The following is a 111469-nucleotide window of genomic DNA, read 5'->3' on the forward strand; positions in this document are numbered from 1 at the left end:
AAATGAACGCTGGCCCTTTCTGTCATTGCCCGATCGTATTCTGCGTAGAAGCGGCCATCCCTGGAACCGGGGAAGTAGTCCCAGAGATTTTTACCGATGATGTCCTCTTTTTTACAGCACAAAGCTACTTGTGCAGCCTTATTAATAAATGTCACTTCCCAGCGACTGTTCAGTGCGTAAAAGCCATCTGTGATACTGTCAAGCATGTTCTCCATCTCGGCGGATTTTTCACTGACGATCTGATCAGCGCGCATCTTTTCATCAACGTTAACGACCAGGACCTGCCTTGCACCTCTTCCCTCAAAGATAGTATAGTGAATATATACGCTGACATAGAACCGTTGTCCTTGCTTGTTGATATGCAGCCAGCGTCCTGCATCCATATGTTTTTTGGGAAGGTTCTTGTGAAATTCAAGCAAGGCAGGTATTTCCTCAGGCGGGCGGGTATCTGTCAGCTTTAGTTGCAGGAACTCTTCTTTAGTATAGCCATACTGTTCGATCGCTGCATCATTGACCGCAAGGAAATAAAAGGTCTGATCGTCATAGATGTACATCGGGGTCGGAATGCCGTCAAAAAGCCTTTTGTAATCTTCCAAAAGATTTTTCTGCTGTATCCTGAAATAGTAATAGAGCAGCCAACAGCCAAGCGCAACCGATCCCACGAGGACAAAGGCGAAGATAGTATACATGGCTTAGAGGATATAAAGGGCATAGCATGCAAGTTATGAATTCAATGCGATATTCCTAAAAGTTGTTTTAAGCAATTTGAATTGGAACTCTTGCCAATTGACCAGGTCTTTACTCTATGATGTGCCAGTTTGTACTATAGCACTGGACTGAAAACTTTACGCCTCTACTGGTCTTCCAAGATCAGATTATGTCTTTTTATATTCTTTCAAAAACCTAACTCATAGAAAGAACTCAAACCATGATCACAAAACTTTTTATTCCCAAATCGCAGTACGATTATTGTAGGTTTTTTTTTATTTAAAATAATACACTTTCAGTCATCACAAAACGAATTCTGATCACTATTTAATGGCCCCATTAATCATACCAAGTGTCTGTAATTTAGGTAATTAAAAAAAACCATTTTAACCTATGGTTAAACTAAGTAAACTTCTGTACGATTGTTGTATTTAATTTTTTAGTAGCCTTATGGGAATAGCCTTTGAGCCATTTTAGCTTTCAAAACAAAATTATTCACTTAATCAAGGTTTTATGAAAGCATTAGTTTATTACGGCGCCAAAGACGTAAGGGTATCAGAAGTGCCAGATCCAAAAATTGAACAACCCACTGATGTACTGGTCAGGATCACGACTACCAATATCTGTGGTTCTGATCTGCATATGTACGAAGGGCGAACCAACATGGAAGAAGGACGCATCTTCGGGCATGAAAATCTCGGCGAGGTCATAGAAGTCGGTAATGCGGTAGTTAACATCAAAGTCGGTGACATGGTGTGCATGCCATTTAATATCGGGTGTGGTCATTGTAAGAATTGCGAGAGCGGACTCACCGCCTTTTGTCTGACCATGAACCCTGGCTTTGCAGGTGCTGCTTATGGGTTTGCCGGGATGGGTCCATATGACGGAGGGCAGGCTGAATACCTGCGGGTGCCATATGGCGACTTTAATTGTTTAAAACTGCCTGAAGATGCCAAAGAGAAGGAAAATGATTATGTACTGCTGTCTGATATTTTTCCTACCGGTTTTCATGCCACCCAGTTGGCCGGCGTTAAACCCGGAGATAACGTGGTTATATATGGAGCCGGGCCGGTGGGTTTGATGGCAGCCATCTCAGCCGGCATAAAAGGCGCGAACAAAATAATGGTAGTAGATAATCATCCGGACAGGTTAAAATTGGCAGAAGAGTTGGGTGCTATACCTATCGACTTTTCAAAAGCACCAGCCGTTGACCAGGTCCTTGAATTGACCGATGGTATTGGCGCTGACCGAGGCTGCGAATGCGTAGGTTACCAGTGTTGTGATAAGCACGGGCATGAACATAACAATATAACTATGAACGAATTGGTGCAAGCCGTTAAGTTCACAGGATCCATTGGTGTGGTCGGGGTCTTTGTTGCTCCAGACCCAAAGGCAGAAGATCCTCTCGCAAAAAAAGGCCATATGGATTTTGACTTTGGTAATTTTTGGTTAAAGGGACAAAGCATTGCAACCGGACAGGCCAACGTAAAATCTTATAATCGTCAGCTTTGCGGATTGATCTCTTCAGGTAAAGCTAAACCATCGGTCATTATTTCCCATGAGCTTTCCTTAGATGATGCACCGGATGGTTACAAGCATTTTGATGCACGCGACAAAGGCTGGACCAAGGTGATCTTAAAACCGGGTAAGCAAGGCACCACAAAAATACAGGCAGAAGAACGAGAGGCGTTAACTGCATAGCCGTTAAAGATCAGCGGTTTATAAAAAGGAAAAGCCTGTACGTTACGATACAGGCTTTCCCTTTTATTCGAAGATATTAAATGGTCCTAAAAGTGGCGACATAATTTTTTTCACCGTGGCTAGGATCATCTCCTAGCTTAAATAACCTTATCGCCTTATTCCTCTCCATGATCTTCCTTTCACTGAACCGAGGTAGCGCAAAATAGATGTATAATAACACAATAGGAATAATACTTAAAGGCACATTCCAAATAGCAATAATTAAGGCAGCTAAATGTAGTGCAGGTGCAATGGCATATTCTTTTGTCAGCAATTTGATAAGCTCCGGATCTGTGTCTTCTTCTAAAAGTCCTTTTTTTCTGGTCGCATACCACCACACGCAATTATAAAATAAGGTCATCAGCACTAATGTTGTATGATAAATCAATGCCGCAGTTCGTTCGTCTGGTCTGCCCACATGCCGTGCCAATAATCCTGTAGTGAAAGACTGGAGCGTAACAAACATCAAAAACAAAATATGCAATAGGAGCAGGTACTGATCTGTACGTTTGATATAAATGAACATGTTGTGATGGTTGGACCAGGCAACGCATATGAACAGGAAAGATGCGGCGAATGCAGCATAATGAGGCCAGTTCTTAAAGATCGCTGCTAGCAGATCAGTTCCGCCAGCTGGTTTAGGCAGTTCTGTAGCGAGTAATGTTGCCGCGATCGCTAAAACAGCATCGCTAAAATATTCAAGCCTGTCTGTTGGTCGGTGATTGTACATAAGAACCTTATTGAAATAAATGCTTTTGTACCTTAAAATAAAGGGCCGTTGATCATGGAAAATTGATCACAACGACCCTTTACTGTTCGAACCCGTATAATTTACCGGGATCACCGGAATCATCCGATCTGATCTTATCCGTTATTGTGATATTGGCGGTGGGTGTCGAATGACGGCCTTTGGTCACCGCGGGCTTTTGTAATTTTGGATCACTTAAAAGCCAGTATATTTACTTTGTCGATCACTGGTGTGGAAACGAGTAGTTCGTCTGCGCTAGCCATTAATGCTTTGGCGACCTCACCGCCGAGGTGAGCGTCCCGGCCGGCCTCATCAGCAAATGTATCGAATATGCCGAAGGTAGAAGATCCGATCTGAAGTGCATACCAGCGAATGGTTCCTAGTTCAGCTTCCGCCAAAGGCAAAGCGCTTTTAAGGAACTCAGCAACTTGCTGTTCTTTACCGGGTTTAGCCTCGAATTGGGCCAGTAACGCTAAATTTTCCATTTGATCGATTTTATAGAAAGGTTCGTTGGCGGCAATATACCGCCGTGATAGACAGCACACTAATAGTGCCACGATCAAGCAGATCAGATACTTAGCAAAAACCTAAACTTATTCTCCATTAATCCGGAAAATCCTTTTTGGCAAAATATCTTTGCGACCTCATCAAAAAAGAAACAGGATTTTCAGCTTAATATCTCATCAACTTCCGATTCGGTTACTGATAGTGCATTCTGTTTTAGAATGACCCTTCGCAGTCGCTCCTGGTGTTCGTCGCCCCAAAGGCCAATAGAACGGATCAACGGGATGAGTGTTTTGCCAAAGCCGGTGAGATGGTATTCTACCTTCGGCGGCATTACCGGATATATAGTTCTGGTCACCAACTCATGGTCTTCAAGTTCCTTTAGCTGAACGTTAAGTACCCGCCGTGTTGCGTCCGGAATTTTCCTCTGCAATTCACTGGGCCGCAAGTGGCCTTCATGAATGAACCAAAGGATACGGATCTTCCATTTGCCATACAGCACTTCACCGATCAGGTCAAGACCGCAATTGAGAGACGGGGCGATTTTTTTTACGTACATAATTACAAATATACAACAGCCTTTAAATGTGAGCAATACGGACAAATTTATCCCTATTCGATTCGTAAGCCCGTAATTGTATGGTATCGATGTACTGCTGAGATTTGCATAAACAATAAAATATATGAAAGAGCAAATCAATTACGACAATGAACTATCCGGAAAGATCGCCCTGGTAACAGGAGGTACAAAAGGCGCCGGAAAAGCGATCGCAGAAAGGCTGCTCCAGGCTGGTGCAGTGGTAATTATAACTGCAAGGAATGCTCCTGAAAAGGAAAACAGCGGCCTGCAGTTTATCCCTGCCGATCTGAGTAAGGCAGAGGATGCGCAGAAAGTGATCAGTCAAGTGCTTGTGGCCTATGGCAGGCTGGATATCCTGATCAACAACCTTGGTGGATCATCAACACCTGCCGGTGGTTTCTCCACCTTAAACGATGAGGATTGGCTATCTACCCTCCAAGCTAATTTACTGGCTCCTGTCAGGCTTGACAGGGGATTTTTACCGCAAATGATCGGGCGGAAAAGCGGTGTTATCATCCACATCGCCTCCATCCAGGGTATTTTGCCGCTTTATGATTCCACTTTGCCGTATGCAGCTTCAAAAGCAGCATTGATCAATTACAGTAAAAGTCTATCAAAAGAAGTTACGCCGAAAGGTGTCCGCGTGCTGACCGTTTCTCCAGGTTGGATCAATACGTCAGCATCGGTAGCCTGGTTGGGCGAGATTGCCAGAAATGCAAATAGTACAGTAGAAGAAGCTCAGCAAGGTGTCATGGACGCATTGGGTGGTATACCTTTTGGCAGGCCGGCCGAACCGGAAGAAGTAGCCGAACTGGTTGGCTTTCTGGTTTCACCAAGAGCCAATTATTTAACCGGAACAAATTTCGTTATTGACGGCGGAACTGTGCCCACCATTTAAATTAGGATATATCAAGATCATGGAAATACCACAATTAGTAGCAAAATTTATAGAGACGCAGAACACTTACGACAGCGAGGCTTACACGGAGTGTTTTACTGAGACCGCCACCGTTCATGACGAAGGCAAGGTCCATACTGGTAAAGAAGAAATACGGGCATGGATCGAAGACGCTAATGAGCGATATCGATCCGTCATGAAACCGCTTCAATACGATGAGTCGGGTTCCAATGGCATGCTAACCGCAGAGGTATCAGGCACATTTCCCGGCAGCCCGATCGTGTTGAAATTTCATTTGGGTCTAAAGGACGGGTTTATTGAGTCGTTAAATGTAACTGGATAATTTAACTAGAAAACCGCCTCTGTTAAATGCGGCGGTTTTCTAAATTAAAAAAGGATCGATTCGGCGGACGAAATTAGTGCCGTTCTTTATACATTGTTTTACCCCGTTGCAGTGATTTTTAATTGGGATAAAGAATTTGACTGTTATGTTAATTCTCTTTTATCGTTCCAGCAAAGTACCGCTGCCACGCCCAAAGAAATCCCGATAGCTGCAGTAGCTATACCAAAGGCAAATTGAATTTCCCCCGCGCTTGCGCCATAGGGTGCAAGCGTGAAGAAAAGCCCACCGATAAGCGCCACGAAGACAGCAGCACTGATTTGAAAAGTGGCGCTCACCAAGCCTGCCGCCAATCCTGAAAAACGAGGATCGACCTGGTCTACGTTCAAGCGCACCAATGCCGGGATAGCAATACCTTGTCCAAGTCCTATTAAAAAAAGCGGTAGAAAAAGATATGATGTACTACCCTTCAGGGAAAAAACTGTAATGAAGATAAGTCCGATGACTTCTATGATCATTCCAAATGCTGCTGTACGTGAACCAAGCCGACTAACAATAAATGGATTACACCATGGACCCAGAAAAAAGCCTACCCCGAGCGGCAAAATGGTTAAGCCAATCGCCAGTGTGTCGCGACCCAGGGCACCCTGCTCATATACAGCAAAGATCAGGAAGAACGACGCCAGTGCATAAAAAAAGAACGCCGCAGCTAAATTTTTACGTAACCGGCTTTTCATGAATAAAGACGGATAGATTAATGACGAGGCACCTTTTGATTCTATATTTCTTTCGTAATGCCAGAATGCTAACAGTAAAGGCACACTTGTTATCAGAAGGATCCTGCACCACCACGGCCAGTGATTTTCGCGTCCCTCGATGAGCGGAAGAATAAATGCCAATAATCCTGCTGCGAGCAATACTGCACCCGGAATGTCCAATATAGCAGATCTCTCAGCACGATTCTCCTTAAGTAAAAAAGATGCGGCTGGTATGGCAAGAAGTATTACCGGCAAATTAATGAGGAATACACTTCGCCAGCCCATACCAAACAGGTCCGCAGAAACCAGCACACCGCCCAACAACTGTCCGGCTACAGATGCCAGTCCGAAAGTTGCACCGTAAAAGCTCAATGCCCGGTTTTTTTCTTCCGCAGGAAAAATAGCATGAATGGATGCCAGCGATTGAGGTCCCATGATGGCTGCCGCCACCCCTTGTAATAACCTGCCGGCTACCAATACTGCCGGCGATGGTGCAAAACCACATACAGCAGATGCAATCCCAAAGCCTATCATTCCAAAAATGAACACCCGCTTTCTGCCGTAGATATCTCCTAACCGGCCACCCAATATCAACGTAACGGCATATGCAGCGGCGTAGACCGATACGACCAGTTGGGAATCGCCTGCGGATGCACGCAGATCCGTACGGATAGCGGGCAGCGCTACATTAACGATAAAAAAATCAAGCGGTGGCAATAATGTGCCGGTCAGTAACACCGCCAGTGCCATCCAGCGGCGAGGGTCAGCAATTTTTGGTTCCATGTGTATAATTTAACGACAGGGGATCGAATATTGGCGATCAGGCATTAAAGCCACTGTCCGCGGTGAGGAATGAGCCGGTAATATATTTGCTTTCTTCACCCGCCAGGAATGCCACTAATGCGGCAATGTTTTGGGCCGTCCCATACTCTGGTAAGGCCATTCTTGAGCGCAAGAAGTCTGAGAACTCCGTATTATCAGGATTCATATCGGTAGTGGTCGGTCCTGGCTGAACAAGCGTTACAGAAATACCTTTTGGCCCAAGGTCGCGGGCCAGTGCCCGGGTGAAACCTTGAAGTGCCGATTTACTCATGGTATATAAAAGTGTTTTAGGCATGATCGCATTATCTCCCATATTGCTACCTATAGTAATGATCCTACCACCTGCTTTAAGATGTTTAATGGCTTCCAAAGTCGCTACGTATACCGCCTTGACATTGATATCCATCAGTTCGTCATAGTCGCTTAAGCTCAGTTCGCTGACATCTTTGGCTATAAATATGCCCGCGTTACTGACCAAAATATCTAAGCTGCCGAATTCCTTTACGGTTGCACTTACAGCGCCGGTTACCTCATCGGGGTAACGGCTATCGGCTTTTATCGCCAAAGCCCGGCCACCCGCCGCATTTATCCCGGCAACTATCGCACTTGCTTTTTCTGAAGAGCTATCGCTTGTATAAGTGAAAGCTACTTTGGCTCCATCGGCTGCTAAACGTTCTACTATAGCAGCTCCTATACCGCGGCTTCCCCCGGTCACTAACGCTACTTTATTCGTTAAATTTTTCATGACAATTTTTGTTTTTATGAAATAATGGACAAACGTACGAGCAACCTTTTATATTTGTAAGTAGATCATAAATTGTTAGGTACTAACAAAAAAGTAAGTATGAGAAAAGAAGCTTCAACAAATTTCATAAATGAAAAACGGATAACCGACAGCTGTGGAATGGCTAACACAATGCGGATCATGGGTGGTCGCTGGAAACCGGCTATTTTGTGCCGTTTGATGCACGGAACAATGCGTTATAACGAACTTAAGAAGTCGATCGAGGGAATATCCGAACGTATGTTGGTTGCACAATTGCGGGAACTGGAAAATGATGGCATCATAGCAAGGGTGATCTATCCTGAAGTACCTCCCAGAGTGGAGTACCATACCACCGATCTCGGGAAAACGATGCACGATCTGATCAACGCTATGGCGGAGTGGGGACACATGTACCGGACGGTGGCCGAACAAAAAGTTCTTGTTCAGGAAGCGATACTTTAGTTTGTAAATAAGTAGTGCTACTTTTCTGATGATAAGCCCGTATTATATAATTGTTATGATACATGATACACTGAAACGGCCACCTGTATTGAAACTAATTATCAACTAACTGATGTAGAGAGCTTTTTATAAAGTAATACAAAGCCGGTCAGGCGCATGCCGATCAGTTTCTTTGCCTGAATTGTTCGCTTTGATAAAGTATATCTAAGTTCATAATCATTTCCGGGTCTCAACCTATTGTTTATTTTTGAGGGTATGTTCGAGGTCTTTGAAAAATATCTGCGCGGGTTTGCTGAGGTCTCCGACGAGGAAATGGCTCGGATCGAACAGGCTGCGCAAATAAAAAAGATCCGCAAATGGCAATCAGTTCTGCACGATGGCGAAGTTTGGAGATCCATGTGCTTTATTGCTGACGGGTGTTGCAGGCTCTATCGTTACGATAAGAATGGCACCGACCATACGGTTCGTTTTGGCGTTGAGCATTGGTGGATGACAGATCCTGAAAGTTATAACAACGACACACCATCTGATTATAACATCGAAGCATTATCAGCCAGCACGCTGATCATCTGGCATAAAGATGACTGGGAAAAGCTGATGAACGATATCCCGCCGTTTAAACTATTTTATGACCGTTTGAATGCGAAAGCGTTTGAAACGAGTCAAAGACGCATTTTTTCGCTGATCAGCAGCCCCGCTGAAGAACGATACCTCGAATTTCAAAGAACATATCCAAAGGTCTTCAATAAAGTCCCTTTACACATGGTTGCTTCTTATCTGGGTATCTCCAGGGAAACGCTGAGCCGAATTCGAAAAGATTTTGTAAAGCGCGCGAAAAACCCTTCGGTTTAAGCCGGAGGGTTTACTGAATCCAATGAACGCTTAAAGGCGCAGATGCCGATATTTTACAAATTCGGGTGCAGATCACGTACCGTACTGACGCTTTCTAACAATGAGGCGATATACAGGATGGTAGGTTCTGCTAACCAGTTTCCTACGATCTGTACGTTGATGGGTAATCCCTCTTTACTTGTTCCGAACCGCATAGAGATACCCGGCAAACCAGTCACGTTCAACGGCACTGTTGCGCCCTGTAAATAGGTTGCATCAACCGTTTGGCCGTCGATCACAAATTCAGATTCACCATGTTTGTGGGCTGATATTGGCAATACATGCGTTATCAGCGCATCATAATGCTGGAAGTATGCAGCATACCCATCCCGGATGCGTTCTGCCGCCTGTTCGGCATCTATGTAATCAGCCATATTGGTATCTGGTAGGGAGAGCATCGTTTTGGCCATTTTATAGATTTCATCATCGCTTTGACCGGCAGTAGCCTCGCGGAATGCAGGTTTCATTTCCATGACGTGTATGCGATTGAAAACGTCCAGCGCAAAGTCTCTTTCCAAAGCTGGTATGCCAACGGCTTCCACAAAAAGTCCAAGGTTTTGCAACGCTTCGGCAGCGGCTTTAACGGTGGCTGCGACTTCTGCATCCACCGGCCCAAACCCCGGGCCGACCATCCAGCCGATACGCAATGGCCGATATGGATACTGAGCGATGCCGCCGTTGAAATTTACAGCATTGGACGAGTAAGCATCGAAACCATCCGGTCCTGCTAATTGTGAAAAGGCCAGGGAAAGGTCGCGAATACTCCTCGCCATAGGACCGACATGCCAGAAACGGCGGGGTGCTCTCGGCCATATGCCGGTCATAGGGATACGACCATGGGTCGCTTTGAGCGAAACGATACCTGTTTGTGCGGCCGGGCCACGGACCGAGATCGCCAGATCTGTTCCCAATCCTAATGGTGACATTCCGGCCGCTATCGCAGCGGACTCACCACCACTGGAGCCGCCCGGTGTTCTGGTCAGATCCCAGGGGTTATTTGATCTGCCCGACAGCAGGTTATCACTTTCTATCCAATAAGAAAACTCAGGTAAGTTCGTCTTGGCCAATAAAATGCCACCTGCCTTTTTCATACGTGACACGCTGGTAGCGTCTTCGCTTGGAATACGACCTTCAAAGATAGGTGAACCTCGTTGGGTAAGGATATTTGCCGTGTCGATGGAGTCTTTAACGGTAAAAGGTACACCATGCAGAGGGCCTAATTCATCGCCGCGCAATACCGCTGCTTCGGCCTTTTTTGCTTCGTCGATCGCGGTATCCGCGATGGCTACGATGGCATTGATGTCAGGGTCGATGGCTGCGATCCGGTCAAGGTGTCCTTTCACTACCTCCACCGGCGATATCTCTTTTTTCCGGATCATTTCGGCCATGGAGCTTGCATCCTGATAGAATAAAGTGGCGTTGTTGCCTGTGCTCGTTTTCATATGTTCAATTATTGTTGTTAAATAATGTGCACCTTCTCGTGAAGTGCATGACACAAAATTGCAAGCAACGGCAACGCTGAAACGAAGTAGTTTGACGCAATTTGAGCGTGACATTTATCACGCTTTTTGGTGCACTCAAAATGCCGGGTGGGAAAAAATTGATTTTAGTAACTTTGGTAGATGTCAAAACCCGAAAACACAGAAATTCCAGGATTAGATCTGGCCGACCTGAGACTAAAAGGTTTTAAGGTTCATGCCATTCCTGCCTCAACAGAGGTACCGGTCAGAGCCGGACGGCGTGACTTCTACAAAATGGGTTTTGTCGATGGGGACATGACCATCGATTATGGTGGCCGGCTACTCGACATCAAAGGGACGGTTCTTTTTTTCGTTAACCCACGTGTACCGCATGCTCTTGTCCGGCGTATCAACCGTACGAGTGGTTATGCCTGTATCTTTACCGAAACCTTCCTTAACGGTCGAGAGCTTCAAGATTCTCCGCTTTTCAGGATCGGCGGCAATCCTGTAGTAGCCCTGAATGCCGAACAAGCCATCTTTATGACCAGTCTGTTCGAGAAAATGCTGGCTGTTTACGAAAGCGACTACCTTTACAAAGGCGATCTGATCAGAAGCAGCATTTCGCTAATCATTCACGAAGCGCTGCGTATCCAGCCTGCACAGGCAACCCTAACGTTCAGGAATGGCGCAAGCCGAATTGCGCATTTATTCACCGACCTGCTCGAAAGACAGTTCCCTATAGAACGGAGCAACGAACCGTTAAGGTTACGCAGCCCGCATGATTACGCCAGTCATCTCACTATACACGTCAACTACCTCAACAGGTCTGTCAGAGAAATTACCGGCAGATCTACTTCCGCGCATATAGCGGCGAGAATTATTGCCGAAGCTAAAGCGCTATTACAGCATAGCGACTGGAGTGTGGCCGAGATATCCTATGCACTTGGCTTTGATTATCCCGCCTATTTTAATAATTATTTCAAGCGACTCACCGGCAGCACGCCGAACAGCTTCCGTAAGGTTTGAAAATCATAATTATCGGTTTGATACTGATTGGTCAACCAGGCTTTTTGCATGCAACTTTGCTCTGTAACAATAAATCATTCAAAATGAAAATTTTAGTAACGGGAGCAACAGGGAAAGTAGGCAGTCGTTTGGTGCCGCGCCTTTTAGCCAAAGGCTATGACGTATCTATACTGGTAAGGGACAGATCGAAAGCAACAGAATTGATCGGACTTGGTGCAAAAGCCATTACCGGTGATCTGTATGAACCATCGACCTTGCCACCTGCGGTAGCGGGGATGGATGCGGTGATCCACCTCGCCGCACTGTTCCGTACCTTTACAGATAACGATGGTATTATAAAGACCAATCGTGAAGGTAGTATCGCGTTGGCGCAGGCCGCGCAGGAAGCGGGTGTCAAACGTTTTGTATTTACCAGCACCTCCAATGTGTATGGTTCAGGTTATCGTCGGCCAGCAAGAGAAGATGAACAAGTAGACATCAATGACCCGCGTGCTTACGCTTCCAGCAAGATAGCCGCAGAAAGGGAGTTGATCAGTATGCACCAAAACCAGAGTTTTGACGTTCGTGTGCTGCGGCTTGGCTTCGTTTACGGTGACAACGACCCGCACATCGCAGAGATCATTCCTTACATTGGCAAGCTCAAGATGCATTCAGGCTCACGCATGCACATGGTACATCATCTCGATGTTGCACAGGCGCTGATCCTACTGCTGAACACCGAAGGCCTGGACGGAGAGATATTTAACGTGGCCGACGATGCCCCGATAACGTTATATGAGCTGGCTCATTCTGTCGGCCAGATGGAAGGAACTTTTGGTATTGATGAGGGCCCGCTTGACGATCCGTTCCAGGGCGTGCAGGATATTTCCAAACTGCGCAATAGAACAGGTTTCCGTCCTTTAGTGCCAAGCTACTTCGTAGCCCGGGATCTTGATATTTTGTAGTAACAACCTTCGGAATTTACCAATGGTCGGATCGCTGGGCTTAAAGCAAACTGAGCCCTTCCGATATAAGCCAGCTAACCCGATGTCCATATGGCGGCATCGGGTCAGTACTGGCGCAAATATTATTCGTACGAAGAAGTATTTTTTCTAACGAGCATTGGAATAATTGGAATAAACGGTTTCTACCTGTGTAGTAACCGCTCTACCCAAAAATTTCGCTTCCATGTTAAGGGCATCTTTCAGTGGTAGATATCGCTTGCTTATCTTATCAAATGAATAGTTCGTTGTGATCTGAAATCTATCTGCGGTCAGCGGACCGATCTTGACCGGCTTTTCATTGATGATCTGTTGTTGCTGGAGTTCTTTGGTCTTTAAGTCGATCGTCAAAGACGCCCTGCAATCTTTTAAAAATCCTGCATCTTTCGGAATTGAAGCTGCATCCAATTTGTAGCTGATCACCAAATTGTCCGCGGTTTCGCTTTCGATCTTGAAACTCGTTTCTACTGCCTTGTCAACGGTCGGTTTTTCCCTGGCATTGCGGAAAGTATTGCTTTCATACAAGGAGGGTGTTTTACCGTCAACAGAAACAACTTTCCATTGCTCGCGACCCGATGCAGCCGGGTTGAAATTAGCGATAAGCACCTTCGTTTTACCAGCGGTAGTGGTCGACTCTTTAAGTTCAAAAGTACGATCTGTAGGTAACCTTAAATTCATCGGGTCCAATATTGACTGATCCAGACCATACTTCTTAAAAGCGTTGACAACGACATCTTTTTGCGCAGATGCATCAAGTGTACTTATGGCCATCAAAGTAATCGCCAATATTGTTTTCAGGTTAGTTTTCCCGTATCTTATTAATGTGTTCATATAGTTAATCGTCTTTTTAATTGTAATAAATTTTATAGTGGTATGTCATCGGGCAATTGATCGATGCTTCGGTCACGGCCGGGCATAGCGTAGTCACTGGATGTTGTTCCAGCAAAGATGTCTTGTAATGATCGCAGGGCAGTTAAAGCGAGCCCATGGCATTCTTAAACGTGATTGTTCATGTCAGTATATTATTAATTGACACTATTATCTGGCGGCGGTGACGATAGCATTTTCGTATTAATAAAGTCAAAGAAGTCCTTCCTGTAAGCCTCACCGATCGTTATGGGTTGCTCTTCGTTCAAAATTCTGACCATGTTGCCTTCAACTGCTGTCAGGTGACTGAGCGAAATGATATAGGATTTATGCACTCTTACGAACCCTCTTGCCGAGAGACTTTCTGAAAGCTCTTTCAGCTTTAGATAAGTAATGATCTTCTTTTGATCATCCATATGGATGATCGCGTAATTGCTCAGTCCTTCAATATAAGTTATCCTGCGTGCGTCGATCTTAAGTAGTTTTCCCTTTTGCTCAGTTTTGACAAATACATAATGATCCTGATCCGTTGACGGTCGAAGACTGCTGTGTATTGTCCAAAGCCGGTTCACGGCCTTTAAAAATCGAAGGAACTGAACTGGTTTCAGCAAGTAATCGACAACCTGATGTTCAAAACCCTCAATAGCATATTCCTTGTACGCAGTGGTCATGATGATATGGCTGTCCTTACTGATCAGTTTCAGCATTTCGATCCCGGTAAGGTGAGGCATCTGCACGTCCAAAAAAACAAGGCCGGGTTTCATATCCGTGATCATGGCCAATCCTTTGACAGGATTTGTCGCCGTACCCACCACTCGCAGAAAATGCACCTGGCTGATATGTTGAAGAAGCAGATCTATCGCGTGCTGCTCATCGTCTATAATAACGCAATCGATCATACTTGAAATTTTATATGTAAAGTTACACTAAAAGTTAAGCCGGTGTCTGTTATCACAAAGCTACAGCGTTCACCGTAAGTCAGCTTCAGCTGTTGTCTGATGTTTTGCAGGCCGACGCCGTTAGACAGTTCCTTGATCCCTTTGCCTTTCTTGTTCCCGATCTCAAAAGTAAGTTCGTTGACACTGGTGTTTACCCTGATCAGTAAGGGATGCTCAGGGTCATGCAGATCGCCGTGCTTGAATGCGTTCTCTACCAGTGTGATCAGCACTAGCGGAAGAATACTTATTGACTGGTCATCTATCTGTTCTTCATAGCGGATGTTTAATTGATGGTCGTGACGACGCTGATTGATCTCTATCACATTCTTCAGGTGTTCAAGTTCATCCATGATATTCACTTTGCCATCAAGACTTTCACTGCTCCCCAAGGCGTAACGCATGATATTAGCCAGCATCAGGACCGAATCGGCGGTCTCCCTGTCTGTTTTGATGACCTTACCGTAAATAAAGCTTAGCGAGTTAAACAAAAAATGAGGGTTGATCTGGTGTTTTAAAGCACTAAGTTCCGCCTCGGTCCGTTGCTTCTGCAAGATGATCCTTTCTTTGCTTTTATTTACCCATTCCACCAGCATCGCTACAGAAAGACTGCTCACCATGGTGAACAGATAAGAAATGAACAGTACCCACCCGATAGAGTGCTCCGATAAACGGTTGCTGCCATTGGTCCTTATATCGCTATCCAAAAGGTAAGTGCCATAGTCGATCACAAACTTTACAAAAAATGCGAGTACTGTGATGAGTATTGCCCCATGACGGCTGCGCTGCCCATGCATGGTCGGCAGTATAACTAGGAAGATCAGTACGTAGTGCGTTATTACAGATTCTACAACGAAACTTGCGATGCCAAAGGCAAGTCCATTCTCCCCGGCAAAATTCTTAAGTGTTCGCTCGGGTGTGACCAGGTAAGAAAGCATAAAGAACGACCCGTAGATGAACAGCGAGAATACCGTGAGTAACAACAATTTCCTGCTGTTCACTCTAAAGAAAGTCGTCAATACTCTGACCATGCGATCTGTCGATTAAAGGTGTTGTTAAAGCGGCACCTTATTCATATTTGATGAAAGTAGCCATAATTTTCTTCTGTTTGATATCGGTCGAGGTTGAACTATTGGTGCCGATAACGTTCTTTTTCTTTGTCCGGTTGACCACTCCGGTACCTGTTTGCGAAGTAGTGACAACTTCCTCTGTAAGTACCATGATCACACCGTCTGCGCCCTTAGCTTTACCTAACTCGATCACTTTCTGCTGAGCAGACTCCAATGAACCAAACCCTTTGCCAATGTCGGTGGTTCCCATTGTTGTGAAATTCTTTTTGACATCTTCCTTAGCCAGGTATACATCGACATTTGACGTCGGCGAGTAAGTTTTGCCGAAATACTTCGGTGAAGAACATGCTGCGAAAAGTCCCATGACCAGGAACGTGATGAGCAAAATTGTTGTTGCCTTTTTCATTTTAATTCTTTTTTAAATGATTAAATAAATAGCTGTTAAATCTGGATATCGAACAGAATTGGCATGACTGCCATACCGATTTATGCGAAATCCTTGAACAAAAGTAGTTTGGGTGCTACTGAAGGAGAATTATATTATGCGAACAGGCGTTTGCTCTATGTAATCCGGAGAATGTTTCGTGGTTAACAGTTCAATTGGCCTTTAGCAGGTGGAACACGGATCTTAAAGTAAATCAATCCGAATTTTAGCGGGCTAATGGTTCGAGCGTAAAAAGGAGAATTGCATAATAACGACAAAATACTTGAAAAAGCGCATGCTCCAAAAAGCTAAAGGTGATATTGTCATACATTTTACCAATGGTTGCGTGATGAGTTATCCCTTTTGATCCTGCCATCTTTTCATCTTTATTGCAATCGATGCAGGAAATCAGCACTGTATTTATGATATATAGCGTCTTACAACAAGATCATAAATTACAGTCGAAATCGAGGCTTCTCCCTAATTGCCTTTGGATCATCGTGATCGAAACATTCCAGACTCAATTCGGCAATGTATTACCTCAATATGGCAAAATGGAAATGTGATATGGTACAGACCTTTGTGTTAACAACAAAGCATAAATATCATGGCTAACGAAAATAACAACAACGAACTGACGCTAAAGATCTATAAAGCGTTCGCAAACAATGATTTGGCGCAATGGAATGGCGTGATCCACCCGGATGTGAAACTAAATAGCCCGGCCGGTCGCGGCTTAGCAGGAATAGAAACGCTTAAGTCATTTGCCGGAGCCTTTCACGCGGCTTTTCGTCCAACCGTCGACCTGATCGATCATTATGTCGCCGGTGATAGAGGCCTGGTAACGGTCAACCTGCACTGGAAACACGATGGTGAGGAATTTTAAGGGATCAAGCCAAGCGGTCAGGGCGGTACTTCTGTAGAAACTTTCCTGCTACGTATTGAGAACGGTTTAGTGACCCATTGGGACACCGCCGATAACTCGCTTGATCTGGCCAACTACCTTTTCAGCGAAGGTTATGAACTGCCAAAAGAAGTAAAGCCTGCTGCGCTGATCGAGGGACCGAACATCCACGGCAGATAAGTTTAGGAAATGTAAATATTAACCTGCGAGCAAAATATTCAAGGTTAATGCTTTAAATTTATGAATCATGAAAAAGGAAAGAACAGCTACAGTAAACATGAGAACACTCTCGGATATCCACCGGGACCATGGTTTACCTGTTCCGGCACATCCGCTGATCAGCCTGATCGACTGGCCGAAACATCAGATACCCAAGAACAATTTCTCCGGCGCTGTTGTCTCGGGATTTTACCGCATTACCTTAAATATTGGTATGAGTGGTAAGTCCAAATACGGGCAGGGACATTACGATTATTCTGAAGGCGGCATGACCTTCGTTGCACCTACGCAGGTCATCAGCCCTTGCGTTTACGATGTGGCAGATAACTGGTCGATGTATACGCTGCTGATCCATCCGGATTTTCTGTGGAATTACCCGGTCGCCAAAACCATCAAACAATACGGTTTTTTCTCGTACAATACGAATGAGGCACTCCACCTGTCCGATAAAGAAAGAAATACGATCATCCAAATTTTCCAGAATATAGAAGATGAACTGAACAGCCGGATCGACGAGGTCAGCCAGGATGTGGTCATCGCGCAGATCGAATTGTTGCTGAACTATGCGAACCGATTTTACAAGCGGCAGTTCATCACGAGAAAGGTTGTCAACAATGATCTGCTGCAAAAAATGGATGACATATTGGACGGTTACCTGAGCGGTGATAAAACTTTCAGTGACGGCATACCGACCGTACATTTCCTCGCCGAACAACTGAATGTTTCACCGAGCTATCTAAGCGACATGGTACGTTCGGTCACCGGGCAAAGTGCATTAGGGGTGATCCATCAGAAGATCATTGAAAAAGCCAAAGAAAAGCTTTCCACTACCATTATGACAGTAAGTGAAGTGGCCTACGAGTTGGGTTTCGGGCATCCCTCATCATTTACCAAACTGTTCAAAGCAAAAACGAACCTGTCGCCGCTGGAGTTCAGGAAATCGTTCAACTAAAGATCAGCCTATTTTCAGACTAATCATAGATGCTTTGCATCGCAAGCCTTTGGGATCAGGGATCTCAAAGGCTTTGTTATTTGAGAATTAGCGTAAAACTATTTCGGCAAAGCAATACCGCAATACGGCAAAATGCCGCTCAACATGTTTCTTCAATTTGGCGTCCATAAATCAAAATGATGACCAAATGATCACGAATGCTAAAAGTAACGCTCCTGAAGCTATACAATTACCAGATCCACGCGGGATCTATGTCCTGATCTCCGTTTGTTGCGTAGCCATTGCCACGCCTTTTTGTTTCACTGGCATCGCCGTAGGGCTGCCCACGATCAGCCGGGCACTTGGCGGCACGCCGCTACAACTGAACTGGGCGATCAACTCCTTTTTGCTGACCTTCGGCAGCACGCTGATGGCTGCCGGTGCACTCGCTGATAATTACGGACGTAAACGGCTGTTATTGTCAGGACTGGGCATATTTGGCTTATTCTCTATCTGCCTTTCGTTTTTCGTTGACATCGTGTCGTTCGATATCCTCCGGGCCATGCAGGGCCTTGGCGCGGCAGCCGCGTTCGCAGGGGGATTTGCTTCCCTGGCACAGGAGTTCGACGGCGCAGCCCGTTTACGGGCGTTCAGTATCGTCGGTACCAATTTTGGTATCGGGCTGGCCTTCGGTCCGGTAGCAGCAGGCTGGCTGATCGCCCATTTCGGATGGCAAGCCATCTTTGTGCTGGTATTGCTGCTTTCAGCAACAGCGCTGCTGTTCGCAGCGGTTTTCATGCGGGAGTCACGTGATCCAGATGCTTCCGGCCTGGACTGGAAGGGCGCGATCAGTTTTACACTCGCGCTTTCTGCCTTCACTTTCGGTATCATTCAGGGGCCGGAAAGCGGCTGGTCGCATCCGCTTGTGATCTGTTTGCTGGCCGGTTCGGTTTTGCTGTTCGGCTTGTTCGTACTGGTCGAACGCGTGGCAAAACGCCCGATGCTTGACCTGTCCTTATTCCTGTTTCCCCGTTTCGTCGGTGCCCAACTGCTGGCGATCGCACCCTCATTTGCGTTCGTCGCCTTGCTGGTCATGCTTCCGGTACGTTTTGTCGGTATCCAGGGCATGTCCGAATTAGCCGCCGGGCAATTGATGGTCGCCTTATCCGCACCGTTCCTGATCCTTCCTATCATTGCGGGCTTGATGACCCGTTGGTTCGCCCCGGCGACCATCTGCGGGGCGGGCCTTGCTCTGTCAGCCGCAGGCTTATACTGGCTGAGCCGTTATACTATCGCTACTGCCCCGGTTGCACTAATTGGTCCCTTGCTGACCATCGGTGTCGGCATCAGCCTGCCATGGGGACTGATGGACGGCCTTGCCGTCAGCGTGGTACCCAAAGAACGTGCGGGAATGGCGACAGGTATTTTCAGTACCTCACGCGTCGCTGGTGAAGGTGTCGCACTGGCGATCGTCACGGCACTGCTTTCTGCGCTGATCAGGACCAACCTGAGTCCGGTCGCAGGCAGTAAAGCCGGCGCTGTAGCGCAGCGCCTGGTCACCGGAGACCTTAAAGCGGCCTCTGAAATTGCAGCATCCGTTCAGAGGGAAACATTGCTGCAGGGCTATAATAACGGATTTACAGCCACGCTTTGGTTCCTCAGCGGCATCACTGCGCTAACTGCGCTGATCGTCTTTCTGTTCCTGGGCAGAAGCCATGAAATTGTAGACGACATTGAGCACGAAGCGGACGAAGCAGCGCATCACAACCCGCGACCCGGCGAATAAATGTCTTGATGACCATGTGATTACAAAACTGAAAAAAATGGCAAAGTAATACCCAAAAATGGCAAAATCGGAAAAGTGATACTTCCTGACCTTTGACATTACATAAAAAGAAAGAAAATGAAAATCGGAATTTTGAATACCGGGAATATCGGCTCAAGGCTTGCAAGAGCCTGGGTTGCCGCCGGACACGAATTGGTTATCGCGAAAGACAGCGACTATTGGGACCTTGAGCCATTATTGAAAGAACTTGGAGCGAAGGCGCGCTACGGAACGATACGCGAAGCTGCGGAATTCGGCGACGTATTGTTATTCTCTGTTTACTGGCCACGTGCTGAGGGCGTACTGGAAGCAGTGGGTAATGCAGCGGACGGAAAGATCGTGATCGAGACCATGAACCCGCTGGGTGTTACCGAGGAATTTGTACACTACCATGATCTGGAGTTCATGAAGAACAGTTCGACCACTGAGTTTCTACAATCCAAGTTACCCAAAGCGAAAGTGGTCAAAGCATTCAACGTTCTGCCAGCGCCTACGCTTGAGCCGGCAGCCTGGGCGGATAACGCAATAAAGCCTAATATATTCTACGCAGGTGATGATGCGGAAGCGGGAAAGATCACCCGTGGCCTGATCGAAGATGCAGGTTTTACACCGCTGAATACCGGCGGGTTAAAGTCAGCTAGAGCCATTGAACAGCTGGGTGTGCTCGTGCATCACGTTGCCAACCATGAATATGACGGCGATGCCACACTTGTTCGCCTAGGGGTCTCAGTGATCCAGGCTAACCCGGGACCGATCTTCCGCGAAGGACTGGTATAAGCACGGCTAATAATTATCATACGACAAAGCCTTTGAGTACCTCAAAGGCTTTGTCGTATACGGAACTTGGCAATGAAAACCCTATAAACGGCAAAGAAATATCCGTCACCGTTCCCAAGATTTGTATTCGTTGTCAGGATGGCGCAGATTCCGTCGTCTCGTCCCGATGATCTTATTTGCTCAGCAAAAAGTGCTATACCTGAGCGACCGTTCTTTGAGCATTTTCCTGGCCTTCCCGCAACACGAAATCGCGATGTGTTTTGCCCCAATCCGACAGGTCATATATGAGGTTTTGCAATGACCAACCATATTCTGTCAAGTTATATTTAACAGATACAGGTGTCGTATCCAAAACAGTGCGTTTAACGAGCTTATTCTCCTCCAGGTCCTTCAGTTCTTTACTTAACTGCTTGTTGGAGATGCCGTGCAGGTCATTCAGGATCTCTGAAAACCGGCGATCATTGTAATAACACATAGAGGAAATGATGGATATTTTCCATTTTCCGTTGAGTACATCCATTGCATCGTGGATGGCAAGGATGTCGCGTTTGTGGCAAATTTCTTCTGTCATAAGTTACTTGGTTACCTCAAATATACCGTTACTTTAAGCTACAAAGTAACGAAAATAAATCGACTACCCCTATGTTTGCATCACAAAATTAATATTTAAGAAAATGAGTTTACAAAACAAAAATGTAGTAATAACAGGTGGCAGTCAGGGAATTGGCTTAGCTACCGCTAAACAATTTATTCAGCAAGGTGCCAATGTATGGATCACCGGCAGAAATGCAGATAACCTTCAGAAAGCGGCTGATGAGATCGGCAGTGCAAAACTGAAAACAGTGGTATCGGACACCTCAAAATTCGAAGGTATCGCTGCTTTGGAAAAAGCAGTAGCGGAAAGTGGTCAGAAGATTGACGTTCTTTTCCTGAACGCCGGTGTTGCGACCTTCGCGCCGATCGAGCATGTTACCGAAGCAGATTTTGACCTGCAATTCAACACCAACGTGAAAGGACATTTCTTTACGCTGCAAAAGCTGACCCCGCATTTAGCTGAGGGCGCATCGATCACTTTCACTTCTTCAGGTGTAGCTACAGGTTCTGCGATCGCCACCGCTGTTTATTCAGCCACCAAGGCTGCTTTAAACAAGATCGCAGACGTTGCCCTGAATGAGCTTGCCCCAAGAAAGATACGCGTGAATATCGTTAGTCCCGGCCCGATCGCAACACCTGGTCTGGATTCAGTAGCACCGCCGGAAGCGCAGGCGTATTTAGCGTCGACCACTGCTTTACAGCGTGTGGGTACTGCTGATGAGATCGCTGGTGCTGTTGTATTCCTGGCAAGCGACGCTGCCGGTTACATCAACGGTGCCGATATCGCCATCGACGGTGGTTTTATCCAGTACCACCTGAAATAAGCAAAAGTATATCCTTAAATACCCCTTTTAACAAAGCGTAAATGCCGGGGGCGAATGCCTCCGGCTTACTTATTCCTGTCATCCTATAAATTACATATCTTATGTCACAGGCAAAAAACACTTCAGAGAACAGTTATCAGATCAGCACCGTCGGCATCATCGGCACCGGTCAGATCGGCACCACATTAGCACGCTTGTCCGTACGAGCCGGGATCAATGTGGTTTTGAGCAATTCCCGCGGGCCGGAAAGCCTCCGGTCACTTATTGCAGAATTAGGTCCGCTGGCCAAAGCCGGCAGCATCAGCGAAGCGATCGAAGCAGCCGACATTGTGGTCGCAACGATCCCCTTGCCCAATTACCAGTCACTACCAGCCGGTGAACTTGCCGGGAAGACGGTGATCGACACCATGAATTATTACCCAATAGGTTACAACATCGAAGATCTGGACAATAATAAATTCACTTCAAGTGAACTGGTACAGCAGCACCTGATCGGTGCAGAGGTCGTCAAGGCATTCAATAATATTCCGTATCCGCATATTGCCCTGCATGCAAGACCTCAAAACGATCCCGGACGCACGACCATTCCGATCGCCGGCGATGATGAGGAAGCGAAGGGCGCTGTTGAGCAATTCATCAATACGATCGGTTATGACACCGTAGATGCCGGTCCCCTTGCAGAAAGCTGGCGTTTCGAGCCAATGACCCCGATCTATTACTGGCCATACGCACCGGTCGTTCCGGAAGGCACCCCTGATGCAGAAGCCCGCAGGATCTATCAGACCACATTCGTTGACCCTTTGAGACCGGCTGCTGCGCAAACTTTGCTTAAAGAGACCGATCGCAAGGTCCCTGTAGGCGGCCGCCTGGATATACTTCCTCCGATCCATTTGAAGTTGTATGAAGAATTCACCAAAGGAAGATATTAAAAGCAAGGATACACGATCCGGCAAAGCATTCCCGCAAAACGGCAAAATCAGACTTAGGGGCTTTCCTGAGATTTGTCATAAATAACAAAAACATATTATGGCACAAGAGAATGAATTAAAGAATGCCACTACCGGAAAAGCCCTGGCTGGCAAAACAGCATTGGTTACCGGCGGTGCAAGAGGTATAGGAAGAGCTATTGTTGAACGATTTGCCGCCGAAGGCGCAACCGTTGCATTTACATATAATGCAAGTAAATCAGCTGCTGACGAAGTTGTCGCAGCGATTGAGCAAGCCGGAGGAACAGCTATCGCACTAAAGGCAGATCTTGTTGATGCGGCAAGTATTCCGGCTTTATTTGAGCAACTGGATGCTGAACTGGCAAACTGGAACGGTAGCAAAAAACTGGATATCCTGGTGAACAATGCCGGCAATTCCGGCTGGGGCGGCTTGCCGGATGCTACACCCGACAGCTTTGACACGATGTTCGCGGTACATGCCCGTGCGCCATTTTTTATGATCCAGTCCGCACAGAGCCGTTTATCTGACGGTGGGCGCATCATTAACATTTCGTCAGGCCTAGCGACACGCCCGATGCCAATGGTTCCGATCTACTCTATGGCCAAAGCCGCTATCAATACCCTTACCCATGCATTGGCCATGGAACTTGGTAAACGCGGGATCACTGTCAATGCTGTTGCACCAGGCTGGACCAAAACGGACATGAATGCTGCAGTACGGGAGAATGCAGATATGGTAAAATCTATTGAAGCCGATACCTCACTGGGCCGTTTCGGAGAAACTTCGGACATCGCAGATGTTGTTGCCTTCCTTGCCTCACATGAAGGCCGTTGGGTAACCGCACAAGTGATCGAAGCAAGCGGCGGCTACAGACTTTGATCTTTGAGAATACAAGGTCATTCTTTTCAAAAGATGCTTTACTAACCAATTGCATCCTGATGCCCCGGCTCAATTCGTCATCTGAGCGTTAAAGCCACCTGCGTAAAGCATGGTGGCTTTGCCGTTAACCGGCAAAAGGCTTTGCTTCAACGAAGCTACAGTTACTGTACTTAAATTAACTACCTAAACTATAATAATTGATGAGAGATAAAGAGCAAACGAAAAGAAAACTGATCAATGCTGTAGCCCAGGTTTTTAAAAATGAAGGATATGCGGGCTTAGGGGTCAATAAGATCGCCCGGCTGGCCGGCACCGATAAAAAACTAATTTATCGTTATTTCGGGACCTTTGAGGGGCTGGTGGAAGCCTATGTGGTCGAGACCGATTATTGGATGCGTTTTGCAGATCAACTGAATGAACTGCGGGTACCGGAAGGTATGGAAGAGATGAAGCGTTTGCTGGGCTACATTCTCAAGAACCAATTTCTTTATTTTTATGAAGACAAGGAAATGCAACAGCTTATCTTTTGGGAACTGGCGGCCAAGAGCGACCTCATGCGGAGCATCCATCAAACCCGCGAGGTCAAAGGGCAGCAACTGCTGGAGATGACCGATCATTATCTGGAAAAAGGTAAAGTAAATTTCCGGGCGATCGCCGCCTTATTGGTCGGTGGCATTTATTACATGATCCTGCACACCCGGAACAATGGCAGTATGTTCTCTGATATCGACCTGTCGAAGCCGGATGGCCGTCAGGACATATTGAACGCGATCGATGCGATCCTGGACATGACCTTTAAGCTATCGAACGGATCCACCGTTGATGATATTGCCCAATAAAGCGCCCCGTATTTTTGCCTCTGAACTCAAGCGTTAACAAAATTCGGGGCGTTCTCCCGGGCTCCGCATGGCGGAGCCCGCCGGCATTTTCACGATCCCGGCAGGTTCCGCAAAGCTACGTCCTGAACTTGAGTGCTGTATGGCAGCCTTAAACGGCAGTTAAGCATCATGAGTGTTACGCTAAGTTTTTCAACTGTTACGCTCCCTGATCTTAAACCTTGATTTGATTATATCCCTCAACAGCCAGCAAGAAAAGCCCCGCCAAACCGCAAACATTCGCGACGAATAAGCAGAGCCTTTCCAACAAACCTACCGCCACCGCCTTGCCATAGCTCGAAAAATACTGCACCCCGCCAGATCCCCTGCGGTTGAACCGGCGCTTTCCGATCTGATAACGGATCAGCATGCATAGCGCCAATAAGAATAAACCGCAGGAGATTATATGATTTGATTGGGGATTTATATTAACCGAATAAGAGTTCAACGGCCGGTTTAAATTTCGGGTCGGCATGTTTGCCCCGTTCGGTGTACTGCAACAACGCATGCACGGTAAACAAAGCCATAAACCCGCCGAATAACTGGTCAGCGAAGGCCGGCGCGCTTTTGCGCAGGTCTTTGGGATACTTGACCATCACCTTTTGCGTATCTCTGGCCAGTTCGATCCACATGCCTACACCGAACATGGGGTCTTTCCACTCCGCGGCGATGCGTTCCTGATCGCTCAAAACCGTTTCGGTCAATTCCTGAAGATACCCCAGAAATTGGGGTATCTCGTTGCTCAATAAGCTGTGCAAAAGCCTTGCTTTCTGCACATTGTTCAATATTTTCAATGGTTGCATGAGGTTAGTTTTTAATAAGATTTAACGCATCTGCCCCCTGACGGGCAAAGTTCCCGCAAAGGTCAAAAGCGACCTGCGCGCGCTGTTTAGCGGTGCCATCCATAATGGATCTGAATTTGGCGTCACCATCCTTAAAGCTCCGCACATTCTGGTAGTAGCCCGTAATGGCATTGTAAGCGCCAAATAAAGTGCCTGCTGTAGTTTCCATCTGCTGGGTCGGGTTACCCATCGCGTAGGCAAAGGTATTGTCCACGATGTTGGTATAAGCGGTCGATAGCTTGTCGGTCAAACCCAATTCGAGATTGGTCAGCACTTCCTTGTTCGGTGCCATAGCGACCTGTATCAGCTTTTTCACCTGCTTGTCGGTGATGCGCACGGTTGTCCAGTAATTGAACAACTCTTCCAGTTCCTGCGCCATGAGATCAGAAATACCCATGAGCGTATGCGCCTGCTTCAAACGGTCGTTCGCCGAAGCCGTGTGTCTGATCTTGATGCCGTTGGAATGGTTACGCATAGCTGCATTCAGCGTGTTGTTACACACGATCCGGGTCGGCGTAAAGGCTGCTGTGATGCTCCCAAAGCCGTCATGCGAAGTGGTCAGGAACAGGTATTGCTCGATCAGATCCGCTTTACCCACTTTGATGTATTCGGGCAGTTTAGCGGTAATGAATATGCGTTCACCCTTACCCAACGCTCCGGCGGTCTCATATTTGATCCCGCTGCCATCACCCACAATGGCATCAAAGAACTGGAAGGCATCCGCGTTCTGTACCACTGCGTAATCTTTGCCCACCACGCCCAAAACCGCATCGTTATCCGTGCGTACGGTCGCGTAAAAGTCAGGTACTTCGACAGACGGATAAGCCAGATCGCTATCCACGTTGTCCAGCCCTAAAGGTGCGCCATTGGTGAACAGGGGCCGCTTCTCTACAAAATAATCCAAACCCGCGTACCTGATCGCTTCGGCGCTGGTGGGGTGATCCTGTACGATCTGCCCCAATCCATGCCATGCCTTTTCCTTCACGCTAAAGAAGCTGTGTTGCTCTGTCTGCCCATTATAAAAAATGTTGTGTGCCATCATCTTAAAATTTAAATGTTACTGAATGTTGAATTGCTTTAAGCCGCTTGGTTCTTCCGGTTTCTTCTGTTCTTTGCCGTTGCCGGTTCTGCCTTACGGGATGCGCCCAATAAGGTGATCTCGTTGGTGTGAAAGTTCAGGCTCGCCATCGGCTCCCCGTCACGGCTCACCCACGGTCTTGCGCTGATGTGCCCGAACAACTGCACCAATAAGCCTTTGGTCAGATAAGGCGCAACGGCATCCGAACGCCAATAAGCGCAATCAATAAATGTGGTGTCCTCTCTTTGCTCACCGCCCGACACATACCTGCGGTTCACCGCTACCCTGAAATTGGTTACTGTCCTGTCTCCCTCGACGTTCCTTACGGCAGCATCTGCTACCAATCTTCCTGTAATTTCCATGACCTTTAAATTTTAGTCGTTTAAAAATTCGTTAATTAATGAATTGATCTGCTTTCCCCCTTTACCTGTGCGACCCTCCCGGATAGCTATTTTTCAAAAGAAAAAACGGTAAAAAAGAAAGTCAAAAGAGCGGTCGTAAAGACGGAGCGGGAGAACTATAAGTCCCGGAGGGTGGCCGCAGCGCAGCGGAGGACATTATGCGTTCGTACGAAACGGCTGACCGAGATTGACGCCGCTTTTGTCCGTTTTCTTGGGAAAATAGCGTAAGTGGCTAATACTCGAAGCAGTCCATGAACGTGTCCGGCAAGTACGGAAAGTCCGTTCTTGTACCAAAGACCGTCGGCTTTTACAGCACAGCGAAAATGCCCGAATACTTTATGTTCATCTTATGAAATCGGTAAGTTTCGAGATGGAAAATCGTGTCGGATAAGAAAATATTTTAGGGAATTTGCCAATTTGTAATTAGTAGATTTGAGTTTCCTCAGTAGTGCTGAGGAAAGTATTAAATCCTCACCTTACTTCATTAATGAAAAAAGAATTTATAGATGCTCTAGCTGTAAAGCGGTCGGTATATTTAGACGAAGAACAGTCGGAGATTATGGCCAACCTTCTGGATACTGTGTCCTCCGATATTTATTCTCAAAACATTCGCTTTGTATTTGAACTTATCCAAAATGCCGATGATGCAGGAAATGAAAGCGGAAACGAAGTGAGATTTGACTTTCTCGACGATGCCCTGATCGTTTCCCATAATGGCAATCCTTTTGAAGAGAAAGATATCAGTTCGCTGGCTAGTGCCGGTAAAAGTCAAAAAGAAGACGACCCCAATGCAACAGGATACAAGGGGATCGGATTTAAATCCGTTTTCGGCCGCTCAAAGCGAGTGTCCATTATTTCTGATGGTTATCGATTCCGTTTTGATAAACACGTTCATGGCAAACGCACGCCTTGGCAGATCGTTCCTGTCTGGACCGAAGAGCGAGATCTATCTGCACCGATCACTTCGGTATTAAAAGATGAATACGCTGTAAGTACCGTCATCGAAATGAAGAACGCCAAAGACCTTCAGGCGGATCTCGATGAAGTTTTGGCGGACGGGCGTATCCTGCTTTTCCTGAGGAAAGTAAATAAAATCTCTGTTGCGCTTGGTGGAGAAATCAGTTGTGTTCTGGAAAAATCACTTATTGAAGAGCATTGTTCTTATAAGAAAATTGCTTTGAAGAAAGACGGCGAACCACTAAGTACCTGGTTAGTTCAAACATTTTCCAATATCGCTGTGCCGGAAGCCCTACAACAAAAACTGGCAGAGGACGAGGATACCCCTCCCAAATTGAAGAAAGCTAAAAAAACGGAGCTTTCATTGGCGGTCAGTTTAGATGATCAACAAATTATGCCAGTTCAGCAGAGCCAAAGCCTGCTTTTTACCTATTTACCTACCAAGGTTTCGTCTTTTCAATTCCCGTTTCTCGTCAATAGTAATTTTTTGACCAATGCACCGCGCGAAGCTTTACATGAAGACCATCTGTGGAACGAATGGTTAATGTATCTAACTGCCGAAAAATTGATCCTGTGGCTGGCCGCTTGGTCGAACACTGACTTTAAGTTTCAAATCCTAAAAATATTACCATCTGTGCAAGCAGGTAGCGCCGGCTTGAAAGGTCGTTTTAATAACGAGTTGTTACGGCAGATAAGGGAAACGGCCTTTATACCTAACGCCGGTGTTAAACTTAAACGAACGTCTGAACTGATCGTCGATAAGACAGGATTATCTCGCCTTGAATTTATAGATAGGCAAGCATTTATAGATTTTATCAACCGTGAAAAAGGCACTGGATACGCGATCGATAGTTTTGTGCATGCAGATGTGAGCGATGTTGATACATTGATCAATTATGGGGCGCTATCTTATGATATTGAACACCTACAAGATTTTTTCCTTTCCGAAGAATTTAAGAACAGTCACAAAACATCGGATAATGATAAACTTATCGAGTATTTTTTTGATAAGGCGAACGGATCTGAGGGTGATGAATGGCAAGAAAGACTTGCTAAAATCCCCTTTATTTTTTCGGCTGAAGGGAATTTGAAAGCACCTAAGGCCATTTGCTTTCCGGGTATAAGTTATCAAACGGAATTCGGAGACGGTGTGACTCTTATTCACGAAGAGGTATACAAAGTTATTCAGGAAAAGCGGCCGGTAATACAATGGCTCGAAAGCCTTGGTGTCAAGGAGCCATCAGAAATGGCTTATATTGAGAACGAGATCATTGGAAATATAACCAATTGCTCTACACCTCAGAATCATTTACAACTGATCAGGTTTTTGTTTCGAAGGTTCAAAGATGGCGTCTTGACAAAAGATCATTTAGATCAGATGCAGGATATCAAGATCAAAACCACCAAAGTGAATTTGGAATCTGCCAAGTTGTGTTTTCTGTCTGATTTTTATCAGCCAGAATTAAGATTGGAAACTGTAAACGATGCCTGTCATTTTGTGTCGCCGGAATATTGGCAACAAGGAGATCTCACCAGCGAATGGAAAACTTTCCTTATAAAATTGGGGGTGGCAGAGAAGATCGAGCAGACATGCATGAATTTAGATAGAGCAGAAGCCCGAACTAAATATAATGCATTCGTTAGTTTCTTTGATTCCAATAGCACTTTGAGGTATGTATCCCGGGCGGGTTGGGTACATTATAATACTATTACCAATTATAAATTACAGTCTTATAGTTTGCTGGAGTTTGCAACGGAATACGCCTTTTCAAAGGTTTTCTGGGACCAAATTTTCAAAACAAATTTTCGCCGACAGTCATCCGACGAAGGAGAAGCTAATTATTATGATACCCCGTATCTGAAGGATAATTTCTTTGAATGGTCCCTGGCGGAAATGGCGCTCATTCCGACCAGGATGAAAACCTGTGAAAAGGCTTCGGATGTTTTCATCAATGACCAGGAAATAATAGAAATTTCCGGTGCTTATTTACCCGTGTTAGATCATGAACGCCCTTTAAGCGATGACTGGAGAAAGTTATTGAAACTCAAAACCAGTTTGTCCCTGAGTGACTATTTACACATTCTAGAGCAGATGGCGGTCGCTCATGACCGAACACCTATAACGCGCGCGGATCAACGTCGGCTCGGTTTGATCTACAATAAGTTGGGGGAAATGATGCCTAACCTATCGCCGGAAAATGAAGTGCTTATCAAAGATTGGGCAACGAAGAATCGTTTACCTTCTACCAGTTTAAATTTCGAAAACGTCGATACGTTAAAATTAGTTAGCATAGCAAGCTTCAGCACCTCTACCGACACCTTGAAAGTCATGCTACTTCCCGAAAATTCGAGGCCTAATTTACCGGAATTTAAAAAGTTGATCGAATTGCTCGGTATACCAGAGATCAATAGTTATGTGCCAGATTTTGGAACGGAAGATCCAAAGCATAATGTTGCATTAAAGAATAAACTATTGAGCATACTTCCATACTTAGCGCTAGTCGTTGCAAAAAAGCAGTATGAGGACTTTTTGGAAACTTTTAAAAAGATGCACAAGAACCTTGTTCAAACAGATTTCTATGTTGTTCAAAGTGCGAGGCTTACCTTCCAGAACGGACAGGAAACATTTTCCGGGCCTGAGTTGAACACTTATAAAGACCAGTTTAAACTCTACTTCAAAGGAGATTGGCAGAAACCGTTGGTTCTATATTCGTTGCTACCTGAGTTGTTAACCATTTTCCAAGTCAGGGGATTCAGTGAAGAATTACGTCTTCTTCTCGCCATCGAGCGTGCTGACATTGAAGAGCATTTCATTACACTGGGCCTAGATATTAATTCTACGGCATTTATATCTGCGGTACAGTCCATTCAGCCAGAGCTGGCGGAAGAAGTGATTGAACCTGCTGAAGAGGCGTATTCTGGGTTTCAAAGTCCACCTTTTGCACATTCCACCTCGTCACATACAGGAACTCGCAATGATCAAAATGATGTTTATGATGTGGATGAGCGAGAAGAATTCGAAACGCCTTTCACGCCAACCAGTGATGCGACCGATACAACGGTCCCAACCGTAATTAGGAACCGCTCTTATGACCAAGGCATCCAGATACAAACTGCGACCGTGGCCAATTACAGGACGATGGAAGATCAAAAATCCAGAGATGAGGTGGGACGTTGGAGTGAGGAAAAGGTTTACACCATTTTGTCGAAAGAGGGTCGTTTTGCAGACATTGTCTGGGTGAATAAGGATGTGGAATCTAAATTACCTTATGACATATCGTATTCGGAAAATGGTCACAAGCGCTACATAGATGTTAAAGGAACACCATCACCGGTTAAAGAGATAGTTTACCTATCCGGCCCGGAATGGGCATTTATGTTCGCAACAGGTGGTGATTATTCAATATATCGCGTCTTTAACGCAGGGAAAGAAGATGCAATCATCGAAATAATTAATAACCCGGCTAATTTAATTTTAACAGATAAGATCAGGCCAGAAAAAGTCAGCCTCCAATTATAGCACCATGTTACGCATACTCAATGACAGCGGACAAATCCTTAGAGCGCATAAAAAGTTGTTAAGGCAATTTTTGCCGTTATTTAATGAAGAGATCGAGTGTACCATCGGTTATCACGGCGGTAGTTTTCAAGAAACCGTTCAATATTCTGATTCATTAGATCTTTGGTTTGCGACCTGGGAATATGAAGGAGTTATCAAGAATCTATTCGGACTCGGCAGGCCAAATGAGAATACGAGTAACTCGATGACCGGGCAAATCAATATACCAATTGAGCAAACCGACCGATCCGTTGCCGGTGCTTTAGCCAAATCGGAAGCCGGTCAAGTATTGTTATTACACAGAGGAAATATCGGTGGTGGTAAACTTGGTATAGGTAAGTCTATGTTTTTGGAAAATTTTCGTGGCGATCAGGAGGATGTTGATGAATTGGGTAAGGTCACTCGTTTTTGTGTCATTGGCGAAATAGGTTCAACATTACTTCCAATTCAAATCAAAAACTTCATGGTCGAAATCCGCCGCATCAAAGATCTCGTCACTTTTCCGGATGAATTCAATGCGAATCCCTTTCGGTTCAATGATGAAAAAGGCGGAACCTACACGCTTGGTGACCTGACCCGGGGCGGTCAGGCGAACAGAACGCATTATATTATTGTGAACGCGTTATCTGGTCTACTGGAAAAGCAAGGTTTTAAAGTCGGAAATGATCGTAATCGAGATCTTTTTATTCATGATCTCAAAAGAATCAAAGCCTTGTTCGAGATCAAATCATGTCTTAGTACACATAATCTTTACAGCGCTGTGGGGCAACTATTGATTTACAGCATTCCCATTTCTACCCCTGTACTTTTGATCTTGATCCTTCCAGAAAAACTTGAGCCTTCTGTCGAAAAAAAATTGAAACAATACAGTATTAATGTCCTGTATATTTCTATTTCGCCGGACAATGAACCGATTTTCCCTATGAGAAAATTATCTAATCTATTAAACCAATTAAAATAGCACCCTCAAAAAGCAAGATTTCAAACTAAAACCAGCACATTACACTAATGCTAACGGAAACGGCCTTTCTAAAGAAATAAAAAAATTCGTCAGCAATGGAAAAAGTTTTAAAGGAAACTGAAGACATGATCGCATTACATTGATATCTCGTCTTTTTTGATGAATAAGTTTCCGGGAAAACTGAATGGTACTGCCTCGATAATTTCAGACAAAACTGCTTGGGAAGGCTCGCAGCGGATGCAAACTTTGTTGTACGCTGATATAAGGCCGGAGATCGAGATTAATGTCAAAATGGACTAGTTGAACGCCCCGCGATGGAAGAAAATAGGCTGGAGCGTAATTGATGGCTGAGAATACTGCATTTTCGTCGATGATTGCGCTGAGAAACTGGCGGAACTGTGTGGAAAGCTAAGCGATTCCTATTATCGAAGTATTGGCGATTATCCTATTTATGCATATCTTCACCTTTATTATGCTTAAACTTTATCTCAAACAATTGCGTGAGCGATTTATCGCTGCTCTCGAAGGTTTTTCAGATTTCGAGATGAGTGAGGGCAATCCGTTTCGGTTAAAAATAGCAGACCGCAACTTTATTGTTTTTGTAAAAAGTCTATCTCCAGGCTATTTTAAAGGAAGCCCTGACGTTTCCAGAATTCAACTCCCAATGCTCCGCTTGGCCGATGGCGACCGTCGCTCTACATTTATCGCATTAGGCTATGATGAAAATAACAATTCATTTGTTGCCTGGAACCCAGAAAAACTTGAAAAGCGATTAAATGTACGCGGAAATGTTTCCTTGTATTCGAGAATATCTATTCAAAAATTACCTCAACCGGAAGATTTCAATGTAGGCATTTTGAATTCGGGAGAAAGGTTTCTGGCATTTCATTCCAGCTTACTTCCGGTTTTTTTTAAAAAATATCAAGAGCTTTTTAAAGAGGAAGTTCCCTTTTTCGTGCCCTTTGTCGAAAAGAACTCCATCCAGAAGCAGGCCATTCTTACCAAAGTTACCGACCCAAGCGTGCTTTCTGAAATCATGCCTATGCTTCGTGAAACAAGAATTTTAGATACCGCAGCCAAGTGTTTTGACCACTATAGCGCCTTATACCCAGCGATGTCTTTTAGTGACTGGCTGGCTATCGCAAAAAACATGCATGCGCAACTTATCAGCGATCAAAATTAGATTGCTTTTAATAAGGCTGAGGCATGATCGCTTACAGATACAGGGCTAACATCTGTTAAATCAGAATCATAGCTTACCCGCTGGATCTGTGGAGGGATGTTCTCTACTGCTATTTTAGGAATATCATTTGTATCAAAAAGCCTAATACTATCCGCCGCTTGCGCATAATCAAAATAATGATCTCGTGCCGATTCTAGCGCATTGCCTAAAGTCTTGCCTATCTTCATTTTCAGGTCAAGTAGCAAGGCCTCATCCTGTAAGCGCTTATTTATAGCCTCTACGAGATCGTCTATGCTCGATCCTGCTGCGGTTTCGATAGCAAAAATGGAGATAATCAAGGTTTGAGAGCTTGGATTTGGAAGCAATTGCTCAGCAGAAAAATGATGGACTCGCCTGGAGGATGCGGCGCTTTTTACTTCAATCTTACTTACGCCGTCATTGAAGTCATATTTATCAGTAGATTCCCGATGCCAAGCCTTAACTAAACGCGCAGGATCCTTGGCCCGCTCGATCACCAGCAGTTCCGCCCACAGCCCCTGCACAGTACGCTTAGGTGGTGCGGACAGATGGTTAAAAAGCGATAAAACTTCATGCAATTTTTCATTTAGGTCACCGACTACGGTGTTCTTTGGGAGCCCCTTGATCAGTAAGTAGAAAACATCTAAAAAGTAAGCGATTAATTCATCAGCGCCAGGCCTAAGCTCTATCGTCGTAAAAGTTTCTTCCGCTTCCTCCTGCTGGTTATTTTTAATGAGGCATTTTTTACTGAATTGTATGATCAGGCGCTCTAATCGATAGCCGGCTTGCTTAGCTCTAGATTTTTGTGGACTGCAGCGCACAAAAAATATGGGCTGGCCTTCACTGGTAATCCCTAAGCGATGCAGGGGTAGATTAGGAATAGGCACAGCAGCGTAAGCCTGATGCTCTGAGGCGACCATCGTTCGCAATTCTTCAAACGCTTTGCTTAGGGAGTTTCTACTCATGGCATTCCCACAAAAGTGTGTTCAAGTGATTCGGGATAATAAATCCCCAGTGTATACAAGATTTTTCTATTCCATTCAGAATCATGCTTTAGACGGATCTTGTGGATCTGGATACAAAGAAAATCCGGGTAATAAACATAACGGTCCCCCGGATAGACTAGGCTTCCGGATAAGGAAGCCCCGGAGAAGATATTATTGATCTTTAATTTGCCGTCCTTTTCAATTAATGAGCGCTCTCGACCCTGGTTAACCTGATAAGCCATATCAAAAACATAAGCATATTTCAGGTCTGTATGCTCTTTCATATGGTTGAGGTATTGAATTGTCGATGATTTACGTAAAGTATCGGGGACATTCGATATTTTGAAATCACGTAAGAAACTGATCGCCTCATCAATGGGAACCTTAGCCATCAGGTGATTTCGGTCAGAAGTCTTGTAATCTTCAAATAAAGTGAACTCATGAGCGGCCCGAAACTCTTCGACAATCCTAGTGTTCTCTTCGATATGCTGCAGCGCATTAAGTTGTCGCCATCCTAATAGCTTTGAGCGAACGATATCCTTGGTTAGAATATTATTCCTGGTCGGGTTCATACTGCTGCTTAAAACCAGCACTTTTTCAAACTCTTCCAAGCTTTTGGTCGATAATTCCCCGCGCATGATCTCTTCATGCTTTACATAGTCTTCATATTCCTCAATCGTGCCTTCCGGTAAAAATACGCGGCAGGATTGAATATAGCTGCGCTTATAACCAAAGAAGCGGCATCGCTGCTGAATAGTATCAGCATTGGCCTTACCTATCGTATAGCGCGGCATGTAAGATACTGCAAGTCCTTCTACGGTGTAACCCCGGTTTAGCATTTCGGCTCCGATCAGAATATGCGCAGAAGCGCTACTCCAATTGATCTCTGGACTGCGCTTACTTCCCTGGCCGATCACTAAATGTATTCGGTAATCTAAAATGACATCGAGTAAAGCTTCTATCACAGCGTCGAAGGCCGGCGGCTCGTCCATTAACTTGACCGCTTCAGGATAGACCGATTTAAATTCGGCGATCAATTCCAGCCTGCTCGGATCTCCCTCATCGAGATCATTGAGCCTATCCGCCCAGCTGCCTAAGATGGCCTTGACCCACTTGTGAAATTTTTTACTTGCATCTGTCTCTCGATCTGCATGCACCATCATTGATAAAAAGCGCGCCTTCTGCTTAATCTCTACTACAATAGCAACACCTATTAAAAATAGCTGTAGCGCTTCGATCAGGCTTTGCGGACAATGCTCCAGATCATTCAACTTATAATGATATACTTCTTGCCGTGGAATCTCGACGATCAAGCCTGGCTGGTCCACGAAAAAGGTTTTGCCGCCTGTATACCCTCCGCCCGGGGTCAATAGCACATGGAATTTCGGAGAAAGCAAATCCATGATATTGATCAATAATGGACCTTGAGGAGTAGCCGTGTATTGAATATAAGTATGATTTTTTAATGCAGCCTTAAGGTCCAGTATACTGGAGTAAGTTGAGCTAAATTCATCTTCCTCCCAATCTTCTGCCTTACTGTTTTTACGGGCATAGGTATTCAAGCTAGCCTGATCTGCTTCGTCATCAATAATGAGCACGCCCTGGCTGCCTAACGCATCCCGAACTTCCGGCGTCTTGATGATCTGGGTCAATTCCCCAATATGCTTATAATGCTTAAGCACGGTAATCAGCACCACTGGCTTGCGTCTTTGAGACAGCGTGTTCTTGATCAGGGTCGCCGAATCCTCGGCCATAGTTGGACTTTGAAGCACCCGAAAAATCTTCATATTCTCGGCCTCGGTCTGTAGATCAGACTTTAAACGCTTGGTCGTCTGGTCTAATAAATTATTCTTGATACCAGCCAGATAAATTACCATTCTATAGCCATGATCCGCTGCAAGCGCCGTTAGCGTAGTAAATGACATGGTTTTGCCACTCTGCACATAGCCGATGACAATACCGGTGGCACTGCCGATTTCGTCCACGGGGTTACAATTTGACAGGATCTGTCCGGTCTCTATTAATAAGGTCTCTCGCTCCTCCGCTGATAGCTTTCGCCCCAGATCAGCTAGCAGCGCAGTTGTTAAAGGTCCGGCAGCCATATCGCTGCCATCACCTGAAGGTAAGATGCTTATAGTTTCTGACATCACAAGTTCTTTAGTACATTATTAAAAATCTTACGCACTATGCCAGGGCTGCGCGCGCCCTCTGAAGGGGCGTAGAGCTCGGCGATCACTAAGGCGCGAATCATTAATATAATCGGTTTATAATCTTCCTCAGATTCAAAATTGTCGAACCGGCCAAAAAATGGATGGCTCATATTAATCTTGAAAACAGCGGATTTTGAATAAGTATCGCTGTGCTCGATCACTAAATTATAAAGGTTAGATATCGATGGCTCGGTGATCATTTCCATCCGTAAGCGATATATCTCTCCTTTAATATTGATATCATCTGTATGACTGCTAATTACCCTTGTACTTGATTCCAGCCTAGAATTATTTTCATCGAGTTCCTTGTTGGCCGAATCCTCCAGCGAAGCTTCTATTGCTGCGTCCAGTGGCTTTGCTCGGGTTTCCGTCTTTATCTTATCGACGATAGTTTTGGCGACCTTGGCACTTTCTTCCTTTCCTTTGCCTTTTCGATAGTCGTCCCCTTGCTTCAGTAGATTAAAATCCTTAGCGCTTAATTCCACCTTGATGGCTTCCATGAGCGCTTCGATCTCGGCTGTTTCCTGAAAACTGCCTTTGTTAAAACTGACATCGAAGCCTTCTAATTCTAATTCTCCAAACAAGCGCTTGTAGCGCGGGGAGCCTTCGTGCCCCGAAAGTATCTTAGGGCGATATTTTTCATCGTGACTGCCTTCGATCACCCGGCCGCGCCGAAAAAGGGAAAACCCATTATTGATGCTGGTAGACAATTCGTTCAGTAGTGCCACAAAACCACGCGCATGGTATTTTCCCATGGAAAAGTCAATCTCTTTTTTCCAAAGTATGCTGCGCCCTTCCGGATCGGTCGTTGCCGGAGCATTTAGAATTTCTGGATTCTTATAGGTGAGTAATTCACCGTTGATATATAATTCCAGCTCTCCAGTCCGAATATATCGCCGATAAATACTGGCGAGATGGTTCTTAACTTTGCTAAAGTTATAGGGAGACGGGGCGTTACCGGTAAGTCCCTTAAGCGTGATCTCAGTAAAATGCTCGCCTGGAAGTTTTGGCGCGCTGATGACATCTAATACCTCACTTTCCTCTCGTAGCACTTTTTGAAGATCGAATTCTACGGTTCTCGACAGCGTTTCTCCTAGCGCAGCCGTACGCACGATCCACACTTCCGACAGCCATATAGATGCTGTTTTCATACCCATGCCGAACTCATGAAGTCCGGCATTATTAACTGGAATATTTGCCGGCTCAAATGCTCTGGAAAAATTTCCTTCACCGATACCTGCCGCATTGTCGAAAATTCGCATTTCGCGTAATTCCCAGTTAATATCTATCGCCACTCTGAATTGATAGCCGCTATTGGAGGCCCGCAGGTTCTTCTTATGATCCTCATAGCTTTGGACAGCATTGTCTACATATTCTCCGATGGCGTGCCAGGCTTTATTCTGCAGATTTCGAAACACACTGTAAGTGCCTGCCTTGAATTTAATAGATACTGACCCTATATTCATTTGATGAGGTTTTTGGAAATCTTAGCGACAACACGGACATTCACCGCATTGCCCAGCGCCTTAAAGGCTTTAGCAATAGTTGGCGGAAGCTCTTCCAGGGCTTCCATACATTGGATCCGCGCCGCTTCCTTGCGTGTCATATACCTCCCCAGCCACGGAAATATGGGAATCTGGGTTGTGGTCAAAACTAAAGCTGGCGAATAGGTTGGCAACTTTACACGTATGCCGGATGGCCTGAACTGTACAATCTTATCCTGTATATTCAGCGTTGTTTTTGTTCCGCAGTTCCATTCAAATTTCTGATGGCTATTCTCAAAGCCGCGTATAGACGGGATCCACTCATCCAGCCATTCCTTATGCTTTAGATAAAATGCTCTATTATTACGAATGTACGTTTTTTTCCAGTCAGGAAATTCATCGCTATCCTCATCATCCGTCCGCGCATAGATCGGCAGGCATTCCAATACATCGTCCATTGAATGTCCTTCAACGGGCTCCCCAAATTTCCCTAGATAATTCATCAATTCCTTAGGGTCCTGACGGATCGGCGCCTTACCTTCGAAGGGATACGTCGCTCCGAATTCCATCGCCCATATCGGGAAACCAGGAACTTCATCCGGCTGCAAATGATTTAAAAATTCTTGCCAAATAGCCAAATGATGCCTGGTATTAGCTCTCAGGCTCATGTAATCATCATCGTCAGGTATGACAATGTCATGAATACTAATCTCTCGCATCTCCCTTTCCGGCCAAACAAAATCAGCCAGTCCGCCCTTAGTTCGCCGGCGGCACACGATATACATGCGCAGCCTGTGCTGCGCAATGCCGAAATGATGCGGAGAGATCACCTGGTCCCGCACATCATAATGTTCATTCAGCAACTCATAGATGATCTTCCAGGTATTCCCGCCATCATGTCCCTTTAGGTTCGCCACGTTTTCCAAGAAAATGTATTCCGGCTCATGGTGGTTAACAATATCCATGATCTTGTAAAAAAGATTTCCGTTCCGAGGATCTTCCAAGCCAAGCTGGGCACCTGCTTTGGAAAATGGTTGGCACGGAAAACCCGCACATAGGATATCATGGGCAGGAATTTGCTGTACCGTTACCTGATTAATGTCACCTGCAATGGGTGTAGCGTGATTTTTTGTATATAACTCTCTTAGGTCGGAATTCAACTCGCTGGCAAAAACACATTCATGGCCAAGACCCGCTAGTGCTAGGTGAAAACCGCCTAATCCCGCAAAGAGATCGATAAATTTTAATTTTTTAGTAACTTGAGCTTCAGGCATGTACAAACCGTTGGTGACGATATAATGAGCGCTTCAATATACTAATATATTTAGCAATCATTGTAATGAAATAAATAAAAGTTCCTGTGACTTAATGTATGTTGCGAACTAGCTTTTTGTCCTGAATTAAAGCGACATTCGATGATAGGCCGTACAATCGTGTAAAGTCAAGGTCCAAGCAAATATAATACTTTGTCCCAATTTAACAGGACTGCGCAAAATCGCTAACAATTATAATATATTAGCATTTAATAACTAATGATAACGAATGGCCTACGATGATTGGACCGATGAGGAAGTTGAACTCACGGTCGCAGATTATTTTACAATGTTAAAATTTGATCTTTCAGGCATCAAGTATAATAAGACAGTCCATAGAAAGGCGCTGTTGCCATTGTTGCGTGGCCGTTCTGAAGGTGCCATCGAATTCAAGCATCAGAACATTAGCGCTGTATTAGTTGATCTCGGATTACCTTTTATCAGGGGATATAAGCCACTTTTTAATATCCAAAAAACTAAGTTGAATGTGATAGTGTCTAAGCATGTAGATCGCGATCATTCTCTAGTGCCGCTTTTTTTAGATTTTTCCGAGCGCGTTCCCGCAATACCTGCGGTGGATTTCGCTAATTGGGTTGCGCCGGCTCCGCTAGCTCAAGAACGTCCCAAGCGTCAAAATGACTTTTGGCAGCCGAGACAAATTAATTATTTAGAGCGAGAGCAAGCAAATACTCGGTTGGGCGTGCGTGGGGAAGAACTGGTTGTCGCTTATGAGCGCTATCGGCTAAGCCAGGCTGGTAAAGTAGGATTGGCTGATCAAGTGGAATGGGTTTCACGCGATAAGGGGGATGGTCTTGGCTTTGATATCTTATCTCGGGAAGTAAGCGGGCAAGACCGATTGATTGAAGTCAAAACCACAAAATTGGCCAAAGAGACGCCGTTTTTTTTCAGCGCCAGAGAGTTCGATTGTTCGATCATCCACGAATCGCGGTACCATCTATATCGAATCTACGACATTGGACGGATTACTGGCTTATTTATGCTTCAAGGCCGCTATGACAAATTTTGTCGAATGGAGCCGGTAAGCTATGTTGGAAGGGTTTAAAGAACGTTTTCTTCGCAAAAGGCAGCCCATTTAAATTTCAGCGCTGCAATCGACAAGCAGTATTGATGGTCCAACAGCACATTAACGCCCTCTAAATCTTTGTAACTGGATTGTTTAAGTTTTTGGGCGACACTGATGGTTAAGTTTTGTGGATGAATCCCGATAAGGTCGGCATCAAAAAGTGCGTGCAAATCCTTTCGTAAAATCAAGCCATTTTCTAGGTGATTGTCCTCTGGACCAAGGTATGGCGCGATATGGCAAGCATCAAGCGCTTCCGCAATATCACAGTTTGAGATCATACATCTGGACCCATGCCGGATAATCAACTGTGAGCGGAATGCAGCCTGTGCGGGCCTAATTGCTAATTTTAACAATTTATAATCGCGCATATCCGAGATTGACGGAACATAATTGTCGCCAGGGATGTGGATTGACCGTGTCAATAAATTTGAGATGTCTTTAAAGCGGTCGCTTAATAATTCTTGCCGCGCTGCCTGGATCGAGTAATAGGCGTTGTAATTCAAATAATAATTTGCGATTAATCGAGCAGGTATCTGCTCCTTTATCGCTTGATATCCTGAAGCATATTTAGCAATATATTGGTCAACGTACACAGTTGCTGATATAGGCTCATCAAAACCATGTCCATTCTTGCAGCGGTAACGCGGCTGGAGTGATTTTCTGCTCGCCAAGCGACGTGTTTGACATTCAGGACAACTGTATTGCCGCTTAGGGGTTTGGGGTTGAATAATAACCTCTGCTATAATCGCTAATCCTTTAACATGCTTTTTGTCTACAATAATCACACTATCTCCAGCCTTTACTTTATTGTGATTAAAAACCGTACTATCATAAACATAATGCAGTTCGGCGCGATCAGCATAGCCTTCGTTTCCGCCAAACGATCGCGTCCCTTCAAATGATTTAAACACCCAAAGATTAGTTTCCATAATAGTAGGTCAAGGTAAAATTTATGATCGTTGTTAAAGATAAATTAATGTTTTTTATGATAAATATTTTTTTTAGTAATGTATATTTTATTATTATAATTTTCACCTCACAAAACCTTATTCAAATGCTTACCGAGACTTCAAAGCCATTTTCCCTACTGCCAGTTTAAAGCGCCTACCAATATAGCTCTGCTTTTTTAGCCCAAGTGTCTAGCCTTCGATTTCCATCTTAAGAGAACAATCATTCAACAATAACAGCTCCCCCTCAAACAGCGACTTTCCCGGCATAGAACGGCGTAAGCTGCAAATCAACCTTCCATTAGATTTGATATTTTTAGACACCGAAAATCCTCGTCTGGCTAAGCAGCGGCATGCTGTTGAAGAATTAGATATTCTACGTACGCTTTATGATGAATATGATTTGAATGAATTGGCGATGTCATGTAAACCGGATACTAAGAAGAAAGCCCATCTTTAATAATTAGCGACCTAAATCAACTATCTTTATATCATGTTAGACAAGGCTTTACGAAAGATTGAGCTCTATATTATTTCCTTATGGCTGCTGTTTCTTTTAGTAGCGATTAAGGAGTTCCAATTCGTGCATGGCAATTTCTCGCTGCATGCGGACGCAATCTGGAATTTTGTACAGCCGAATTTAATATCGCTGAGCTCGCTGGTGCTGTTGCTGATCGGAGGCTTGTGTTACTGGCATTTTTTGTACCTGCTAAAAGGGTCATCTGATCTGCCGAAAACGATCAAGAAAATCGACGATCAGAATTTTGAGCACCTGACCTTTTTAACAACCTATATCGTACCATTCCTACGCGTAAAACTGGAAGGTCGCGATCTGATCATGACCGTTATGCTCTTAATTATTATTGGGGCTATTTTCGTAAGAACCAATCTTTTTTACAAGAATCCTACGCTGGCTTTATTGGGCTACCGGCTTTATAAAGTTGATACTGCTGAGAGCGCTGGTGCGATCTTCATATCCAAGCAACCATTACAGACCGGTGATACTGTACATAATATCTATTTAGCTGAGAACATATATTTCGTAAAAAAATGAACCAAGAAGAATTAATGCAGGCGCTAGCCTATTACGTAGATGAACAACGGGTGTTGGCAGCTGTACTTTATTTTGTACTGTATGATGGCCAGCAGCGTATCATCAAGCGGGTAGACTTGGATGGTGTTGCACAGCAAAGTTTGCGAACCCGCTACGTGGGCTCAATTCGGGAGACCCTGATCCAAAATGACCAATTGCATCTAATGCCGCTATCCGCAGCGGATGAGCGACGAAATGCTATCTATCGTTATGACTTGCAGCAGCCAATCGATAGCCTCGAAGTCATGCGGGATGTCCTGCAAAATAATATCCGTGAACAATTTCGATTTGACCGAGACAATCTGTCAGACCTTGAGGGCTTTATCATAGTAATCGGCGATGAAGCCCATCGTATTGTTTTATACAAAAAAAATTACCCGGTGAATATCTTGCAAAGAGATCGGTTTTTACTCGTGCCGGTATCCAACACACGTTTTGTACCTTCTGGGCAGGATGCGATTGTATTGGATAAGAAGTTTGATTTTATGTTGGTCGAAAATGAGTTGTTTGTTATTAAACTGGCTACGCTGGAAAGGTCATTCGGCTACGAAGCAGCAATCATTGGCCAGGCACAACAGACAATCGAACTCATTCAAAATAGTGACCTGCTTGCAGACATGCAGCCATTACTGGAACTGGCCACGCAGTTAACGAATGCAAAAAAATTAGTAAAGGTTAGGCTTTCACCGGTGCTGCAAGTACCTACTGTCAATGTGATCAACTTTATAAGAAATCATCCCAAGCTAACTGGAAGAATCCATTTTAATGCCGACGAAACTCAGATATCTCTTGATACGGGTGTTTCGAAAAAACTTTTTTTGAAATTGCTAAATGACGATTACCTGTTCTCGCAGTTGACGGAATTGCAATATGACACTATCGCCAAGGATGAAGTCACTTAACATACATACCTGCAAATCAAGATGACTGATGAAATCATTTTAAAAATCATCAAATGATCAGGCTTATCAAGATCAATGGCCCAATTGTTTGAAGTAATCACCAGTGTTTAAACTTTCCACCTGCTCTTAAATCTAAAAAAGTAAATTAACATTACCTTTCAAAAGCTTACGCGATAGGGATCGTAGCGGCATCCTGCGCAGCAGATACAGCGAAGAGCCCGGGCCGAAGGCATCGTCCAAACTAGAAATTCTATTTGCCTTTTCTTTCTTTTCTTGTAGGAGGATGTTTAATTTGATCAAAATCAAAGTTTAGAAGTTCTCTGGGATGCACCTCTAAAGCGTGTGCTAATGCTTCCAAATGAGAAATGGCAAAATTGCTTTTCCCGCTAAGCATTAACCAAACCTGTTTTTGAGTAAAACCGGTCCTTTCAACTATATCTTCCTGAACAATACCTCTATGTAAGCGAATCTCTTCAATTCGTTTAATGATTTTATCAATGAATTCTTGGTTACGGTATTGCTTTGCCATTATCCATGTAAAGCAACCACCAAATTAATTTTATCAGTACGTCACTATTGACGTTATTGTTTATGATAGCTATATTTGGTATATGAATAAAAAGCTAAATAAACCTGTGCATTAAAGCACATATGTTATTTTTGCGAATCCTTCGAAAATATTGAAGCATTCGCTTTGAGTCTTGCTCACGGAAATTACCACTTTCAAAACGAGCACAAGATGAGAAGCCGGAATGCCCATGCTACAGGTGTGGGTATCCCTTCTTATTTGTGCTCCAGGCTGTGGTAAGCCTCCGTGAACAGTAAGTTGGGACCCATGCCTGTAGTATTATAACAGACCATCCCCTTCAGCGGACTCCATACTTGAAAACAAATTCAATGTCATGGAAAACTTAGAACCAAAAAACAACAAACCTGACTTCGGTACTTTGACCGGGATCATGGAACGCTTTGCTCAGATTCCTTATGAGCAGTTCCAGCAGGAATTGCATGACTGGTTCTATCACTCGCTATCGGAAAAAGGGATCGATCTACAACAATTACAGGATAAGGGTTTAACCCATTTACCCGAACTGGTCAGCGCCATTTACCACGAGGCCGAAATCAAGCAATTGTTGAACGATCAATCCATTTCCGATGAACCGCACAACGATCAAGCTTAAGCTCTGGCATCTTGTTATCTGCCCGCCCGAATGACCTCCCGGTAACGGCAGGCCGGCGATCAGTTAATAGTTAAGCTCTTGCGGGCCGCCGTTATCGCGCATCCCTTTTCCTGAACAATTCCTTCAAATCTTAAATGATCCCATGAAAAAAATGATACTAAACAGTGTCCTGGCCACGCTTTGCCTTTTTTCCAGCGCAAGCGCACAGGACAGCCCCAACAGCCCCCTGACGATCGGTGACCGCCTGCCGGACCTCACGATCACCAATGTCCAGCATTATAAAACCCCGACCCTTAAACTATCCGCCTTCAAAGGCAAAGCCATCATCATTGACTTTTGGGCCACCTGGTGCGCCCCCTGTGTGAAGATGGTACCTAAGATGGATTCCCTGCAAACCAAATATGCGGATCAGTTACAATTCATATCGGTCAGTACACAGCCCGCCGCAACGGTGAACGCCTTTTATAAACGCATCGAGCAGCAACAAAAATTTCAGATAACGGTACCGTCGGTCACCGATGACCGCGCGCTATCTGCACTGTTCCCTTACCAATACCTGCCGCACTACGTGTGGATCAACAAAAAAGGCATCGTAACGAACTTTAGCAGCTTCGAACAGGTGGATGATGAAACTATTGCGGCCTACCTGAAAGGCATCAATCCCGAACAAAAAGAAATGCCGGAGGTCACCGAGGTTATTTACGATAAAAGCAAACCCTTGTTTTTGGGCGGCAATGGTGGAGAGCCCAACAAGCTTTTTGCCCACAGCTTCCTCAGTGACTATATGCCCGGATTAGAGGTCGGCACGACGGTAAAGGTGGATTCCATCAACGGGATCAAGATCAGTGCCCGGAATCAATCCATTTCGCAATTGATGGAGACCGCGTATGGGAATGGTATGAAATTCATGGGAGAGCATAACGTCATTTACGAGGTGAAAGACAAAATAAAACTCACCACCGAATTATATGGGCAACCTTATCTCAACTGGTTACAGAGTGGCGTGGGGTACTGTTACGAACTACATTTTCCACCAGCCTTGATCGATTCCGCATACCATCGAATGCGACAGGATATGGAACTTTACTTTCCGCAATACCAGGCGCGCGTAGAAAAGCGGGCGACGAAATGCCTGGTATTGAAACGTACTTCAGGTATTGAAAAATTTAAAAGCAAAGGTGGCGGAGCAAGTGTGGAAATAGATCCCGTTCATGTGAAGATAAGAAACAGCTTTCTATTTCAGTTAACCATGCAAATGGGCATGAGAAATGCGGACTTGACGGTCGTCGATGGTACCGGCTACCAAGGCCGTGTTGATCTTGATATCGATGCCGCTTTAAATAACATTGATGCCATCAATAAAGAGTTGGCAAAATATGACCTCCGTTTCGAACAGGAAGAAAGGAAGGCTGACTTCCTCATTATCCGTGATCATCCAGCGGCAGTGACGAATACTATAAAAGGAGGCACAAGATGAAAATATATATATTTCTTTGGCTCACACTCATTATTTCGGTACCGGTCTTCGCCCAGCAAAACTATAATGTGACCGGCACGGTAAGCAGTAGCGATGGTCAGATGCTTCCCGGCTCGACGATCAGCCTTCCCGCACTGAAAAAAAGCGTTGTAACCAATGCAGAAGGAAAATTCACCATCAATGTGCCGGCTGGCAAAACAATCGTCATCGTGACCTTCATTGGCTATGATACGACGTCCTATATCATCGATCCGCAAAGATCGCTGCAGATCTCCATCGTCATGCGGTCAAAGGAGACCAGCCTCAAAGAGGTCACCGTCAGCACCGGTTACCAGAACCTGCCGAGGGAACGCGCTACCGGCTCCTTTTCCCGGGTGGACAGTTCGCTGCTCCAGCGGCGCATCAGTACCGATGTATTGAGCCGCCTGGAAGATAATGTGCCGGGATTAAGTTTTAACCGCAGTGCCACGGCAGGCGGCGTGAACAACCCGATCAGTATCCGGGGGCGCAGTACGCTCTTTGCCAATGCCAACCCGCTGATCGTGCTGGACAATTTCCCGTATGAAGGTGATGTATCTGCCATCAACCCTAATGATATCGAAAGCGTAACGGTGCTGAAAGATGCCGCCGCAGCCTCCATCTGGGGGGCCAGGGCCGGTAACGGTGTGATCGTGATCACCACCCGAAAAGGCAAACGCAACCAGGCACCTACAGTTGCAGTGAGTTCCAACATCACCGTCGGCGAAAAGCCTGACCTGTACGCACAACCCAGGATCAGCACGGCCGACTACATCGAACTGGAAAAAACATTGTTCGCCAAAAACTACTTTCAGAGCGACGAAAGATCGGCGAATCATCCTGCGCTGTCCCCGGTGGTCGAACTGCTCATCGCGCAGCGGGACGGTAAACTCAGCGCCACCGAAGCCCAGCAACAGATCGAAGCCCTCAAAGGCCGGGACCTTCGGGATGACTACAGCCGCTACCTGTATCAGAAAAGCGTGAACCAGCAATATGCCCTGCAAGTGACGGGCGGCTCGGATGATCAAAGCTATCATTTGTCGGCGGGCCTGGACCGGAACCAAAGTAACCTGGTGCGCAATGACCTGTCAAGAGCCACGGTGAACGCCGGCAATACGATCTGGCTGCTCAACAAGCGCCTGTCCCTGAGTGGTGACATCCTGTTCAGCCGCCAGCGTACCAGCAATAATAACCCCGGCACGCTTTTCTGGAACGGTGGACAACGGCTTTATCCCTATGCCAGGCTGACCAGTAACAAAGGCGATCCGGCGGCGGTCACCAAAGACTTTCGCTTATCGTATCTGCAAGGCGCAGAACAATCGGGGCTGAATGACTGGCAATACCGCCCGCTAGAAGACCTGGCACTGGCCAATAACACGAATACGGCACAGAACCTGCGGATCAGTACCGGGCTGGGCTACCGGATCATTACAGGACTGAACCTGCAACTGAAATATTTGTATGAGCATCGCGGCATCACCGGGGAGAACCTGCAAAGTGCAGCCAGCTATTTCGCACGAGACCTGGTCAACCGCTACAGTTCGGTCAACGCCGATGGAACGATCAACCGCCCGGTACCTTCCGGCGGTATCTTCACCGGTGAGCAAAGCAATGCCCAGACCCATTATGTACGTGGTCAATTGGATTATAACCGGCAATTCGGTACCCGGAGCGAATTGAGCCTGTTGGCGGGTTATGAGTTGCGCCACATCGGCACCGAGGGCCGTACTTTCCGTTACTATGGCTATGACGAGGAGCACGGAACGAGCCAACCAGTAGACTATGTGTCGAACTTTCCTTACTTCTACAATCCGAACTCATCGGGCCGCATACCCAACGTGGAAAAGAGCAACCTGCTCACCGATAATTTTGTGTCCTGGTTCAGCAACGCTTCCTGGTCGTATGACGGAAAATATATCATTTCAGGCAGTGCGCGGTTCGACCGTTCTAATTTATTCGGGGTGAATACCAACCAGAAAGGCGTACCGCTATGGTCAGCCGGACTGGCCTGGGACGTGGCCAAAGAAAGTTTTTACAAAGCAGACTGGCTGCCCTCACTGAAACTACGTGCTACATATGGGGTGAGCGGCAACCTGGAAAGAACATTGTCCGCCTACACGACGGCCAACTATTACGGTGGTGCCGGGCAATATACCGGCTATCCTTTCGCCAGTATCGCCAACCCGCCAAACCCCGATCTTCGCTGGGAACGGATCAGGATGTTCAATGTCGGGCTGGACTTCGCCACGAAAGGCAGCAGAATTTCAGGCAGCGTGGAGTATTACCGAAAAAAAGGCACCGATATCATCGGTGACGCGCCATACCCGGCCTCGTCCGGGATCATTACCTTCCGTGGCAATACGGCTCAGACGCAGGGTAACGGGATCGATGTCAATCTGACCGGGCGGATCATCGAACAGCAAAAGATCACCTGGCTATCGACGCTGCTGGTTAGCCACGCCACCGATAAGGTCACCCGGTTTTTGCTCAAGTCATCCGCCAGCGCTTATGTGCAGCAAAATATTCCGGTGGAAGGCAAACCACTTTACGGGATCTACAGCTATGCCTGGGCTGGGCTCGACCCGAATACGGGTGATCCGCAGGGCATGCTGGACGGCGCGGTCAGCAACAACTACAGCGCAATTTTAGGGAACACGCCGGATGAACAGGTAATCTATCATGGTGCTGCAAGACCGACCTGGTTCGGTGCCTGGCGCAATACCGTGCGCTGGAAACAGTTGACGCTCTCGGCCTCGGTAAGCTATCGGCTCGGGTATTATTTCCGGCTCAACTCGATCATTTATGGCAGTGATATGGGGCTGGCCAACGGTCATGGCGACTATGCGCGGCGCTGGCAAAAGACCGGTGACGAGACCGGTACGAATGTGCCATCAGCCCCTCAGAGCCGGAACAACGGCCGCGACCTGTTCTATACGTACTCCTCGGCCCTGGTCGAGAAAGGCGATCATGTCCGGCTGCAGGACGCCAGACTGTCCTGGCAACCCGGCACGCGTTTGACAAATCGCTGGACCAGCCGTGCTGAAGTATTCCTTTACGCCAACAATATCGGCCTGCTCTGGAAAGCAACGAAAGTGGATATTGACCCGGACTGGGCCTACCAGACCCCGCCGTTCGCATTATCCGCAGGCATCAGTTTAACCTTTAAATAAAAGCAAATGAAGTATATACATCATATCCTGCTCTGTGTCATTCTGATTCTGATCCTGACACTGAGCCTGACCTCTTGCCAAAAGGAATTCCTCGACAAGAAACCTAATAAGGCGCTGCTGGTGCCGACCACGCTGAGCGACTTCCAGGCTTTACTGGATAACAGCAACACGATGAATTACGCTCCCGGCATGAATATCATCGCCTCCGATGACCTGGATAATACGGCTGACGGACTTGATCAGGTAGAACTGCCTCTGGAGAAAAATGCTTTCCTATGGGCGGCAGATATCTATGAAGGTCTGCCCATTACCCCGGACTGGGATACACCGTACCAGCAGATATTTTATGCCAACGTTGTACTGAACGGGCTTCAAGACCTGGAGCAAACCAGCAGCCAGGCAAAACAATTGAAAGGCAGCGCCCTGTTCTATCGCAGTTTCGCTTTGTACCAGTTACTACAGTTGTTCGCCAAGCCCTATGCCCCGGCGACCGCAGCAACTGACCCGGGCGTACCCGTTCCGGTCACCGCGAACGTCAGTAACCGGCCGGGCCGGGGAACCGTCGCAGCGGCCTACCGGCAATTGATCGCAGATCTGCAAACCGCTGCGACCTTACTGCCGCAGGTAAATGGCCTACCGACCCGCCCGACCCAGGCTTCAGCCTATGGCTTGCTGGCGAGGACTTACCTAACGATGCAGGAATACGAACAGGCAGCGAATGCTGCAAACGAATGCCTGAAGCTCAATGACCGGTTATTGGACTACAATGATCTCGACGCCAGTTCGGGAGGATCATTGCCGGTGGGCATCATGGGCAGCAACCCGGAAATATTGTTCTATGCATTCAACCTCTATTCCTGCTATTTTCTGCCCTCTACTGTAGTCGAAGCAGAACTGGCCAACAGTTATACGACAAATGACCTTCGTAAAACGCTGCTGATCGAGCAGAACGGAGCGGACCGTAATTTTAAAGGAAGTTATACTGGCGATCTTTTTTCTTATGGCATGTTTGCCGGGCTGGCCACGGATGAGCTCTATCTGACCAGAGCGGAAGCTTTTGCACGTACCAACCGGATAGCGGATGCCCTGAAAGACCTGAACCTGTTGCGGAGCAGACGGTATCAAAGCGGCACAATCAACCCGGTTACGGTTACCGACCCTGAACAGGTGCTCAGGCTGATACTGACAGAGCGCAGAAAAGAATTGCTTACCAGAGGTACCCGCTGGACGGACCTGCGCCGCCTAAATCAGGACAGCCGCTTCGCCGTCACACTCAAACGTGATATAGACGTTACGGAATACACGTTGTTACCCCATTCGCTGCGGTATCTTTTTCCAATTCCGGATAATGAGATCAATATCAGCGGCATTACGCAGAATCCGAGATAATCGCATAACAAGGGTTGGTGATCAGCCGGACCGGGTGTCCAGGTACATAAAAACTTAATACCCAACATTGATATTCCTATTTCAAAAAAAATCTATTATTGTTTGAACTGTGGGTATGTTGTAAACCCGGAAGGGTTTTCAATATATCCACGGTTACTTAAGTCGTCTTACACCAGCACCATTGACAGAGCAACACAAATTTTGAAAGATGTTATGATAAAAAGAAGGCTTTGTGCCCATAACCGCAGCAATCATGTCCGGTTGAGAATGTCGTGAACAAGCGCGCAAGCAAAGACGCGTTTACCTTGATAACGAGTTGTCTAACATCAAACGCTATCCGTTGATCTCCATTTCTGGATCATGAATCGCAAGGACATGTCTTTCATGAAGTGGTAGCACCATGAATATCATTTTTGATATCGTCGCATTGCGCCTTCGTTAGGCCGCTGCGGTGGGATACATTGCCGTCTATGCTAACGGTAGAGCCTCCGGTTGATCCGGGATTCTAGTATAAGGGATTTTCTAAAGTACTCGGTTTAGTTCGGCATGAAATCAATCAAAAGTCCGTCTCAGTTATATCCTGAGACGGACTTTTATTTAGTTGCTGAAGCCGTTAGGCACATCGATGGAAACAGCATGGCTGATGGCATCGTTATAGCTACTGGCGGTATTTGGATCGTAGGTGGCATCAAAGGTTGCCTTACAAACCCGGTTGGAAAGAGTACACGAGTTGGACAGGTTCATCGTTGACCAGACGTTTGAGGAATTACGTTTCCACTGCTGGGTAGCCTGTTTTGCAGGCTTGTGCACATTAGAAGCAAAGGCGGCAGATACACCTACAAATAAACCTGCTAAAGCTAAATTCATTTTCATGGTACGCATAATGATGTATGCTTTATTCAATCAAAAAGCACAAAAAACTTTGGTTTAATATTAATTTGATTTTACTACTCTTGTCGATGGTAGATGTGAACGGCGGACGGTGATCATTTTCGAAAACGGTCAGCGGCAGAAAGGATAATTATATTTGCGGAGACCTCCTTTCTCTGATGCTCCAACGTATGCCGAGAAAACTGATCAGCGTAAAGAAAAGATTGAATAGCAAATGCGTAGTCCAACCCATGGATCTGAGTACCCCGCCACATGAGCATGGTGTCCTGTCATAATAGCCCGCAATCACAAGTAGGATATAGGTCGTAAATAATACCATCAGCAGGAAAGAGATCATTAACCCTGTAAGCCTGGTTCTTTGAAAAAGTATCAGTACCGCCGTTACGATCTCTAATGCAGGCAAGGTTGTTATCAGCAGGTCAGCCAGCCAGGCGGGAAATTCCTGATTGTACATTTGCTCGCGAAAAGCCTGCATATCAAGCAATTTGCTTACGGCTGTATAAACGAATAATAAGATCAGTAAAGCACTGATCATCTCGATGGCTAAGGTTCGTCTGAGATAGTACATACCCAAATCTACCTACGACCTCAAATTTTTACAGATAAAGGCAATTACGAGTTTGGTGGAAAAAGATCACCATTTTCTGTGATCAATTCTCTTTTCCGATCAACCTGCTCAGGTTTTCACGGGTCATATTCAGATATGATGCAATAAATTTCAACGGGACTTCCCGGAAAATCATCGGGTGAGCTTTTCTGAAATCCCGGTAGCGTTCCTCGGCGCTCTTCGACAAAAGGCGGCTTTTAAACAGTTCAGTAGCCCGGTATTTTGCGATAAAATATCTGATCAGTTCATCACCTTCGGGATATTGTCTGATCGCGGGAATTTCGGCATAACGCACTGTTAGCGCACGGGTAAGTTGCAATGCCTCCACGTAATGATCGATCTGATGCGAAAGATAGCCCTCCCAAAAGAACAATAGTTCGCCGGGCAGATAGAAGGCTTCTGTTATTTGTTTACCCTGGTCGTTAAAATAATAAGTACGTACGATACCAGATGCGGTCAGCCACATACGATGATGCTGGTTACCCGGCGAGTCGATGATCTGATGAGGTTGATAGGTCTCTTCAACAAGAAGCGCAGATAATCTCTCCTGAAAAACGACCGACAAGCCCAGGGTTTTGTGTAATTCTGCAATGATCTCTGCTTTATTCATATCGCTCAGTTTCGTGATGGGGCCAGGTCTGAAAAAACTCAAAGAAACAGCTGAAAACACCGCCAGGTGGTGACATAGAAAAATATAAAGCGAAGGTTAAATTTTTGTTAAAATAGTTCACCATGTCACCATTTCGGGCTTTTTTAACCAATAAGTTTATGTGTTTTTACGCCCTTACACATGACCATAGATTTTAAAAAAGCAAGTTTTAAAGACTTCGAGAACATTCCGGGATGGGATGCTTTTCAAACCGCTGATGAGTTTCAACGCTACCTTAATTTCCTCCGGGAAAACGGCCATCTCAACTATCGCATAGAATCTCTCAGCCCGGTCGGGCCGGAGATGCAGCTGAGACTTCCAGGGAAAACATCAGCGACAAATGCGATCTGTCTGGTATCAAATGATTATCTCGGATTTAGCCAGCACCCTAAGATCAAAGAGGCGGTGATCAAAAGCATCAGGGAATTCGGAACAGGCTCCGGCGCTTCCCCGGCCATTGGCGGCCACTTCAGTTATCACCAAGAGTTGGAAGCAAGGATCGCCGCTTTCTACCGACGGCAGGATGCCATTTTATACACGACGGGCTATACGGCCAACAGTGCATCGTTGCAGTGCCTGCTGCATCCGGAAGACATCGCTATCCTGGATATGGCGGTTCACGCCAGTGTTTATGAGGGCTGCCTGAACACCAACACCAAACAATTCATTCATAATAATCTGGAACACCTTGAACAGATCCTCAAACTGTCAAAGGACAAGTACCGCACCAAGTTTGTCATCGTTGACGGCGTTTACAGCCAGGACGGGGATATCGCGATCCTTGATGAGATCGCCAGTTTAACCCATCAATATGGAGGTTACCTCGTAGTAGATGATGCCCATGGGATCGGCGTAGTTGGCGAAACGGGCCGCGGCGTGATCGAAATGTTTAACCTGTTCGACCAGGTTGATATTATCACAGGCACGTTCAGCAAAGCACTGGGAAATATTGGCGGCTACGTGATCGCCAAAGCGGAAGTGGTCTACTACCTGAAATACCAATCCAAGCAGCATCTGTTCTCAACCACAGCAACACCGGCGATCGGTGGCATCATCCGTGCCATTGAACTCATCGATGAGGAACCGCAATGGAAGGCAAGCCTATGGGATAATATCACCTATCTCAAAAGCGGGCTTATCTCACTGGGTTTCGATGTTGGGACAACTGCGTCTGCGGTGATACCGGTCAAGATCGGCGAGATCGCGAAGACCCTTGAAGCTGGTAATCTGTTGCTGAAAGCAGGGGTTTATGCCAATCCTATTATGTATCCGGCAGTATCGAGAAAGAATGCCCGGATCAGAATGAACGTTATGGCTACCCATACCAAAGCACACCTGGACAAGGTGCTAAACGCATTTGCGGACATTGACCTTAAACTGAACCTTACATCCAAATAATCTACCTACCTATGAGAACTTATACTGACCGCATCTATAACGCGATGGCTAACCAACTGAACGAGCTGAATGTAAACAGCGGTTCACATGCAGAACAACTCAAAGAGTCGATCAAGGTCTGCAAAAAGGCAATGACAAAGCTTAAAAAGTTTATTTCAGGTTACGCTTTCGATAACGAAAATGAAGAGATCATCTTTTTTAAGGAGATCAAGCCTTTGTTTTACAGCAAGTACATTTATTTCATCAATGTCTATAATTTTCTGATGCAGTTCCCGGCCGGCGGTGAAGAGGCGGTCGTTAGTTATATCAATTTTCACTTGTCCGATCTGCAACGCTTTTTCGATAACAACAAGGCTTTCTATCAGTATTACCGTTCGGGCAGTTCGCAGTTGGATCAGGTATATTTTACACGCGGTGGCTTTGACGTGCAGATGGAACTGGAGGATTTTGAAGAAGATGAACTGTACAGTACCAGTCACGATTATAAGCTTTCAAAGATCATTGCCAACGAAAAGTTCCAGGACTATCTCCGGTCGGAGCATGCACGGGTCGGCAATGGTCATATCACACCCATAGAATCAGGCAAGATCTTCCCTTTTCAACACCCTAACTGGACAGCAAGCCCAACTGACGCCGTCGAACTCATTTACTCCCTGAAAGCGTCCGGGTCGGTCAATAACGGTAACGTAGATGTCAGCGAGTTGGTCGCCATCTTTGAATTTGTTTTTCAGATGGAGATCAAAGAAACCTATCATAAGATCATTGACATCAGCCGGAGGAAAAAGATGATCCCCATATTTCTCAGTAAGCTGACAGACGCCTTGCTTCGGCTGATCAATGACAAACTGAGCGCCTGAGCATCACGCGTTCAGCGTATTGTGATCCAATTGAGGCCATAATAACCATTCTATCAGGATAAACGACACAACCTGCGCAGGTGTTGTAATATAAGATCTTCAGCGCTCCTGACCTTTGTTTAGCCCGGCAGCATGGTGCTTCCGGGACTAATACAAAAGGTATGTTAAACGCTATTTCCTGGCAGCAATATCTGACTGCCATTTTACTATTGTGCGTTGCCTGGTATGCGTATGTCGGGCTTCGGTTCTATTCAAAAGAGATCGCTGCGAAGTTAAAGATCAAAGCGGTTGTTAAAAGTCAGCTGCCGCCGGTAGCCACCCGTTCAAATGTGGTTATGGGCGCAGCCAAAGCGGACCCGGATGCCGGTGTCCATCCTGCGGATGAGCTGATCTTCGGTTCGGCCGAACCCGACGACATCGATGATCAAACCCTGCCTGCCGGCCCTTCCGACGAACTGCTCGCTGAAGCAAAGGTACTGGTCACTGCCTACAGCGATAATAACGACAAGAGCGAGTTCCTTTCGCTTTTTAAACTACTGATCGGCAAATACGAAGTTTTCAGCGATGAGATCAGCCTGCCCGCGATCATACGACCGCTGCGCGAGTATGCAGAAAGCCGTTTACCTTTTTCCGTGAAAGAAACGGAATGGCCTTTAACCTTTTAATTCCACGAGTATGAAGACGAACATGAGAAAATTTTATGCGGTCGCGGTACTGCTGCTGCTGAACATATCGGCGTTTGCGCAAGATGGCAATGCCGGTATCAATGAGGCCACGAATCAGGTCAAAAGTTACTTCGCGACCGGCACCAATCTGATGTATGCGATAGGCGCTATCGTCGGCTTGGTAGGTGCGATCAAAGTTTATAAGAAATGGAACGATGGCGAAAATGATACCGGTAAAGTTGCGTCGAGTTGGTTCGGCAGTTGCATCTTTCTGGTTGTGGTCGCCACGGTTTTAAAATCATTCTTCGGCGTATGAGTTACCAGATCAACAAGGGCATTAACAAGCCCATCGAATTCAAAGGGCTGAAAGCACAATATATCGGTTATCTCGGCGGCGGCCTCGTGGCCCTGCTCGTGCTTTTCGCTGTGCTTTACCTTATTGGCCTGGCGGTTTACTTGTGCATTTTGGTTATAGGCGGTTTAGGAGGTGGCTTATTCTACAAGGTATTTCAGTTAAGCCATAAGTATGGCGAGCACGGCCTGATGAAAAGGAATGCCCGCAAGTATATACCGGATTATTTAAAATTCAGATCAAGGAGGCTTTTTTATGAAAAACGCTGAACAGGCATTTCCGATCTACAAAGTAGAGCATGACAGCATCCTTTCCATGCAGGGTGAACTGAGCATCGCTTTTGACATTCAGTTGCCCGAGTTGTTCACGCTGTCGAATGATGAATATCTCGCTTTCCATCAAACCTGGGTCAAAGCGATCAAACTGCTGCCTAAGAACAGCATTTTCCATAAACAGGACTGGTTCGTGGAAACCGCCTATCAGGCAACATTTGGTGATAAAACCTTTCTAAGCCATGCAAGTGAGAAGTTCTTTAATGAGCGTCCATATCTCGCTCATCATAGTCTGATCATCCTGACCAAAAGGCCTGAGAACTACCGTCAGGTGACCAGTGCGACGAGTAGTTTGCTGCGGAAGCGGCTTACGCCTGCGGAAAGTACCGATGCCGAACTTTTCAGAAATTTCAATGACAGCGCGGGGCAGTTCAAACGGGTCATGGAAGACAGCGGATTAGTAAAAATGCGCAGGCTCAGCGATGATGAGCTGGCCGGAACGCTGGTTTCCCCCGGTGTGCTGGAACAATATTGCTTTCTGCTCGGGCGCGATGATGAACCTGAATTGAAGGATATTCATTTAGCGGACGGCATACGTATCGGCGATAACAGCTGCCAGCTCTACACGCTGGCTGAAGCAGAATATTTACCTGCAATGTGCGGGCCACGGATCACCTATGACCAGTATAGCACCGATAAAACCAAATTCAGTACAGGATTTGCAAGTCCCGTCGGGGCCTTGCTTGACTGTAATCATATTTACAACCAGTACATTTTCATTGAAGATGGCGCCAAAACGATCAAAAAACTGGAAGCAAAAAAGCTGCGGCTGCAATCGCTGTCTGCGTATTCCCGCGAGAACGCTATTGGCCGTGATGCCACCCAGGACTATTTGCATGAGGCGATCAGCCAGCAGCGGCTTCCGGTAAAAGCGCACTTTAATATAATGGCCTGGACGGATGACGTCAAAAAACTTAAAGACATCAAGAACAAGGTAAGTTCCGCGTTGGCCCAACTCGATGCTCAGCCAAAGCAGGAGACTGATGGTGCGCCTCAGATCTGGTGGTCGGGACTGCCGGGCAACAGTGGTAATTTTCCGGTCAATGACACTTTTGACACATTCGTTGAGCAGGCCGCATGTTTTTTCAACCTGGAAACGAATTACCGCAGCAGCCTTTCACCCTGCGGCATCCGTTTGGGTGACCGCTTGTCGGGCAAGCCGCTGCACGTTGACCTGAGCGATGAACCGATGAAAAACGGTATCACAACGAACCGCAATAAATTTATCCTTGGACCATCAGGAAGCGGAAAATCTTTTTTTACCAATCATTTGCTGCGCAGTTATTACGAACAGGGCGCTCATATCGTACTGGTGGATGTTGGGCACAGCTACGAAGGGCTGTGCGAGTTCGTGGGTGGTTATTATTTTACTTACTCTGAGGACAGCCCGATCAGTTTTAATCCATTTTATGTTGGCGAAGGCGATACACTCGATACCGAAAAGCGGGAAAGCATCAAGGCGATGATCCTGGCGCTTTGGAAGAAAGAAGATGAAGGCGTGCAACGGTCAGAATACATTGCCATTTCCGATGCGCTGTTCCATTACTACGAACAGTTAAAAAGCTTTGCCTGCTTTGATACCTTTTACGAGTTTTTAAAAGGTCCTTTCTACGACACGATGAAGCAAAGCAAAGTCAAAGATCAGCATTTCGATATCGACAACCTCTTATTCGTTTTAAGGCCGTACTACAAAGGCGGCGAGTATGATTACCTGCTGAACGCTACCGAAAACCTCGACCTGTTGCATCGCCGCTTCATTGTTTTTGAACTGGATAATATCAAAGATCATCCTATTCTTTTTCCGGTGGTGACGTTGATCATTATGGAAACTTTTGTCAGCAAGATGCGGAAGCTGCCAAAAGAAACCCGCAAAATGATCCTGATCGAAGAAGCATGGAAAGCGATCGCCCGCGAAGGCATGGCCGAATACATCAAATATCTTTTTAAAACCGTCCGCAAGTACTTTGGTGAAGCCTTAGTTGTGACACAAGATATCGAAGACATCATCTCGTCGCCGGTCGTTAAACAAGCTATTATCAATAATAGCGATTGTAAAATTCTGCTTGACCAACGCAAGTATCAAAATGACTTTCCAAAGATCCAGCAATTGCTTGGCATTACGGACAAGGAAACCGCACTCATTATGAGTATGAACCGGGCCAATGACGAACGCTATAAATACAAAGAAGTATTCATCTCCCTCAATGGCCAATTATCGCGGGTTTACCGAACCGAGGTCAGCCGGGAGGAATATTGGACCTACACTACCGAATCAGCTGAAAAAGCAAAGGTGAAAAAGTACAAAGCAAAATACGGCGACATCCGCAAGGCTATTGCGGTGATCGTACAGGAAGAACAATTAACTAACTAAAATCAATGCAGTATGAAAACGAATCTGATCAAATGCGTGGCAGTATCGACTGTCGTCATTTTTTCTGCATGTGGCAGTGAATCTCCGGATGGTATTTACGTAGCAAAATGGAAGAATGAGTTCTCTGTGGCTGACGACACCATAATTATAAAAGATAATATTGTAACCAAGCGTACAGGCTACCAAAAAATCAGGAATGGCAAATTAAAACCAAAAGAATGGAGCGTTCAAAGGTGGAGGTTTAATGACCCAGATTCGCCTGTTATTGAACCTGGTGAAAAAGAGATAAGTATTGGAACAACTACTTATAAATTGATTGAACCATGAAAAGATTAGCTGTAATTCTTACAATAGCACTGATTGGTCTTACTAATCGTTCTTCGGCCCAAATCGTCGCCGCTGAAGCGATCAAACTGGTCGTCAAAAAAGTCATCAAAGCGATCGATCTTAAGGTTCAGCGGATGCAGAACCAAACGATCTGGCTGCAAAATGCGCAAAAAACCATTGAAAATGAATTGTCCAAGTTCCGGCTCGACGAGATATCCAATTGGACGGATAAGCAGCGGGCACTATACGATGGATACTACAAGGAATTATGGAAAGTAAGATCAACGATAGCTTATTATCAACGGATCAAAGACCTCTCCATCCGGCAGATCGCTATGATCGGTGAATACAGACGAGCCTGGCAACTTATCCAGTCGGATAAGCGTTTCAGGCCCGAAGAGATCACAGAAATGGGACGTGTTTACGTTGGCATTCTTGAAGCCAGCGCCAGGAACCTGGATCAGATCATGATGGTCGTCAATCCTGGAAAAACGCAGATGACCGACCAGCAAAGGCTGGAAGCTATCAATCTGGCAGGTGACCGGCTTGATGAGAACTACAGTGACCTGAAGCAATACAACAATCAGAATATGCTTTTGAGTCTTCACCGCGGTAAGGACCTGAACGAGATACAAACCATCAAAAATTATTATGGCCTACATTAAAACAACCCTCTTGCTGTTGCTGATAAGTTCCGGCGTGCGGGCCCAGAGTTTTTCTGAATGGTTTCGCCAAAAAAACACACAGAAGAAATACCTCACCCAGCAGATCGCTGCGCTGCAGGTTTATAGCGGATATCTGTCAAAAGGTTATCGTATCGCTAAAGGCGGTTTGGGTTCTATCGGTGGCTATGTTGGCCGCGAATTCGACCTCCATGGCGTGTATTATGACCGGCTTGATCACGCGGGTATTGTTGTGAAAAGTGATCCTCAAACTGCGGAAATACTTCGCTGGCAAAGCGATATCATCAGCCAGTCAGAAAAGATCAGGAAGGTGGCCGGCCTGAACAGCAATGAAAAGGATTATGTCGGTAAAGTCTGCAAGGCATTGCTGGACGATTGTGAGGCAAGGTTGAATGACCTTGAGGTTATCCTCGGGGATCATCAAACAAAAATGTCTGACGAAGAAAGAATCCGGCATTTGGGGAGGCTTCACCAAGCTATGCAGGATAATTACCGTTTCTCCGCCACTTTTTTAGTACAAATTCAGCTTTATGTCAAGAACAAAAGCCAGGAAAAACAGGATGTTAACTCTTTGAATCAATTGTATGCAAATCAATAAAATTTTCGGAATGATGATCGCGTCAATACTGATCGTCTCCGCTACAGGTGTCCGAGCTTATGCTCAATCGACGGAGTTACAGCAATTGCTGCTGAACATCGAAAAGCTAACGCAATTCAAAGCTATACTTTCAGATATGAAGAAAGGTTATCAGATCTATCAGCAAGGTTATGGCACGATATCAAACCTTTCCAAAGGGAACTTCAACCTGCACAATGTTTACCTGACAGGCTTGATGGCGGTCAGCCCGGCGGTACGCAATAATCCAAGGGTCGGACAGATCATCGGGCAGCAAAACGATATTTTAAACGAATATCGCAGGTATTCCAATTTATTCAGGCAAAGCGGGTCTTTTAATAATAATGAGTTGAGCTATATGGATAACGTTTTCCGGCAATTGGTCAAACAAAGCAACGCTAACACAGATGATCTGGTGAGTGTGACCACTGCCGGTAACCTTCGCATGTCGGACGACGACCGGCTCCGGGCTATAGAGCGGATCTACAACGGTAGTGTTGAACAACTACAATTTCTAAGATTCTTTAACCGAAAGGCAGTCATCCTTAGCTTGCAGCGGAGTAAAGACCTCCATGATACCCGTTCACTTAAAAAACTCTACGCTATAAACTAAAGCCCACCAGCATGAAAAAGAAGATATTTTTCAGCGTTTTTTTGACGCTGACAGGGATAGGCATTCCCTTACTTTCCCGCGCCGACGGCCTCGCAGATGATATTCACGAACTTCAGAGCGTCCTCGATAGTGTATACAATGAGATGTTGCCCTTATGCAGTGACCTGATCGGCGTTGCCCGCGCGATCGCCGGTTTCGGGGCGCTGTGGTATATCGCCGCCCGAGTATGGCGTCATTTGGCCAGCGCTGAACCGATCGACTTTTATCCGTTGATGCGTCCTTTCGGATTAGGTTTGGCGATCCTGCTTTTCCCGACCGTGATCGCTGTGATCAACGGTGTGATGAACCCGGTGGTCAAAACTACCGCTGGCATGGTGAAAAATTCCGACGCAGCCATCGCTAAGCTATTGGCGCAAAAACAAGCGGCAATAGAAAAAACGGATACCTGGCAGATGTATGTCGGCGACGATGGTGATGGAGATCGGGACAAATGGTATAAATACACCCATCCGGAAGATAAAGATGGCAGCAACGATAAACTGTTAAAAGGTCTTGGCAATGATGTCAAGTTTGCTATGGACAAGGCCGGTTACAAGTTCAGAAATAGCGTAAAACAATGGATGAGTGAGGTGCTACAGGTCGTTTATGAAGCAGCTGCGCTTTGCATCAATACGATCCGGACGTTCTACCTCGTCGTACTTGCTATTCTGGGGCCGCTCGTTTTCGGCTTATCCGTTTTTGATGGCCTTCAGCATGTCTTGACCACCTGGCTGGCGAAATACCTCAATGTTTTTTTGTGGTTACCGGTCGCCAACATCTTCGGAACGATCATTGGTAAAGTGCAGGAAAACATGCTGAAGCTGGATATTCAACAGGTTAATAATGCCGGTGACACATTCTTCAGTTCTACGGACACCGCTTACCTCATTTTTTTACTGATCGGCATAGTCGGTTATTTCACTGTCCCGGCGGTCGCCGGTTACATCATCAATCCGGGCGGCAGTAATGGCCTGCTCAATAAAGTCACTAATCTTACACATATCGGCCTGAGTTCTGCGAGTTCGATGTCAACGACTGCCGGGGCAAACGCCGGTGAACGTATGGCCAGTGGTGCCACCAACATCATCAATACACCAAGCTATATCCGCGAAGGTTACCGGTCAGCAGGCAATGATCACCAGGCAGAAAAATTAAACGGAAATGCAAAAAACTAAAAGCTATGTTCACTCACCTCAAAAATATCGAATCTGCTTTTCAGCAAAATAAAAGGATCGTCGCCCTGGTTATCATCACCAGTGCTATCATTTCTGTCGCGGCGATATATTTCGCCTTTGCGGCTTACCAAAAGTCATCGGCGCATATTTATGTGCTGGCTAACGGTAAAGCACTGGAGGCTATAGCAGCCGACCGGAAAGACAACATTCCGGTAGAAGCCAGGGATCACATCAGGATGTTCCATCATTATTTTTTCACCCTTGATCCCGATGAAAAGGTGATCAACGGCAATATCAGTAAAGCGATGTATCTCGCGGATGAGACCGCCCGCACCCAGTACAATAATTTAAAGGAGAAAAGCTATTACAACAATCTGATCTCCGGTAACATCAGCCAGAGCGTAGCTGTTGACAGCATCCAGTTGGATATGAACAGTTACCCTTACGCTTTTAAGTGCTTTGCAACGCAAAAACTGATCCGCTCAAGTTCTACCATCTATAAAATGCTGATCACACAAGGCTACCTGAGAAACGTGAGCCGCTCTGATAATAATCCGCATGGTTTCCTGATACAGCATTGGGAGACTATTGCTAACCGCGACACCACCATTATCAGATAGCAATGTTCAGAAATATCATCGACCGTTTCAGCCGCTGGTTCAATGACCTGCGGGGCGACAGACCGGTATTCTACTTCTTCGGCTTTTGTCTGGTTTTTCTTGCATTGCTATGGCTATGCGTACGGTACGTTCGGTTTGACGGAAAAACCTACAACAACCGGTTACCCGGAAATATTGGCAAACCATCCGGCTTGCTACCAACTGATTCATTAACCCTTAAAAAACACTGATATGGAAAAGCAACGAAAATTCCTGCTCGTATTGCCTTTACTGGTCATTCCTTTCATCACAATGGCCTTTTGGGCGCTTGGCGGCGGCAAGTCCGGCCAGCAAGAGATTGTTCACAACTCCGGCCTGGACACTGATCTGCCGGAGGCGCAATTTAAGCAGAAAGACCGCTCAGATAAAATGGAGATTTACCAGACCGCACAGCGGGACTCATCCCAGGACGGCATCAGTCCGGCATTTCTAAAGTCAATTGGCATGGACAAAACGCCAACCCAAGATCCGGTAACGACGCCGGATGACCAGGCTCAAAAGATACAGACCAAGCTGGCTATGCTGCATAAGCAACTTGATCAGCCACAGAACCCTGTTGAACCCGCCGCTTCCTACGATTATGGTGAACCAGAGAAGGTCAGGCAAATCAAGAAAATGATGAACAGAGCCAATACGGAGAATAATAAACCTGACCCTGAAATGCAGGAACTGAGTAAAATGCTGGATAAGATCCAGGCAATTCAAAACCCTTCGGCAGTGCAGACCAAACCTGCTGTTACTGAATTTGCAAAACCATTTCGCGCTATTCCGGCCGTGATCGACGGTAAGCAAAAAGTGGCAGATGGTGCTTCTGTTAAGCTTCGCCTGACCGACACGGCGACGATCAAGGGCCAGTTATTGCCCAAAGGGCAGGAAATATTCGGCTCGTGTCAGATCACTAATCAGCGGCTGCTGCTTACTATTCAAAACATCCGGCTGGATAAACAGATCGTGCCGGTCAGCCTCGTCGTATTCAGTTTGGATGGTATGCCGGGCATCCCCGCGCCCGAAGCGGAACTGGCAGGTGCTGCCGGGAATGGAGCAGACAATACCATTCAAAGTATGCAATTGCTCACCATGGACCAGAGCCTCGGCGTTCAGGCTGCTGCGGGCGGCATCAATGCCGCAAAGGACCTTTTCAGCAAGAAGATCAAAAAGATCAAAGTTAAATTGAAGGATGAATATCCGGTTCTTCTAAAGATCAATCGTTAATTAAATCAAATATTATGAACACGGAAAATTTAAGCTATCTGCAAAAGCAATTGCTGAACCTTGGGTTCGGTGAAAAATTGAATGATGAACTGGCAAAAAACATTAAAGCCGGAAAAAAAGAATTCACGCTGACCACTGATCAGGAATACAACAAGCAAAGTGTAGATTACACTTTACACTACAAAGAAGGCAAAACCAATGAGATGTATTTCTTTAATAAATACGATGCCTCGCTGCGGGAAAAGGACATGCAGCAGACCTTTTACATCAACAAAATTGGCGGCATTACCGCGAAGGAAGCCTACAACCTGATGGAAGGCCGGGCAGTGTACAAGCAACTGGAAAATCTGGAAAATGAAAAGTACAATGCCTGGATCGTGATCGATAAAGAGAATAAGACGGAGAACGGTAATTTCAAGCTGAAGACCTTCGGTGACGGCTGGAATTATAAGCCGGAACGTGCCGTGGATAAGATCGACATCGTAGGTATAAACGAAACCGGTGCCCGTGACAAACTCATGAAATCCCTTGAAAAAGGGAACCGTCATCAGGTAAGTGCGATGAAAGATGGTAAGGAAGTAAAACTGTTCCTTGAAGCCAACCCGGCCGAGCATCGTGTTAACCTGACCAATTGGAAAGGCGAAGCTCAGCAATTGGAACATTACAAGAAGGCGGATCTCAAGAACGACAGTAAGAAAGATCAGAAACAAGCGCAGGGCCAGGAGGCTGCGCCCGAAAAAAAGTCACGCAAAGGCGCTAAAATGAAGGTATAATTTTATATTGTGCCCACTGACCAGCGTTCCGCCGGTCAATTGTGATAAGGTTCCTCTAAAAAAGAAATAGATAAGCAGCCGTGGGTATGAAAATACTTGCGGCTTTTAATTTAAAAAATAAGTTTCCTCTACGTTCTCTTAGAACAAGCCTGGGCGCTATCTATAAGTTTGGCAGCTTAGGTTTCAGACTGTTATTTCTATTACCTTTTCCGTCCTTTTAAGTTCGTTCAATCGGTGTTTGTATTTGGCCAGGCCAATCTTGATTGATGATACAATGCGGCTTTTGCCTGCAAGTCTACAAAATGTGCAATGCCTTTTTCCTGGTAAACGGTCAACGTTTCTAATGTTTTGTAAACCACTTTAAGTAATCTTCTTGCTACTGCAACAATCGCCTTTTGCGCTTTCATCCGTTTGCGTAGCTTATCAAATAACGCATGCCAATAAGACTTTTTTATTCTGACGGCAGCCCATGCTGCACCGACTATAGCAACACGTAGGTAGTTGTTTCCTTTTCGAATGGCTGTATTCATACGCTTTCCGGCACTTTCATTATTCCCGGGTGCGATACCGCACCATGCGGTAAAGTGATCTGCGGTTGGGAAGCGGCTCATGTCGTTGCCTGCTTCACTGATTATGATTTCTGCTGACTTGACACCTATCCCGCTGATACTGTCGAGGCAATGAAATGCTTCTGCGTAATGTTGGGCAATAATTTCGTTGATTGAGGTGTCTAAAAAGTCGATCTGTTTTTGAACATGATCGTAATCGTTCAGCAACATTTGAAGTTGCGTATGATGATACGGCTGTAATGTGCCGTCCAATGCCTTGATAAGCAATTCTTTCTTTTCCTTAACTTTTCCTCTGGCACAATTTAAAAGCTGTTCATGATCGGTTACGCCTTTGGCTAACAAGCGGATCATGTCCATTGCCGACAATGTATTGATTGAACTTATTACAGACCGCAATTTAATATTGTTGCTTTCCAATATTTTCAGCAACCTGTTCCGAATACGGTTAAGCTGCCATGTGTAAAACAGCCGGTTCCGACAATAATCCCTAATAATCCTTTGTGTAAAGTCAGGCATAAAGCTTGGCCTGACCAATCCGTGCAATAATAAAGTACAAAGCCATTTAGCATCCTTTCGGTCGGTCTTTCGCTTGGGCATTTGCTTGATATGAACGGGATTTGCAACTACAACCTCAATTCCGGCCTCTACCAATATCGCGTATAAACTCATCCAGTAAATCCCCGTGCTTTCCATTAAACAGTGCCCGACATCGTTTTCCTGTAGCCAGTCCCTAATCTCTTTGAGTTCGCAGGTGAATGTACCGAACTCTCGGAGTTTCTGATCGCCGCCATCTTTTGAAGAAATAAAACCAACGATCTTGTCTTTGTGCATGTCAAGTCCGCAGGCTTTATCCAACTGTGGCCTGATGTTCACATCTTCATTAACTTGCTGTTTCATAGACTATTGTTTTGTTGTCTATAAATAACGGTTTTAACCTTTGGCTTGGTGTCTTTTAAATTGAGAAAACAGATTATCGAATGTTACGATCATCCAGAGCGCATTTGCGTTATCAAACTCTTTACCGGAAATGCGGCTCTGCCTGATGTTCAGATAGCTTGCACTGAATTTGATGTTCTTAACTACTTCATAAGCAAACCCGAAGCTAATACGGTTCTGGTCAAATACATTAGGATTGCTTTTAACCGCTTCTCCAAACTGAATGAACACTTCGTCCGACACAAAAACTGACAAAGGCTTTTCATCGGAAATCACATGTAGCAGGGGCTTTTCAAATTTTAACATATAACGCACCCGCCAGTTCGGCAGATAATCACCATTATATTTGAGATCACGCATGCGATATTCTAAACTGTAACGATTGCTGTAGTTAAATAGTCGTGATTTCTGTTCGTTTTCTGCCCTTAGTGAAATACGGTATTCTTTAACACCTTCATCCTTAACCTCTGATGGGGCATTATAAAAAAGATGAGAATCGAAATAGCCTACAGGCGACAACGATACGCGGGTTGTTTTGGATAGCGTGTAACTCAACCACGGCCAAATGCTAAAAAAGTGTGGTGCAGAAAATATATTGCCTGTTCCTGCGTCTTGTGTCCGTTTTTGTAGGAATACCTCCCATTTCAGTTTGCTATTAATGGTATCGGCTAATACAACCCGTGCCCAAAAAACGCCATGATTATAGGTCTTTTGACCGTAAGAAACAGATGCAATAACGCAAGCAAGTAATGTGATGATAAGGTGCTTTTTCAATGTCTATAAAATTAGTAGACAAAAATAATCGAAAATAGCGAACTGCCTAAACTGTTTGCATTTTTATCAGCGCGGGTGTTTTCTTTAAATCATGAAACTTAGGTTAAAGGTCCCCGGCAGCGAGTGTTCGGGGACTTTTATTTTTCCTTGATACGGGGGTAAAACTTATTTTTCCCGCTAATACTGAAGACAATTTTGAGCACATCGAGCAGATGTAAAATGCCTGCATGCACAAGATGTAAATTTACTGACCGAGTTGATGAGCGCAGTTAGGTGTTCGTCTGACCCAGTTTAACATAAGCCGCCAGCGAGGATAAAGCGGTGAATGCCCGGCATCGGGTGATCCGGTTGTTATCGCCGTCATAAAACACTTCAGCATAAAAATCCGGGTGGCTATACAATGCGACCTTCAATCCTTTCTCCAGACGTACATCAATAAAATTGCCGTTAACGGCTACTGAGGTTTTTTCTTCAGGGGAAAGTGTATTGAATTCGTCAAGCGTCATCATAATTCGTAAGATTCCCTAAGATAGACAAACAAACCCGGACGGATGTCATCCAGTTGTGAGACCCGGATGTGATTTTCGAACTTTTTACCCGCTGCCACACTTTTAATGACCGGTTTTTCCGGATGCGGCACGTTGGAATAAAATTTCAGGTCAAGTTCTTTTTTCATGGGCCGGATAATAAGGAAACCCACCCGCCGGGTAAAAACAATGCAATTGGGCGTTACGCCGATCAACACTTTTGGCCAGTCCGCTACTTCGGCCAGGATCCTGTCAAAGACAAGCACCAGTTCCGCTGAACGTCCCTCAAATAAGCTATCCAGACTGACCCGTGCGCAATAATGGCGGTAGTCTGCCCAGGGCAGTTCGCGGTCACATGTCGGGCAGGTCCAACTCATAATGATGAAACCCTATGGCGGGCAACTTGTTTATTAATAGTTCAGTTCAGGAAATAGCGATCCTGATCCCGAGTTAAGATCTCGCCTGTTCCACTGTGATCTTTAATGTTTCGGGTAAACAGGGTCTGCTTTGCAAAAACGCAGCACGTTCTGTTCCCGTCAGGCCTTTATCCAGCCACGTTTTGATATCACCGCGCTCAAGTATCGCCGGCATCCGATCATGGATCTCGGCCATCGCACGATTGGGTGGCATGGTGATCATGGCGAACGTGGGTATCAATAACGTAGTGGGTATGTCCATCCAGATATCCCAAAGACCTGCGATGTAGAAAGGTTTGCCATCGACGCGCTCTACCCGGTATAGTTTTTCCTGCTCTTTATTGTATTCGAAAAAGGCCTGGATGCGGATCACGCAATGCTTCCTGCCCAACAGGTCTTTCCACGTTTTTCTGTTATGCAGATTTTCAATCCTGGCGTGTTTATACTTATCATGGATCTTGTCATCCTCCGGGGTTAAAAGGCCCCAGCGGAACTGCTGCACCTTATCAGGCATCGCGTCCGTTACTACCGGTAACATTGAACCCGGATTACCTGTGCCATTCGGTTTGGGTTTGAACTGGCGGCCGTCCCGGCCGGTGATCACAATATCTTTTTGTTCGCCAACTAATACTCTTCCACACATAGTCAAAAATTAACGAACAAAAATACTAATTATTTTAGTAATTAATATTTTTACGTTCTAAATAATTTAGTCGGTTCTTTTGTAAGCGTAATACCAATCTTCTTCTTTCGAAGATAGTGGCTTAAGGACCCGGCTATCGAATTTCTCATCCATGAAGAACGTTTTCCAATGGCTTGATTCGGAGACCATATGCCTTACCGTAATGGTAATAGTAAGATCAGACCTGCCGGAACGTTTGAGACCTGCCGCCAGCACGATACAAACCTTTCTTACGAACTCGTCGATATTAGCCTTTTTAGCTTCAGGGGGATAAAAAACTTCTTTATAATATTCCGGCTCGAACCGCCTGAGGTCAATAGACAAGCCCCTGTTAGGATGGAACTCGAAAAGGTATTGCAGATCATACTGCGTGATCTTATGCAGGAGTTTGCTGTTGTTCCAGACCCAGGTCATCAGTTCTCTTTTCAGTTCCTCAAAAAATTTTCCTGCGTAATAACTCATTTGGCGACGACGATATCCCTCCAGTTAGTGGTGTATTGTTTACTCAGAAATTCCTGCTTCATTTTCCAGGTCTTCGCATAACCTTCAGCAGCGACCCGCAGTGCACCGCGCCCGTAACGGGCATTTATGTCATCCATGAGGCCACTAAGCGCCTGCTGCTTGCTGTTGTCATAATTGCTGAACAGGTTATACTGCACTTCACCTGCCGGAATGATCCCGGTAGCCCTGACGCCGGTCTTCAGGTAATTATACCCGGGCTGATAGATGGCCCTCAGAGCCTGCACACAGATCCGCGTCAACTCCTGGGTGCTATTGGTAGCGAACGAGACCTTCACCGTGATGCTCGGGTAATGCTGGTCATGCGTCACGTTATGTTTATTGGTGCGGAGGTAAATGGTCAGGGCCATGGCCATACTTTTTTGCTGCCGGAGTTTAACGGCCACGGTCGCCGCGTGCATCGCTGTGGCTTCCTCGATCTGGCCCAGTTCGGTCTGGTAAGTATTAAAGCTTTGGCTTGACTCGATGCCCTTGGAGCGATCGGCCACATCTTTGATCACATTGCAGGGTTTGCCCCACAACTCCTGGTGCAGCCGCCAGCCCTGTACGGTCATGTGCTGACGCACAAGATCCGGTTTCAACCTGCGGAAATCTTCCGCGGTGGTCACACCCAGTTCCGTTAACTTTTCATAGTATTGCCGTCCCACGCCCCAGACATCTTCGATCGGGAAAGTTCTGACCACCTCATCGATCTTACTTTCCGTATCCAGTACCAGGAAGTTACGGCCCATTTTTTTGGATGCTTTATTGGCCAGCTTAGCCAGCGCCATCGTGGGACCTACGCCTACGGTGATCGAGAGGCCGGTGTCTCTCATCACATTCCGGCTGATCGTGGCCACGTGCTTTTCAAGATCTATCGCTTTGATATTACCCAGTGCCAGGAATGCTTCGTCGATACTGTACACCATCAGCATATAGGTATAACGTGCGAGGTTATTCATCATCCGGGCACTCATATCTGCATAGAGGGCGTAGTTGCTGCTGAAAATTACCGCATCATGTTCTTTCAGGGTCTTTCGTACCAGGAATTCCGCGTCACCCATTTTAAGCCCGATGGCTTTGGCTTCGTTGCTCCGGGCAATGACGCAGCCGTCATTATTCGAAAGCACAACGACCACTTTACCGCGTAAAGATGGGTTGAACAGCGTTTCGCAGCTTACATAGCAATTATTGATATCAACATGCGCAAACACGGCCGTACCTCCCTGTTTTTTGCTGCGGTTGTAACAGCGGGTTCAGCGTTAGCATGACCACACCCCAGCATTCCCATTTTTGTTCATCTTCAACGATAACGCTGTCCGCCTGCGTATTTGCTTTTAAAACCAACCTGTTCTTTTCAGGACAGTATTCACGCACGTAAAAGTCGCCTTCATGAAAAAACACAACGATGCAACCGGAAACCGGTGATAAGGACCGGTCGATGATCAGGATGTGGTCTTCCAGGATATGATAAGCGGTCATGGCTTCACTGCCCATGCGCATGTAATAGGTATTGTCCGGATCTATCACGATAATATCGGTGACATCAAGGGTGGGTTCCTCATGTGTAAGCATCGGCAGGCGGAAGCCCAGCACATCTCTTTTTGTCGCCTGTTTTTTGATCCTTAACATGAATTTTTCTTTTTGAAGCCTCAAAATTATGGAAAGGTTTTTTACATTTGCTAATAATTTTAGTAAATAAATATTCCTGTGAGCTGTGACCAATGGAGGTATAGTGACGGGTTACCATTTGAAGATCAAGGATGTTACAGTTCATGACCACAGAGATGAAGGCCTGGCTTAAACACCGGGACGGCAGCAGCAATGTGATCCGCATCTTACCAGATAGGAATGGTCCGGCTGCACAATTTTATCTGCTGTTCACTGCCTATGATGCATACCCCGCGGATCTGGGCAGGATCTTATTTGATGCGGACGGATACTGGATTTATGACGGGGATGAACTAAAGGTAGAGCAGCAGGAACAGGTCGCCGGAATGATCATGGGAACTGCAAGGAGATAAATAAGCTGATCAGAAACTGATATGAAAAAGAACATTGATCTCGAACTGACCAGTGCTGAAAAACAGCAACTGAGAGAACGAAAAGTAAGCCTGAAAGCATTGCGGGATCATGCCCCCGATGAGATCGCGGCTATGATAAATGCTTCAGCAGAGCGGACTAAGGAGTTGTTTGCCCTGATCGAATTTCAAAGTATTCCCTCACTCGGGCTCGGTTTCGCAAAGGAGCTGATCGTCCAGGGCTATTACGCACTCGATCAATTGAAAGGTAAGAGCGCGGTTGAATTATTTGATGCCTATGAGATGCACTGCGGTTGCTGGGCGGACCCGTGTGTGGAAGATTCTTATCGGCTGTTGGTTCATTACATTGAACACCGGGATGAAAGCAAGCGCTGGTGGGATTTTACGAAAGACCGTAAAGCTTATCGTGCGGAGTTCGGCTTTCCCGCCGACCGGCCGGTAGTCGCCTGGTACGAGACGGGAAAATACCCGAAGGCAGACGCATACATGAAAGGATAAAATATGGAACAAATGGCATTATTTCCGGAAGCCGGCCAGAGTAAAGGTCTGCCTAAAAATTTCCTGGAATATTTTCCGGAACTGATCGGGGCGCTCCAAGGCCGTCAACTCCTGAAGAAGTTCATTGAGAAAACACCCTGGAAGCAGACCATTCAAAAACTATGGGATAAAGAATATTTGACACCGCGTCTGACCTGCTGGTATGGCGAAACGGACCGTATAGCGGGAACGTTACCCTGGACACCGGAGTTACAGGCAATCCGTGACATAGTCGAGCCATTAGCAGGCATCAGTTTTAATACGGTTTTACTGAACTACTATCGCGACGGCAACGATTCGGTGGCCTGGCACAGCGATAAAGAAAGCATCATGGGCAGCCAGCCGGTGATCGCTTCCGTGAGTTTTGGCGAGGTACGCAGTTTTGATATCCGTAATAAAGCCGATCATTCGGAAAAATATTCCGTGCGGCTCGAACATGGCTCATTCCTGTTAATGAAAAGCGGGTTACAGGAAAACTGGGAACATCGCATCGCCAAATCAAATAAACCAATGAAGGCCCGGATCAACCTGACGTTTCGTTCGGTGATCTGATATTTTACCAACAATATTAATTTTTAAATCAACCCTGAATTATCTTAGCAGCATGAAGAAACTGTCCGTTATTTGCCTTTTAGGTCTTTCGATCACCCTGATCTCATGGGGATTCAAAGGTCATCGCGCCATCGCTACCATCGCACAGAAACACCTCAGCAGCAATACTGCATACGTGGTTTCGGCTTATCTGAAAGGCGAAGGCATGGCGGATGTGGCGACCTGGGCAGACGAGAATAAGAACCCCAAAACCGCAGCCTGGCATTACGTGAATCTGCCCTTGGGGTTGACCCGTGAGGCATTTGTAAAAGCAATTAGTGAGAGTGATAATAATGTTTATACGGCCATCCTTAAAACGGAAGCGCAATTAAAAGATAAGAACTTATCCTCAGAACAAAAGTATGAGGCATTGAAATACCTGATCCATTTGGTGGGCGACGCGCACCAGCCCATGCACGTTTCCCGTAAAGAAGATAAGGGAGGTAATACGATCCAGGTACGCTTTGACAACAAAGGCACCAATCTGCATAGCCTTTGGGATAGCAAACTGATCGATCACGAAGGTTTGAGTGAGAGCGATATAGCTAAAAATTATGATGTGGCGACAGGCACTGAGATCAAACAATGGCAATCGGACAGCCCGATGGAATGGCTTTGGGAAAGCTACCAGATCAGCAGCGAACTGTATATGAATACAAAGCCCGGCCAGCAGATCGACGAGGCTTATTACCAAAAATATATTACGGTCATCCGTAAACGCGTGGACCAGGCTGGCATCCGCCTGGCAGGTGAACTGAATAAGCTTTTTAATTCAGCTACGCCACCGACCGCTACCACGGCAACGGCAGTGCCGCAAGTGGCCGCTACCGTTACGAACATCAAGTTAGAGGATGTGAAAAATGCCATAGGCAAAACGGTTACGACGCAAGGCAAAGTGTTTAGCAGCAAGGATATCGGAAGCATGGTACTGGTTAACTTAGGCGCGGCTTATCCGAATCAAATGCTGACCGTTGCACTCAAAGGTAAAGCCAAAGAACTCGGCGCTCAACTGGAAAACAAAATGATCACGGTGGAAGGTGACGTCATCGATTATAAAGGTAAACCTGAGATCATCATTACCGACCCGGCCAAGATCAAATTCTGATATGAACGAGCCATTTCTTTTGACCGTCAAATATGCAGGATCTGAACACGAACTTAAAGCACGTTTTGAGCGATGGGGATATACCCATCGCATCGCTGTGCTGATCGATGAAGAAACGGTGATCTTCGAGCCTGACGAAGAAGGCAGCTACCGGGCGCTCGGCAATTCGACCGCGCCGGTCGGCCTGATGCAGGCTATCGCCGAGAAGCTGCGGGCTTTGCAATCTTAATCCTCGATCGCTTCGATACCCTGCTCCTTTAGTTTTTGCAAGGTACTTGTCATGGAAGCTATTTGTTCTGAGGAGTGTCCCTGCCAGATGGTAACCTCACCCACAACTTTAAAAGGCTGCTTAGAACGGTAAGACATGGTCGGATTACCGGGAAATTTCTTATCGGTCAGGTTCGGGTCGTCTTCAAGTGTGCCGGTCGGTTCTACCAGATATATCCTTTCCGGGCCGTCGCCGACCGCTAATTCCGCACCCCAAACCGCAGGATCGAGTGTAGCGGCGAGGTAGATGTATTTGGCTCGGTTCCTTTGACCGTAATTGGAAGGAACCCCGACTTCGATAAGGTCGCCCATTTTAAGATCAGCTTTTGTCCCGTGGAAATAAGTTTGTGAAAATGGTGTATGCATTTCCGAAAATAGCACGTCAAAACCTGTGTACGGCAGGATCGCAACTATATTTTTTCAGATGCAATAGCATTCCGGTCAAGACGTTATCTTTACAACAGGCAAAAGGAAATCCTTGATCCAACAAATCACCATCCTGCGTGTTTATGCCGCATGGAAACCACCAAACACCGTTATTCAGATACCGAACTTGAGGATTTTAGAACACTCATTGAAAACAAGCTGACCGCCGCTAAAGAAGAAATGGCCCATTTAAGTACCTCGTTAAGCCAGTCAGACGCCGATGGCGCTTTTCATACCCTGGAAGATGGCGCGGCTACGCTGGAAAAAGAGACCAATCATCAGATGGCCGGCCGCCAAAAGAAATTCATCGAACAGTTAGAAGCAGCTTTAGGAAGGATAGCAAATAAAACTTACGGAGTTTGCCGTACTACGGGTAAACTGATCCAAAAGGAGAGGCTGATGGCCGTTCCGCATACCACGCAAAGTATGGAAGCAAAAATGCGTCAGAATTGAAACCGTCCTACATCGATTTTGACAACTCCGGATATGACTGGAAACCTGATATCGATTACCGGGCACATCCAGAATTTTACCATGTAGGCAAGGGAGAACAGGGCGTATTGATCTGCGAGCCTTATAAAAGCGAAATCGGGAAATTCTGGCGATTTAAAACAGTGGCCATCGCCGAAGAAAGCAGCCGTAAGATATTTGATTTGTTTAACAATTACCTGGATAAAGATGATTTTGTTGGTGCGGATATGGCACGCAAATACCTCCAGATGGGTTATACCCGTGCACGCCGCTATGCCAATTACAAAGGCGGCAAAAAATACGATGCTGACCATAATTATAAGCCATTGGAGCGCGGGACGGGTGATCCGGAAAAGGCTGCGGCAGCAGCCGTGTTCTATGATAAATACAAAGCAGCCGAGGCAGAGCCAAAGTATGCTACCCTAAAAAAGCAATGGAAGCATGAACGGGGTTAAAAAACAGAACCTTCCTGAAAAGCTATGCGCTACCTGTGGTAAGCCTTTTACCTGGCGCAAGAAATGGGAAAAGGTTTGGGAAGAAGTGAAATACTGCTCTGAAAGATGCAGGCGTCAGAAAGCCGACCGCTGAAAGGCAGGGATCTCCACAGAAGATGATTCCTTTCAAGATCATCGGATGACAGGGTCCCAAACGGACCTGTGGGCCGGATCCTCAATTTGGGCACCCCAGTCATGCATCGCTTTCAGTACCGGAATAAGTGTTTTTCCAAGCTCACTTAGTTCATATTCAACACGTGGCGGCTTTTCCATGTAACTGTGACGGATAATCAAACCGTCCTCTTCCAATTCCTTCAGTTGCTGGCTCAATATCTTGCGGGAAATGTCGGGCATTTGTACGGCGAGTTTGCCGAACCGCACTTTTACACCTGTCAATATTCTGATCAGCACGATGGGTTTCCATTTTCCCCCGATATATCCCATAGTACGGACAACCGCACAGTTATCCGGGTTTTGCATCATCTTTCTCATTAGTTACCTCTTTGTTACCACTAATTGCCTTTAGTTACGAGTTTGTAACCACTAATCCGTTCTGCTTCGAGACAGACCTGCTCAGGCTTTAGTTTCTTTGCGAAACAAAAGTAATAATTATTAAACATGAGTGATCAACAATTACAGGGCAGAGACCTTGAAGGAAAAATTGCATTAGTAACAGGTGGCACAAAAGGGATAGGTAAAGCGATCACCGCACGCCTGCTGTCAGCAGGCGCAACTGTGGTCGTAACAGCACGGAACGAGCCGGAAGAAGTGGACAATTCCTATCATTTTATTGCAGCAGACCTATCAAAAGCTGACGAGGTGGCGAAAGTTGCGACCGAGATCAGTAACAAATTTGGTGGTGTCGATATCCTGATCAATAACATGGGGGCGAACACATTTCCGGGAGGTGGATTCAGCGCATTAAACGACGAACATTGGTACCAGGCGCTGGAGGTCAATCTGCTGTCTTCAGTACGTTTAGACCGCGCTTTGTTACCTAAAATGCTGGAAAAGAAAAGCGGCGTGATCATTCACATCTCGTCAACCAGCGGGCAATTTCCGATCTGGGAATCTACCATGGCCTACAGCGCGGCAAAAAGCGCTTTGAATACGTACAGCAAGTCATTAGCTGACGAGGCCGGGCCGCATGGCATCAGGGTAAATACCGTATCGCCGGGATTGACCAAAACAGAGGCGATGTCCAGCTTTTTGACCGATCTGGCGGGACAGGCCGGGATAACATTTGAAGAGATGACCCAAAAGCTGTTCGACCGGGTTGGCGGCGTGCCGCTGGGCAGAATGGCCGAGCCGGAAGAAACCGCGGAACTGGTATACTTCCTGGTATCTCCAAAAGGGTCGTATATCACCGGGGCAAATTATTTTATTGATGGCGGGAACTTCCCGGTAGTCAAATAATGATCATGAACCTGCGGGTAGAAATCTTTAGGTCAGTTAAAAGACGATCTGAATTGTACAGGAGATAGATTTGTCTTTGTTTTGAAAAGGCGACTGAAAGACTGTGAATGCTCAAAGCCTAAAGAAAAGGCAACTTCACTGATGGTCAGGTTGGTAGTAGACAGCAATTCCTTGGACCGCTCGATCAGTTTATGATGGATATGCTGCTGGGCGTTCAATCCGGTGAGCGAACGCAGCATATCACTTAAATAGTTGGGTGTGTAATTCAATTGCTCTGCCAGCTCCTGCACAGTCGGAAGACCACGGTTAACAGGTTCCCGATCTTTGAATCTGGTATTGAGCAGTTTTTCAAATTGCTGAAGCAGATCGTTCGTAGCTGCCTGGCGCGTCAGGAACTGACGCTTATAAAAGCGCTTAGCGTAGCTTAATAATAGCTCAATTTGAGCGATGACCACTTCGTGGCTGAAATCATCTATGCGGCTGTTAAGTTCGTCTTCGATGATCATAAAAATGGACGACACAGTTGCCCGTTCTTTTTCAGACAAGTGTAGTGCCTCATTTGAAGCATAGGAAAAGAAACCATATTGTTTGATCTTGACAGCAAGCGGATAACCCTGAAGAAAATCCTGGTGAAAGATCAGCGAATACCCTTCATTGCCCTTATAGATCGCCGTACTTCCGACGATCTGACCGGGTGCTGTAAAGACCATACTTCCTTCATCAAAATCATAATAACCTTGCCCATACCTGAACTGGCCACCTAATTTACTGACAAAAGATATTTTGTAAAGCGTGGTTACATAACTGACCGGAAGTTTGCTCAAGTTGATGCGTTCTTCGCGGGTATCCAGCAACGTGATCAGCGGATGAGCCGGTCCGGGAATACCCAGCATACGGTGTATCTCGGTGATCGACCCTAACCTGACAACTTTTGGCGTAACGTTCTTCATAATGTAAGGTAATAAATATGACCAGATCCGGTAACAGGATATGGTCATATCTGAATTTACAAATAAGGTTAATTCTGAGGTTTGTTACCACGGCAACGGGCCTTCAGGTCCTGTAAATCCGCCCGTAGGGCCGTCCGTCTCCAAAGCCACGCGAACAGGCTCGCGCGAGCCGACCTCTAAACTATCCGTTCCCTGAAAATTATTTAGTGCGGTAGCCGTATAACCCGGGCTGGTCGAGTTTACTTTAATACCTTCTTTTTCCAATTCCAGGGCAAAGGCTACGGTAACAGCATTCAGGGCTGTTTTAGAAGCTGCGTAAACGATCCCGAAATGCTCTCTGGCCCAGCATTCAGGGTCTGAGATCCAGGTCAGTGAACCCAGTCCGCTGGATACGTTGACGATACGTGCCGACGTCGATTTGCGTAGTAAAGGCAAGGCAGCCTGCGTCATGGCGATAACGCCGAACACATTGGTCTCCCAAACGGTGCGGACTTCATCCAGTGAAACGTTCACAGCCCTCCCTGTACTCATCAGTTCCTCCGGGTTTTTAGGCGCTGTCCCGCCATGAGAAATACCGGCGTTATTGACGAGCAGGTCAAGTCTGCCGTATTCCTTCCCGATACGTTCGACCGCCGAATTAATAGTTAATTGCTGCGTTACATCCAGTTGGATAGCTTTCGCATTTTCGCCGATCTTTAAAACTGCTTTTTCACCGTTCTCCAATTTACGTGAACCCACGTATACAATATAGCCATTAGCTGCAAGTGCTTTAGCAATTTCGTTACCTACGCCCTGGTTCGCGCCGGTTACCAGTGCGACCGGTTGGTTGTTCGTTGATGATGTCTGATCTTCCATAAGAATAAATGAATAGTATGTAAGCAAAAGTAGCTATTCATCCTGTTGACAGCGTAACCAAAACAAGGACATTTGTAACCAAACCCAAGATCATCGATCCTACAGAATGCTCTATTTTGAAAAAGTCAGAGAAGATCAGCATGAAGAATGTGATAGGTCGCCAGATCTATGGAGGAAAAGTGGCTGTAACCAGCCTGGCGCAAGAGGGTCACCAGTTGCCCCCGATGATACGTCGAATGGTTAACAATATGGGCAAATGTTTGATAGTACCGCATCTGTCCGGTGTTGCCATTGGGATAGATGAAACTGACCGGTCGCATAAGTTCTTCTTCCGGATGACTATTGATATAGCTTTCCAACCCGTTAGACGCTGCCGTCCAGATCGCTAATAATTCGTTTTTCGTGCCCGTAAAATTTGCTGACAGGTAAACCGGATCAGCCGCACCGGTCCAAAAATTTATCCAGATCTTTTCAGCGCTGGCGATGTGTACAGCGGTTTGTTTGATACTTGAAAAGCTGCTTTTGTTTACCAGTTCCCATTGCTCGTCAGTGATCTGGCTCAGCCAATCCATTGCCTTTTGATCTGCCCAGCTGTTATAAGCTGCCAGATCAGTAAAATATTGTTTCAACATGGCTTTTTGCTTAAGCCTTTGCTAATGTGGCAAGGAGTTCCGGTAAGGTAGTAATACCCCAGTGTTCAACATATCTGCCGTCTTTGATCCTTACCATGTCTATCACTTCGATACTGATGGTTTGTCCGGTTGCAGGCACCCCTAACAATTGCCCCGTTTGCTTACCGCTGATGGTCTTGCGGGTAGTGACCATATCGCCTTCGGCTACCTGGTCGTGGATGATCACTTTCAGATCAGGTATTGCCGGGCGTAAGGCCTCGTTGAAGAACCAGATCATTCCCTGTGGTCCATTATCCATACCGGCCGGGGCCGACCGGTTGATGAAATTTTCGTCCATAAGTGCGTTAAAACTGTCGACATTTCCCTGTCCGATCACTTCCTGATTAAAGCGACGCACTACTGCTTTATTGTTTTCGATCATCGTTTCCATATTTATGTTGTTTGATGATACAAAGGTACCGGCCGTTAGCAGGTGCGGGTTAGGGCCGGACGTTCAGACGTTACGGCACACCGTTCAATTGCTGCTGCTGGTAATCGCTCGGCGTATGACCAAAATGGTTACGGAAGGCCTCCGAAAAACTGGAATGATTTTGATAACCAACTTTCAGGTAAACACCTGACGGACTTTCTCCTCCGGATCGGAGCAATTCGGCAGCCATCTCCAGCTTTCGGTTGAGCAGCCATTTTTGAGGAGTGTTATGATAGATCTCGCTAAACCGTCTTTTAAAGGTGGACGTGCTCATGTGGCAAAGGAAGGCCAGTTCATCTACGGTGATCAGCTGACCAACGTGACTTTCCACCACTTTTTTGATCTGCAGTTGTTCCTTATCTTTCGTAATGATCTGTATCGCCCGGAACCGCTCGGGGTCGAAATGTAAAAGATACAAAAGCAGTTCTTCGAGCTTGATGGATCTGACCGCTGACGGTAATTCACTTCCCGCGGTCATCAATGATTGTATTGAAGCGATAAAATGTTTGATAAAGTTATCTTGTTTAAAAATGAGGAAGGGCTGTTTGCCCCTTAATGGTGTAACGGTTTGCAGCAAGTGATCGTACTTGATCAGGAACCGGTTAAACAACTCGTTACTGAAGTAGAACAGGATGCTGCTGAACTGCTGCCCACCCGTCAAAAGCTCGGATGTGAGGACGTTCCCGGTCGATAAAACCACAAGTTCACCCGCATTTACCAAGGCCGTTGCATCCGCGTAAACAACGGTCTTGGTGCCGCTGACCAGCAGGTTGATCATGTTCTGATTTAAGACGATCCTGTTCTTAACGGAATCCTGCCCGGAGGTGTAGGAACGGATCACGACCTCATCCGCAGCATTGGGAGATCCGTTTAATATATCATCTGGTAGATAAAAGGTATTCATACAGCCACCGCCTTTTCATAACGTTCCCGGGAAGCTTTGATCTCGGGCATATTGGTATTTGCCCAATCATACAAATGCATCAGCGGCGTTACGAGGCTTTCACCCAGCGGGGTTAAAGCATATTCCACCTTCGGCGGGATCTGTGCATACATCTTCCTGGTCAACAGTCCGTCGGCTTCCAGCATTTTCAGGGTAACGGTCAGCATTTTCTGTGAGATCCCGTCGATCAGCTGGTGCAGTTCGTTAAAGCGCAGCGTGCCGTGATCTGATAGCATGATCACCGTCAGCATCGACCATTTATCACCCACCCGGTTCAAAACATCTTTTACCGGGCAGTTGTCACGGTCGTTCTCACATTTTCTTGAAATTTCTTTTTTCATATCCGCCTCATTTTCAATAACAGTTACTTGTGAGTAAGTGTCTGACTTTCAAGTGCCTTCTTGTTTTAAGATGATTCACTCCTTAGCTTTGACTTACTTAAAGTAAGTTAATCAACAAAAGTAATAAAAAGAATATCATGGATCTGAATTTGAAAGGAAAAAGAGCGCTGGTCACCGGTTCCAGCGCGGGTTTGGGTGAAGCCATCGCACGCCTACTGGCTGCCGAAGGTGCTGAGGTCATCGTTCATGGCCGTAACGAGGATCGTGCGGCAGCGGTAACAAATAGTATTAATGATACCGATGGGCGGGCTATTTATGTGTTAGGCGATCTGTCGACAGATGAAGGTGCGGACGCCGTTGCAAACGGTGTATTAGCAGGCGGACCGGTAGATATACTGGTGAATAACGCGGGCGCTTACACGCCGAGGCGCTGGCTGCAGGTGAGCGTAAGCGACTGGAGCGACAGCTATAATGTGAATGTGCTGGCGTATGTGCGTATGATACACCGTTTGCTGCCCGCCATGAAAATCCTGGGCTGGGGCCGGATGATCCAGATCGGTTCCTCGGGCGGCATTGAGCCCTTTGCCCTGCAGCCGGATTATCTGGCGGCTACCGCTGCCCGTCATAATCTCACCGTATCGCTGGCCCGCGAACTGAAAGGCACAGGCATCACTTCAAACACGATAGCTCCCGGCCCTATGCTGGTCGAGAACACGCGAAATATGCTCATGAATATGGCCGGGCAATACGGCTGGGGCGATAACTGGGCCGACATTGAACGCAATGCGGTTGAACAATTCGTGCAGAACGATGTGGGACGTTTCGGCAGACCCGAGGAAGTTGCGGCTGCCGTTGCTTACTTAGCCAGCCCTATGGCCGATTATGTGTCCGGTGCTTTATTGCGTGTGGACGGCGGGCATACCAGATCTGTTTAACCTTTATTAAAGTATTATCATGAATAACAAAACCAAAAAGATCATCGGCTGGACATTCAGCGGGATGGTCCTGCTGCTGATAGCCGCCTCGGCGATCGACAAGATCAGCGGCAGTGCGCACTCCTTGGAGATGACCCGGTTCTTTGGTATCACCCCTCCCGTATACCGCCTGCTGGGTATCATAGAGCTAACGTCGGTCATTCTATTCATGTTCCCAAGAACAGGAGTGCTCGGCTTGTTGCTCTTATCGTCCTATTTGGGCGGTGCCATCGCCACACATCTACAGCATGGGCAAAGTTTGATCTTCCCGGCTGCTATAGAAGCCTTGATCTGGATAACCGCACTGATCCGTTACCCGCAGTTAAGGCGACAGTTGTGAGCCGGCGTTTTATAAGTCTGACGAACCGGAATAGGAATACGTTGTGGTCAGCCTGATAAGATCACGATCGGCCAAAACGACTACACATCCGGCAATTTCGGCTACAACAACCTTTATCCGTTTCCTGAACTTTGCTTTATGAAAAACGGAATTAAAGATAAAGTAGTAGCCATAACAGGTGCAAGTAGTGGCATCGGTAAAGCAACGGCGGAGATATTGGCCGCTCAGGGTGCAAAAGTGATTTTAGGGGCCCGCCGGACAGACCAGTTGAAAACGATAGTTCAAACCATTGAACAAAACGGTGGCGAGGCTGCTTTTTTGGAAGTAGATGTCAGCCGCCGTGAAGACGTGGCGAAACTGACGTCATTAGCTTTAGAGCGCTTTGGCAGGCTTGATGTGATGATCAATAACGCGGGCATCAGCCAGTTATATAAAATGGAGGAACTGGACGTGGAGAGCTGGGAACAGATGATCGATGTTAACCTGAAAGGCACCTTGTATGGGATCGCTGCGGCATTACCCATTTTTAAGGGACAAGGCTCTGGCCACATCGTCAATGTGATCTCCACGGCTGGCATCAGCATTGTGCCCACGATGGGTGTTTATGCCGGAACCAAGAACGCGGTACGTACCATTAGCCAAGCATTACGCCAGGAATCGCAGGGGCGGTGGCGGGTAACTGGTATCTCACCCGGCTATGTAGCTACCGAATTTGCAAGCAATATCAAAAACGAGGAAGTTAGAAATACCATTCAGCAAAATGCCGATCAAATGGCCGTTCCCGCTGAAGCAATTGCCGGGGCGATCGCTTACGCCATTGAGCAACCAGACAATGTTGACGTGGGTGATATTGTGATCCGCCCGACAGTTCAGGGTTAATGAGTATCTTTATATTTATTAATAAAGTCGAACATCATCAAGCGTAAATGGAAAAGCCGTTAAAGTTTAATAGTGTAACTGATCTGATGCGCAGGTTGAAGTTATATCCGCCAGCACATCCGATGATCACACTGGTAAACTACGATCGGGTAAAGATCGACCTAAGTGATGCCGGCAGCTGGTTCATGCTCGACTTTTATAAGATCACTTTCAAAAAAGACTTCAATGGCAGCGTTAAATACGGGCCGGGTACGTATGATTTCAAAGATGGCGGTATGGCTTTTTTAGCACCGGGCCAGGTCGTTCAAATGAGTTCCGATCCCGGGGACTATCAGGGTTACGCCTTATATTTCCATCCCGGCCTGTTAGATGGTCATGCGCTGGCGCAGGGTATTCATAACTATGGCTTCTTTGATTATGCGGTATCCGAGGCACTGTTCCTGTCGGTGAAAGAAAAACAGATCATGGAATCGCTTTTTAAGGCTGTCGCAATAGAACTGGATGATCATATTGACCAGTTCAGCGAGAACGTACTGGTATCGCAATTGGAACTTTTGCTCAATCATAGCAATCGTTTTTACAACCGGCAGTTCCTGACCCGGAAGAACATGCACCATGACCTGATCAGCCGGATGAACCTTTGGCTGAATGACCGCTTCGAGGGTAGTGATATGGTCATTAACGGTTTACCTTCGCCACAGGAGATCGCAACGCATTTGAATGTGTCCCAGCGTTATCTTTCAGATATGCTTAAAACACTCACCGGTAAGACCACACAACAGCATATCCACCTGGCACTGATCGAGAAAGCGAAAGTATTACTGAACCAAACAAGCCTGACCACGGCAGAGATCGCTTATCATTTGGGTTTTGAGCATCCGCAATCATTCAATAAACTGTTCAAACAGCGCACCAGTGTTTCGCCTGTACAGTTCCGGCGTGATCAGCTGAACTAGATCATAAGTCCCTTTCCTTGCGCATCATGCTCAAAAATGCAGCCGTTATGCCCAAGTAACTGGCAATGTGCTTTTGTGATATGCGTTGTTCGAGTCCAGGGTAATGCCTGTGGAATTCGCGGTAACGCTGTTCGGCGGTTTTTGAAAGGTTAGACGTAACACGCCGCTGAAACATATCAAAGCCGTTTTGCGTGAGGATTCGAAAAAAACGCTCGAACCTGGGTAACTCGTTAAATAACCGTTCGAGTGCAGGCAAGCTAAAGTAACACACTTCTGTATCTTCCAATGCCTGGATGGAGTTGGTGGCCCGTTTCGCTTTAAAAAAACTTACAATATCGCAAGCCCACCAGTTCTCCGGATAAAAGCAAAGGTTGTGTTCCTGTCCGTCCTTATCGGTGTGGTACATGCGCAGGCAACCTTTGTTAATAAAATAGATATGCCGTTCAATCTCGCCCGGACGCAGCAGTATGCTGCGTTTGGTCACTTTCTTAATTTGCAATAAGGCAAGCACTTGCTCCTTTTCTTCCGGAGCAAGTGCTATATGCAGGGCAAAATTAGACAGGATGAGTTCTGACATATCAGCAAGTATAACTTTTAAAAGTCGATTTGGCGCGTCATGAACAATTTCAGTTCCGCTGTTCCGGCCTCGCGAAGCGGGTTAGCTATTTCGTGATAGATCTCGCTTTGCGCGATAGTTGCGAATGCCTCGGCACTTGGATATTCTACCACTACGATCTCGTCCCATTGCTCATGCTCATCGGCAACAATATTAGCGACGACCTCACTCACTAGTTTTACAGTGACCCCTTCAATGCCCAGTTGCTGCACCACCTGGTTAAATGCGGGTATATACTGTTCAAAATAGACCTTTTTGTCCCTGAACCTGATCATGTTCAGCATCAATACGGGCCCTTGGCCCGGCTCGATATTTGGCAATGTTATTTTCATGATCTCTTGTTTAAAAAAAGCCTACGATACGGGTAATGCGGTTCTCGCCGTCAAATTCAAAATAATCCATACCCTCAACCGGGTAGCCTTCGGGCCGGATGGCCAGCCAGCGAAAGCGGCCGCTCTGGTGATGAACCTGTGGTTCTGCCAGTACCTGAAATGTTCTGGGGCCCATTTGTTCGTATGAACTGATGATCAGGTCGGTGATCGCATCCGGCCCGGTAATGGTATCTGTCAGGCGATCGGTATAAGTACCGCCTGGTGCCCAGCACTTGCTGATCTTTTCCCCGATAGCTTCCCGTTCGGTCTCATTCCAGGCACTTGTATAAGTAAGGATGGTCTTTTCGATGTTTTTGTTGTTTTCCATAAAGCAAAGGTCGCTGGCCTGTGCCGGAAAAAAGTTCAGGTAGTTGAAGAGTTTACACTGAATGCGACTTGTCTGGTCAATTGAATGAAGCCCTGAATTCCAGCGGTGAGCGTTTCGTTTTGCTTTTAAATAACTTGTTAAAAGACTGGGAATGCTCAAATCCCAAACTATAGGCAATCTCGCTAACTGATAATTCTGTATTGGAAAGCTTTTCCTTAGCCTTTTCGATCAGCTTTTCGTGAATGATCTGCTGAGTGGTTTGCCCGGTGAGCTGTTTCAAAAGGCTACTCAGATATTTGGGTGAGATGTTCAGCGTATCAGCCATATACTGCACGGTAGGTGCGCCCTTTGATAACAAAGCTTCATCACCAAGATATGCGCTCAATGTTTCTTCCAACCGCTCCAGTATCTTGTGGTTCGTTATCTTACGGGTGATAAACTGGCGCTGGTAAAAACGCTCTGCGTAATTCAGCAGTGTTTCCAGATTCGCAATAATGATATCCTGACTGAATTTATCGATGTTGGAATGATATTCATTTCTGATATTTCTGACAATATCATTAATAACCGTTTCTTCTTTATCAGAAAGGAACAGCGCTTCATGGGTCGCATAACCGAAGTATTCGTATTTTTTGATCCTAGATGCAAGTAATGTATTCCAAAGAAAATCGGGGTGAATAAAAAGCATCCAGCCTTCCAGATTCGGCGGCACACCGTTCTCTTCACCACGCAAAACCTGGCCGGGAGACATGAATCCCATTAACCCTTCATCAAAGTCATATTTCTGCTGGCCATAAAAAAGATTATTGCAGCCCCTTTTCATAGATATCACATACAGATCGAAGATAACGGCATCGATATCGTGGTCATTTTTTAGCCCTTTCAGGTCAACGATGCTGATCAGCGGATGATGGGGCTTGGGCAGTCCCATTAAGCGGTGTATCTCAGTTATAGATCGTATCCTGTATGGCTTAGCAGTTGGCATATTGCAAGTTAGTTTTAATTTTTGAATGGATATTTCAACCAGATCATCAACAAGGGCATGATCAGGAACGGGATCTCGATCAATACCATTTTGATGTTCCCGGCCCGCAAGGCCAGCCCCATGATCAGAACGATAGATACGGCGTTGAGCATATTACCCAGAAAAAAAGTTTTCGGGATGAGTAAAAGCACACCTATGGCAATGGCCAGGAAGACGAAGACCGGAACTGCCGCCTTACTGATCCCCAGGCCTGTCATCATTTTAAGCGCGTCGGGATTGGTCTGGTAGTGAGCCGTATCCCAGGCATGCTTAAAGCTAAGCGATACGGAAATGATCAGTAATAATAAAGAAATGATATTTTTTGCCATAACTATTTCAAGATATGTGTATTGATGATATAACTCATGACCAGTGCCATGGGTACGCCGATCATGGCGCTGGTCAATGCTCTTCTCGCTTTGTTGGGATATTGCTTCCTGTGCTTAAAATACAGGAAAAAGCCTACAGGGGGCATGGCGTTGCAAACCATAAACCAAGATCTCGACAGTTCGTCTTTAGGTATATTTTTCATGTTCATTATTTTGTAAGTATCTATTGAACGCGTTTCCATTTAAAGGTCTTTCCCAGCATCGGAACACCTTTGTATCCACGTGTTTCCAGCTCGTTAACGCTAATAAGTTTTCCTTTCAGGTTATAGGTATTGCCATCCTGTACGCTGTACAATTTACCGTCTTCGTATTCACCGTCCTTATAGATAAGCGCGGTAATATGGGTCAGGCCTTGTACCGGCCTGTCTTTAAGCCTTGCATCGGGATTCTTGATGTCTTTCTTTGAGGTTTTGCCATCAGCCTCGAACATATCCTTCGACCACAAGAGTTTGGCCGAATAGGTATTCCCCGATTTATAGACATCTATTTTATAGTCACTACATTGCCAGGTGCCTAATATCTGGTCGGCGGATAGCTTTTGGGCGAAGGAAGTCATAGCTGCGAACAGCAGGATGACAGATAGGGTCATTCGTTTCATTTCGTTGAGTGGTTTGCGTTTTTATTGAGTTGTTTGAATCTTTCGAATTCTTTGTGACCGAAGTTCATCAGGGCACCCGGAACGATCCTGCTGGCCCATTTGATGACACCGATCAGGAACGGCCGAAGCTCCGGTTTGTCCTTTTGCAGCCCTTCGATAGCCACGTTTACCATTTTATCCACATCCATCGACAATGAAGAATTTGAGTCGGTTGGTAGTACCCAGTCTTTTTGCAGGTTGGTTTTCACGCCAGGGGGGATCATTTCAAAGACCTTTACGCCAGTCCCTTTAAGCTGCAAGCGCAAAGCCTGCGTGTAAGCGCGCACCCCGGCTTTAGACGCGCTATAGACTGGGGCCACCGAAAATGGCATGAACGCTATGCCAGAGGAAACATTTACAATGGCTGCTGATTTTTTATTCACCAGGTGTGGCAGGAACTGGTGCACCATTTGTATGGTGCCCGACAGGTTGATATCGATCTCCCTGGTGATGTTCTCCAGGCTCTTGCCGGTATCCTGCAGATCAAGCAAACGCATTTCACCAGCATTATTGATGAGGATATTGAGATCAGGGAACTGCCGGATGACGTTGTTGTATAGCTGCCTGATGCTCTCAGGGTCACTCACATCACTTTGAAAAACGTGGATACTGGGGAACTGCCTTTGGGTCTCGGTCAGTTTGTTCAGGTCACGCCCGGTGATGATAATATTGGCTCCCTGATCAGTGAGTTGTTTTACCAATTCCCGGCCTATTCCACTGGATCCGCCGGTGATCAGGACCGTGCTGTTTTGTAATTTCATTTTCGCTGTTTTTTGTTACAGCAAATTTGCGGGAAGGCGGGTGATGGAATGTATCCAAAAGTCGCGAAGGTGTAGTAGAATGGAATAATTTGTCTTTCAAAGCGGTTCGATCACTTTGCTATATTCTTATCAAGAATGGTCCTTATTACTCAAGATCGTATGCTAAATTCTGCTTATAGGGGCTAACTTCAGGCAGGTTAAGTACATTTGAGCATGAAATGGATCACCCGTGAACGCCCCAAAATTGACCGGATCGCCTGTCCCTGGTTGCTCAAACGCTTTGTCGACCCTGATGGCGAGATCATTTACGTGCCTTATACGGATGTGTTAACGGAAGCAGAAAGAACGGGCGCCATCCCTTTTGACCTGCCCGATGTAGAGTACAGTCACTACGATGACCAGTGTACCTTTGATTACATCATTAAAAAGCACCAGCTGAAAGACCCAGCGCTTTTCCGTATTGCGGCCATCGTGCGCGGTGCGGATACGGACCGTCATGATTTTGCATCGCAGGCTGCGGGATTAGAAGCGATCTTTTCCGGATTGGCTTATAATATCAAAGACGACCAGGAATTGTTAAAATTGGGTATGGTCATTTATGACGGTCTGTACAGTTGGGCTACGCATTTGTTTAAGAAGAAACATGCGCAGGACGGGCCTGTAGAGGAGTTATTATTGCGGGTGTACCATCAGTATCTTAAACAGGAGAAAGGTAAGAAAGCGCCCGAGTGGGCCGAGACATTGAGAGAGATGATCCAGGATCAATTAGATACGAATATATTTCTGAATTTACAGCAAGCGTCCGAAGAACTGGAGATCAATCCGGCGTACCTGTCCAGGGAGTTCTCCAAATATTTTGACAACCTGAGTTTTGGTGACTATATGCGTAAGGCCCGCATCGAAAAGGCATGTGACCTGATCAAGAAAACTAACCACAGCCTGACCGAGATCGGTTACCTGACCGGCTTTTCCGACCAAAGCCATTTCAACCGGATCTTTAAAAAGTTCACCGGTGAAAGGCCGTCGACCTACAAAAAATCACTCAAAAAGTAAAAATTAGACCAGTAGTTAAATAAATACAATTTTGCTGATCCGATCCTGGATAATCTTGCATGTAAAAAATGTAAGGTTATCTTATGAAAAAAATATCACTCGCAGTCCTGTTACTCATAACAACGATCAGCAGCTATTCGCAAACTGCGCCTTCACAGATCTATCCGAAAATTGCCGGCTATGTCGGCATCCTGCATCCCATTCTCACCTTCAGCAGCACCGGTACGGACACCAATTTCGGCGATCACTATGTAGCAGGCATGCCAGTCGGTATCAACATCTGGAAGAGTCAAAGGATCGGTTTTTCGGCGGAGTTTGTGCCCTCGGTCAGGGCCGAAAACGGCACCAGCAAAATGGCCAACTTTACTTTCCATCCGGGCATATTAGTTGCTTTGGGAAAGGGCTGGACATTTGCGGGACGTGCCGCTTTTGAAACTTCCGGCAGGTACGGTGTAACACCTGTACTGAATAAGACGGTGATCAAAGGCAAAAACAGCAGCCTGTTTGCCGCCGTGCCCTTGCCAGTGCGTTTCGGCAATGACAAACCTACCTCATTCACCATTGGATTTCAATTCGGCATCGCATTTTGATCATGGCAGCAAAGCAGTATTCCCTGAAAGACATTACCCTTTACTTTTTGAAGCTGGGCACCTGGGGCTTTGGCGGCCCCGTAGCGCTGGTTGGCTATATGCACCGTGACCTGGTGGAACAAAAGAAGTGGCTGACCGAAGAAGAATATAAAGAGGGACTGGCGCTGGCACAGTTAGCGCCGGGTCCGCTGGCGGCGCAATTGGGTATCTACATCGGATATGTACATTACGGTTTGCTTGGTGCTACCTTTACGGGGCTCGCCTTTGTGTTGCCATCTCTTATCATGGTTGTTTTACTTGGCATGATCTATCAACTCTACAGTGGCCTCAGTTGGATGCGCGATGTATTTTACGGTGTGGGTGCGGCGGTGATCGGCATCATTGCCATCAGTGCTTATAAGCTCACGCTTAAATCAGTCGGCAAACTTAATATCGCAGCGATAAAGGCCAGTTGGCTTTTATGGTTTTTCTACCTCGTGGCGATCACAATTACCATTATCACCCAGCAGGAACAGGTCTTACTTTTTATCGGCTGCGGGCTGATCTACATGGTGGTGAAAGCGCCACCGGCCTGGCTAAAAAAGCCGGCAACTTTACCAGCCGTAATGCTGGCCGGCATCGGTTTCTGGAACTACTCCAGAGACACCCTCACCGAGATCGGCTTGTTCTTTTTGAAAGCCGGTACTTTTGTGTTTGGCAGCGGCCTGGCGATCGTTCCCTTTTTGCACGCAGGCGTAGTGAACGATCATCACTGGCTCACGGAAAACCAATTTGTGGATGCTGTGGCGGTGGCCATGATCACACCAGGCCCGGTAGTGATCACCGTAGGCTTTATTGGTTATCTGGTGAACGGCTTTCCCGGTGCAGCGGTTGCCGCACTGGCCACTTTCCTGCCTTGTTTTCTGTTTACCGTTGTCCTGGCACCGTATTTTAAAAAGATCGCGAAGAACACCAGTATCAAGGCGTTTGTAGATGGTATTACAGCAGCGGTGATCGGCGCGTTAGTGGGATCAGTGATCATTATTGCCACGCGTTCTATCATCGATATACCAACAGCGCTTATAGCCGTGACAACTGGACCGGCACTCATCTACGTAAAGAAAATCCAGGAGCCTTATGTCATTGCTGCTGCGGCTCTCATCGGCATATTGATCAAAAGCATCTAAATAAATGAAACGTTAAAATGCAGCTTGGATGGGCTTATCAGGCAAAGATCTGAATGGACCTGACCATAGGTCATCTGATGATGTCGGTATAACTTAAGGTCAGTAATATCCACTATGATGAATGATCAATTCGCCGGCTATCGCAGAGATCCATCTAAAATGTCTTCCTATTTTCTATAATTCCGGATTACATTTAATTTCGCGCCTGAATGAAATACAATTTTGAGCGGATAAAGGCAGATGTGAAGCGCCTTCATGTCCAGGGAGTAAGTTTGCTAAATGCAATAAGAGATGAACAATTCCCTAAGCAGATGGAAGAGCATTTCACACAAGTACTTAAAAAAAACTATCAGGAATTTAAGAAAGGATTACCGGTATTCAGTGCTTCGTACCAAACATGGTATAGTGAAGCTCTTCCTTTGATCAAGATCCTTTTGCCTTTGCGCTATAATGACTTTATCCGTTTATATGAAAAGCCCAAGGTTCGCAAAGAGATCACTAAAGAAAATTATGTGATCGAAGATTATTTGAGCGATACCGTTGTGACCACTGGTTTCGATAAAAAAGTGGTTGCAGGACCGGATGCCGCCATCCCGGCATTTGAACAACAATTTCATATCGTCGGAGCGATCTTGAACACCCTCGAAAGTTCATTACTTGATATCCGGCGTGAGATCCAGGCGGAACTATTAGATGCGGAATTGGAAAAAGCGGCTTTGTTAGCAAAAGGCAAATTATACCGTCCGGCAGGGATCGTTGCTGGGATCGTTTTGGAAAAACACCTTGAACACGTTTGTGAGCGCAGGCAACTCAAAATTAGCCGGAAGACGATTGCAGACATGAATGAAGCTCTCAAGAAATATGAGGTCATTGGTTTCCCAGAATACCGGCACATCGGGTTGCTTGCTGAACTTTACCAGCTTTGCGTCCAGAATAAAAAACGCGAACCTGAACAAAATGAAGTCGCCGATCTAATCAACGGTGCAGATAAGATGATAAAGACAATATTTTGATGGTTATGAAAATATATAAGCTAACGCCCCTCTTGCAGTAACATTACGACAATAAGTGATGTGGTTCTTTTATCATTATTTCAGCTGTGGCTATATCGCTACTAACGTGAATGCCCAACTCGTGGCTGGGCATTCGATTATAGTTAACATCATATTCTGCTCAATTAAATCAAGCTTTCCCGCCGCCGTTGGCGCCGTATATCTGTCCGGTTGAAAAGCTCGCATCGCTTGCTGCTAATTGTACATAAATGGAGGCGAGTTCTACGGGTTGTCCTGGACGAGCCAAAGCGGTCTGTCCGCCGAATTCTTTAAGCTTTTCCATGGTCGCCCCGCCGCTTACCTGCAACGGTGTCCAGATCGGGCCAGGCGCTACACCATTCACCCGAATACCTTTTGGCCCTAACTGTTTTGCCAGCGATTTCACATAATTAGTGGTTGCGGCTTTGGTTTGCGCGTAATCATACAGATCGCCTGATGGATCAGTAGCCTGTTCGGACGTCGTACCGATGATCACCGAACCCGGTTTCAAGTGTGGCAATGCTGCTTTAGTAGTCCAGAAGGGTGCGTATATATTTGTTTTAATGGTCGCGTCAAACGCTTCACTGGTAATGTCCAGGATAGACTTCTGTGTTTGCTGCCTGGCTGCGTTGTTCACCAGGATGTCCAGCCCGCCTAATTGTTTAACGGCTTCGTCTACCAATTTTTTACAAAAAGCCTCGTCGCGCAGGTCGCCGGGAATGGCGATAGCTTTGACGCCTTCCTTTTTAATTAATGCGATCACTTCCTGCGCATCTGCCTCTTCCGTCGGATAATAATTAATGGCTACATCCGCGCCTTCACGTGCGTAGGCGATGGCAGCAGCGCGGCCCATACCGGAATCACCACCAGTGATGAGTGCCTTACGACCTTTCAGTCTTCCCGACCCCTTGTAGCTTGTCTCACCATGATCGGGTTTCGGTGTCATTTTGCCGGCCAATCCCGGCCATTCCTGCTTTTGCTCCTGAAAAGGTGGCCTGGGGTATTTGGTGGTCGGGTCTTCCAATGCTACGTTTTCCATAGTTTTATCATTTACGGCACCAAAGGCCGGTGCAACAGCTGCTGCCGCCAGCGTGGTGCCAAGGCCGGCGACCATTTGGCGCCGACTCATTTTATTTTTTTCATCCATCTCAGTTTTTCTTTTTTGGTGCTTTAGCGCCTTCTTTTCGGGCTTCGGAAAGTCCGATAGCGATGGCTTGTTTTTTACTGGTAACTTTTTTACCGCTGCCGCTTTTGAGCGTGCCCTCTTTTTCTTCGTGTAAAGCCTGGTGGACCTTGTCCTCTGCCTTTTCTGAATATTTAGCCATAGTATTGTTGTTTTCTGTTATTGTTTTTTTTTAACCATTGACAACTTCGCCGCCATTAACGTGAATGACCTGACCAGTGATAAAAGACGCGTCGTCCGAAGCCAGGAAAACATAGGCCGGGCCGAGTTCTGATGGCTGGCCGGCTCGTTTCATCGCGGTCTCGCTGCCAAACGATCTGATCTTTTCCTCATCAAAAGTGGCAACGATCAGTGGCGTCCAGACCGGCCCGGGTGCTACCGCATTCACCCTTATTTTCTTTTCCGTCAGATTCGTCGCAAGAGATCGGGTAAAGCTGGTGATAGCGCCCTTAGTAGAAGAATAGTCGATCAGGTTCGGTGAGGAACGGTAAGCGGTAACCGAGGTCGTATTGATGATACAGTCACCTTCGTGCATGTGCTCCAGCGCCTCGTTGGCAAAATGGAAGTAGGCAAAGATATTGGTCCGGAAAGTATCCTCCAGCTGTTTTTCATCAATGGACTTAGGGTCTTTTTGCGGTAGTTGCATGCCGGCGTTGTTGACCAGAATATTCAGTTTACCCAGATTGGCAACGGTGCTTTGGATCGCTTTTTTACAAAAAGCAGCTTTTTTAACATCGCCTTTAATGAGCAGGCATTGGCGTCCTTCCGCCTCGACCATTTCTTTGGTAGCCTTAGCGTCAATATCTTCGTTAAGATAAACGATCGCCACATCAGCGCCTTCCCGTGCGAAGTGAACGCTGACAGCACGACCGATACCTGAATCACCGCCGGTAATGAGCGCCACTTTATCTTTAAGTTTGTGAGAACCTTGATAACTGCTCCTGATATATTCCGGAGCCGGATCCATCTTCGCTTCGATGCCCGGCTGCCGGTTTTGTTTTGCGGGTGCTTTTGCCATGGCGTAATTACTTTTGTTCTACAGGTTTTTGCTGTTCGTACATCGTATGAGCGACATTGCTATCCGGGATCAGGCTGCTCACGTTTACTTCCACTTTGTTCTTAAATCCAGAGATCATACGATCGGCACCGGCCATCAGCGCGTCATAACCGTCCTTCGCTACGTCAGCCGGATCTGATAGGGCCTCCTTATCCTGCACGATCTTGCTGTCCTGCATACCGGCTTTGTTAAAGAAGTCAGTATCAGTAGCACCTGGCAGCAGAGCGGTGATAGTGATGCCGGAATCTTTCAGTTCTTCGCGGATAGCGGTTGTAAAGGAAAGCACAAAAGCTTTGGTAGCATGGTAGACGGCTTGCCACGGGCCGGGCAATTTACCGGCTACCGACCCAAGGTTAAGGATCTTGCCTTCGCCCCGGTCGGCCATTTGTCTTACGAAATGCTTGGTCAGGATAACGGTTGCACAGATGTTCAGATGGATGATGCCGAGCTCGCGTTCCAGTTCATTGTCTTTGAATAAGCCGTAAACACCCATGCCGGCGTCGTTCACCAGTACATCAACGCGCTGGGTAACTTCGCTGCACAAAGCCTTGGCCTGTTCCATGTCGGACAGGTCTTTCGCAATCGTTTGTACGCTGACGCCTGATGTTTCCAACTCGGCTTTAGTGCTGTCCAGTTCGGTTTGGTCGCGCGCTACGATGATCAGGTTATAATTGTCTCTGGCGAACAGTTTCGCCAGTTCTTTACCGATACCGCTGGTACCGCCGGTGATCAGTGCTGTTTTTTGATTTTCCATTAATTCTCGATCTTTACAGGTTCGGTGTTTTCGGTTTCTTTTCTTTGCTCCCAAGGTTTCAATACCACTTTAACGCAATCCTCCTGCTTTTTATCAAAGATCTCGTAACCATGTGTCACTTCGCTGAGCGGCAAAGTGTGGGTAATGATGTCGTCCAGCACAACCTTTTCGGTTTTCACCAGTTCGATCAGGTGATCGATATAGTTCAGCACCGGGGCCTGGCCCATTTTAAGGGTAATGCCCTTGTCGAATAGCCGGTGCAGCGGGAAGTTATCATAGGTGGAGCCATAAACGCCCATAATAGATACAGTACCCATACGGCGTACAGCTCTGAAGGCCAGATCAAGCACTTTCATGCTGCCGACCTCGAAATTTATCAGTGCTTTCGCTTTGTCCACGATATTGCGTTCCGGCTCGAAGCCGACCGCTTCCACGCAAACATCGGCGCCGCGGCCACCGGTCATTTCCCGGATGGCTTCTACCACATCCACTTCATTGGGATTCAGGGTCTCGACTTTGTTGACCGCGCGGGCTTTGTCAAGGCGGTAGTTGAGCGGATCGATAGCAATGACGCGGCTGGCACCGTTGATCCAGGCGGCTTTCTGCGCCATCAGGCCAACCGGGCCGGAACCGAATATGGCCACCACCTCACCGCCTTTCAGTTGCGCCCAGTCAATAGCGGACCAGCCGGTAGGAAATATATCGGTCAGGAAGAGTACCTGTTCATCGCTCATGTTATCCGGAACGATGCGCGGGCTGATGTCGGCGTAAGGAACGCGTACATATTCTGCCTGCCCCCCGGAATACCCCCCGTACAGATCGGTGTAACCGAACAGGGCTGCGCCTTTTTGGTCGGCCATATCACCGTTAGGTCCATAATGTTTATAGTTCGAGTTCTCGCAGGCGGGAGAAGCGTCGTGCTGGCAGAAAAAACAATGCCCGCAGGAGATCGGGAAAGGCACGACCACGCGGTCGCCTTTTTTCAGGTTCTTAACGCCTTTGCCTACTTCTTCGACGATACCCATGAATTCATGACCCATGACCATGGGTTTGGGTTGTGGCACACCGCCGCTTAAAATATGCAGGTCGGAACCGCAGATGGCGGTCGAAGTGACTTTTAGGATCACGTCGGAATCCTGTAATAAACGCGGATCTTCTACCGTGTCATAGCGAATATCGCCGGGTTTGTGAAATACTGCTGCTTTCATAAGATAGATGTGATGATTGATGTATCTGTTTAACTTTAAGTAAAATTATTTGTTTAATAATATTTAAAATAGCAAACACAGCATGCCGGGATTTTGTAGTAGATTCATGAGTAAGATCAACCACCTGCCGGGAAGCACGATTGTGATCACCGGCGCATCGAGCGGCGCAGGCCGAGCAGCCGCTTTAGAATTCGCTAAACAAGGCTGTAATCTGGTGCTGGCGGCGCGGAACGAGGCTGCCCTGAACGAAGTCAAAGCCGAATGTGAGAGCCTTGGGGCGCAGGCGCTGGTGGTGGTGACCGATACCAGTGAAAGCAGATCAATGATCAATTTGGCGAACGCGGCAATAGACTGGCAGGACCGGATAGATGTCTGGGTCAATAATGCCGGTGTACTGGCTGCCGGTGACTTTGATAAAATGCCGATGGCGGTGCACGAGCAAGTGATCAAAACCAATCTGTTGGGTTATATGAATGGCGCGCATGCCGTGCTTCCGTTCTTTAAGGAGCAAGGCCGGGGTATACTGATCAATAACATTTCTATAGGCGGCTTCCTGCCGGTGCCCTATGGTGCGGGTTACACCGCGGCCAAATTCGGTTTGCGCGGCTGGTCGGAAGCGCTTAAAGCTGAATTAACGGAGTTCCCGGAGATCTACGTGTGCGACCTGTTCCCGGCTTTTTTGGACACACCGGGTATCCAGCATGCGGGTAACCATACCGGAAAACTATTGAAACCCGCGCCGCCGGTCTACGATCCGGCGCGACTGGCGCAGACGATGGTGAAGGTAGCACAAGGCCCGTCCGCCAATACTTATGTGGGGAGTGTTTCTTTATTATTGAAATTTGGCCACGCAGTCTTTCCGGAACTGATGACCAAGGCTACTGGTTTTGTAATGCGCCGTTATTTGAATTCAGCTGATCCTATTCCACTAAGTGATGGCAATGTATTTACAACCGTAGATTATGGCATGAGTACACACGGCGGTTTTGGGTTGCCGGGAGCACCGAAGGCGCACCGTAAATATATCGCTGGCGCTTTGCTGGTCGGCATAGCGGCGGGGAGCCTGCTTTTTTTCCGTCGGTTTAAATAACCACCTTGTCCCAATTCCGATCGATAAAGATCGAAACATATCAGCCTGATAGCAGTTATATCAGCTCAACCGTTACTCGGGGCATTGAGCTTTGGGCAGCTATTAACCCGAAGCGATGACAACTTTATTTTTTCAGCTGCAGCGTCAGCTTTCCTTAATGATAGTCCCTGATACCCTGGCGCATCTGAACGGACATACTATTATCACCCATACATATAGTATCTACAAAGACACGGGGATGGGCGATCCGTTACTCTCGCGCAGCAAAGAAAGCACGCTTCATCTGGAAAAGATCGATGACCCTAACTATTTTGGGTTTATCACTTTTGAAATGCCGGATAAGCTTTTCAGCTACACGGCGGACGGGGCGTTGGAGTTGGAAGCCGGCGAAGCGCAGGAGATCATTGAATTTCTCAGTGACGTCCGCACCAACCCGTCACTTTGGAAAAATATAGACCAGTGAACGCTTCTATTAATGGCCCTCCAATGACGTTTCGTTTTAATTAAAAACATTCGTATAATAATTAAATATTTTTTAGACCCTGGAACAAATATTCCCATTAGTGGTTTAAAAAGAAGTAGCCGCTCCATTCTGCCAAGCCCACGCGAATTATTCCGATTTACATATACCTCAAGATCATAAAATACTATGCCTAAAGAAACCGGGGAACCGAAATTCAGCACCAAAACATCGCCTAAAGCCGAACCGGCTTTACTGGAATTATTTACCGATGGGATCAAAGACATTTACTGGGCGGAGAACCACCTCGTAAAAACCCTTCCGAAAATGCAAAAGGCCGCCACCTCCAAAACGCTTGTCGCCGCTATCGAAAGCCATTTGGAAGAGACTAAAACCCATGTCAGCCGATTGGAGCAGGTCTTTGAACTGCTGGGCGAAAAAGTGCAGGCACAGAAATGCGACGCCATGGAAGGCCTGGCCAAAGAAGGCGAAGGAATTATCGAAAGTACCGAACCAGGTACCGCCACGCGGGACGTGGGCATTATACTGGCTTCGCAAAAGGTAGAGCACTATGAGATCGCCACCTATGGCGGCCTGACCCAGCTGGCCCAAACCCTTGGTTTGGATGAAGTGGCCGAACTCCTTTACCAGACGCTGACCGAAGAAAAAGCGGCCGATCAGAAACTGACCGATGTAGCCGAAAGTGACATTAATTACCAAGCAGCAGATGAGCAATAAAAAACCGTCACCTAAAATGGGTACCGAAGGCGTGATCGATAAACAATTGGTCGGCCAACCCGAAAATGATAAGACCACACAACTGGCAGCACATACGGCCGATGGTGCTGGTGAGCACATGAATACCAATACCGGCCTGCCCATCAATGATGACCAGAACTCGCTGAAAGCGGGTGACCGCGGCCCGACGCTTTTAGAAGATTTTATCCTACGGGAAAAGATCACGCACTTTGACCATGAACGGATCCCGGAACGGGTGGTGCATGCCCGTGGTTCGGGCGCGCATGGCGTTTTCCAGGTTTACGAACCATTGGAGGAATATACCAAGGCCGGATTTTTAAATGACCCGAAACGCGAGACGCCTGTCTTTGTGCGTTTTTCTACAGTGGCCGGTTCACGTGGTTCCAGTGACCTGGCGCGCGATGTCCGGGGTTTCGCGGTGCGGTTTTACACGCCTGAAGGTAATTTTGATTTGGTGGGCAACAACATGCCTGTCTTCTTTATCCAGGATGCTATCAAATTCCCCGACCTGATCCACGCGGTGAAACCCGAACCCGATAACGAGATCCCGCAGGCCGCCTCAGCGCATGATACTTTCTGGGATTTTATCTCCCTGATGCCCGAATCGGCGCATATGGTGATGTGGGCCATGAGCGACCGTGCTTTGCCACGCAGTTACCGGATGATGGAAGGTTTCGGGGTACATACTTTCCGTTTGATCAATGCCGAAGGCAAGGCCAGCTTCGTGAAATTCCACTGGAAGCCGTTGTTAGGCGTACACTCGGTGGCCTGGGACGAAGCGCAGAATATTTCGGGTAAAGACCCTGACTTTCACCGCCGCGACCTCTGGGACGCTATTGAGAGCGGCGCTTTCCCGGAATGGGAACTGGGTTTGCAGATCATCCCGGAAGAAGACGAATTTAAATATGAATTCGACCTGCTCGATCCCACCAAACTGGTTCCGGAAGAATTGGTGCCGGTGCAACGTGTCGGTAAATTGACCCTGAACCGCAACCCGGACAATTTCTTCGCGGAGACGGAGCAGATCGCTTTTCACCTGGGACACATCGTACCAGGTATCGATTTCAGCAATGATCCTTTATTGCAAGGTCGTTTGTTCTCTTATACGGATACGCAACTGACCCGTTTGGGCGGGCCGAACTTCCAGGAGATCCCGATCAACCGGCCTATCGTGCCGGTTTATAATAACCAGCGCGATGGGTTTATGCGCCAAACTATCAATAAAGGAAAAACCAGTTATAGCCCGAACTCCTTAGGCAATAACGACCCGCAGCAGGTCAAGGAGGCTGAAGGTGGTTTTGTGAGTTATCGTGAACGCATCGAAGCCCGTAAAGAGCGTTTAAGAAATAAAAGTTTCTTTGACCACTTCAGCCAGGCGCGGTTGTTCTTTAACAGCCAGTCCGACCCGGAGAAAAACCATATCGTAGATGCTTTGACCTTCGAACTGGGCAAGGTAAAAACGGTCGCCATCCGTGAACGCATGCTGGGCATCTTGGCGCAGATTGATAAAGGCCTGGCTACACAGGTAGCGTATGGGTTGGGCCTGCATTTACCAACCGATCTGCCGACCAATCAAAGTATTCCGGCCGACGGTGACCCGGTCGATTATGCATCCGTACAGGTGGATGGTTCATTAAAGAAATCTGAAGCCCTCAGTATGGCGAATACTGTTAAAGATAGCATCGAAAGCCGTAAGATTGCTATCCTTGCTGCCGATGGTGCCAATGCGGCAACAATTACTAATGTAAAAGATAAATTGACCGCTGAAGGCGCGGTGGTGGAAGTTATTGCTCCCCGTGGTGGTTTCCTGACCGCCGCCGATGATACGCAGATCGAAGTTGACCAAAGCTTTTTGACCGCCGCTTCAGTATTGTTCGATGCGGTCTATGTAGCCGGTGGCAGCAACGCGGTAGCTTCGCTGGAGGCAGAAGCGAATGCGGTACATTTTTTAAATGAGGCGTTCAAGCATTGCAAAGCCATCGCGGCGCATGAGGATGCCATGCAGGTATTGGAAGCGACCTATTTCAGCAAAAAGCTACCACCGGATTATAAAGAGGAAAGCGTACTTTCTGAAGGACTATTGGTGGGCGACGGCAGCACCAAGTTTGCGGACTTATTTGTAAAAATGATCGCGCAGCACCGTTTCTGGGAAAGAGAAAAGCCGCGTTTGATCCCGGCATAATTTACTAACGCCCCGGCTTGCCGGGGCATTTTACGTTTCAACCTATGGATAACATCATTATACCTCTGATCAACGCCGCCCGGATCGGCGATCTTCAACAATTGAAGGCGCTGGTTACGGCGGAGAATATTAACCTGCGGGACGAAAAAGGCTATACACCGCTGATCATAGCCTCTTACAACCACCAGCTGACTGCAGCCAAATGGTTGATCGAACAGGGTGCCGACGTGGACGCTGCCGACTTCGGCGGTAACACGGCGCTGATGGGCGCGGCATTTAAAGGGTACGCAGATATTGCAGAACTCCTGATCGATCATTGTGCCGACCTTGATCGGCAGCACGGGAACGGCGGTACGGCGCTCATGTTTGCGGCAATGTTCGGCCGGAATGACTTGCTGAGCTTATTATTAAAACATGGTGCCAATGCGGCACTTGCCGATAGTCGTGGTCTAACGGTATTTGACCTGGCTGCCCAGCAGGGGAATGAGGAGGCCATCAACATCCTGGAAGAACATACTGCCCAAAAAAAGGCAGCGTTAGATTGAACTGATGCCCGCCCCAATAATTAGCAGGCGTGTTTTGGAAAAGAAGATATGCTGGCACTCTGGACGAATTCGGGTTACTGATCACTTATTTAAACATATTATGGATCGAAAATGCTATCGAAATTCCTTCATAGATCCTTTTTATTGAAAAATTGTCATGAGGACGCTGTAAATTTTTCACTTTGGCTGTAAAATTTACAGCTTCGTTAAGGTGTACGTCGATTGGCACGGAGCTTGAAATGAGGAAATTAGTTTAATTAATTATAAGTTTTAATCATTATTCAATTAAGGAGGACAGACCTATGACACTGGTTAAATTTAATTCCGACAATCGTAACAACGCTTCATTACTGCCAAGCTTTAATGATGTATTTGATTCCATTTTCTCCGATACATTTTTCAATGACCGCCTGACCTGCCGGGTTCCTGCGGCCAACATCAGCGAAACTGAAGATCACTTCCATATAGAGCTCGCTGCGCCTGGTTTAAAAAAAGAAGATTTCAGATTGAACCTGGACCGTAATGTGCTGAATATTTCTGTGGAGCAACGCACTGGAAACAACGATCAGCACAAGAATTACAGCAAGTGCGAATTCAGTTATGCATCGTGGGTGCGTTCATTTACCCTCCCTGAAAGCGCGGATACCGAAAGGATCGAAGCGAGTTACACAGATGGTGTGTTGAAGATCGACATTGCCAAACGTGAGGAAGCAAAAGTTGTGCGCCGCCAGATCGAGATCAAATAATCTTTAACTATATAAGTTGATTTAAAAGGCCCTGCATGCGGGGCCTTTTAGGGTTAATGGTATTAATTGATTATGAAAGATCGATTCACTTTATTGCTCAGTTTGAAAACGCCGAACTGTTTTGAAGTTTTCGGTGAATTTGGTATCGGCGATGATCGGCCGAATGCGGTAGCATTGTTTGATAGTTTGCAGGGTAATAACGTGCTGAACGAGTTGGACGTACTGCATATTGACCTGATAGAAGCGGACGGACCGCTGCCGGCAAAAGTGCAGACGAAATCCTGCCGTTTGGATGAGCTGGCGGCTAACTGTAAATTGATCACCCGTGAAGTTTTCCGTCAAAAAAATCTAAATGTACATGAAGAATAAAATAATACTGATACAGACATTAAAAGCGTGCTCGGAATTTTACCCGCAGCCCATCGGGTTTTCTGTACCGCATCTAACTAAGCTTGCGGGTCATTGTCTATTTCATATTCATTTGTACAATTAAGCTATTGCGGTTCGGCAAACATCTTTGATAGATACAGAGGTTTCTATCATATTAAGGCACCTTATCGTGTTTGAGTTATGAAACAATGAGGCGATCGGACAGTTGTATGTTCATGGATAATTACCCGATCACCATTACCGTGGATAAGCAAGAACATCATTTCGAGGTAGGGGAATATGCCCATCACGAAGATGGTAAATGCAAGTTCCGCGTCTACGAGGACGGCTCGTATGTGGCGAGCTTTTCGCCGGACGATCACGATTTTTTACATATCTGCCAGAATCCTGGCGGAATAGATGAAGAGATCCTTCATTTGCTGGCCGACAAGATCGAGGCGCATCACCCGCATGGTGTTAATGGCAATATCAGAAAACTAAAGATATGAGAAGCATTTGGACCGGCTCCATCGGTTTTGGCCTGGTGAGTATACCTATTAAATTATTTTCCGCTGTTCAGGAAACCCGGCTTGACCTTGACATGCTGGACAGCCGTGACCATGCGCATATCAAATTTCAACGTGTCAATGAGAATACGAAAAAGGAAGTGCCCTATGATAAGATCGTCAAGGGTTATAAGTATGATGAAGATTATGTGATCATCGAAGACGCCGACTTTGAAGCTGCGGCACCGGAGAAGAGCAAGGTGATCGAGATCGAGAGTTTTGTCGATGTCGTTTCGGTCAACCCCATGTTTTACGAGACCTCTTACTACACCGAACCTGCGACCAAAAACAATAAAGCTTACGCTTTGCTGCTGGAAGCCCTGAAAAGATCAGGGAAGGCCGGACTGGCTCGGTTCGTTTTACGCAGCACCGAAAGCTTATGTATCGTACACCCGGTCGAAAAGGTGATCATGGTAACCCGTATACGTTTTGCGCAGCAGATCCGTGACCAGGAAGACCTGAAACTGGACGATAAGATTAAAGTCAGCGAAAAGGAACTGAAAATGGGCCTGGCACTGATCGATCAGTATGCCGAGCCGCTTGATCTTTCTAAGTACAAGGATGAATATCATACAGAGCTTATGAATATCATCGAGCAGAAAGCAAAAGGCAAACGTCCGACGATCAAAAAATTAAAACCGAAAGCGGCCAAAGGCGACGATCTTTATGATCAGCTGATGAGCAGTTTAAAAACAAAGAAGGGAGCCTGATGATCAACCCTGTACAGACCACTATTCCGCAAGCCGATGGCAGTGACCGTTACGTCATCATTGAACCGATCCTGGAAAGGGATGCCGATGATAAATTACAGCCGACCGGTGTCTTTAAGATCTATAAAGCGATCAAAGGCGACGAGACCCACTTGTTCACGGAGCCCGCCGAGCGTGCCGGCAAGGCTGATGAACTTACTGATGAGGAGAATCCGGACTACCTGGGTAAATTCATTTCCGAGAACGGCGTTGTCCAGCATTTCCAGGGTCAGGTATTAAGCGTTGCTGAACAGGCTTATCTGGCTGTAGTTATTGAGACCCTTACTGAACCTGATATTCCTTCGGAACATTAATACTGCAAACCTGTTAGGTTGATATGAAACAGTCATTGAAAAAAGAAGATCTTACCCGTCTGTTCGTCGGTATCGCGGTCGGCATTACAGCAGGCATTGGTCTGGGCTGGTTGTTCCTGACCGGCAAAGGCGCACAATATCGTAGTCAGATCAGCCGCCGTTTCCAGGAAGGCTTAAGTGATAAGGCAGCCGAGGTCATTGATAAAAAGACGATCATTCCCAAAAAGGCGGCGAAGTTGGCAACCGACGCGGTGATCAAAGATTAGTTCAGGCGTGAAGATCGCGACCTATAACATTAACGGCATCAACGGGCGGATTGAAAATCTGCTGGGCTGGCTTGCTGAAGCAAAGCCGGATGTCGTTTGCTTACAGGAACTAAAAACGGAAGACCATAAATTTCCCGAGCGTGTCTTGCTAGACAAGCGTTACCACGCGATCTGGCAGGGCCAGAAAAGCTGGAACGGAATAGCTATTCTATCCCGTTTTGGCGATATCCAGGAGACCCGTCGCGGCTTGGACGGCGACCCGGATGATACCCATAGCCGATATATCGAAGCATATATTAACGGTATCGTGATCGGGTGCCTCTATTTACCGAACGGCAATCCATTCCCGGGACCGAAATTCGACTATAAATTGAAATGGATAAAAAGGCTGATCGCCCATGCAAAGAAATTACAGGGCTTTGGCCTCCCGTTCGCACTGATCGGAGACTATAACATCATGCCAACCGAACTGGACACCTATAAACCCGAAAAATATGTCGAAAATGCACTGTTTCGTCCGGAGGCAAGAAAGCTCTGGCGGACATTGCTCAAATTGGGTTTAACGGATGCCATCCGGTATTTATATCCGCAAGAACGGGTCTATACTTTTTGGGATTACCTGCGCAATGCGTTTGGAAGAAATGCCGGACTTCGGTTGGATCATTTTTTATTGGATGACACACTGAAAAACAGACTTCTTTCGGCCGGCGTTGACAAAGATGTTCGTGGCTGGGAACATTCCAGCGACCATGCGCCGGTATGGATCGAACTGGCAGACCAAACCCAAAAAACATGATCGTAAATTATACCGAAAACGGCTGGGAAGTGATCACCCAGCGTGCACATGGATTACTCGCTGCGGAGATCGCAGCAAATTGGAAGCATAGCATTCGTACGGAACGCTGGACGGAGACCTTACTGGCGATCGCGGAGCATGATGATGCACAGGTAGAGCTGGAACGTGATAACCTTCTTACCGCGCAGGGCGGGCCGGTAGATTTTAAAATGAAAGCGTTCGAAGAACGGCATTGTACACAAACGATGAATTTTGCTTTAAGTAAAAGCCGCTATATCGGCTTGTTGTCATCCATGCACCTGGATTTTGTTTATTCTAAAGATCGCTCGCGGGATAAAAAAGCCAGTATCTTTTTGAACGATCAGAAAGAGCTCAGGCGACAGTTGCGTAAGGATTTAGGTCTCACGATCAAAGAAGCAGAGGGGGATTACCGGCTTATGGAATGGTGTGACGCGCTTTCTCTTTTGCTTTGTCAGCATGAAAATCAACCGGAAGCAAGATCCGTAGAGATAAGTGAAGGTCCTGATAAAAAGGATTACAGGCTATTACAGATCGATGAAGGACTGCTCACTGTTAAACCTTGGCCATTTGAGAGCGATAGTTTTGACGTCTACTTTGAAACCCGGCTGATCCCGCAGCTTACCTTTAAGAACTCGGATGAATTCCGCTCTGCATTCCGCAAAGCCAAAGTGGTCGAAAAACGATGGTCAGTTACAAAAGATAAGCGGTAATTAAATAAGATAAGATGATCAACGCATTACGCGGGTTCCTGTCGGCTATATGATATGACCTTCTTTGTAATTAGACTGTACTCTTCAACATAGAGATCGATCAGATCAGATTACTACGGATTCGTTAACTTTAAAAACCGGATTCTTTATTACTTAAACAGCCAACAGTAAGCTAAGTTTGACATCCGAAGAGTTATCAAAAGTGATCGAGCATCTATATACGGGTCGATGGTGGTTGAAAAATTATCCGTCTTACCATAACATCTGTTTAAAATAATTATCGTTCTAATTAATTTAAAAACATTTTGGTGGTAAGAAGGTTATCATCCATAACCTTATAGCCTATGAAAAAGTCAGGATTTGTTTACCGCAATGGCTTAAGCCTTGTGTTTTTATTACTATTCCTGATCACCCTGATCGCACAAGCGCTAACAGGCTGGAAAGAGCATAATCAGGAACTTCAGGATGAAAACGCCACGGCTTTAGCTTTTTCCGCTTATCTTTCTACAGGTCACTTCATTTCCTCGACTTTCGAGAATTTCCAGAGTGAATTTTTGCAAATGGCTTTATATGTCATTCTTACCATCGGTTTACGTCAACAGGGTTCCGCCGAATCCAAAAGCCTGGACGAGGCAGAAGAAGTAGATCGCGAACCAATTGCCTCCGCAGATGCTCCAGGGCCTGTCAAGAAAGGCGGCTGGATATTAAAACTTTACAGCCATTCCTTATCTATCGTTTTTATACTGCTGTTCTTGGTGAGCTGGGGCTTACACCTCTGTGGCAGCTGGATCGATCATAATGACAAGCAACAGCTGCAAGGGAAAGCTCTTCAGGGCTTGTTCACCTATTTAGGCGAACCGAACTTCTGGTTCGAGACCTTCCAGAACTGGCAAAGTGAATTCCTATCCGTTCTATCGATCGTTGTACTAACTATTTTCCTGCGGCAAAAAGGTTCGCCGGAATCTAAACCAGTAGACGCACCGCACATGGAAACTGGAAAATAATTTAATGATCATGGCTGAAGAAAAGATCCTGACATGCAGTAAGTTTTTGGCCAATAATGGGCTGACGATCGCTTTTGTTGAAAGCGCTACAGCGGGCTGGCTGTGTTCCGAATTCGCGCTGGCGCCTGAGTCAGGTCAGGTATTAAAGGGCGGCATCGTTTGTTATGATGCCCAGTTAAAAGAAGACCTGTTGCAGGTGCCACATGAACTCATTAAAACATTTACGCCGGAGTCGCAGGAAGTGACCGACGAACTGGCACGGCGCTTAGGCACCTTGATCCCATCGGATATTCAGGTTGCCGTAACCGGACTTACCGGCCCGGGCGGCAGTGAGACCGCTGATAAACCGGTCGGCACGATGTTTATCTCCGCCATGATCGAAGGAAGGCTGATCAGTTATAGGCAAGTCTTTGAAGGGCCATGCGAAGAGATCATTCACCAAACGGTCAACGCGGCGGCAGAGATCATTACGAATGAGGTTTCAAATATCAGGGATACACATTTATAACACATTCAAACATCACCTATATCTATGACAACGCATAAAAGATCAAGTACTGGCCGCGATGGCGCTCATGACAGCCCCTGGCAAGATCAGCTCACCGGAAATTTAGCAGGATCATCTGGTTTTTCGACAGACACCATTTATGACTGCCTCATCATTGGAGCAGGCATTACGGGTCTGACCGCCGCCTTGCTTTTACAGAACGCGGGAAAAAAAGTGATCATCGCCGAGGCCCACTGCCTTGGTTTTGGAACTACCGGCGGCACCAGTGCGCACATCAATACCTTCGCAGACACCACTTACAAAGAAGCAGAGAGTGCTTTTGGAAAAGAAGGCGCACAGCTATTTGCTGACGCCGTCAACGAAGGGGCCGGACTGCTCAAAGCCAATATTAGCGCTTACCAGATTGATTGCGACTTTGAGACCAAGACAGGTTATGTGTATGCCGAGGACGAAAAGCAGGCCAAACAACTGGCTGACATATTTGATGGCGCAAAAGCGGTTGGGGTTCCGGCTTACTATGTTGATCAGGCGCCTGCAGCGGTACCTTATCAGGCGGCACTGGAATTCCCCGATCAGGCGCAGTTTCACCCGATCAAATATCTGCAAGCTTTACTAGAAGAATATTTGGAAGCCGGCGGCATCCTTTTGGCTAACGCCAAAATTGAAACGCTAATAACCGAAAATGAGCTGCATATCGCGGAGATACCACAAGGCGCAATCAAGGCCAGGCAAGTGATCTATGCAACACATATTCCTCCGGGTATCAATTCTTATAGCCTGCGTTGCGCACCCTATCGCAGTTATGTACTGGCGGTAAAGTTAAAAGGCGATACCTATCCGGATGCTTTGGTTTACGATATGCAGGAGCCTTATCATTATTTTCGGACGCATGTGGTCGATGGTGAAAAGCTGCTCATCGCCGGCGGCAATGACCACAAGACCGGCCATGACGAGCCGGAAAAGGCATTTGCCGATCTGGTGAAATATGTACGGGATAATTATGATGTATCATCAGTAAAATACCGCTGGTCAAGCCAGTATTATGTTCCGGTGGATGGCTTTCCTTACATCGGGCAAATGCCCGAAGCTGCCAAAGGCATTTATTGTGCTACCGGTTATAATGGCAATGGTATGATGCTGGGTAGTATAGCCGGTAAGATCCTGAGCGACCTGGCGCAAGGTAAAGATAATAAATATGCAGACATCTTCAGTCCATCCCGCTTGAAACCGATTGCCGGTTTCACGGCTTTTGTGCAGGAGAACGCGGATGTGGCCTATCACTTTGTAGCCGACCGGTTCGGCATTCACGAAACGGATTCATTAAAACGATTATCGCCCGGAACCGGGCAGGTTGTCGAAGTAGACGGAAAAAAGATCGCCGCTTACCGCGACGATTCGGGTAAGATCCATGCGCTCAGCCCGGTCTGCACGCATGCCGGTTGTATCGTAAACTGGAACGGTGAAGAGAAAAGCTGGGATTGCCCTTGCCATGGTGCACGTTATGATATTGATGGTAAGGTACTGACCGGCCCCGCGACGCTGAATTTAGCAACTATTGATCCTGAGAATAATGCGTGACCTTGCACAACGATTTCCTGAAAATCCGCTGCTCCTTCCAAAGGACCTGGCTCCGAGCGGTCCGGGCCTGCAGGTCATCAGCTTGCTGAACCCCGGCGTGTTTCGGTACCACAAAAAAATATGGTTGCTGGTACGGGTGGCTGAAGGCGTTGCCGAAAAGGAAGGTGTGATCTTCTTTCCTGCACTGAACGCTACCGGCAACACCGAGATCATTGAAGTACCGTTGAATGATCCCGACCTGATCGCGACAGATGCCAGGGTGATCAATTACAAAGGCCTTGATTACCTGACGACCATATCTCATTTAAGGTTGTTATCCAGCGAAGATGGCATACACTTTACGGAGCCGCAAAGCTCTGCATCCCTGTTTGGCGCCGGTTACCTCGAACGGTTTGGTATCGAAGATTGCCGGGTGACCCGGATCGATGATACGTACTACCTGACCTATACCGCTGTTTCCGATAGCGGCGTTGGCGTCGGCTTACAAACAACAAAAGACTGGCAGCATTTTGAACCGGGCGGCATGATCCTGCCGCCGCATAATAAGGATTGCGCCATTTTCGAGGAAAAGATAAACGGGAAATATTTTTGCCTGCACCGCCCGAGCAGTAAAGAGATCGGTGGCAATTATATCTGGCTGGCTGAATCGTCCGACAGCCGGCAATGGGGTAATCATCATTGCCTGATCAAAACAAGGCCGGGCCTGTGGGACAGTGCCCGTGTAGGCGCCGGTGCGGCCCCGATCCGAACTGCGCAGGGCTGGCTGGAAATTTACCATGGTGCCAACGAACAACACCAGTACTGTCTTGGCGCTTTTTTGATGGACCTGGACGATCCATCAAAAGTGATCGGCCGGACGACCGAACCGATTATGGTACCGACAGAACCTTACGAACTTAGCGGCTTTTTTGGCTATGTGGTCTTCACCAACGGGCATATCGTCAATGGCGATCAGCTGACCATTTATTACGGGGCGGCTGACGAGTTCGTTTGCGGCGCGCATTTTTCAATTACCGAAATATTAAACCAACTAAACTGAACACACGATGAAGGCAACATCAGCATGGCTCTTAAATGCCAACGCTCACCTGAATGATCCTGCGCTACCCATTGTCTTTGAAAAACAGGCGGCGGGCTATTCTTTTAAAGTTCATATGCTTCATGATTCCTGCTGGCTGGTCGCGGCCTGGCCAAAAGGCAGCCGAATCGCGTTCCGAATGGCCTATTCACCTAACGACCGGCTGGAACTGAAAAAGCTTTCGGAAAAGGACGGAAAGATCATTTTAAAGATCAGTTCGCTGATCGGCGAGCAAGAATGCGTTGTCGATCTGCCGGATGCGGAAGCTATTCCCGTATTGCGCCTGACAACTACCTTAAAGCCAACCGCGCCGCTGTTGTTCCCTTACTGGCCGCGGGATATCGTCGTTCTGGGTGCCGCAGGCAGCGAACTTTTGGCCGAGGGAGAAATCAAAGTCAAACAGGTGGGCACACGCTCGGGGCAGTTATATTTCAGCTTAACCCGTCCGAAGGCTGGTTCCGTGCTGTACCTGCAAAATTTGACAGCGCTGGCAGATTACAACCAGGCCACGGAAACCTCCGCCGGTGAGACCGTAGGCGGCGAATGGCCGGAGATCGGCTTTGCCCTTCCGCCGACGATAAAGAACAAGCCTTTAGAAGCAGGAAAAAGCTATGTATTGAGCGACGCCCTGATCGCTTTTAGTGAAGAGGTTCCGGCCGACGAACCGGCCATGATACGTCAGTACCTGGACCTGACGGCGGCTATTTACTTAGCACTGCCCAAACCGGAGACCAGTTATAAGCACTGGCCGGATATCCTGCAAAAGGGTTTGACCGATCTGCAAACCAGTCCTGGTTGCTGGTCGCAGGTAGATGGCAATCACTATCTGAATGCTTACCTTTCTGATTATAAAACTCCGCCGGAGATCATGGTACAACTGGCCGTTTTGTTACCCTTGCTGGATTATGTGGAGTGGACAGATGCTGAACTGGAGATGATGAAAACGATCAAGGACGGTCTGACTGCTTTTTATGATGCTGACCTGGGCACGATCATGCGCTGGCATCCGAAGATGGCTGATAAAATGGAAGCGGTCGAGGAGCAGATGCAACCCATGGTTATGGATTCCTGGTACCTTAACCACCCGCTGCTTAACCTTTCCCGTTTGGCGTTGAAAGGCGATAAGGTTGCTGAAAAACTCTTCCTCGATTCGCTGGAGTTCGCTATAAAGGTGGCCCATCATTTTGACTATACCTGGCCGGTATTTTATAAGATGGACACGCTGGAGGTCGTGAAAGCCGAG

The 111469-nt window shown here is 46.6% G+C and carries 131 protein-coding genes (2 of these 131 cut by a window edge); 77 read left to right on the top strand and 54 right to left on the bottom strand.

Annotation, left to right across the window (positions count from 1 at the left end):
* Window positions 1-689 carry the 5' portion of a PAS domain-containing protein gene (locus IRJ16_RS14270; RefSeq protein ID WP_194112280.1) on the bottom strand. The gene continues 211 nt to the left of window position 1, outside the view, so only the first 689 of its 900 coding nucleotides appear in the window; it begins with the start codon at window positions 687-689; its stop codon lies off the left edge, out of view.
* 532 nt (window positions 690-1221) lie between these two features.
* Here IRJ16_RS14270 and IRJ16_RS14275 point away from each other — a divergent pair.
* Complete coding sequence (locus IRJ16_RS14275) at window positions 1222-2409, top strand: glutathione-independent formaldehyde dehydrogenase (RefSeq protein ID WP_194112281.1); 1188 nt, start codon at window positions 1222-1224, stop codon at window positions 2407-2409.
* Window positions 2410-2485: 76 nt separating this feature from the next.
* Here IRJ16_RS14275 and IRJ16_RS14280 read toward each other — a convergent pair whose 3' ends face one another.
* The 3 genes from IRJ16_RS14280 to IRJ16_RS14290 form a co-directional block, all read right to left on the bottom strand.
* On the bottom strand, window positions 2486-3178 hold the full coding sequence (locus IRJ16_RS14280; RefSeq protein ID WP_194112282.1) for a TMEM175 family protein: 693 nt from the start codon (window positions 3176-3178) through the stop codon (window positions 2486-2488).
* Between the two features lie 209 nt (window positions 3179-3387).
* The gene (locus IRJ16_RS14285) at window positions 3388-3681 is read right to left on the bottom strand and encodes a putative quinol monooxygenase (protein WP_194112283.1); all 294 of its coding nucleotides are present in this window, start codon (window positions 3679-3681) and stop codon (window positions 3388-3390) included.
* 182 nt (window positions 3682-3863) lie between these two features.
* Window positions 3864-4259, bottom strand: coding sequence for a winged helix-turn-helix transcriptional regulator (locus tag IRJ16_RS14290; protein WP_194112284.1), 396 nt, complete (start codon window positions 4257-4259; stop codon window positions 3864-3866).
* Between the two features lie 124 nt (window positions 4260-4383).
* On the opposite strand from IRJ16_RS14290, the gene IRJ16_RS14295 reads away from it, so the two are divergent.
* Window positions 4384-5178 (top strand): SDR family oxidoreductase, encoded by a 795-nt coding sequence (locus IRJ16_RS14295; protein WP_194112285.1) that lies wholly within the window; start codon window positions 4384-4386, stop codon window positions 5176-5178.
* A 19-nt stretch (window positions 5179-5197) separates the two neighbouring features.
* On the top strand, window positions 5198-5521 hold the full coding sequence (locus tag IRJ16_RS14300; protein ID WP_194112286.1) for a nuclear transport factor 2 family protein: 324 nt from the start codon (window positions 5198-5200) through the stop codon (window positions 5519-5521).
* Between the two features lie 143 nt (window positions 5522-5664).
* Here IRJ16_RS14300 and IRJ16_RS14305 read toward each other — a convergent pair whose 3' ends face one another.
* Entirely contained in the window at window positions 5665-7059 is a 1395-nt protein-coding gene (locus tag IRJ16_RS14305; RefSeq protein WP_194112287.1) for an MFS transporter, read from the bottom strand.
* 37 nt (window positions 7060-7096) lie between these two features.
* Window positions 7097-7843, bottom strand: coding sequence for an SDR family NAD(P)-dependent oxidoreductase (locus IRJ16_RS14310; protein WP_194112288.1), 747 nt, complete (start codon window positions 7841-7843; stop codon window positions 7097-7099).
* Window positions 7844-8002: 159 nt separating this feature from the next.
* On the opposite strand from IRJ16_RS14310, the gene IRJ16_RS14315 reads away from it, so the two are divergent.
* The gene (locus IRJ16_RS14315; protein ID WP_228080160.1) at window positions 8003-8326 is read left to right on the top strand and encodes a winged helix-turn-helix transcriptional regulator; all 324 of its coding nucleotides are present in this window, start codon (window positions 8003-8005) and stop codon (window positions 8324-8326) included.
* Window positions 8327-8581: 255 nt separating this feature from the next.
* Window positions 8582-9178 (top strand): Crp/Fnr family transcriptional regulator, encoded by a 597-nt coding sequence (locus tag IRJ16_RS14320; protein ID WP_194112290.1) that lies wholly within the window; start codon window positions 8582-8584, stop codon window positions 9176-9178.
* A gap of 53 nt (window positions 9179-9231) precedes the next feature.
* Here IRJ16_RS14320 and IRJ16_RS14325 read toward each other — a convergent pair whose 3' ends face one another.
* Window positions 9232-10659, bottom strand: a complete 1428-nt coding sequence (locus tag IRJ16_RS14325) for an amidase (RefSeq protein ID WP_194112291.1) — start codon at window positions 10657-10659, stop codon at window positions 9232-9234.
* Window positions 10660-10992: 333 nt separating this feature from the next.
* Here IRJ16_RS14325 and IRJ16_RS14330 point away from each other — a divergent pair, with 333 nt between their 5' ends.
* Window positions 10993-11703: a helix-turn-helix domain-containing protein gene (locus tag IRJ16_RS14330; RefSeq protein WP_228080162.1), complete on the top strand. Its 711-nt coding sequence runs from the start codon at window positions 10993-10995 to the stop codon at window positions 11701-11703.
* 83 nt (window positions 11704-11786) lie between these two features.
* Window positions 11787-12647 carry an NAD-dependent epimerase/dehydratase family protein gene (locus IRJ16_RS14335; RefSeq protein ID WP_194112490.1) on the top strand — a complete coding sequence of 287 codons (861 nt, stop codon included), beginning with the start codon at window positions 11787-11789 and terminating at the stop codon, window positions 12645-12647.
* A gap of 147 nt (window positions 12648-12794) precedes the next feature.
* Here the strand turns inward: IRJ16_RS14335 and IRJ16_RS14340 are convergent, their stop codons facing one another.
* From IRJ16_RS14340 to IRJ16_RS14355, 4 genes are all read right to left on the bottom strand, one after another.
* A complete protein-coding gene (locus IRJ16_RS14340; protein WP_194112293.1) occupies window positions 12795-13514 on the bottom strand; it encodes a hypothetical protein in 720 nt (239 codons plus the stop codon).
* A gap of 194 nt (window positions 13515-13708) precedes the next feature.
* Window positions 13709-14449 carry a LytR/AlgR family response regulator transcription factor gene (locus tag IRJ16_RS14345; protein WP_194112294.1) on the bottom strand — a complete coding sequence of 247 codons (741 nt, stop codon included), beginning with the start codon at window positions 14447-14449 and terminating at the stop codon, window positions 13709-13711.
* Window positions 14446-15516: a sensor histidine kinase gene (locus IRJ16_RS14350; RefSeq protein WP_194112295.1), complete on the bottom strand. Its 1071-nt coding sequence runs from the start codon at window positions 15514-15516 to the stop codon at window positions 14446-14448. Before IRJ16_RS14350 ends, IRJ16_RS14345 begins: the two co-directional genes overlap by 4 nt.
* A 37-nt stretch (window positions 15517-15553) precedes the next feature.
* Window positions 15554-15961, bottom strand: a complete 408-nt coding sequence (locus IRJ16_RS14355; protein ID WP_228080164.1) for a hypothetical protein — start codon at window positions 15959-15961, stop codon at window positions 15554-15556.
* Between the two features lie 625 nt (window positions 15962-16586).
* On the opposite strand from IRJ16_RS14355, the gene IRJ16_RS14360 reads away from it, so the two are divergent.
* The 5 genes from IRJ16_RS14360 to IRJ16_RS14375 all read left to right on the top strand — a co-directional run bounded on the left by IRJ16_RS14360 (window position 16587) and on the right by IRJ16_RS14375 (window position 20635).
* On the top strand, window positions 16587-16865 hold the full coding sequence (locus tag IRJ16_RS14360; protein ID WP_194112296.1) for a nuclear transport factor 2 family protein: 279 nt from the start codon (window positions 16587-16589) through the stop codon (window positions 16863-16865).
* Window positions 16866-16934: 69 nt separating this feature from the next.
* Window positions 16935-17063: a hypothetical protein gene (locus IRJ16_RS23040; RefSeq protein WP_262893668.1), complete on the top strand. Its 129-nt coding sequence runs from the start codon at window positions 16935-16937 to the stop codon at window positions 17061-17063.
* Window positions 17064-17160: 97 nt separating this feature from the next.
* On the top strand, window positions 17161-18054 hold the full coding sequence (locus tag IRJ16_RS14365; protein ID WP_228080166.1) for a helix-turn-helix domain-containing protein: 894 nt from the start codon (window positions 17161-17163) through the stop codon (window positions 18052-18054).
* Window positions 18055-18241: 187 nt separating this feature from the next.
* On the top strand, window positions 18242-19819 hold the full coding sequence (locus tag IRJ16_RS14370; RefSeq protein ID WP_194112298.1) for an MFS transporter: 1578 nt from the start codon (window positions 18242-18244) through the stop codon (window positions 19817-19819).
* 117 nt (window positions 19820-19936) lie between these two features.
* Window positions 19937-20635 carry an NADPH-dependent F420 reductase gene (locus IRJ16_RS14375; RefSeq protein WP_194112299.1) on the top strand — a complete coding sequence of 233 codons (699 nt, stop codon included), beginning with the start codon at window positions 19937-19939 and terminating at the stop codon, window positions 20633-20635.
* Window positions 20636-20828: 193 nt separating this feature from the next.
* On the opposite strand, the gene IRJ16_RS14380 is transcribed toward IRJ16_RS14375, so the two are convergent.
* Window positions 20829-21206, bottom strand: a complete 378-nt coding sequence (locus tag IRJ16_RS14380) for a winged helix-turn-helix transcriptional regulator (protein WP_194112300.1) — start codon at window positions 21204-21206, stop codon at window positions 20829-20831.
* Between the two features lie 103 nt (window positions 21207-21309).
* On the opposite strand from IRJ16_RS14380, the gene IRJ16_RS14385 reads away from it, so the two are divergent.
* From IRJ16_RS14385 to IRJ16_RS14400, 4 genes are all read left to right on the top strand, one after another.
* A complete protein-coding gene (locus IRJ16_RS14385) occupies window positions 21310-22053 on the top strand; it encodes an SDR family NAD(P)-dependent oxidoreductase (protein ID WP_194112301.1) in 744 nt (247 codons plus the stop codon).
* Between the two features lie 101 nt (window positions 22054-22154).
* The gene (locus IRJ16_RS14390; protein ID WP_194112302.1) at window positions 22155-22982 is read left to right on the top strand and encodes an NADPH-dependent F420 reductase; all 828 of its coding nucleotides are present in this window, start codon (window positions 22155-22157) and stop codon (window positions 22980-22982) included.
* A 97-nt stretch (window positions 22983-23079) separates the two neighbouring features.
* Window positions 23080-23880 carry an SDR family NAD(P)-dependent oxidoreductase gene (locus IRJ16_RS14395; RefSeq protein ID WP_194112303.1) on the top strand — a complete coding sequence of 267 codons (801 nt, stop codon included), beginning with the start codon at window positions 23080-23082 and terminating at the stop codon, window positions 23878-23880.
* A 200-nt stretch (window positions 23881-24080) separates the two neighbouring features.
* Complete coding sequence (locus tag IRJ16_RS14400; RefSeq protein ID WP_194112304.1) at window positions 24081-24719, top strand: TetR/AcrR family transcriptional regulator; 639 nt, start codon at window positions 24081-24083, stop codon at window positions 24717-24719.
* 211 nt (window positions 24720-24930) lie between these two features.
* On the opposite strand, the gene IRJ16_RS14405 is transcribed toward IRJ16_RS14400, so the two are convergent.
* Genes IRJ16_RS14405 through IRJ16_RS14420 form a run of 4 tightly spaced genes read right to left on the bottom strand, consistent with a single transcriptional unit; the run spans window position 24931 to window position 27037 of the window.
* On the bottom strand, window positions 24931-25125 hold the full coding sequence (locus IRJ16_RS14405; RefSeq protein ID WP_194112305.1) for a hypothetical protein: 195 nt from the start codon (window positions 25123-25125) through the stop codon (window positions 24931-24933).
* 58 nt (window positions 25126-25183) lie between these two features.
* Window positions 25184-25558 (bottom strand): hypothetical protein, encoded by a 375-nt coding sequence (locus IRJ16_RS14410; RefSeq protein WP_194112306.1) that lies wholly within the window; start codon window positions 25556-25558, stop codon window positions 25184-25186.
* 4 nt (window positions 25559-25562) lie between these two features.
* Entirely contained in the window at window positions 25563-26636 is a 1074-nt protein-coding gene (locus IRJ16_RS14415) for a DUF932 domain-containing protein (protein WP_194112307.1), read from the bottom strand.
* Between the two features lie 38 nt (window positions 26637-26674).
* Complete coding sequence (locus tag IRJ16_RS14420) at window positions 26675-27037, bottom strand: single-stranded DNA-binding protein (protein ID WP_194112308.1); 363 nt, start codon at window positions 27035-27037, stop codon at window positions 26675-26677.
* 526 nt (window positions 27038-27563) lie between these two features.
* Here IRJ16_RS14420 and IRJ16_RS14425 point away from each other — a divergent pair.
* The 3 genes from IRJ16_RS14425 to IRJ16_RS14435 all read left to right on the top strand — a co-directional run bounded on the left by IRJ16_RS14425 (window position 27564) and on the right by IRJ16_RS14435 (window position 33736).
* Entirely contained in the window at window positions 27564-31553 is a 3990-nt protein-coding gene (locus IRJ16_RS14425) for a sacsin N-terminal ATP-binding-like domain-containing protein (protein ID WP_194112309.1), read from the top strand.
* Between the two features lie 4 nt (window positions 31554-31557).
* Window positions 31558-32553: a hypothetical protein gene (locus IRJ16_RS14430; protein ID WP_194112310.1), complete on the top strand. Its 996-nt coding sequence runs from the start codon at window positions 31558-31560 to the stop codon at window positions 32551-32553.
* 472 nt (window positions 32554-33025) lie between these two features.
* A complete protein-coding gene (locus IRJ16_RS14435) occupies window positions 33026-33736 on the top strand; it encodes a hypothetical protein (protein ID WP_194112311.1) in 711 nt (236 codons plus the stop codon).
* Here IRJ16_RS14435 and IRJ16_RS14440 read toward each other — a convergent pair.
* The 4 genes from IRJ16_RS14440 to IRJ16_RS14455 are packed head-to-tail and all read right to left on the bottom strand — an operon-like array spanning window position 33733 to window position 39708.
* Entirely contained in the window at window positions 33733-34719 is a 987-nt protein-coding gene (locus IRJ16_RS14440) for a PD-(D/E)XK motif protein (RefSeq protein ID WP_194112312.1), read from the bottom strand. The genes IRJ16_RS14435 and IRJ16_RS14440 overlap by 4 nt on opposite strands.
* On the bottom strand, window positions 34716-36887 hold the full coding sequence (locus IRJ16_RS14445; RefSeq protein ID WP_228080168.1) for a Z1 domain-containing protein: 2172 nt from the start codon (window positions 36885-36887) through the stop codon (window positions 34716-34718). The genes IRJ16_RS14440 and IRJ16_RS14445 overlap by 4 nt, the downstream gene beginning before the upstream one ends.
* The gene (locus tag IRJ16_RS14450; RefSeq protein ID WP_194112313.1) at window positions 36887-38416 is read right to left on the bottom strand and encodes an ATP-binding protein; all 1530 of its coding nucleotides are present in this window, start codon (window positions 38414-38416) and stop codon (window positions 36887-36889) included. Before IRJ16_RS14450 ends, IRJ16_RS14445 begins: the two co-directional genes overlap by 1 nt.
* Entirely contained in the window at window positions 38413-39708 is a 1296-nt protein-coding gene (locus IRJ16_RS14455) for a DNA cytosine methyltransferase (protein ID WP_194112314.1), read from the bottom strand. The genes IRJ16_RS14450 and IRJ16_RS14455 overlap by 4 nt, the downstream gene beginning before the upstream one ends.
* Before the next feature lie 268 nt (window positions 39709-39976).
* Here IRJ16_RS14455 and IRJ16_RS14460 point away from each other — a divergent pair, with 268 nt between their 5' ends.
* Window positions 39977-40810: a DUF3883 domain-containing protein gene (locus IRJ16_RS14460; protein ID WP_194112315.1), complete on the top strand. Its 834-nt coding sequence runs from the start codon at window positions 39977-39979 to the stop codon at window positions 40808-40810.
* Here the strand turns inward: IRJ16_RS14460 and IRJ16_RS14465 are convergent.
* Window positions 40807-41760 carry an HNH endonuclease gene (locus IRJ16_RS14465; RefSeq protein ID WP_194112316.1) on the bottom strand — a complete coding sequence of 318 codons (954 nt, stop codon included), beginning with the start codon at window positions 41758-41760 and terminating at the stop codon, window positions 40807-40809. The two genes, IRJ16_RS14460 and IRJ16_RS14465, sit on opposite strands and share 4 nt — an antisense overlap.
* A 325-nt stretch (window positions 41761-42085) precedes the next feature.
* Here IRJ16_RS14465 and IRJ16_RS14470 point away from each other — a divergent pair, with 325 nt between their 5' ends.
* From IRJ16_RS14470 to kwaB, 3 genes are read left to right on the top strand one after another with little or no spacing between them, the layout of a single operon-like run.
* Window positions 42086-42238, top strand: a complete 153-nt coding sequence (locus IRJ16_RS14470; RefSeq protein ID WP_194112317.1) for a hypothetical protein — start codon at window positions 42086-42088, stop codon at window positions 42236-42238.
* Between the two features lie 33 nt (window positions 42239-42271).
* The gene (gene kwaA, locus IRJ16_RS14475) at window positions 42272-42832 is read left to right on the top strand and encodes an anti-phage protein KwaA (protein ID WP_194112318.1); all 561 of its coding nucleotides are present in this window, start codon (window positions 42272-42274) and stop codon (window positions 42830-42832) included.
* Window positions 42829-43773 (top strand): anti-phage protein KwaB, encoded by a 945-nt coding sequence (kwaB, locus tag IRJ16_RS14480; RefSeq protein ID WP_194112319.1) that lies wholly within the window; start codon window positions 42829-42831, stop codon window positions 43771-43773. Before kwaA ends, kwaB begins: the two co-directional genes overlap by 4 nt.
* Window positions 43774-44023: 250 nt before the next feature.
* Here the strand turns inward: kwaB and IRJ16_RS14485 are convergent, their stop codons facing one another.
* Window positions 44024-44302, bottom strand: a complete 279-nt coding sequence (locus IRJ16_RS14485; protein WP_194112320.1) for a helix-turn-helix domain-containing protein — start codon at window positions 44300-44302, stop codon at window positions 44024-44026.
* A 373-nt stretch (window positions 44303-44675) separates the two neighbouring features.
* Here IRJ16_RS14485 and IRJ16_RS14490 point away from each other — a divergent pair, with 373 nt between their 5' ends.
* From IRJ16_RS14490 to IRJ16_RS14505, 4 genes are all read left to right on the top strand, one after another.
* Window positions 44676-44954, top strand: coding sequence for a hypothetical protein (locus IRJ16_RS14490; RefSeq protein ID WP_194112321.1), 279 nt, complete (start codon window positions 44676-44678; stop codon window positions 44952-44954).
* A gap of 142 nt (window positions 44955-45096) precedes the next feature.
* Window positions 45097-46431: a TlpA family protein disulfide reductase gene (locus IRJ16_RS14495; protein ID WP_194112322.1), complete on the top strand. Its 1335-nt coding sequence runs from the start codon at window positions 45097-45099 to the stop codon at window positions 46429-46431.
* Window positions 46428-49619 carry a SusC/RagA family TonB-linked outer membrane protein gene (locus IRJ16_RS14500; RefSeq protein ID WP_194112323.1) on the top strand — a complete coding sequence of 1064 codons (3192 nt, stop codon included), beginning with the start codon at window positions 46428-46430 and terminating at the stop codon, window positions 49617-49619. Before IRJ16_RS14495 ends, IRJ16_RS14500 begins: the two co-directional genes overlap by 4 nt.
* A gap of 6 nt (window positions 49620-49625) precedes the next feature.
* The gene (locus IRJ16_RS14505; protein WP_194112324.1) at window positions 49626-51008 is read left to right on the top strand and encodes a RagB/SusD family nutrient uptake outer membrane protein; all 1383 of its coding nucleotides are present in this window, start codon (window positions 49626-49628) and stop codon (window positions 51006-51008) included.
* Window positions 51009-51605: 597 nt separating this feature from the next.
* Here the strand turns inward: IRJ16_RS14505 and IRJ16_RS14510 are convergent.
* The 3 genes from IRJ16_RS14510 to IRJ16_RS14520 all read right to left on the bottom strand — a co-directional run bounded on the left by IRJ16_RS14510 (window position 51606) and on the right by IRJ16_RS14520 (window position 53116).
* Window positions 51606-51911, bottom strand: coding sequence for a DUF6520 family protein (locus IRJ16_RS14510; protein ID WP_194112325.1), 306 nt, complete (start codon window positions 51909-51911; stop codon window positions 51606-51608).
* Window positions 51912-52029: 118 nt separating this feature from the next.
* Window positions 52030-52467, bottom strand: coding sequence for a MauE/DoxX family redox-associated membrane protein (locus tag IRJ16_RS14515; RefSeq protein ID WP_194112326.1), 438 nt, complete (start codon window positions 52465-52467; stop codon window positions 52030-52032).
* Window positions 52468-52549: 82 nt separating this feature from the next.
* Window positions 52550-53116 (bottom strand): Crp/Fnr family transcriptional regulator, encoded by a 567-nt coding sequence (locus IRJ16_RS14520; protein ID WP_194112327.1) that lies wholly within the window; start codon window positions 53114-53116, stop codon window positions 52550-52552.
* A 180-nt stretch (window positions 53117-53296) separates the two neighbouring features.
* Between IRJ16_RS14520 and IRJ16_RS14525 the strand changes: the two genes are divergently transcribed.
* From IRJ16_RS14525 to IRJ16_RS14595, 15 genes are all read left to right on the top strand, one after another.
* Window positions 53297-54553, top strand: a complete 1257-nt coding sequence (locus IRJ16_RS14525) for an aminotransferase class I/II-fold pyridoxal phosphate-dependent enzyme (protein WP_194112328.1) — start codon at window positions 53297-53299, stop codon at window positions 54551-54553.
* Window positions 54554-54564: 11 nt separating this feature from the next.
* The gene (locus tag IRJ16_RS14530) at window positions 54565-55410 is read left to right on the top strand and encodes an RteC domain-containing protein (RefSeq protein ID WP_194112329.1); all 846 of its coding nucleotides are present in this window, start codon (window positions 54565-54567) and stop codon (window positions 55408-55410) included.
* Window positions 55411-55571: 161 nt separating this feature from the next.
* Window positions 55572-56075 carry a hypothetical protein gene (locus IRJ16_RS14535; RefSeq protein WP_194112330.1) on the top strand — a complete coding sequence of 168 codons (504 nt, stop codon included), beginning with the start codon at window positions 55572-55574 and terminating at the stop codon, window positions 56073-56075.
* Window positions 56076-56097: 22 nt separating this feature from the next.
* A complete protein-coding gene (locus IRJ16_RS14540) occupies window positions 56098-56391 on the top strand; it encodes a DUF4134 domain-containing protein (RefSeq protein WP_228080170.1) in 294 nt (97 codons plus the stop codon).
* Window positions 56388-56696 carry a DUF4133 domain-containing protein gene (locus tag IRJ16_RS14545; RefSeq protein ID WP_194112332.1) on the top strand — a complete coding sequence of 103 codons (309 nt, stop codon included), beginning with the start codon at window positions 56388-56390 and terminating at the stop codon, window positions 56694-56696. Before IRJ16_RS14540 ends, IRJ16_RS14545 begins: the two co-directional genes overlap by 4 nt.
* Window positions 56683-59130, top strand: a complete 2448-nt coding sequence (locus IRJ16_RS14550) for a TraG family conjugative transposon ATPase (RefSeq protein ID WP_194112333.1) — start codon at window positions 56683-56685, stop codon at window positions 59128-59130. Before IRJ16_RS14545 ends, IRJ16_RS14550 begins: the two co-directional genes overlap by 14 nt.
* A gap of 12 nt (window positions 59131-59142) precedes the next feature.
* Complete coding sequence (locus IRJ16_RS14555) at window positions 59143-59457, top strand: hypothetical protein (RefSeq protein WP_194112334.1); 315 nt, start codon at window positions 59143-59145, stop codon at window positions 59455-59457.
* Window positions 59454-60122 carry a conjugal transfer protein TraI gene (locus IRJ16_RS14560; RefSeq protein WP_194112335.1) on the top strand — a complete coding sequence of 223 codons (669 nt, stop codon included), beginning with the start codon at window positions 59454-59456 and terminating at the stop codon, window positions 60120-60122. The genes IRJ16_RS14555 and IRJ16_RS14560 overlap by 4 nt, the downstream gene beginning before the upstream one ends.
* Window positions 60109-60738 carry a hypothetical protein gene (locus IRJ16_RS14565; protein ID WP_194112336.1) on the top strand — a complete coding sequence of 210 codons (630 nt, stop codon included), beginning with the start codon at window positions 60109-60111 and terminating at the stop codon, window positions 60736-60738. Before IRJ16_RS14560 ends, IRJ16_RS14565 begins: the two co-directional genes overlap by 14 nt.
* A 10-nt stretch (window positions 60739-60748) precedes the next feature.
* Window positions 60749-61369: a TerB family tellurite resistance protein gene (locus tag IRJ16_RS14570; protein WP_228080172.1), complete on the top strand. Its 621-nt coding sequence runs from the start codon at window positions 60749-60751 to the stop codon at window positions 61367-61369.
* Between the two features lie 11 nt (window positions 61370-61380).
* Window positions 61381-62583, top strand: a complete 1203-nt coding sequence (gene traJ, locus IRJ16_RS14575; protein WP_194112338.1) for a conjugative transposon protein TraJ — start codon at window positions 61381-61383, stop codon at window positions 62581-62583.
* 5 nt (window positions 62584-62588) lie between these two features.
* The gene (traK, locus tag IRJ16_RS14580) at window positions 62589-63203 is read left to right on the top strand and encodes a conjugative transposon protein TraK (protein WP_194112339.1); all 615 of its coding nucleotides are present in this window, start codon (window positions 62589-62591) and stop codon (window positions 63201-63203) included.
* A 2-nt stretch (window positions 63204-63205) separates the two neighbouring features.
* Window positions 63206-63433, top strand: a complete 228-nt coding sequence (locus tag IRJ16_RS14585; protein ID WP_194112340.1) for a hypothetical protein — start codon at window positions 63206-63208, stop codon at window positions 63431-63433.
* A gap of 1 nt (window position 63434) precedes the next feature.
* Window positions 63435-64454 (top strand): conjugative transposon protein TraM, encoded by a 1020-nt coding sequence (gene traM / locus IRJ16_RS14590; protein ID WP_194112341.1) that lies wholly within the window; start codon window positions 63435-63437, stop codon window positions 64452-64454.
* Between the two features lie 14 nt (window positions 64455-64468).
* Entirely contained in the window at window positions 64469-65227 is a 759-nt protein-coding gene (locus tag IRJ16_RS14595) for a hypothetical protein (RefSeq protein WP_194112342.1), read from the top strand.
* Between the two features lie 227 nt (window positions 65228-65454).
* Here the strand turns inward: IRJ16_RS14595 and IRJ16_RS14600 are convergent, their stop codons facing one another.
* The 8 genes from IRJ16_RS14600 to IRJ16_RS14635 form a co-directional block, all read right to left on the bottom strand.
* A complete protein-coding gene (locus IRJ16_RS14600; RefSeq protein WP_194112343.1) occupies window positions 65455-66693 on the bottom strand; it encodes an IS110 family RNA-guided transposase in 1239 nt (412 codons plus the stop codon).
* Between the two features lie 33 nt (window positions 66694-66726).
* Window positions 66727-67506 carry a DUF2490 domain-containing protein gene (locus IRJ16_RS14605; protein ID WP_194112344.1) on the bottom strand — a complete coding sequence of 260 codons (780 nt, stop codon included), beginning with the start codon at window positions 67504-67506 and terminating at the stop codon, window positions 66727-66729.
* A gap of 269 nt (window positions 67507-67775) precedes the next feature.
* Window positions 67776-68015 (bottom strand): hypothetical protein, encoded by a 240-nt coding sequence (locus IRJ16_RS14610; RefSeq protein ID WP_194112345.1) that lies wholly within the window; start codon window positions 68013-68015, stop codon window positions 67776-67778.
* The gene (locus IRJ16_RS14615) at window positions 68012-68410 is read right to left on the bottom strand and encodes a DUF5655 domain-containing protein (RefSeq protein ID WP_194112346.1); all 399 of its coding nucleotides are present in this window, start codon (window positions 68408-68410) and stop codon (window positions 68012-68014) included. Before IRJ16_RS14615 ends, IRJ16_RS14610 begins: the two co-directional genes overlap by 4 nt.
* 73 nt (window positions 68411-68483) lie before the next feature.
* Complete coding sequence (locus IRJ16_RS14620; protein WP_194112347.1) at window positions 68484-69092, bottom strand: SOS response-associated peptidase; 609 nt, start codon at window positions 69090-69092, stop codon at window positions 68484-68486.
* Between the two features lie 66 nt (window positions 69093-69158).
* The gene (locus tag IRJ16_RS14625) at window positions 69159-69593 is read right to left on the bottom strand and encodes a hypothetical protein (RefSeq protein WP_194112348.1); all 435 of its coding nucleotides are present in this window, start codon (window positions 69591-69593) and stop codon (window positions 69159-69161) included.
* Window positions 69590-70843, bottom strand: coding sequence for a Y-family DNA polymerase (locus tag IRJ16_RS14630; protein ID WP_194112349.1), 1254 nt, complete (start codon window positions 70841-70843; stop codon window positions 69590-69592). Before IRJ16_RS14630 ends, IRJ16_RS14625 begins: the two co-directional genes overlap by 4 nt.
* Window positions 70827-71261, bottom strand: coding sequence for a LexA family protein (locus tag IRJ16_RS14635; protein WP_194112350.1), 435 nt, complete (start codon window positions 71259-71261; stop codon window positions 70827-70829). Before IRJ16_RS14635 ends, IRJ16_RS14630 begins: the two co-directional genes overlap by 17 nt.
* A 143-nt stretch (window positions 71262-71404) precedes the next feature.
* On the opposite strand from IRJ16_RS14635, the gene IRJ16_RS14640 reads away from it, so the two are divergent.
* The 5 genes from IRJ16_RS14640 to IRJ16_RS14660 are packed head-to-tail and all read left to right on the top strand — an operon-like array spanning window position 71405 to window position 74133.
* On the top strand, window positions 71405-71653 hold the full coding sequence (locus IRJ16_RS14640) for a hypothetical protein (protein ID WP_194112351.1): 249 nt from the start codon (window positions 71405-71407) through the stop codon (window positions 71651-71653).
* A 21-nt stretch (window positions 71654-71674) separates the two neighbouring features.
* Window positions 71675-72169: a helix-hairpin-helix domain-containing protein gene (locus IRJ16_RS14645; protein WP_194112352.1), complete on the top strand. Its 495-nt coding sequence runs from the start codon at window positions 71675-71677 to the stop codon at window positions 72167-72169.
* 12 nt (window positions 72170-72181) lie between these two features.
* Window positions 72182-72760 (top strand): alpha-ketoglutarate-dependent dioxygenase AlkB family protein, encoded by a 579-nt coding sequence (locus IRJ16_RS14650; protein WP_228080174.1) that lies wholly within the window; start codon window positions 72182-72184, stop codon window positions 72758-72760.
* A gap of 52 nt (window positions 72761-72812) precedes the next feature.
* Window positions 72813-73904: a S1/P1 nuclease gene (locus IRJ16_RS14655; protein WP_194112354.1), complete on the top strand. Its 1092-nt coding sequence runs from the start codon at window positions 72813-72815 to the stop codon at window positions 73902-73904.
* 1 nt (window position 73905) lies between these two features.
* Complete coding sequence (locus tag IRJ16_RS14660; protein ID WP_194112355.1) at window positions 73906-74133, top strand: hypothetical protein; 228 nt, start codon at window positions 73906-73908, stop codon at window positions 74131-74133.
* Here IRJ16_RS14660 and arr read toward each other — a convergent pair.
* Window positions 74130-74537 carry an NAD(+)--rifampin ADP-ribosyltransferase gene (arr, locus tag IRJ16_RS14665; RefSeq protein WP_194112356.1) on the bottom strand — a complete coding sequence of 136 codons (408 nt, stop codon included), beginning with the start codon at window positions 74535-74537 and terminating at the stop codon, window positions 74130-74132. The two genes, IRJ16_RS14660 and arr, sit on opposite strands and share 4 nt — an antisense overlap.
* 150 nt (window positions 74538-74687) lie before the next feature.
* Between arr and IRJ16_RS14670 the strand changes: the two genes are divergently transcribed.
* Genes IRJ16_RS14670 through IRJ16_RS14680 form a run of 3 tightly spaced genes read left to right on the top strand, consistent with a single transcriptional unit; the run spans window position 74688 to window position 75656 of the window.
* Complete coding sequence (locus tag IRJ16_RS14670) at window positions 74688-75050, top strand: TraR/DksA family transcriptional regulator (RefSeq protein WP_194112357.1); 363 nt, start codon at window positions 74688-74690, stop codon at window positions 75048-75050.
* Entirely contained in the window at window positions 75047-75523 is a 477-nt protein-coding gene (locus IRJ16_RS14675) for a DUF4385 domain-containing protein (protein WP_194112358.1), read from the top strand. The genes IRJ16_RS14670 and IRJ16_RS14675 overlap by 4 nt, the downstream gene beginning before the upstream one ends.
* Window positions 75510-75656, top strand: a complete 147-nt coding sequence (locus tag IRJ16_RS14680) for a DUF2256 domain-containing protein (RefSeq protein ID WP_194112359.1) — start codon at window positions 75510-75512, stop codon at window positions 75654-75656. The genes IRJ16_RS14675 and IRJ16_RS14680 overlap by 14 nt, the downstream gene beginning before the upstream one ends.
* 38 nt (window positions 75657-75694) lie before the next feature.
* Here the strand turns inward: IRJ16_RS14680 and IRJ16_RS14685 are convergent, their stop codons facing one another.
* Window positions 75695-76054 carry a winged helix-turn-helix transcriptional regulator gene (locus IRJ16_RS14685; protein WP_194112360.1) on the bottom strand — a complete coding sequence of 120 codons (360 nt, stop codon included), beginning with the start codon at window positions 76052-76054 and terminating at the stop codon, window positions 75695-75697.
* Window positions 76055-76180: 126 nt separating this feature from the next.
* Between IRJ16_RS14685 and IRJ16_RS14690 the strand changes: the two genes are divergently transcribed.
* Window positions 76181-76978, top strand: a complete 798-nt coding sequence (locus IRJ16_RS14690; RefSeq protein WP_194112361.1) for an SDR family oxidoreductase — start codon at window positions 76181-76183, stop codon at window positions 76976-76978.
* 32 nt (window positions 76979-77010) lie between these two features.
* Here the strand turns inward: IRJ16_RS14690 and IRJ16_RS14695 are convergent, their stop codons facing one another.
* The 6 genes from IRJ16_RS14695 to IRJ16_RS14720 all read right to left on the bottom strand — a co-directional run bounded on the left by IRJ16_RS14695 (window position 77011) and on the right by IRJ16_RS14720 (window position 81168).
* Entirely contained in the window at window positions 77011-77976 is a 966-nt protein-coding gene (locus IRJ16_RS14695) for a helix-turn-helix domain-containing protein (protein WP_394355216.1), read from the bottom strand.
* 36 nt (window positions 77977-78012) lie between these two features.
* Window positions 78013-78783, bottom strand: coding sequence for an SDR family NAD(P)-dependent oxidoreductase (locus tag IRJ16_RS14700; RefSeq protein WP_194112362.1), 771 nt, complete (start codon window positions 78781-78783; stop codon window positions 78013-78015).
* 125 nt (window positions 78784-78908) lie between these two features.
* Entirely contained in the window at window positions 78909-79415 is a 507-nt protein-coding gene (locus tag IRJ16_RS14705; protein WP_194112363.1) for a DinB family protein, read from the bottom strand.
* A 10-nt stretch (window positions 79416-79425) separates the two neighbouring features.
* Window positions 79426-79845, bottom strand: coding sequence for an ester cyclase (locus IRJ16_RS14710; protein WP_228080176.1), 420 nt, complete (start codon window positions 79843-79845; stop codon window positions 79426-79428).
* Between the two features lie 70 nt (window positions 79846-79915).
* Window positions 79916-80788: a helix-turn-helix domain-containing protein gene (locus IRJ16_RS14715; protein WP_194112364.1), complete on the bottom strand. Its 873-nt coding sequence runs from the start codon at window positions 80786-80788 to the stop codon at window positions 79916-79918.
* Window positions 80785-81168, bottom strand: a complete 384-nt coding sequence (locus tag IRJ16_RS14720) for a winged helix-turn-helix transcriptional regulator (RefSeq protein WP_194112365.1) — start codon at window positions 81166-81168, stop codon at window positions 80785-80787. Before IRJ16_RS14720 ends, IRJ16_RS14715 begins: the two co-directional genes overlap by 4 nt.
* A gap of 137 nt (window positions 81169-81305) precedes the next feature.
* Between IRJ16_RS14720 and IRJ16_RS14725 the strand changes: the two genes are divergently transcribed.
* The 4 genes from IRJ16_RS14725 to IRJ16_RS14740 all read left to right on the top strand — a co-directional run bounded on the left by IRJ16_RS14725 (window position 81306) and on the right by IRJ16_RS14740 (window position 84317).
* A complete protein-coding gene (locus IRJ16_RS14725; protein ID WP_194112366.1) occupies window positions 81306-82103 on the top strand; it encodes an SDR family NAD(P)-dependent oxidoreductase in 798 nt (265 codons plus the stop codon).
* A gap of 19 nt (window positions 82104-82122) precedes the next feature.
* Entirely contained in the window at window positions 82123-82482 is a 360-nt protein-coding gene (locus tag IRJ16_RS14730) for a DoxX family protein (protein ID WP_194112367.1), read from the top strand.
* A gap of 138 nt (window positions 82483-82620) precedes the next feature.
* The gene (locus IRJ16_RS14735; RefSeq protein WP_194112368.1) at window positions 82621-83361 is read left to right on the top strand and encodes an SDR family oxidoreductase; all 741 of its coding nucleotides are present in this window, start codon (window positions 82621-82623) and stop codon (window positions 83359-83361) included.
* Between the two features lie 47 nt (window positions 83362-83408).
* Complete coding sequence (locus IRJ16_RS14740) at window positions 83409-84317, top strand: helix-turn-helix domain-containing protein (RefSeq protein ID WP_228080178.1); 909 nt, start codon at window positions 83409-83411, stop codon at window positions 84315-84317.
* A gap of 1 nt (window position 84318) precedes the next feature.
* Here IRJ16_RS14740 and IRJ16_RS14745 read toward each other — a convergent pair whose 3' ends face one another.
* The 8 genes from IRJ16_RS14745 to IRJ16_RS14780 all read right to left on the bottom strand — a co-directional run bounded on the left by IRJ16_RS14745 (window position 84319) and on the right by IRJ16_RS14780 (window position 88443).
* A complete protein-coding gene (locus tag IRJ16_RS14745; protein WP_194112369.1) occupies window positions 84319-84894 on the bottom strand; it encodes a Crp/Fnr family transcriptional regulator in 576 nt (191 codons plus the stop codon).
* A gap of 17 nt (window positions 84895-84911) precedes the next feature.
* On the bottom strand, window positions 84912-85265 hold the full coding sequence (locus IRJ16_RS14750; RefSeq protein WP_194112370.1) for a DUF1330 domain-containing protein: 354 nt from the start codon (window positions 85263-85265) through the stop codon (window positions 84912-84914).
* A 10-nt stretch (window positions 85266-85275) separates the two neighbouring features.
* Window positions 85276-85632: a nuclear transport factor 2 family protein gene (locus IRJ16_RS14755; RefSeq protein ID WP_194112371.1), complete on the bottom strand. Its 357-nt coding sequence runs from the start codon at window positions 85630-85632 to the stop codon at window positions 85276-85278.
* Between the two features lie 76 nt (window positions 85633-85708).
* Window positions 85709-86617: a helix-turn-helix domain-containing protein gene (locus IRJ16_RS14760; protein ID WP_194112372.1), complete on the bottom strand. Its 909-nt coding sequence runs from the start codon at window positions 86615-86617 to the stop codon at window positions 85709-85711.
* A gap of 14 nt (window positions 86618-86631) precedes the next feature.
* Complete coding sequence (locus IRJ16_RS14765) at window positions 86632-86985, bottom strand: hypothetical protein (RefSeq protein ID WP_194112373.1); 354 nt, start codon at window positions 86983-86985, stop codon at window positions 86632-86634.
* A gap of 2 nt (window positions 86986-86987) precedes the next feature.
* Window positions 86988-87188: a hypothetical protein gene (locus IRJ16_RS14770; protein ID WP_194112374.1), complete on the bottom strand. Its 201-nt coding sequence runs from the start codon at window positions 87186-87188 to the stop codon at window positions 86988-86990.
* Window positions 87189-87208: 20 nt separating this feature from the next.
* Window positions 87209-87643 carry a DUF2147 domain-containing protein gene (locus IRJ16_RS14775; RefSeq protein ID WP_194112375.1) on the bottom strand — a complete coding sequence of 145 codons (435 nt, stop codon included), beginning with the start codon at window positions 87641-87643 and terminating at the stop codon, window positions 87209-87211.
* On the bottom strand, window positions 87640-88443 hold the full coding sequence (locus IRJ16_RS14780) for an SDR family oxidoreductase (protein ID WP_194112376.1): 804 nt from the start codon (window positions 88441-88443) through the stop codon (window positions 87640-87642). The genes IRJ16_RS14775 and IRJ16_RS14780 overlap by 4 nt, the downstream gene beginning before the upstream one ends.
* A gap of 213 nt (window positions 88444-88656) precedes the next feature.
* Between IRJ16_RS14780 and IRJ16_RS14785 the strand changes: the two genes are divergently transcribed.
* From IRJ16_RS14785 to IRJ16_RS14800, 4 genes are all read left to right on the top strand, one after another.
* Window positions 88657-89496 carry a chromate resistance protein ChrB domain-containing protein gene (locus tag IRJ16_RS14785; RefSeq protein ID WP_194112377.1) on the top strand — a complete coding sequence of 280 codons (840 nt, stop codon included), beginning with the start codon at window positions 88657-88659 and terminating at the stop codon, window positions 89494-89496.
* An 83-nt stretch (window positions 89497-89579) separates the two neighbouring features.
* On the top strand, window positions 89580-90086 hold the full coding sequence (locus IRJ16_RS14790; RefSeq protein ID WP_194112378.1) for a hypothetical protein: 507 nt from the start codon (window positions 89580-89582) through the stop codon (window positions 90084-90086).
* 2 nt (window positions 90087-90088) lie between these two features.
* On the top strand, window positions 90089-91252 hold the full coding sequence (locus IRJ16_RS14795) for a chromate transporter (protein WP_194112379.1): 1164 nt from the start codon (window positions 90089-90091) through the stop codon (window positions 91250-91252).
* A 209-nt stretch (window positions 91253-91461) separates the two neighbouring features.
* Entirely contained in the window at window positions 91462-92265 is an 804-nt protein-coding gene (locus tag IRJ16_RS14800) for a hypothetical protein (RefSeq protein WP_228080180.1), read from the top strand.
* 169 nt (window positions 92266-92434) lie between these two features.
* On the opposite strand, the gene IRJ16_RS14805 is transcribed toward IRJ16_RS14800, so the two are convergent.
* The 5 genes from IRJ16_RS14805 to IRJ16_RS14825 are packed head-to-tail and all read right to left on the bottom strand — an operon-like array spanning window position 92435 to window position 96485.
* Window positions 92435-93430, bottom strand: coding sequence for an SDR family oxidoreductase (locus IRJ16_RS14805; RefSeq protein ID WP_194112380.1), 996 nt, complete (start codon window positions 93428-93430; stop codon window positions 92435-92437).
* Window position 93431: 1 nt separating this feature from the next.
* A complete protein-coding gene (locus IRJ16_RS14810) occupies window positions 93432-93608 on the bottom strand; it encodes a DUF6496 domain-containing protein (protein WP_194112381.1) in 177 nt (58 codons plus the stop codon).
* 30 nt (window positions 93609-93638) lie between these two features.
* The gene (locus IRJ16_RS14815; protein ID WP_194112382.1) at window positions 93639-94484 is read right to left on the bottom strand and encodes an SDR family oxidoreductase; all 846 of its coding nucleotides are present in this window, start codon (window positions 94482-94484) and stop codon (window positions 93639-93641) included.
* 7 nt (window positions 94485-94491) lie between these two features.
* Complete coding sequence (locus IRJ16_RS14820; protein WP_194112383.1) at window positions 94492-95277, bottom strand: SDR family NAD(P)-dependent oxidoreductase; 786 nt, start codon at window positions 95275-95277, stop codon at window positions 94492-94494.
* Window positions 95277-96485 (bottom strand): zinc-dependent alcohol dehydrogenase, encoded by a 1209-nt coding sequence (locus IRJ16_RS14825; RefSeq protein ID WP_194112384.1) that lies wholly within the window; start codon window positions 96483-96485, stop codon window positions 95277-95279. Before IRJ16_RS14825 ends, IRJ16_RS14820 begins: the two co-directional genes overlap by 1 nt.
* Window positions 96486-96591: 106 nt before the next feature.
* Here IRJ16_RS14825 and IRJ16_RS14830 point away from each other — a divergent pair, with 106 nt between their 5' ends.
* The 18 genes from IRJ16_RS14830 to IRJ16_RS14915 all read left to right on the top strand — a co-directional run.
* Window positions 96592-97575 (top strand): SDR family oxidoreductase, encoded by a 984-nt coding sequence (locus IRJ16_RS14830; RefSeq protein ID WP_194112385.1) that lies wholly within the window; start codon window positions 96592-96594, stop codon window positions 97573-97575.
* A 115-nt stretch (window positions 97576-97690) separates the two neighbouring features.
* Complete coding sequence (locus IRJ16_RS14835) at window positions 97691-98038, top strand: hypothetical protein (RefSeq protein WP_194112386.1); 348 nt, start codon at window positions 97691-97693, stop codon at window positions 98036-98038.
* Window positions 98039-98224: 186 nt separating this feature from the next.
* Entirely contained in the window at window positions 98225-98773 is a 549-nt protein-coding gene (locus tag IRJ16_RS14840; RefSeq protein ID WP_194112387.1) for a YciE/YciF ferroxidase family protein, read from the top strand.
* On the top strand, window positions 98763-100976 hold the full coding sequence (locus tag IRJ16_RS14845; protein ID WP_194112388.1) for a catalase: 2214 nt from the start codon (window positions 98763-98765) through the stop codon (window positions 100974-100976). The genes IRJ16_RS14840 and IRJ16_RS14845 overlap by 11 nt, the downstream gene beginning before the upstream one ends.
* 17 nt (window positions 100977-100993) lie before the next feature.
* Window positions 100994-101521, top strand: a complete 528-nt coding sequence (locus IRJ16_RS14850) for an ankyrin repeat domain-containing protein (RefSeq protein ID WP_317174009.1) — start codon at window positions 100994-100996, stop codon at window positions 101519-101521.
* A gap of 302 nt (window positions 101522-101823) precedes the next feature.
* Window positions 101824-102267, top strand: a complete 444-nt coding sequence (locus tag IRJ16_RS14855) for an Hsp20/alpha crystallin family protein (RefSeq protein WP_194112389.1) — start codon at window positions 101824-101826, stop codon at window positions 102265-102267.
* 72 nt (window positions 102268-102339) lie between these two features.
* Window positions 102340-102636, top strand: coding sequence for a hypothetical protein (locus IRJ16_RS14860; protein WP_194112390.1), 297 nt, complete (start codon window positions 102340-102342; stop codon window positions 102634-102636).
* A 209-nt stretch (window positions 102637-102845) separates the two neighbouring features.
* Window positions 102846-103145 carry a hypothetical protein gene (locus tag IRJ16_RS14865; protein WP_228080182.1) on the top strand — a complete coding sequence of 100 codons (300 nt, stop codon included), beginning with the start codon at window positions 102846-102848 and terminating at the stop codon, window positions 103143-103145.
* Window positions 103142-103912 carry a non-homologous end joining protein Ku gene (gene ku / locus IRJ16_RS14870; protein WP_194112391.1) on the top strand — a complete coding sequence of 257 codons (771 nt, stop codon included), beginning with the start codon at window positions 103142-103144 and terminating at the stop codon, window positions 103910-103912. The genes IRJ16_RS14865 and ku overlap by 4 nt, the downstream gene beginning before the upstream one ends.
* The gene (locus IRJ16_RS14875) at window positions 103912-104265 is read left to right on the top strand and encodes a hypothetical protein (RefSeq protein WP_194112392.1); all 354 of its coding nucleotides are present in this window, start codon (window positions 103912-103914) and stop codon (window positions 104263-104265) included. Before ku ends, IRJ16_RS14875 begins: the two co-directional genes overlap by 1 nt.
* A gap of 23 nt (window positions 104266-104288) precedes the next feature.
* Window positions 104289-104531: a hypothetical protein gene (locus IRJ16_RS14880; protein WP_194112393.1), complete on the top strand. Its 243-nt coding sequence runs from the start codon at window positions 104289-104291 to the stop codon at window positions 104529-104531.
* 7 nt (window positions 104532-104538) lie between these two features.
* Window positions 104539-105327, top strand: a complete 789-nt coding sequence (gene xth / locus IRJ16_RS14885; protein ID WP_194112394.1) for an exodeoxyribonuclease III — start codon at window positions 104539-104541, stop codon at window positions 105325-105327.
* Complete coding sequence (locus IRJ16_RS14890; RefSeq protein WP_194112395.1) at window positions 105324-106058, top strand: DUF3891 family protein; 735 nt, start codon at window positions 105324-105326, stop codon at window positions 106056-106058. Before xth ends, IRJ16_RS14890 begins: the two co-directional genes overlap by 4 nt.
* 344 nt (window positions 106059-106402) lie before the next feature.
* Window positions 106403-107062 (top strand): DUF6766 family protein, encoded by a 660-nt coding sequence (locus IRJ16_RS14895; RefSeq protein ID WP_194112396.1) that lies wholly within the window; start codon window positions 106403-106405, stop codon window positions 107060-107062.
* A 10-nt stretch (window positions 107063-107072) separates the two neighbouring features.
* A complete protein-coding gene (locus IRJ16_RS14900) occupies window positions 107073-107570 on the top strand; it encodes a CinA family protein (RefSeq protein WP_194112397.1) in 498 nt (165 codons plus the stop codon).
* Between the two features lie 24 nt (window positions 107571-107594).
* The gene (locus IRJ16_RS14905) at window positions 107595-109148 is read left to right on the top strand and encodes an FAD-dependent oxidoreductase (RefSeq protein ID WP_194112398.1); all 1554 of its coding nucleotides are present in this window, start codon (window positions 107595-107597) and stop codon (window positions 109146-109148) included.
* Window positions 109141-110187, top strand: coding sequence for a glycoside hydrolase family 130 protein (locus IRJ16_RS14910; RefSeq protein WP_194112399.1), 1047 nt, complete (start codon window positions 109141-109143; stop codon window positions 110185-110187). The genes IRJ16_RS14905 and IRJ16_RS14910 overlap by 8 nt, the downstream gene beginning before the upstream one ends.
* 7 nt (window positions 110188-110194) lie before the next feature.
* Window positions 110195-111469 carry the 5' portion of a hypothetical protein gene (locus tag IRJ16_RS14915; protein ID WP_194112400.1) on the top strand. It continues 951 nt past the right edge of the window, so 1275 of the gene's 2226 nt are visible here — the first part of the coding sequence; it begins with the start codon at window positions 110195-110197; its stop codon lies beyond the right edge, outside the window.

The organism is Mucilaginibacter myungsuensis, from assembly GCF_015222005.1.
GTDB classification, from domain to species: Bacteria; Bacteroidota; Bacteroidia; order Sphingobacteriales; family Sphingobacteriaceae; genus Mucilaginibacter; species Mucilaginibacter myungsuensis.

Bases quoted from the DNA above. Each gene is read 5' to 3' on its own strand.
- IRJ16_RS14695 (WP_394355216.1), bottom strand. From the start codon at position 77,976: ATGACCATATCCTGTTACCGGATCTGGTCATATTTATTACCTTACATT.
- IRJ16_RS14660 (WP_194112355.1), top strand. From the start codon at position 73,906: ATGAACGAGCCATTTCTTTTGACCGTCAAATATGCAGGATCTGAACAC.
- IRJ16_RS14410 (WP_194112306.1), bottom strand. From the start codon at position 25,558: ATGCAACCATTGAAAATATTGAACAATGTGCAGAAAGCAAGGCTTTTG.
- IRJ16_RS14595 (WP_194112342.1), top strand. From the start codon at position 64,469: ATGAACACGGAAAATTTAAGCTATCTGCAAAAGCAATTGCTGAACCTT.
- kwaB (WP_194112319.1), top strand. From the start codon at position 42,829: ATGAACCAAGAAGAATTAATGCAGGCGCTAGCCTATTACGTAGATGAA.
- IRJ16_RS14840 (WP_194112387.1), top strand. From the start codon at position 98,225: ATGCCTAAAGAAACCGGGGAACCGAAATTCAGCACCAAAACATCGCCT.
- IRJ16_RS14800 (WP_228080180.1), top strand. From the start codon at position 91,462: ATGAAATACAATTTTGAGCGGATAAAGGCAGATGTGAAGCGCCTTCAT.
- IRJ16_RS14295 (WP_194112285.1), top strand. From the start codon at position 4,384: ATGAAAGAGCAAATCAATTACGACAATGAACTATCCGGAAAGATCGCC.
- IRJ16_RS14790 (WP_194112378.1), top strand. From the start codon at position 89,580: ATGAAAAAAATATCACTCGCAGTCCTGTTACTCATAACAACGATCAGC.
- IRJ16_RS14430 (WP_194112310.1), top strand. From the start codon at position 31,558: ATGTTACGCATACTCAATGACAGCGGACAAATCCTTAGAGCGCATAAA.
- IRJ16_RS14440 (WP_194112312.1), bottom strand. From the start codon at position 34,719: ATGAGTAGAAACTCCCTAAGCAAAGCGTTTGAAGAATTGCGAACGATG.
- IRJ16_RS14795 (WP_194112379.1), top strand. From the start codon at position 90,089: ATGGCAGCAAAGCAGTATTCCCTGAAAGACATTACCCTTTACTTTTTG.
- IRJ16_RS14640 (WP_194112351.1), top strand. From the start codon at position 71,405: ATGACCACAGAGATGAAGGCCTGGCTTAAACACCGGGACGGCAGCAGC.
- IRJ16_RS14585 (WP_194112340.1), top strand. From the start codon at position 63,206: ATGTTCAGAAATATCATCGACCGTTTCAGCCGCTGGTTCAATGACCTG.
- IRJ16_RS14445 (WP_228080168.1), bottom strand. From the start codon at position 36,887: ATGTCAGAAACTATAAGCATCTTACCTTCAGGTGATGGCAGCGATATG.
- IRJ16_RS14600 (WP_194112343.1), bottom strand. From the start codon at position 66,693: ATGAAACAGCAAGTTAATGAAGATGTGAACATCAGGCCACAGTTGGAT.
- IRJ16_RS14325 (WP_194112291.1), bottom strand. From the start codon at position 10,659: ATGAAAACGAGCACAGGCAACAACGCCACTTTATTCTATCAGGATGCA.
- IRJ16_RS14765 (WP_194112373.1), bottom strand. From the start codon at position 86,985: ATGGCAAAAAATATCATTTCTTTATTATTACTGATCATTTCCGTATCG.
- IRJ16_RS14820 (WP_194112383.1), bottom strand. From the start codon at position 95,277: ATGGAAAATCAAAAAACAGCACTGATCACCGGCGGTACCAGCGGTATC.
- IRJ16_RS14395 (WP_194112303.1), top strand. From the start codon at position 23,080: ATGGCACAAGAGAATGAATTAAAGAATGCCACTACCGGAAAAGCCCTG.
- IRJ16_RS14315 (WP_228080160.1), top strand. From the start codon at position 8,003: ATGGCTAACACAATGCGGATCATGGGTGGTCGCTGGAAACCGGCTATT.
- IRJ16_RS14565 (WP_194112336.1), top strand. From the start codon at position 60,109: ATGGCCTACATTAAAACAACCCTCTTGCTGTTGCTGATAAGTTCCGGC.
- IRJ16_RS14380 (WP_194112300.1), bottom strand. From the start codon at position 21,206: ATGACAGAAGAAATTTGCCACAAACGCGACATCCTTGCCATCCACGAT.
- IRJ16_RS14725 (WP_194112366.1), top strand. From the start codon at position 81,306: ATGGATCTGAATTTGAAAGGAAAAAGAGCGCTGGTCACCGGTTCCAGC.
- IRJ16_RS14285 (WP_194112283.1), bottom strand. From the start codon at position 3,681: ATGGAAAATTTAGCGTTACTGGCCCAATTCGAGGCTAAACCCGGTAAA.
- IRJ16_RS14520 (WP_194112327.1), bottom strand. From the start codon at position 53,116: ATGAATAAAGCAGAGATCATTGCAGAATTACACAAAACCCTGGGCTTG.
- IRJ16_RS14555 (WP_194112334.1), top strand. From the start codon at position 59,143: ATGAAAACGAATCTGATCAAATGCGTGGCAGTATCGACTGTCGTCATT.
- IRJ16_RS14880 (WP_194112393.1), top strand. From the start codon at position 104,289: ATGAAACAGTCATTGAAAAAAGAAGATCTTACCCGTCTGTTCGTCGGT.
- IRJ16_RS14570 (WP_228080172.1), top strand. From the start codon at position 60,749: ATGATGATCGCGTCAATACTGATCGTCTCCGCTACAGGTGTCCGAGCT.
- traJ (WP_194112338.1), top strand. From the start codon at position 61,381: ATGAAAAAGAAGATATTTTTCAGCGTTTTTTTGACGCTGACAGGGATA.
- IRJ16_RS14350 (WP_194112295.1), bottom strand. From the start codon at position 15,516: ATGGTCAGAGTATTGACGACTTTCTTTAGAGTGAACAGCAGGAAATTG.
- IRJ16_RS14625 (WP_194112348.1), bottom strand. From the start codon at position 69,593: ATGAGTTATTACGCAGGAAAATTTTTTGAGGAACTGAAAAGAGAACTG.
- IRJ16_RS14455 (WP_194112314.1), bottom strand. From the start codon at position 39,708: ATGCCTGAAGCTCAAGTTACTAAAAAATTAAAATTTATCGATCTCTTT.
- IRJ16_RS14290 (WP_194112284.1), bottom strand. From the start codon at position 4,259: ATGTACGTAAAAAAAATCGCCCCGTCTCTCAATTGCGGTCTTGACCTG.
- IRJ16_RS14550 (WP_194112333.1), top strand. From the start codon at position 56,683: ATGAAAAACGCTGAACAGGCATTTCCGATCTACAAAGTAGAGCATGAC.
- IRJ16_RS14785 (WP_194112377.1), top strand. From the start codon at position 88,657: ATGAAATGGATCACCCGTGAACGCCCCAAAATTGACCGGATCGCCTGT.
- IRJ16_RS14540 (WP_228080170.1), top strand. From the start codon at position 56,098: ATGAGAAAATTTTATGCGGTCGCGGTACTGCTGCTGCTGAACATATCG.
- IRJ16_RS14845 (WP_194112388.1), top strand. From the start codon at position 98,763: ATGAGCAATAAAAAACCGTCACCTAAAATGGGTACCGAAGGCGTGATC.
- IRJ16_RS14390 (WP_194112302.1), top strand. From the start codon at position 22,155: ATGTCACAGGCAAAAAACACTTCAGAGAACAGTTATCAGATCAGCACC.
- IRJ16_RS14615 (WP_194112346.1), bottom strand. From the start codon at position 68,410: ATGAGTTGGACCTGCCCGACATGTGACCGCGAACTGCCCTGGGCAGAC.
- IRJ16_RS14835 (WP_194112386.1), top strand. From the start codon at position 97,691: ATGACAACTTTATTTTTTCAGCTGCAGCGTCAGCTTTCCTTAATGATA.
- IRJ16_RS14495 (WP_194112322.1), top strand. From the start codon at position 45,097: ATGAAAAAAATGATACTAAACAGTGTCCTGGCCACGCTTTGCCTTTTT.
- IRJ16_RS14545 (WP_194112332.1), top strand. From the start codon at position 56,388: ATGAGTTACCAGATCAACAAGGGCATTAACAAGCCCATCGAATTCAAA.
- IRJ16_RS14485 (WP_194112320.1), bottom strand. From the start codon at position 44,302: ATGGCAAAGCAATACCGTAACCAAGAATTCATTGATAAAATCATTAAA.
- IRJ16_RS14365 (WP_228080166.1), top strand. From the start codon at position 17,161: ATGAGAACACTCTCGGATATCCACCGGGACCATGGTTTACCTGTTCCG.
- IRJ16_RS14610 (WP_194112345.1), bottom strand. From the start codon at position 68,015: ATGATGACGCTTGACGAATTCAATACACTTTCCCCTGAAGAAAAAACC.
- IRJ16_RS14300 (WP_194112286.1), top strand. From the start codon at position 5,198: ATGGAAATACCACAATTAGTAGCAAAATTTATAGAGACGCAGAACACT.
- IRJ16_RS14375 (WP_194112299.1), top strand. From the start codon at position 19,937: ATGAAAATCGGAATTTTGAATACCGGGAATATCGGCTCAAGGCTTGCA.
- IRJ16_RS14305 (WP_194112287.1), bottom strand. From the start codon at position 7,059: ATGGAACCAAAAATTGCTGACCCTCGCCGCTGGATGGCACTGGCGGTG.
- IRJ16_RS14400 (WP_194112304.1), top strand. From the start codon at position 24,081: ATGAGAGATAAAGAGCAAACGAAAAGAAAACTGATCAATGCTGTAGCC.
- IRJ16_RS14515 (WP_194112326.1), bottom strand. From the start codon at position 52,467: ATGTACTATCTCAGACGAACCTTAGCCATCGAGATGATCAGTGCTTTA.
- IRJ16_RS14830 (WP_194112385.1), top strand. From the start codon at position 96,592: ATGAGTAAGATCAACCACCTGCCGGGAAGCACGATTGTGATCACCGGC.
- IRJ16_RS14875 (WP_194112392.1), top strand. From the start codon at position 103,912: ATGATCAACCCTGTACAGACCACTATTCCGCAAGCCGATGGCAGTGAC.
- IRJ16_RS14860 (WP_194112390.1), top strand. From the start codon at position 102,340: ATGAAAGATCGATTCACTTTATTGCTCAGTTTGAAAACGCCGAACTGT.
- kwaA (WP_194112318.1), top strand. From the start codon at position 42,272: ATGTTAGACAAGGCTTTACGAAAGATTGAGCTCTATATTATTTCCTTA.
- IRJ16_RS14335 (WP_194112490.1), top strand. From the start codon at position 11,787: ATGAAAATTTTAGTAACGGGAGCAACAGGGAAAGTAGGCAGTCGTTTG.
- IRJ16_RS14275 (WP_194112281.1), top strand. From the start codon at position 1,222: ATGAAAGCATTAGTTTATTACGGCGCCAAAGACGTAAGGGTATCAGAA.
- IRJ16_RS14655 (WP_194112354.1), top strand. From the start codon at position 72,813: ATGAAGAAACTGTCCGTTATTTGCCTTTTAGGTCTTTCGATCACCCTG.
- IRJ16_RS14650 (WP_228080174.1), top strand. From the start codon at position 72,182: ATGGCATTATTTCCGGAAGCCGGCCAGAGTAAAGGTCTGCCTAAAAAT.
- IRJ16_RS14740 (WP_228080178.1), top strand. From the start codon at position 83,409: ATGGAAAAGCCGTTAAAGTTTAATAGTGTAACTGATCTGATGCGCAGG.
- IRJ16_RS14815 (WP_194112382.1), bottom strand. From the start codon at position 94,484: ATGGCAAAAGCACCCGCAAAACAAAACCGGCAGCCGGGCATCGAAGCG.
- IRJ16_RS14620 (WP_194112347.1), bottom strand. From the start codon at position 69,092: ATGTGTGGAAGAGTATTAGTTGGCGAACAAAAAGATATTGTGATCACC.
- IRJ16_RS14505 (WP_194112324.1), top strand. From the start codon at position 49,626: ATGAAGTATATACATCATATCCTGCTCTGTGTCATTCTGATTCTGATC.
- IRJ16_RS14280 (WP_194112282.1), bottom strand. From the start codon at position 3,178: ATGTACAATCACCGACCAACAGACAGGCTTGAATATTTTAGCGATGCT.
- IRJ16_RS14500 (WP_194112323.1), top strand. From the start codon at position 46,428: ATGAAAATATATATATTTCTTTGGCTCACACTCATTATTTCGGTACCG.
- IRJ16_RS14720 (WP_194112365.1), bottom strand. From the start codon at position 81,168: ATGAAAAAAGAAATTTCAAGAAAATGTGAGAACGACCGTGACAACTGC.
- IRJ16_RS14910 (WP_194112399.1), top strand. From the start codon at position 109,141: ATGCGTGACCTTGCACAACGATTTCCTGAAAATCCGCTGCTCCTTCCA.
- IRJ16_RS14310 (WP_194112288.1), bottom strand. From the start codon at position 7,843: ATGAAAAATTTAACGAATAAAGTAGCGTTAGTGACCGGGGGAAGCCGC.
- IRJ16_RS14330 (WP_228080162.1), top strand. From the start codon at position 10,993: ATGACCATCGATTATGGTGGCCGGCTACTCGACATCAAAGGGACGGTT.
- IRJ16_RS14825 (WP_194112384.1), bottom strand. From the start codon at position 96,485: ATGAAAGCAGCAGTATTTCACAAACCCGGCGATATTCGCTATGACACG.
- IRJ16_RS14355 (WP_228080164.1), bottom strand. From the start codon at position 15,961: ATGAAAAAGGCAACAACAATTTTGCTCATCACGTTCCTGGTCATGGGA.
- IRJ16_RS14465 (WP_194112316.1), bottom strand. From the start codon at position 41,760: ATGGAAACTAATCTTTGGGTGTTTAAATCATTTGAAGGGACGCGATCG.
- IRJ16_RS14645 (WP_194112352.1), top strand. From the start codon at position 71,675: ATGAAAAAGAACATTGATCTCGAACTGACCAGTGCTGAAAAACAGCAA.
- IRJ16_RS14405 (WP_194112305.1), bottom strand. From the start codon at position 25,125: ATGCTGATCCGTTATCAGATCGGAAAGCGCCGGTTCAACCGCAGGGGA.
- IRJ16_RS14780 (WP_194112376.1), bottom strand. From the start codon at position 88,443: ATGAAATTACAAAACAGCACGGTCCTGATCACCGGCGGATCCAGTGGA.
- IRJ16_RS14680 (WP_194112359.1), top strand. From the start codon at position 75,510: ATGAACGGGGTTAAAAAACAGAACCTTCCTGAAAAGCTATGCGCTACC.
- IRJ16_RS14435 (WP_194112311.1), top strand. From the start codon at position 33,026: ATGCTTAAACTTTATCTCAAACAATTGCGTGAGCGATTTATCGCTGCT.
- IRJ16_RS14530 (WP_194112329.1), top strand. From the start codon at position 54,565: ATGAGAACTTATACTGACCGCATCTATAACGCGATGGCTAACCAACTG.
- IRJ16_RS14715 (WP_194112364.1), bottom strand. From the start codon at position 80,788: ATGAATACCTTTTATCTACCAGATGATATATTAAACGGATCTCCCAAT.
- IRJ16_RS14760 (WP_194112372.1), bottom strand. From the start codon at position 86,617: ATGCCAACTGCTAAGCCATACAGGATACGATCTATAACTGAGATACAC.
- IRJ16_RS14450 (WP_194112313.1), bottom strand. From the start codon at position 38,416: ATGAATATAGGGTCAGTATCTATTAAATTCAAGGCAGGCACTTACAGT.
- IRJ16_RS14705 (WP_194112363.1), bottom strand. From the start codon at position 79,415: ATGTTGAAACAATATTTTACTGATCTGGCAGCTTATAACAGCTGGGCA.
- traK (WP_194112339.1), top strand. From the start codon at position 62,589: ATGTTCACTCACCTCAAAAATATCGAATCTGCTTTTCAGCAAAATAAA.
- IRJ16_RS14895 (WP_194112396.1), top strand. From the start codon at position 106,403: ATGAAAAAGTCAGGATTTGTTTACCGCAATGGCTTAAGCCTTGTGTTT.
- ku (WP_194112391.1), top strand. From the start codon at position 103,142: ATGAGAAGCATTTGGACCGGCTCCATCGGTTTTGGCCTGGTGAGTATA.
- IRJ16_RS14730 (WP_194112367.1), top strand. From the start codon at position 82,123: ATGAATAACAAAACCAAAAAGATCATCGGCTGGACATTCAGCGGGATG.
- IRJ16_RS14810 (WP_194112381.1), bottom strand. From the start codon at position 93,608: ATGGCTAAATATTCAGAAAAGGCAGAGGACAAGGTCCACCAGGCTTTA.
- IRJ16_RS14425 (WP_194112309.1), top strand. From the start codon at position 27,564: ATGAAAAAAGAATTTATAGATGCTCTAGCTGTAAAGCGGTCGGTATAT.
- IRJ16_RS14345 (WP_194112294.1), bottom strand. From the start codon at position 14,449: ATGATCGATTGCGTTATTATAGACGATGAGCAGCACGCGATAGATCTG.
- IRJ16_RS14420 (WP_194112308.1), bottom strand. From the start codon at position 27,037: ATGGAAATTACAGGAAGATTGGTAGCAGATGCTGCCGTAAGGAACGTC.
- IRJ16_RS14775 (WP_194112375.1), bottom strand. From the start codon at position 87,643: ATGAAACGAATGACCCTATCTGTCATCCTGCTGTTCGCAGCTATGACT.
- IRJ16_RS14710 (WP_228080176.1), bottom strand. From the start codon at position 79,845: ATGGAAACGATGATCGAAAACAATAAAGCAGTAGTGCGTCGCTTTAAT.
- traM (WP_194112341.1), top strand. From the start codon at position 63,435: ATGGAAAAGCAACGAAAATTCCTGCTCGTATTGCCTTTACTGGTCATT.
- IRJ16_RS14900 (WP_194112397.1), top strand. From the start codon at position 107,073: ATGGCTGAAGAAAAGATCCTGACATGCAGTAAGTTTTTGGCCAATAAT.
- IRJ16_RS14670 (WP_194112357.1), top strand. From the start codon at position 74,688: ATGGAAACCACCAAACACCGTTATTCAGATACCGAACTTGAGGATTTT.
- IRJ16_RS14855 (WP_194112389.1), top strand. From the start codon at position 101,824: ATGACACTGGTTAAATTTAATTCCGACAATCGTAACAACGCTTCATTA.
- IRJ16_RS14905 (WP_194112398.1), top strand. From the start codon at position 107,595: ATGACAACGCATAAAAGATCAAGTACTGGCCGCGATGGCGCTCATGAC.
- IRJ16_RS14700 (WP_194112362.1), bottom strand. From the start codon at position 78,783: ATGGAAGATCAGACATCATCAACGAACAACCAACCGGTCGCACTGGTA.
- IRJ16_RS14560 (WP_194112335.1), top strand. From the start codon at position 59,454: ATGAAAAGATTAGCTGTAATTCTTACAATAGCACTGATTGGTCTTACT.
- IRJ16_RS14635 (WP_194112350.1), bottom strand. From the start codon at position 71,261: ATGTTAAGGATCAAAAAACAGGCGACAAAAAGAGATGTGCTGGGCTTC.
- IRJ16_RS14360 (WP_194112296.1), top strand. From the start codon at position 16,587: ATGGCTAACGAAAATAACAACAACGAACTGACGCTAAAGATCTATAAA.
- IRJ16_RS14690 (WP_194112361.1), top strand. From the start codon at position 76,181: ATGAGTGATCAACAATTACAGGGCAGAGACCTTGAAGGAAAAATTGCA.
- IRJ16_RS14525 (WP_194112328.1), top strand. From the start codon at position 53,297: ATGACCATAGATTTTAAAAAAGCAAGTTTTAAAGACTTCGAGAACATT.
- arr (WP_194112356.1), bottom strand. From the start codon at position 74,537: ATGCATACACCATTTTCACAAACTTATTTCCACGGGACAAAAGCTGAT.
- IRJ16_RS14385 (WP_194112301.1), top strand. From the start codon at position 21,310: ATGAGTTTACAAAACAAAAATGTAGTAATAACAGGTGGCAGTCAGGGA.
- IRJ16_RS14750 (WP_194112370.1), bottom strand. From the start codon at position 85,265: ATGAAAATAACATTGCCAAATATCGAGCCGGGCCAAGGGCCCGTATTG.
- IRJ16_RS14340 (WP_194112293.1), bottom strand. From the start codon at position 13,514: ATGAACACATTAATAAGATACGGGAAAACTAACCTGAAAACAATATTG.
- IRJ16_RS14890 (WP_194112395.1), top strand. From the start codon at position 105,324: ATGATCGTAAATTATACCGAAAACGGCTGGGAAGTGATCACCCAGCGT.
- IRJ16_RS14460 (WP_194112315.1), top strand. From the start codon at position 39,977: ATGGCCTACGATGATTGGACCGATGAGGAAGTTGAACTCACGGTCGCA.
- IRJ16_RS14415 (WP_194112307.1), bottom strand. From the start codon at position 26,636: ATGGCACACAACATTTTTTATAATGGGCAGACAGAGCAACACAGCTTC.
- IRJ16_RS14685 (WP_194112360.1), bottom strand. From the start codon at position 76,054: ATGAGAAAGATGATGCAAAACCCGGATAACTGTGCGGTTGTCCGTACT.
- IRJ16_RS14735 (WP_194112368.1), top strand. From the start codon at position 82,621: ATGAAAAACGGAATTAAAGATAAAGTAGTAGCCATAACAGGTGCAAGT.
- IRJ16_RS14370 (WP_194112298.1), top strand. From the start codon at position 18,242: ATGATCACGAATGCTAAAAGTAACGCTCCTGAAGCTATACAATTACCA.
- IRJ16_RS14805 (WP_194112380.1), bottom strand. From the start codon at position 93,430: ATGGATGAAAAAAATAAAATGAGTCGGCGCCAAATGGTCGCCGGCCTT.
- IRJ16_RS14770 (WP_194112374.1), bottom strand. From the start codon at position 87,188: ATGAAAAATATACCTAAAGACGAACTGTCGAGATCTTGGTTTATGGTT.
- IRJ16_RS14745 (WP_194112369.1), bottom strand. From the start codon at position 84,894: ATGTCAGAACTCATCCTGTCTAATTTTGCCCTGCATATAGCACTTGCT.
- IRJ16_RS14535 (WP_194112330.1), top strand. From the start codon at position 55,572: ATGTTAAACGCTATTTCCTGGCAGCAATATCTGACTGCCATTTTACTA.
- IRJ16_RS14865 (WP_228080182.1), top strand. From the start codon at position 102,846: ATGAGGCGATCGGACAGTTGTATGTTCATGGATAATTACCCGATCACC.
- IRJ16_RS14755 (WP_194112371.1), bottom strand. From the start codon at position 85,632: ATGGAAAACAACAAAAACATCGAAAAGACCATCCTTACTTATACAAGT.
- IRJ16_RS14490 (WP_194112321.1), top strand. From the start codon at position 44,676: ATGGAAAACTTAGAACCAAAAAACAACAAACCTGACTTCGGTACTTTG.
- IRJ16_RS14320 (WP_194112290.1), top strand. From the start codon at position 8,582: ATGTTCGAGGTCTTTGAAAAATATCTGCGCGGGTTTGCTGAGGTCTCC.